General features: G+C 36.4%; 87 protein-coding genes (1 of these 87 running past the window's edge). 54 read left to right on the top strand and 33 right to left on the bottom strand.

Annotation, left to right across the window (positions count from 1 at the left end):
- The 8 genes from fabF to J2Y60_RS00400 form a co-directional block, all read right to left on the bottom strand.
- A protein-coding gene (gene fabF / locus J2Y60_RS00435; protein ID WP_309912862.1) for a beta-ketoacyl-ACP synthase II crosses the window boundary here: on the bottom strand, window positions 1-820 show its 5' portion. The gene continues 431 nt to the left of window position 1, outside the view; only the first 820 of its 1,251 coding nucleotides appear in the window; the start codon lies at window positions 818-820; its stop codon lies off the left edge, out of view.
- Between the two features lie 257 nt (window positions 821-1,077).
- Window positions 1,078-1,314 carry an acyl carrier protein gene (locus J2Y60_RS00430; protein WP_184128888.1) on the bottom strand — a complete coding sequence of 79 codons (237 nt, stop codon included), beginning with the start codon at window positions 1,312-1,314 and terminating at the stop codon, window positions 1,078-1,080.
- Window positions 1,315-1,436: 122 nt separating this feature from the next.
- Complete coding sequence (locus J2Y60_RS00425; protein WP_309912865.1) at window positions 1,437-2,348, bottom strand: ROK family protein; 912 nt, start codon at window positions 2,346-2,348, stop codon at window positions 1,437-1,439.
- A 163-nt stretch (window positions 2,349-2,511) separates the two neighbouring features.
- Window positions 2,512-3,036, bottom strand: coding sequence for a YkgJ family cysteine cluster protein (locus J2Y60_RS00420; RefSeq protein ID WP_309912868.1), 525 nt, complete (start codon window positions 3,034-3,036; stop codon window positions 2,512-2,514).
- A gap of 115 nt (window positions 3,037-3,151) precedes the next feature.
- Window positions 3,152-4,432: an adenylosuccinate synthase gene (locus tag J2Y60_RS00415; RefSeq protein ID WP_309912871.1), complete on the bottom strand. Its 1,281-nt coding sequence runs from the start codon at window positions 4,430-4,432 to the stop codon at window positions 3,152-3,154.
- A gap of 283 nt (window positions 4,433-4,715) precedes the next feature.
- On the bottom strand, window positions 4,716-5,216 hold the full coding sequence (locus tag J2Y60_RS00410; protein WP_309912874.1) for a transcriptional repressor: 501 nt from the start codon (window positions 5,214-5,216) through the stop codon (window positions 4,716-4,718).
- Between the two features lie 107 nt (window positions 5,217-5,323).
- On the bottom strand, window positions 5,324-7,582 hold the full coding sequence (locus J2Y60_RS00405) for a bifunctional (p)ppGpp synthetase/guanosine-3',5'-bis(diphosphate) 3'-pyrophosphohydrolase (RefSeq protein ID WP_309912877.1): 2,259 nt from the start codon (window positions 7,580-7,582) through the stop codon (window positions 5,324-5,326).
- A gap of 162 nt (window positions 7,583-7,744) precedes the next feature.
- Complete coding sequence (locus tag J2Y60_RS00400; RefSeq protein ID WP_309912879.1) at window positions 7,745-8,752, bottom strand: DUF6089 family protein; 1,008 nt, start codon at window positions 8,750-8,752, stop codon at window positions 7,745-7,747.
- Window positions 8,753-8,956: 204 nt separating this feature from the next.
- Here J2Y60_RS00400 and J2Y60_RS00395 point away from each other — a divergent pair, with 204 nt between their 5' ends.
- A complete protein-coding gene (locus tag J2Y60_RS00395) occupies window positions 8,957-9,448 on the top strand; it encodes a hypothetical protein (RefSeq protein WP_309912882.1) in 492 nt (163 codons plus the stop codon).
- 72 nt (window positions 9,449-9,520) lie between these two features.
- Here J2Y60_RS00395 and ilvC read toward each other — a convergent pair whose 3' ends face one another.
- Window positions 9,521-11,005: a ketol-acid reductoisomerase gene (gene ilvC / locus J2Y60_RS00390; protein WP_309912885.1), complete on the bottom strand. Its 1,485-nt coding sequence runs from the start codon at window positions 11,003-11,005 to the stop codon at window positions 9,521-9,523.
- Between the two features lie 222 nt (window positions 11,006-11,227).
- Between ilvC and J2Y60_RS00385 the strand changes: the two genes are divergently transcribed.
- Together J2Y60_RS00385 and ilvA are read left to right on the top strand one after the other, a co-directional pair.
- Window positions 11,228-12,112: an AraC family transcriptional regulator gene (locus J2Y60_RS00385; protein ID WP_309912888.1), complete on the top strand. Its 885-nt coding sequence runs from the start codon at window positions 11,228-11,230 to the stop codon at window positions 12,110-12,112.
- An 82-nt stretch (window positions 12,113-12,194) separates the two neighbouring features.
- The gene (ilvA, locus tag J2Y60_RS00380; protein WP_309912891.1) at window positions 12,195-13,472 is read left to right on the top strand and encodes a threonine ammonia-lyase IlvA; all 1,278 of its coding nucleotides are present in this window, start codon (window positions 12,195-12,197) and stop codon (window positions 13,470-13,472) included.
- Between the two features lie 73 nt (window positions 13,473-13,545).
- On the opposite strand, the gene J2Y60_RS00375 is transcribed toward ilvA, so the two are convergent.
- On the bottom strand, window positions 13,546-16,218 hold the full coding sequence (locus tag J2Y60_RS00375; RefSeq protein ID WP_309912894.1) for an MGH1-like glycoside hydrolase domain-containing protein: 2,673 nt from the start codon (window positions 16,216-16,218) through the stop codon (window positions 13,546-13,548).
- 455 nt (window positions 16,219-16,673) lie between these two features.
- On the opposite strand from J2Y60_RS00375, the gene J2Y60_RS00370 reads away from it, so the two are divergent.
- The 14 genes from J2Y60_RS00370 to J2Y60_RS00305 all read left to right on the top strand — a co-directional run bounded on the left by J2Y60_RS00370 (window position 16,674) and on the right by J2Y60_RS00305 (window position 35,101).
- Window positions 16,674-18,800 (top strand): bifunctional aldolase/short-chain dehydrogenase, encoded by a 2,127-nt coding sequence (locus tag J2Y60_RS00370; protein WP_309912896.1) that lies wholly within the window; start codon window positions 16,674-16,676, stop codon window positions 18,798-18,800.
- Window positions 18,801-18,943: 143 nt separating this feature from the next.
- Window positions 18,944-20,218, top strand: a complete 1,275-nt coding sequence (locus J2Y60_RS00365; protein WP_309912901.1) for a TIM barrel protein — start codon at window positions 18,944-18,946, stop codon at window positions 20,216-20,218.
- 6 nt (window positions 20,219-20,224) lie between these two features.
- A complete protein-coding gene (locus tag J2Y60_RS00360; RefSeq protein ID WP_309912903.1) occupies window positions 20,225-21,619 on the top strand; it encodes an FGGY family carbohydrate kinase in 1,395 nt (464 codons plus the stop codon).
- A gap of 337 nt (window positions 21,620-21,956) precedes the next feature.
- Complete coding sequence (locus tag J2Y60_RS00355; RefSeq protein WP_309912906.1) at window positions 21,957-23,474, top strand: polysaccharide biosynthesis C-terminal domain-containing protein; 1,518 nt, start codon at window positions 21,957-21,959, stop codon at window positions 23,472-23,474.
- Between the two features lie 140 nt (window positions 23,475-23,614).
- Window positions 23,615-23,944, top strand: a complete 330-nt coding sequence (locus J2Y60_RS00350; RefSeq protein WP_309912909.1) for a hypothetical protein — start codon at window positions 23,615-23,617, stop codon at window positions 23,942-23,944.
- A gap of 85 nt (window positions 23,945-24,029) precedes the next feature.
- The gene (locus tag J2Y60_RS00345) at window positions 24,030-24,320 is read left to right on the top strand and encodes a cell division protein ZapA (protein ID WP_309912912.1); all 291 of its coding nucleotides are present in this window, start codon (window positions 24,030-24,032) and stop codon (window positions 24,318-24,320) included.
- A gap of 345 nt (window positions 24,321-24,665) precedes the next feature.
- A complete protein-coding gene (gene rny / locus J2Y60_RS00340) occupies window positions 24,666-26,243 on the top strand; it encodes a ribonuclease Y (RefSeq protein WP_309912915.1) in 1,578 nt (525 codons plus the stop codon).
- A 506-nt stretch (window positions 26,244-26,749) separates the two neighbouring features.
- The gene (locus J2Y60_RS00335) at window positions 26,750-27,172 is read left to right on the top strand and encodes a hypothetical protein (protein ID WP_309912918.1); all 423 of its coding nucleotides are present in this window, start codon (window positions 26,750-26,752) and stop codon (window positions 27,170-27,172) included.
- A 149-nt stretch (window positions 27,173-27,321) separates the two neighbouring features.
- Entirely contained in the window at window positions 27,322-28,407 is a 1,086-nt protein-coding gene (locus J2Y60_RS00330; protein WP_309912921.1) for an efflux RND transporter periplasmic adaptor subunit, read from the top strand.
- Between the two features lie 147 nt (window positions 28,408-28,554).
- Window positions 28,555-31,761 carry an efflux RND transporter permease subunit gene (locus J2Y60_RS00325; protein ID WP_309912924.1) on the top strand — a complete coding sequence of 1,069 codons (3,207 nt, stop codon included), beginning with the start codon at window positions 28,555-28,557 and terminating at the stop codon, window positions 31,759-31,761.
- Window positions 31,754-33,193 (top strand): TolC family protein, encoded by a 1,440-nt coding sequence (locus J2Y60_RS00320; RefSeq protein ID WP_309913116.1) that lies wholly within the window; start codon window positions 31,754-31,756, stop codon window positions 33,191-33,193. Before J2Y60_RS00325 ends, J2Y60_RS00320 begins: the two co-directional genes overlap by 8 nt.
- Before the next feature lie 137 nt (window positions 33,194-33,330).
- Window positions 33,331-34,023, top strand: coding sequence for a YafY family protein (locus tag J2Y60_RS00315; RefSeq protein WP_309912926.1), 693 nt, complete (start codon window positions 33,331-33,333; stop codon window positions 34,021-34,023).
- Window positions 34,024-34,098: 75 nt separating this feature from the next.
- The gene (locus J2Y60_RS00310) at window positions 34,099-34,512 is read left to right on the top strand and encodes a DUF1761 domain-containing protein (protein WP_309912930.1); all 414 of its coding nucleotides are present in this window, start codon (window positions 34,099-34,101) and stop codon (window positions 34,510-34,512) included.
- Between the two features lie 10 nt (window positions 34,513-34,522).
- The gene (locus J2Y60_RS00305) at window positions 34,523-35,101 is read left to right on the top strand and encodes a YdeI/OmpD-associated family protein (RefSeq protein WP_309912933.1); all 579 of its coding nucleotides are present in this window, start codon (window positions 34,523-34,525) and stop codon (window positions 35,099-35,101) included.
- A gap of 92 nt (window positions 35,102-35,193) precedes the next feature.
- Here J2Y60_RS00305 and ilvN read toward each other — a convergent pair whose 3' ends face one another.
- From ilvN to ilvD, 3 genes are all read right to left on the bottom strand, one after another.
- Complete coding sequence (gene ilvN, locus J2Y60_RS00300) at window positions 35,194-35,724, bottom strand: acetolactate synthase small subunit (RefSeq protein WP_309912936.1); 531 nt, start codon at window positions 35,722-35,724, stop codon at window positions 35,194-35,196.
- Between the two features lie 114 nt (window positions 35,725-35,838).
- The gene (gene ilvB / locus J2Y60_RS00295) at window positions 35,839-37,581 is read right to left on the bottom strand and encodes a biosynthetic-type acetolactate synthase large subunit (RefSeq protein WP_309912939.1); all 1,743 of its coding nucleotides are present in this window, start codon (window positions 37,579-37,581) and stop codon (window positions 35,839-35,841) included.
- A gap of 82 nt (window positions 37,582-37,663) precedes the next feature.
- Window positions 37,664-39,346 (bottom strand): dihydroxy-acid dehydratase, encoded by a 1,683-nt coding sequence (ilvD, locus tag J2Y60_RS00290; protein WP_309912943.1) that lies wholly within the window; start codon window positions 39,344-39,346, stop codon window positions 37,664-37,666.
- 820 nt (window positions 39,347-40,166) lie between these two features.
- Between ilvD and mgrA the strand changes: the two genes are divergently transcribed.
- From mgrA to J2Y60_RS00235, 11 genes are all read left to right on the top strand, one after another.
- Window positions 40,167-41,171 (top strand): L-glyceraldehyde 3-phosphate reductase, encoded by a 1,005-nt coding sequence (gene mgrA / locus J2Y60_RS00285; RefSeq protein ID WP_309912947.1) that lies wholly within the window; start codon window positions 40,167-40,169, stop codon window positions 41,169-41,171.
- Window positions 41,172-41,339: 168 nt separating this feature from the next.
- Window positions 41,340-41,762, top strand: a complete 423-nt coding sequence (locus J2Y60_RS00280; protein ID WP_309912950.1) for a Dabb family protein — start codon at window positions 41,340-41,342, stop codon at window positions 41,760-41,762.
- An 11-nt stretch (window positions 41,763-41,773) separates the two neighbouring features.
- Window positions 41,774-42,760, top strand: coding sequence for an aldo/keto reductase (locus J2Y60_RS00275; protein WP_309912954.1), 987 nt, complete (start codon window positions 41,774-41,776; stop codon window positions 42,758-42,760).
- Between the two features lie 38 nt (window positions 42,761-42,798).
- Complete coding sequence (locus J2Y60_RS00270; protein WP_309912956.1) at window positions 42,799-43,563, top strand: ThuA domain-containing protein; 765 nt, start codon at window positions 42,799-42,801, stop codon at window positions 43,561-43,563.
- 255 nt (window positions 43,564-43,818) lie between these two features.
- Entirely contained in the window at window positions 43,819-44,535 is a 717-nt protein-coding gene (locus tag J2Y60_RS00265; RefSeq protein WP_309912958.1) for a hypothetical protein, read from the top strand.
- Window positions 44,536-44,894: 359 nt separating this feature from the next.
- A complete protein-coding gene (locus J2Y60_RS00260) occupies window positions 44,895-45,692 on the top strand; it encodes an SDR family oxidoreductase (protein WP_309912961.1) in 798 nt (265 codons plus the stop codon).
- 12 nt (window positions 45,693-45,704) lie between these two features.
- Window positions 45,705-46,616, top strand: a complete 912-nt coding sequence (locus J2Y60_RS00255) for a helix-turn-helix transcriptional regulator (protein WP_309912964.1) — start codon at window positions 45,705-45,707, stop codon at window positions 46,614-46,616.
- A 154-nt stretch (window positions 46,617-46,770) separates the two neighbouring features.
- Window positions 46,771-47,463, top strand: coding sequence for an NrtR DNA-binding winged helix domain-containing protein (locus tag J2Y60_RS00250; RefSeq protein ID WP_309912967.1), 693 nt, complete (start codon window positions 46,771-46,773; stop codon window positions 47,461-47,463).
- Window positions 47,464-47,535: 72 nt separating this feature from the next.
- Window positions 47,536-48,375 (top strand): ribose-phosphate diphosphokinase, encoded by an 840-nt coding sequence (prs, locus tag J2Y60_RS00245; RefSeq protein ID WP_309912970.1) that lies wholly within the window; start codon window positions 47,536-47,538, stop codon window positions 48,373-48,375.
- Window positions 48,359-48,742 carry a hypothetical protein gene (locus J2Y60_RS00240; RefSeq protein WP_309912972.1) on the top strand — a complete coding sequence of 128 codons (384 nt, stop codon included), beginning with the start codon at window positions 48,359-48,361 and terminating at the stop codon, window positions 48,740-48,742. Before prs ends, J2Y60_RS00240 begins: the two co-directional genes overlap by 17 nt.
- Before the next feature lie 4 nt (window positions 48,743-48,746).
- Window positions 48,747-50,195 (top strand): nicotinate phosphoribosyltransferase, encoded by a 1,449-nt coding sequence (locus tag J2Y60_RS00235; RefSeq protein ID WP_309912975.1) that lies wholly within the window; start codon window positions 48,747-48,749, stop codon window positions 50,193-50,195.
- Window positions 50,196-50,249: 54 nt separating this feature from the next.
- Here J2Y60_RS00235 and J2Y60_RS00230 read toward each other — a convergent pair whose 3' ends face one another.
- The 3 genes from J2Y60_RS00230 to J2Y60_RS00220 all read right to left on the bottom strand — a co-directional run bounded on the left by J2Y60_RS00230 (window position 50,250) and on the right by J2Y60_RS00220 (window position 53,527).
- Window positions 50,250-51,107: a sugar phosphate isomerase/epimerase gene (locus J2Y60_RS00230; RefSeq protein WP_309912978.1), complete on the bottom strand. Its 858-nt coding sequence runs from the start codon at window positions 51,105-51,107 to the stop codon at window positions 50,250-50,252.
- Window positions 51,108-51,127: 20 nt separating this feature from the next.
- Window positions 51,128-52,246, bottom strand: coding sequence for a hypothetical protein (locus J2Y60_RS00225; RefSeq protein WP_309912981.1), 1,119 nt, complete (start codon window positions 52,244-52,246; stop codon window positions 51,128-51,130).
- Between the two features lie 162 nt (window positions 52,247-52,408).
- Window positions 52,409-53,527, bottom strand: a complete 1,119-nt coding sequence (locus J2Y60_RS00220; protein ID WP_309912984.1) for a glycosyl hydrolase — start codon at window positions 53,525-53,527, stop codon at window positions 52,409-52,411.
- A 197-nt stretch (window positions 53,528-53,724) separates the two neighbouring features.
- Here J2Y60_RS00220 and J2Y60_RS00215 point away from each other — a divergent pair, with 197 nt between their 5' ends.
- From J2Y60_RS00215 to J2Y60_RS00180, 8 genes are all read left to right on the top strand, one after another.
- A complete protein-coding gene (locus J2Y60_RS00215; protein ID WP_309912988.1) occupies window positions 53,725-54,282 on the top strand; it encodes a sigma-70 family RNA polymerase sigma factor in 558 nt (185 codons plus the stop codon).
- Window positions 54,283-54,368: 86 nt separating this feature from the next.
- Window positions 54,369-55,373, top strand: coding sequence for a FecR family protein (locus J2Y60_RS00210; protein WP_309912991.1), 1,005 nt, complete (start codon window positions 54,369-54,371; stop codon window positions 55,371-55,373).
- A gap of 315 nt (window positions 55,374-55,688) precedes the next feature.
- The gene (locus J2Y60_RS00205) at window positions 55,689-59,039 is read left to right on the top strand and encodes a TonB-dependent receptor (protein ID WP_309912993.1); all 3,351 of its coding nucleotides are present in this window, start codon (window positions 55,689-55,691) and stop codon (window positions 59,037-59,039) included.
- A 115-nt stretch (window positions 59,040-59,154) separates the two neighbouring features.
- On the top strand, window positions 59,155-60,738 hold the full coding sequence (locus J2Y60_RS00200) for a RagB/SusD family nutrient uptake outer membrane protein (RefSeq protein ID WP_309912996.1): 1,584 nt from the start codon (window positions 59,155-59,157) through the stop codon (window positions 60,736-60,738).
- A 112-nt stretch (window positions 60,739-60,850) separates the two neighbouring features.
- Window positions 60,851-61,963: a DUF5009 domain-containing protein gene (locus J2Y60_RS00195; protein ID WP_309912999.1), complete on the top strand. Its 1,113-nt coding sequence runs from the start codon at window positions 60,851-60,853 to the stop codon at window positions 61,961-61,963.
- Between the two features lie 68 nt (window positions 61,964-62,031).
- Window positions 62,032-64,278, top strand: a complete 2,247-nt coding sequence (locus J2Y60_RS00190; RefSeq protein ID WP_309913001.1) for a GH92 family glycosyl hydrolase — start codon at window positions 62,032-62,034, stop codon at window positions 64,276-64,278.
- Window positions 64,279-64,611: 333 nt separating this feature from the next.
- A complete protein-coding gene (locus tag J2Y60_RS00185; RefSeq protein ID WP_309913008.1) occupies window positions 64,612-65,142 on the top strand; it encodes a gluconate 2-dehydrogenase subunit 3 family protein in 531 nt (176 codons plus the stop codon).
- A gap of 143 nt (window positions 65,143-65,285) precedes the next feature.
- Window positions 65,286-67,001: a GMC family oxidoreductase gene (locus J2Y60_RS00180; RefSeq protein ID WP_309913009.1), complete on the top strand. Its 1,716-nt coding sequence runs from the start codon at window positions 65,286-65,288 to the stop codon at window positions 66,999-67,001.
- 257 nt (window positions 67,002-67,258) lie between these two features.
- Here J2Y60_RS00180 and J2Y60_RS00175 read toward each other — a convergent pair whose 3' ends face one another.
- Both J2Y60_RS00175 and J2Y60_RS00170 read right to left on the bottom strand, forming a co-directional pair.
- Window positions 67,259-68,173 carry an NAD(P)-dependent oxidoreductase gene (locus tag J2Y60_RS00175; RefSeq protein WP_309913012.1) on the bottom strand — a complete coding sequence of 305 codons (915 nt, stop codon included), beginning with the start codon at window positions 68,171-68,173 and terminating at the stop codon, window positions 67,259-67,261.
- Window positions 68,174-68,421: 248 nt separating this feature from the next.
- Window positions 68,422-69,132 (bottom strand): peptidylprolyl isomerase, encoded by a 711-nt coding sequence (locus J2Y60_RS00170; RefSeq protein ID WP_309913015.1) that lies wholly within the window; start codon window positions 69,130-69,132, stop codon window positions 68,422-68,424.
- Between the two features lie 229 nt (window positions 69,133-69,361).
- On the opposite strand from J2Y60_RS00170, the gene J2Y60_RS00165 reads away from it, so the two are divergent.
- A complete protein-coding gene (locus tag J2Y60_RS00165; protein WP_309913018.1) occupies window positions 69,362-70,942 on the top strand; it encodes a GDSL-type esterase/lipase family protein in 1,581 nt (526 codons plus the stop codon).
- Between the two features lie 97 nt (window positions 70,943-71,039).
- Here J2Y60_RS00165 and J2Y60_RS00160 read toward each other — a convergent pair whose 3' ends face one another.
- From J2Y60_RS00160 to J2Y60_RS00140, 5 genes are all read right to left on the bottom strand, one after another.
- Window positions 71,040-71,432 carry a hypothetical protein gene (locus tag J2Y60_RS00160; RefSeq protein WP_309913020.1) on the bottom strand — a complete coding sequence of 131 codons (393 nt, stop codon included), beginning with the start codon at window positions 71,430-71,432 and terminating at the stop codon, window positions 71,040-71,042.
- A 78-nt stretch (window positions 71,433-71,510) separates the two neighbouring features.
- Window positions 71,511-72,440: a hydroxymethylbilane synthase gene (hemC, locus tag J2Y60_RS00155; protein WP_309913023.1), complete on the bottom strand. Its 930-nt coding sequence runs from the start codon at window positions 72,438-72,440 to the stop codon at window positions 71,511-71,513.
- Between the two features lie 56 nt (window positions 72,441-72,496).
- The gene (locus tag J2Y60_RS00150) at window positions 72,497-73,606 is read right to left on the bottom strand and encodes a DNA polymerase III subunit delta (protein ID WP_309913026.1); all 1,110 of its coding nucleotides are present in this window, start codon (window positions 73,604-73,606) and stop codon (window positions 72,497-72,499) included.
- A 115-nt stretch (window positions 73,607-73,721) separates the two neighbouring features.
- Entirely contained in the window at window positions 73,722-74,882 is a 1,161-nt protein-coding gene (locus tag J2Y60_RS00145) for a GlmU family protein (protein ID WP_309913029.1), read from the bottom strand.
- A gap of 237 nt (window positions 74,883-75,119) precedes the next feature.
- Complete coding sequence (locus tag J2Y60_RS00140) at window positions 75,120-75,365, bottom strand: type B 50S ribosomal protein L31 (protein WP_309913032.1); 246 nt, start codon at window positions 75,363-75,365, stop codon at window positions 75,120-75,122.
- Window positions 75,366-76,104: 739 nt separating this feature from the next.
- On the opposite strand from J2Y60_RS00140, the gene J2Y60_RS00135 reads away from it, so the two are divergent.
- The 5 genes from J2Y60_RS00135 to J2Y60_RS00115 all read left to right on the top strand — a co-directional run bounded on the left by J2Y60_RS00135 (window position 76,105) and on the right by J2Y60_RS00115 (window position 81,536).
- Window positions 76,105-78,585, top strand: a complete 2,481-nt coding sequence (locus J2Y60_RS00135; protein ID WP_309913036.1) for a ribonucleoside-diphosphate reductase subunit alpha — start codon at window positions 76,105-76,107, stop codon at window positions 78,583-78,585.
- A 156-nt stretch (window positions 78,586-78,741) separates the two neighbouring features.
- Window positions 78,742-79,206 (top strand): hypothetical protein, encoded by a 465-nt coding sequence (locus J2Y60_RS00130; RefSeq protein WP_309913039.1) that lies wholly within the window; start codon window positions 78,742-78,744, stop codon window positions 79,204-79,206.
- 355 nt (window positions 79,207-79,561) lie between these two features.
- Window positions 79,562-80,095: a hypothetical protein gene (locus J2Y60_RS00125; protein ID WP_309913041.1), complete on the top strand. Its 534-nt coding sequence runs from the start codon at window positions 79,562-79,564 to the stop codon at window positions 80,093-80,095.
- The gene (locus J2Y60_RS00120) at window positions 80,092-80,832 is read left to right on the top strand and encodes a hypothetical protein (RefSeq protein WP_309913043.1); all 741 of its coding nucleotides are present in this window, start codon (window positions 80,092-80,094) and stop codon (window positions 80,830-80,832) included. Before J2Y60_RS00125 ends, J2Y60_RS00120 begins: the two co-directional genes overlap by 4 nt.
- Window positions 80,829-81,536 carry a hypothetical protein gene (locus tag J2Y60_RS00115; RefSeq protein ID WP_309994511.1) on the top strand — a complete coding sequence of 236 codons (708 nt, stop codon included), beginning with the start codon at window positions 80,829-80,831 and terminating at the stop codon, window positions 81,534-81,536. The genes J2Y60_RS00120 and J2Y60_RS00115 overlap by 4 nt, the downstream gene beginning before the upstream one ends.
- 66 nt (window positions 81,537-81,602) lie before the next feature.
- Here the strand turns inward: J2Y60_RS00115 and nadA are convergent, their stop codons facing one another.
- Both nadA and nadC read right to left on the bottom strand, forming a co-directional pair.
- On the bottom strand, window positions 81,603-82,592 hold the full coding sequence (gene nadA / locus J2Y60_RS00110; RefSeq protein ID WP_309913049.1) for a quinolinate synthase NadA: 990 nt from the start codon (window positions 82,590-82,592) through the stop codon (window positions 81,603-81,605).
- Between the two features lie 83 nt (window positions 82,593-82,675).
- Complete coding sequence (gene nadC, locus J2Y60_RS00105; RefSeq protein ID WP_409014202.1) at window positions 82,676-83,530, bottom strand: carboxylating nicotinate-nucleotide diphosphorylase; 855 nt, start codon at window positions 83,528-83,530, stop codon at window positions 82,676-82,678.
- A gap of 119 nt (window positions 83,531-83,649) precedes the next feature.
- Between nadC and J2Y60_RS00100 the strand changes: the two genes are divergently transcribed.
- The 4 genes from J2Y60_RS00100 (at window position 83,650) to J2Y60_RS00085 (ending at window position 90,542) form a co-directional block, all read left to right on the top strand.
- Window positions 83,650-84,012 carry a hypothetical protein gene (locus J2Y60_RS00100; protein WP_309913051.1) on the top strand — a complete coding sequence of 121 codons (363 nt, stop codon included), beginning with the start codon at window positions 83,650-83,652 and terminating at the stop codon, window positions 84,010-84,012.
- A gap of 123 nt (window positions 84,013-84,135) precedes the next feature.
- Window positions 84,136-87,090 carry a protein translocase subunit SecDF gene (gene secDF / locus J2Y60_RS00095; RefSeq protein ID WP_309913053.1) on the top strand — a complete coding sequence of 985 codons (2,955 nt, stop codon included), beginning with the start codon at window positions 84,136-84,138 and terminating at the stop codon, window positions 87,088-87,090.
- Between the two features lie 223 nt (window positions 87,091-87,313).
- The gene (locus tag J2Y60_RS00090) at window positions 87,314-88,798 is read left to right on the top strand and encodes an amino acid permease (RefSeq protein ID WP_309913055.1); all 1,485 of its coding nucleotides are present in this window, start codon (window positions 87,314-87,316) and stop codon (window positions 88,796-88,798) included.
- 142 nt (window positions 88,799-88,940) lie between these two features.
- Window positions 88,941-90,542, top strand: a complete 1,602-nt coding sequence (locus tag J2Y60_RS00085; protein ID WP_309913058.1) for a peptide chain release factor 3 — start codon at window positions 88,941-88,943, stop codon at window positions 90,540-90,542.
- Window positions 90,543-90,594: 52 nt separating this feature from the next.
- On the opposite strand, the gene J2Y60_RS00080 is transcribed toward J2Y60_RS00085, so the two are convergent.
- Entirely contained in the window at window positions 90,595-92,349 is a 1,755-nt protein-coding gene (locus tag J2Y60_RS00080) for a phospho-sugar mutase (RefSeq protein ID WP_309913060.1), read from the bottom strand.
- 775 nt (window positions 92,350-93,124) lie between these two features.
- On the opposite strand from J2Y60_RS00080, the gene J2Y60_RS00075 reads away from it, so the two are divergent.
- From J2Y60_RS00075 to accD, 4 genes are all read left to right on the top strand, one after another.
- On the top strand, window positions 93,125-96,133 hold the full coding sequence (locus J2Y60_RS00075; protein WP_309913063.1) for a TonB-dependent receptor: 3,009 nt from the start codon (window positions 93,125-93,127) through the stop codon (window positions 96,131-96,133).
- A gap of 28 nt (window positions 96,134-96,161) precedes the next feature.
- Window positions 96,162-97,604: a RagB/SusD family nutrient uptake outer membrane protein gene (locus tag J2Y60_RS00070; RefSeq protein ID WP_309913066.1), complete on the top strand. Its 1,443-nt coding sequence runs from the start codon at window positions 96,162-96,164 to the stop codon at window positions 97,602-97,604.
- Window positions 97,605-97,798: 194 nt separating this feature from the next.
- Entirely contained in the window at window positions 97,799-100,426 is a 2,628-nt protein-coding gene (locus J2Y60_RS00065) for a T9SS type A sorting domain-containing protein (protein ID WP_309913069.1), read from the top strand.
- A 215-nt stretch (window positions 100,427-100,641) separates the two neighbouring features.
- Window positions 100,642-101,484, top strand: coding sequence for an acetyl-CoA carboxylase, carboxyltransferase subunit beta (accD, locus tag J2Y60_RS00060; RefSeq protein WP_309913072.1), 843 nt, complete (start codon window positions 100,642-100,644; stop codon window positions 101,482-101,484).
- A gap of 137 nt (window positions 101,485-101,621) precedes the next feature.
- On the opposite strand, the gene J2Y60_RS00055 is transcribed toward accD, so the two are convergent.
- The 4 genes from J2Y60_RS00055 to J2Y60_RS00040 form a co-directional block, all read right to left on the bottom strand.
- A complete protein-coding gene (locus J2Y60_RS00055; RefSeq protein WP_309913075.1) occupies window positions 101,622-101,963 on the bottom strand; it encodes a heavy metal-associated domain-containing protein in 342 nt (113 codons plus the stop codon).
- An 83-nt stretch (window positions 101,964-102,046) separates the two neighbouring features.
- The gene (locus J2Y60_RS00050; RefSeq protein WP_309913078.1) at window positions 102,047-102,610 is read right to left on the bottom strand and encodes an AraC family transcriptional regulator; all 564 of its coding nucleotides are present in this window, start codon (window positions 102,608-102,610) and stop codon (window positions 102,047-102,049) included.
- A 5-nt stretch (window positions 102,611-102,615) separates the two neighbouring features.
- Complete coding sequence (locus J2Y60_RS00045; protein WP_309913081.1) at window positions 102,616-104,874, bottom strand: TonB-dependent receptor domain-containing protein; 2,259 nt, start codon at window positions 104,872-104,874, stop codon at window positions 102,616-102,618.
- Between the two features lie 103 nt (window positions 104,875-104,977).
- Entirely contained in the window at window positions 104,978-105,409 is a 432-nt protein-coding gene (locus J2Y60_RS00040) for an HYC_CC_PP family protein (protein WP_309913085.1), read from the bottom strand.
- Window positions 105,410-105,725: 316 nt separating this feature from the next.
- Between J2Y60_RS00040 and J2Y60_RS00035 the strand changes: the two genes are divergently transcribed.
- The 3 genes from J2Y60_RS00035 (at window position 105,726) to J2Y60_RS00025 (ending at window position 107,393) form a co-directional block, all read left to right on the top strand.
- On the top strand, window positions 105,726-106,055 hold the full coding sequence (locus tag J2Y60_RS00035) for a DUF2752 domain-containing protein (protein ID WP_309913088.1): 330 nt from the start codon (window positions 105,726-105,728) through the stop codon (window positions 106,053-106,055).
- Window positions 106,018-106,377 carry a TM2 domain-containing protein gene (locus J2Y60_RS00030; protein WP_309913091.1) on the top strand — a complete coding sequence of 120 codons (360 nt, stop codon included), beginning with the start codon at window positions 106,018-106,020 and terminating at the stop codon, window positions 106,375-106,377. Before J2Y60_RS00035 ends, J2Y60_RS00030 begins: the two co-directional genes overlap by 38 nt.
- 113 nt (window positions 106,378-106,490) lie before the next feature.
- On the top strand, window positions 106,491-107,393 hold the full coding sequence (locus J2Y60_RS00025) for a TIM barrel protein (protein WP_309913094.1): 903 nt from the start codon (window positions 106,491-106,493) through the stop codon (window positions 107,391-107,393).
- Between the two features lie 246 nt (window positions 107,394-107,639).
- Here the strand turns inward: J2Y60_RS00025 and J2Y60_RS00020 are convergent, their stop codons facing one another.
- From J2Y60_RS00020 to J2Y60_RS00010, 3 genes are all read right to left on the bottom strand, one after another.
- Window positions 107,640-111,962, bottom strand: coding sequence for a T9SS type A sorting domain-containing protein (locus J2Y60_RS00020; protein WP_309913096.1), 4,323 nt, complete (start codon window positions 111,960-111,962; stop codon window positions 107,640-107,642).
- 109 nt (window positions 111,963-112,071) lie between these two features.
- A complete protein-coding gene (gene obgE / locus J2Y60_RS00015) occupies window positions 112,072-113,127 on the bottom strand; it encodes a GTPase ObgE (RefSeq protein ID WP_309913122.1) in 1,056 nt (351 codons plus the stop codon).
- A 76-nt stretch (window positions 113,128-113,203) separates the two neighbouring features.
- A complete protein-coding gene (locus J2Y60_RS00010; RefSeq protein ID WP_309913098.1) occupies window positions 113,204-113,776 on the bottom strand; it encodes an adenylate kinase in 573 nt (190 codons plus the stop codon).
- Between the two features lie 223 nt (window positions 113,777-113,999).
- Here J2Y60_RS00010 and J2Y60_RS00005 point away from each other — a divergent pair, with 223 nt between their 5' ends.
- Window positions 114,000-115,007, top strand: coding sequence for a Gfo/Idh/MocA family oxidoreductase (locus J2Y60_RS00005; RefSeq protein WP_309913101.1), 1,008 nt, complete (start codon window positions 114,000-114,002; stop codon window positions 115,005-115,007).
- Window positions 115,008-115,343 lie beyond the last annotated feature (336 nt).

The following is a 115,343-nucleotide window of genomic DNA, read 5'->3' as shown; positions in this document are numbered from 1 at the left end:
CGGTAATATGATAAGCATCAGAAGAGAACCCTCCGCCGATTAACTCAGCATAAATTTTTGCTCCACGAGCAACCGCATGGTCATAATCTTCTAAGATTAATGCTCCTGCACCTTCACCTACGACAAAACCGTCACGATCTTTATCATAAGGACGTGAAGCTGTTTTAGGGTCATCATTGCGTTCAGACATCGCACGCATGGCTGTAAAACCACCCACACTGGCAATCGTTACTGCTGCTTCAGAGCCGCCAGTCACACAAATATTAATACGCCCTAATCTGATATAATTAAAAGCATCAATAATCGCATTATTGGCAGATGAACAAGCCGAAACAGTTACGTAGTTTGGTCCACGGAAACCATGACGAATTGAAATATTACCCGATGCTGAATCGGCAATCATTTTTGGAATAAAGAAAGGATTGATTTTTGGCGTGCCATCCCCTTTTCCGAAGTAAATCATTTCTTCTTCAAAAGTTTTTAAGCCTCCGATACCAGAACCCCAAATTACCCCAACTTTATTTTTATCTATATTTTCAAGGTCAAGTCCTGAATCTACAATAGCTTCATCAGCCGCAACTACTGCATATTGAGTAAACTGATCCATCCGACGAGCATCTTGGCGAGGAATAAATTTTGTAACATCAAAATTTTTCAATTCGCAAGCAAAGCGAGTACGAAATTTTGAAGCATCAAATTTTGTGATATTATCGCAACCACTGACTCCATTTTTTAGTCCATCCCAATATTCTGGTACAGTATTTCCGATAGGAGTCAAAGCACCTATTCCCGTTACGACTACTCTTTTAAAACTCTTCATGAGAAAAATAAAATTTAACTAAGTATTAGATAAAAGATGATAGATAAAATTAGAGGAAAAAATACCATCCAATTTATCTGTTTTGAACACTTCTTAATTTTTAAATCCTTTGGCTTTTATCTAAGCATATAAATTAATACTCAAATTTGAGCATAATTAACCTGAAAATCAATAAAAATGTGCTAATCTGTCATAAAACTATAGTTCAGGTAGAATCAATAATTTTACTTTCAAATTAGCACATAAAGAAGTTCAGATTACTTGGCGTTTTCTTCAAGATATGTGATTGCCTGACCAACTGTTTGGATATTTTCAGCTTGATCATCAGGAATAGAAACGTTAAATTCCTTTTCGAATTCCATGATTAATTCTACTGTATCCAATGAGTCTGCACCCAAATCATTTGTGAATGAAGCCTCTGGAGTAACTTCTGCTGCGTCAACGCCCAACTTCTCGACGATAATGCCTTTTACTTTTTCTGCAATGTCTGCCATTTTTAGAACGATTTTTGGTTAGAAAAACGGTGCAAAGATGATGATAAAAATTAGATTATCAAACATTTTTTTAATACCGCATTACTATGAAAAGATTTACTATAATTATTTAAAGAATATTATTAAAAACATAATGAAGCAGCCCCTAAAAGACCTGCATCATTACCCAAAGTAGCACGTTTAATGGTTAATCCGTCAGCATGATATTTGGTTAACCAGCGTTCCATTGTAGATGTAATTGATGGTAAAATATAGTCAAACGAAGCTGACAACCCTCCACCAATCAAAATTAAATTGATATCAAGGATGGCTACTAAGTGACATAAATTTTCGCCAAGCAATTCTCCTACTTTCGTAAATACCTGTAAAGCTAATGCATCTCCTTCTGAAGCAGACGCTACTAATCCTGTTGTTGAGATAGTTCCATCATCGGGTAGTTGAGTAACACCTCTGAATTCTTTTCTCATTGTATTAGCAAGGTCTAACAATTCATTTTTACCAATGTTTCTCTCTAAAACCTTGCCATTTACTGAAGGCGTATGCCCAGGTTCCATTGCGTTACCTCTACCGCCACTAAATACTTTTTTACCAATGATGGCTGCACCACCTACACCAGTCCCTAAGGTAATAAAGATATAGCTTTCGTCAATACGATCTTCGCCAAAATAAAATTCTCCTAAAGCTGCTGCATTCGCATCATTTTCAAGGAAAAAATCTACTGCTGGGAAGCGTTTTTTAAGTATCTCAACCAAGGGAACATTGTTCAACTCAGGGATTGCCGTAATTTCAATTGGCGTTACTCTAGCCGAATTAATCATTCCGGGTAAGCCGATTCCTACTTTAGTGATATTTTTATTATCAATAAGTTGTAAACCTATTGCTTCTCCGAGACGGTCTTCGAAATGTCCTGATTTTCGCCAGCTCACAGTATCGTGACTATAAAAATTAGAAATTTGTCCTGTTTCTGAATTTACGATGCCCATCTTGACATTCGTTCCACCAATGTCTATGCCTAAGTACTCGACTGCCGCCATTATTTTTTATTGTATAGTGATAGTAAAAGTTTTGTGGTCTCAAAAATACGGAATTTTTATCAGTCAATAATACAAACTAAAAACGATTTACGTCTTTTTATGTACTATCCTGTATTATTGATGGGAACTATTTGTACTTTTTTAGCATTTTTTATAGCTATAACTACTCAACGATTCCGCCCTTATTCCCCAGACCTGCTTTTTTAAGTTGTTCTACTATTTCAAAAACTGCTGGACAAACTTTTGTATTTTCTAAAGTAAGGGGTAAAATTCCAGCAATATTCTTACGATCTGTATGTGGATATTCTCTGCAAGCCTTAGGTCTAAAGTCATAAATTGAACAATAATTATCTGAACCTAAGAAAGTACAAGGCGAGGAATTCAGCACATAGTCGTGGTCGCTATCCAGATGCAAATGCTCTTTTACTAACTGAGCAGGACGAATACGCAAATGTTTAGCGATTCTGTCAATATCAATATCCGTAAAGATTGGGCTGGTAGTTTTACAGCAATTTCCACATTTCAAGCAATCTACTTCATCAAAAACATCTTCATGCACAGGATGAAAAGCTTCATCCAACTTTTTGATTTTTTTATTTTTAAGTCTATCAAAAAACTTTTTATTTTCGGGAAACTTCAAACGAGCTTGTTCGTTGAAAGCTTCTATGTTTTCTTCTGTATATATCATACGATAATTTATAAAAACACTTCCATTTAAAAGAGCTATATAAGTGAATGTCAAATAAAAAGGTTCGACAATTTACAAAAAACTGTCGAACCTTTTGAAAATATTATGTTTTGGATTAAGCCAAAGCTCCTTTCAATACACATTCGTCGCGGTCTGGACCCGTAGAGATAAAATTGATTGGTAACCCTAGTTTCTCTTCCAAGAAAGTAATATAGCCTGTTAATTCAGCTGGAAGGTTTTCGAAATTTCTTAATCCTTCTAACGAACAGTTCCACCCTTTCAATGTTTCATAAACTGGTTCTACAATCGTATCAGTCATATCGTAAGGCAATTGCTCTGTAACCGTACCGTCTGGTAATTTATAAGCGACGCACACTTCTATTTCTTCAAATATATTTAATACGTCTGCCTTCATCATGACCAATTGCGTTACGCCATTAATCATCATTGCGTATTTAAGCGCTGGTAAATCAATCCAACCACAACGACGAGGACGACCAGTAGTTGAACCAAATTCACGACCTTCCTGACGCATTCTTTCGCCTACTTCATCCATCAATTCCGTAGGAAACGGCCCTGAACCTACACGTGTAGCATAAGCTTTGAAGATACCGTAAACTTCGCCAATATTTTTTGGAGCAACTCCCAAACCTGTACAAGCACCTGCCGTGATAGTGTTTGAAGAAGTAACAAATGGGTACGAACCAAAGTCAACATCTAGTAAACTTCCTTGCGCACCTTCAGCCAAAATCGTTTTGCCAGCAGTAATCGCATTATTAACAGAGTATTCAGAATCTACCAAACGGAATTGTTTCATAAACTCTACTGCTTCAAAAAAGTCAGCTTCAGCGGCTGTTAAATCATATTCAAACTTATAGACATCTAAAATTGCAGTATGACGAGCCACCAAAGCATCATATTTTGCTTTGAAGTTTGGTGAAATCATATCACCTACTCTTAATCCTTGACGTGAAATTTTATCAGTATAAGTTGGCCCGATACCTTTTAACGTTGAACCAATTTTAGCATCGCCTTTTGCTTTTTCATAGGCAGCATCCAACAAACGGTGTGTTGGAAGAATGATAGAAGCTTTTTTAGATACTTCTAGGTTTTCAAGTACGTTCAAATTATACTTTGCCAAACCATCAATTTCTTTTTTGAAAATAATTGGGTCAAGCACAACACCATTTCCAATAATGTTTTGTACATCCTGACGGAAAATTCCAGACGGAATTTGGTGCAAAACATGTTTAAAACCATCGAATTCAAGGGTATGCCCAGCGTTTGGTCCACCTTGAAAACGAGCAACAACTTGATATTTAGGGGCTAAAACATCAACTATTTTACCCTTTCCTTCATCACCCCACTGCAAACCCAACAATACATCTACTGCCATTTTTTTGTTTTTTGGTTGTCATTCTCACGAAGGAAGTATCTGGCGGTGGCAGACCAGTTCCCTCCTGACGTCGAGATGACAGGAAACAGAAAAATCAAAAAAGAATAAACCACCTAATCAAAGTCGCAAAGATAAACAAACAAAAATAAAACCTCACAAGAATTTCAATAATGCTGTAGTTTTAGTTGAAGAGTATTCCAAAAAAATTCCTAAAAACACAAAAACTGGCGTTTCATTCATCATTCGAATAAAACGCCAGTTTTCTTTTTGTTGATAAATACTGTTAATGATGCTCTCTGCTAGACAATTCTCTTTCAGCTAACATCGCTTTTTTATGTTCACATTCTGTTTTTGTACAAGCACCATAAAAAATCAAAGAATGGTGCATTACATTGAACTGTAACATTTCTCCTACCATCGACTGTATCGTTTGTACTCTTGGGTCACAAAATTCAGTAACATGATGGCATTCTGTACAAATCAGGTGGTCATGTTGGCGACGTCCGTAAGATTTTTCGTATTGAGCCTGATTTCTCCCAAATTGATGCTTAGAAACTAAATCACATTCTACTAATACGTCAAGTGTATTATATACCGTAGCACGTGAAACCTGATATTTCTTATTTTTCATCGAAATATATAGTTCCTCCACATCGAAATGGTCATCTCTTGTGTAAATTTCCTCCAAAATGGCAAATCGTTCTGGAGTTTTTCGAAGACTTTTATTTTCAAGATAAGCAGTAAAAATCTTCTTTACTGCCTCTAATGTGGCGTTTGATGGCATTACTGACTATTTTCAGAAAAACAAAAAATAAAATTTATTGATTTAATAATTAGACTAAATCAATTTTGAAAAGTAAAATAAATCAATTTTTAAGAGAAAAAGAAATTCTAGTCTCCTCTTTCAATCTGAATTACACCATCTACTTGCTCTAAAGAGTGAACTAGTGTCTCAAGATGCTGTGTATCTTGAACCATCAATGCTATTTTTCCTTCAAAAATACCTTCTTTTACTCCTATCGAAAGATTTTGGATATTTACTTTTAACTCTTGTGAAATTACCCTTGTTACATCGTTCATCAAGCCCATGCGGTCGGTGCCTTTAATAATTAACTGAGCAACAAACGACATTTTCACTTGGCTCGTCCACAAAGCTTTGATTACTCTATCGCCATGACGAGACAATAGCTCTGTAGCATTGGGGCATGAAGTTCTATGAATTTTTATACCTTCGTTAATCGTAACAAATCCAAAAACAGTATCGCCTGCAATTGGATTACAACATTTGGCTAGGGTATAATCTACTCTATCCATGTCTTCACCAATCAAAATTGCATCCGCATTTTTTACATCGCCATGCAATTTCTTAAGCTCTTTAACGATGTTTTTAGTATTCGTTAGGGGTTCTTGAATGGTTTTTGTAGCCTGCTTTCTTTCATGCGCTTCTCGGTCAGACTTCCATTTTTTTATCTCGTCTAAGCTAATATATGCTTTCCCAAAACGATAAAATAAGTCGTTTGTATCCTTGGCATTAAAATAAGCCCTTAGTTGATTGGTAATTTCTAAGGTTAACGTATTTACACCCAACACTTTTAAGCGATGTTCAATCATATCACGTCCCATGATGACGTGCTGTTTGTTGGCTTCTTTAATATAATCCTTAATTCGGGCTTTCGCCTTGGTCGTTGCTACAAAAGCTAACCAATCTTCGGATGGCTTTTGCTTTGCCGAGGTCATACACTCGATAATATCACCAGTCTTGAGTTTGTGGCTCAACGGCACTAGCTTATTATTTACCTTGGCTCCTATACACCTTGCTCCTACTTCTGAGTGGATTTCAAAGGCAAAATCCAATGCTGTAGCACCGTCTTTTAATACAATCAGTTTCCCTTTTGGGGTGTATACAAAAATCTCGTCGTTATATAAACTACTTCTAATATCATCAACCAATTCAACAGCTGATTGTGATTTATCAGTAGTATCCAACGCTTCCCGAATTTGGCTTAACCACGACTCAAAAGCTTTGTTTGTACGCGTATCATTTCCTTTGTATTTCCAGTGTGCGGCAAATCCTTTTTCAGCAATTTCATCCATTCTAGTTGTCCGAATCTGTACTTCTACCCAGCGTCCACGTCGCCCAGAACTCATTACTGTAGTATGTAACGATTCATACCCATTGGATTTAGGATTAGAAATCCAGTCTTTCAACCGTTCAGGATTGGGTTTATAATGGTCTGTTACCATCGAGTAGACAGCCCAACAAGCAGATTTCTCTAATTCAGTAGGAACATCTAAAATTACCCGCACCGCAAAAAGGTCATAAATTTCCTCAAAGGGAGTATTGTTCTTCTTGAGCTTGTGATAAATAGAATAGATTGATTTCGGTCGTCCTTTCACAATGTGTTTATACCCCATTATGTTAAGGTCTTTCTCAATCGGGCGAATAAAATTTTGTATGAAACTCTCTCTTGATGTTTTGGTTTCCTTTAACTTCTTGGCAATATCTTTATACGCTTCTGGCTCAGTATATTTCAAACACAAGTCTTCTAGTTCAGACTTTATAGCATGAAGTCCTAAACGGTGTGCCAGTGGAGCGTATAAATAAAAAGTTTCAGAGCTAATTTTGAGTTGTTTATCACGAGGCATACTTCCCAGTGTTCGCATATTATGCAAACGGTCGGCAAGTTTGATAAGAATTACCCGAATATCATCCGAAAGCGTAAGTAACATCTTACGGAAGTTTTCAGCTTGTTGTGAACTTCCATAATCAAAAACGCCCGTAATTTTAGTAAGACCATCGATAATTTTGGCTACATTTTTCCCAAAAATAGCTTCAATTTCTGTCAGTTCTATCTCAGTATCTTCCACCACATCATGAAGCAATGCGCACATGATGGATGTTGCCCCCAAGCCTATTTCTTCAACACAAATTTGGGCAACAGCAATAGGATGATAAATATAAGGCTCGCCAGATTTCCTCCTCATCTCTTTATGAGCTTCGGCAGATAATAGGAAAGCTTTTTTTATCAGTTTAGCATCATCATCTTGCAAATATGGACGGGCAATGTTGAGTAATTTTCGGTATCGCTTTAGAATCTCTTTCCGTTCTTGCTCTAAGTCTATTTCTTTTACTTCCACGGTGTTATTCAAGGACAAATGAGTTTTTTTTGAGAAACATTAATTTAGTGTTTAGTCTAAATTAGCGATTTTTGAGGGAAACGGCAAATGGAAGTGCATTTAATTTATATGAGAAGCCAATGGTTTTTAATGAAATTCAATTAAAGTCCTGATTGATAATTAGTCACAACTGTTTTATAGAATTACGGGGCATTTTATTTTCGGAGCAATGTGATAAATTAAACGGAAGCTAGTCAATAAATAAATATCGTTCAATTTACTAGCGCCATCTCTCACAGTGCCTTGTCTGAATATTTCAGGGAAGGTACTTGCGGGAGTCAGGTTAGGATTACTATAAATTGGGTTAATATTTTCAGCCAGATATTTTCTAATAGAAGCCTCTCTGTTATTTCCAGTATTAGCTGCTATCAATTCGTATTCTCGGTGTCCCATGATAGCAGAAAGGGGACTAATGGCGTACATTTGACTGTAACTAGTATAATAGCCTCCAACGTCATCAATATAATCCGTTAAATTATAGCGAATACCTACCTCGAACCCTACATCAATTTTTCTATTTATTTTGTATTTTACTCCAAATCCAAGAGGGAAGTTCATTGCGAACAGTTCATATTTATTATTAAGGTTTCCTGGCAAACCCTGTCCTTCTGTATGAAGCGGCTGAAGACTTACCCATTCGCCTGGGGATGCTTCTGACCCTTTATAACTAGCAGGCACTCTGGCAACGGGGTTATGGTGAAAAAAAGCAAAGCCTAAGAAAACATAAGGAGTTATTTGTGCTCTCTTTTGATATCTATCACTTTCTCTAATTAAATTAAAAATACCTTTGAACGATAACTCTTGAATATCATTTCTGAAATGTGTATTTCTCATAAACGACTTTTCTAACAAAGGGACACCTTCCAGTTTATTGTCATCCCCTGCAATTCTCACCCAAGTCAATGCTATATTGCCTGAAAATCGAGGTGTAAAATGTCTTGTATAATCAACAGAAATATTCCAACGGAGATTATCAATAGTAGATTGAACGGGACGGTTTATTGGAACTAGGTCGCCATAATAATTTGCAGTTCCTATGCCAAAGGCAATATCAGAATGTTTCTCAAAAAGCTTTTTTTGTGAAAAAGCTTGAAAACATATACATAAAGCAATAAGGATTTTAAATAAGTTTTTAATCAACATTAGGAAATCTATTGGGTTATGTTTTGCTTATAAACGACAAACAAATGATAAAAATATACTAAATTTTACAATTTTAGATAATCTGTATTTATTATTGTTTAGTTTATTTACTTATATTTAACTTAGACTGGCATTATTGATGCCAAAGTCAACAATTACTTTTATAAATATTTAACTAACCCCCTAATTTTAAATTAATCTACAATGAAAATTTTAATTGTTATTGGCATTGTCCTTTTTGGTATTATTGCGCGAATTGCTAAAAACCTTATGGCCTCGGAAAGAGCCTCAGATGTATTACGAGAAACAAGCCAAAGTGATGCTCATGCCTTATCATTTGCTGAAACTCTCGACCTAACAGTTGTTATTAAAAAGAATATTGATATTAACTCCATCAGAGACGCATTATCAAAAATAGCTCCTTCTTTCCAATTAGATAACTATACCATAAAATCATTCAAAGAGGTAGCCCAAGATACCTACATTTGTCTTACAATTGTTAAATATGATGATTTAGAATATAGGCGCTATAGTAATGAAAACGCCACTCATGTATTAGACTTGAATTTTAAAATTTCACTTGACGAAGAAAATCAAACTTGTAGAATTTACTCTGATTTACACGATGAACTCAAAGACAAAATATTAAGAGAAGAGTTTGCTAATAAATTGTGGAAAATAATAGAGAAAAAATAGTTGATAGCGTAAACCAAAAACTCCTGATGAATTTCATCAGGAGTTTTTGGTTACATAGTAAAAACCAATTCCTTACGCTACCGTAGAAATTGCTTTCATGTCTGTCATTGCTTGACGTAATTCAGCACCAACAAATTCAATATCGTGTGAACGAAGTGCTTCGTTTACTGCGATAATTGTTCTGTTATCAACGCCGTTATCTTTACCAGCATTGAAGTTTGTACCAATAATATCAGTTTCTACTGTTGACATGAAATCAGCTAATAATGGCTTACAAGCGTGGTCGAATAAATAACATCCGTATTCAGCAGTATCTGAAATGACAGAGTTCATTTCGAATAATTTTCTACGAGCAATCGTGTTAGCGATTAGCGGCGTTTCGTGTAATGATTCATAATAAGCAGATTCTTCTTTGATACCTGCTTCAACCATTGTTTCAAAGGCTAATTCAACACCAGCACGAACCATCGCAACCATCAATAAACCGTTATCGAAGTATTCTTGTTCAGCTATTTTAACATCTCCTGCTGGAGTTTTTTCAAAAGCAGTTTCGCCAGTAGCAGCTCTCCAAGTCAACAAGTTTTTGTCGTTGTTTGCCCAGTCAGCCATCATTGTTGAAGAGAACTCTCCGCTCATGATATCATCTTGGTGTTTTTGGAACAACGGACGCATAATATCTTTCAATTCTTCAGAAATTTCAAATGCTTTGATTTTCGCAGGATTCGAAAGTCTGTCGAACATAGCTGTAATACCACCTTGTTTCAACGCTTCAGTGATTACTTCCCATCCGTATTGGATTAATTTAGAAGCATAACCAGCGTCGATTCCTTTTTCAACCATTTTGTCAAAACAAAGAATTGAACCTGTTTGCAACAAACCACAAAGGATAGTTTGCTCTCCCATTAAGTCAGATTTTACTTCTGCTACGAATGAAGATTTTAACACTCCCGCACGATGACCGCCCGTTCCTACACAATAAGCTTTTGCATAAGCCCATCCTTTTCCTTCTGGGTCATTTTCTGGGTGAACGGCAATCAAAGTAGGTACACCAAAACCACGAACATATTCAGCACGTACTTCTGAACCTGGACATTTTGGCGCAACCATAATTACTGTAATATCTTTACGGATTTGCATTCCTTCTTCAACAATGTTGAAACCGTGTGAATAAGAAAGCGTAGCTCCTTGTTTCATCAAAGGCATTACAGCATTTACTACTGAAGTATGTTGTTTGTCTGGGGTAAGATTAATTACTAAATCAGCAGATGGAATTAATTCTTCGTAAGTACCTACTTTGAAATTGTTTTCTGTAGCACTTTTCCAAGATTGTCTTTTAGCATCAATTGCTTCCTGACGTAAAGCATAAGAAACATCTAAACCAGAATCTCTTAAGTTCAATCCTTGGTTCAATCCCTGCGCACCACAACCAACTACTACGATTTTTTTCCCAACTAAAGCGCTTACTCCGTCAGCAAACTCATTACTTTCCATGAATTCACAAACACCTAACTGATTTAATTTTTCTCTTAAAGAAAGAGTATTGAAATAATTTGCCATTTTTTGAATGTTTTTGATTTTGAATAACGTTGTCGAAGGCTAAAATTCGCAACATTGCTGAAATATGCACAAAGTTGATAAAAATCATCAATTAATGAATGGTAAATTAGTGTTTTATTTAGGTACTTTTCATGGGTAATTCATATCATAGTTATTGTATTTTATTTTAAGTAGATGATTTTAAAACTTTTACAACTAAAGCTAAATGTGTAATTTTATTACATGAAACAATTAGATATTCCTGTTTATAGCATCGATAGGTTTAATAGTAAATCTGAAAAAACGATTCAATTTCAGATTGAACCCTTTGATATTAATCGAAATTTTAAGGTAACTTATCCACATCGTCATGATGATTTTTATGAAATCCTCTTCCTTACACAAGGACAAGGGATTCACACGATTGATTTTCAGAATTATACAATAAAACCCAATACTATTTTTTTTCTTTCTCCTGGTCAGATTCATGAGTTAGACCTTTCTGAAGATGTAAAAGGCTACATATTTCTTTTTACATCCTCTTTTTACCATTTTAACAAGACTGACCCTTACAAGCTTTTTGAACTTCCCTTTTTCTATAACCTTAATCAAGAAACACCACCGATTTACTTAGAAAATCAAGCGGAGAAACAGGTGCTTACCGAGCTTTTTAAGAATGCTATTTACGAAAATCAGCAAAACTTAACCGATTCAGAAGAGGCTATTCGTGCTTTGCTAGATTTAATTTTAATCCAATGCAAAAGAATTTATCCGCTCAGTAATTATGATGATAAAACCAGCAAAGGCAAAATCATGGTAAAACGTTTCAAACAATTGATTGAAGAAAAATGTCAGGAAAATTTATCGGTAAAAGATTATGCACACCTACTTGCTATTACACCCAATTACCTAAGCGAGACGGTAAAAAGTGTAACAGGCAGAACATCAACCGATTTAATCAATGACCGTATGATTATGGAAATAAAACGTTTTTTGACGCATACCGATTTGGGAATTTCTGAAATTGCTTATCAACTCAACTTTTCTGACCAATCATATTTTTCAAAATACTTCAAAAAATTGACGAATCTTTCGCCTTTGGAATTTAGGAACGGATTATCTAGGTAAGGAAAATCATTTTTACCTATAAACTATCTTATATTTGTAGAAAAAGGAATTTTATTACAATCAAAGGCTTTATCTCATCAACATGGCTAATAAAACAGATCAAAAAAAAGATTCTATATTTCCGACACTTGAAAGCATCTATGAAGCGGCTGAGCGCCTCAGAGGAGTGGCAGTACATACGCCATTGACTGAAAATATTGTGCTTTCAGAACGCTATGAAGCTAATATTTTTTTAAAGAGAGAAGATTTACAAATTGTTCGCTCCTACAAAATCAGAGGAGCATATAATAAAATGGCGATGCTTTCGGCCGACGAGCTTGCCAAAGGAGTGGTATGTGCATCGGCAGGAAATCATGCGCAAGGGCTAGCTTATGCTTGCCATAAAATGAAGGTAAAAGGCACTATTTTTATGCCTACTACTACGCCTAATCAGAAAATCAAACAAGTAAAGATGTTTGGTAAAGACGATATTGAGGTAATGTTAGTAGGTGATACTTACGATGATGCCTCAAACGCGGCCAAACAATATTGTGACGAAAACAATGCTACCTACGTGCATCCTTTTGATGATATGGATGTAATTACGGGTCAAGCAACTGTTGGCTTAGAGATTTTTAAGGATTCAGATATTAAAATAGATTATATCATTCTGGCCATTGGTGGCGGAGGTGTTTCGGCGGGCGTTTCTACTGTTTTTAAGCAACTTTCTCCGCATACTAAAATCATTGGTGTCGAACCTGCTGGTGCTGCATCAATGAAGGCTAGTTTTGATGCTGGTCATGTATTAGAGCTTGAAACCATCGATAAATTTGTAGATGGGGCTGCCGTAAAACGTGTTGGAGAGAAGACTTTTAATATTTGTAAGGAAACGTTGGATAATATCATCCTTGTTCCAGAAGGCAAAGTTTGTACAACTATTTTAGAATTATACAACGAATCGGCGATTGTAGCCGAACCTGCTGGGGCTTTAACGATTGCTGCCTTAGATTTTATGAAAGATGAAATCAAGGGGAAGAATGTCGTGTGCTTGGTTTCTGGGGGTAACAATGACATTACCCGTACCGAAGAAATAAAAGAACGTTCGTTGCTTTATGAAGGATTAAAACATTATTTCATCATTCGTTTTCCACAAAGAGCAGGTGCTTTGAAAAATTTCTTGAATAATGTGTTGGGTGAAGAAGATGACATTACCTTATTTGAATATCAGAAGAAAACAAACCGAGAGTCTGGCCCAGTACTATTAGGGATTGAACTGAAACACAAAGAAGATTATGAACCGTTACTAGGGCGAATGATAGAACAAAATATTGTGTATCAAAAATTGAACGAACAACCAGATTTGTTTTCGGTTTTGGTCTAACAAAAAAGGTATCAGCGTAGTGCTGATACCTTTTTTAATGCCTTATCATTAAACGAATTTATATGCTTGATTTTTATATGCTTGATTCTCTAACCCTGTGTTTTTCTGCTTTTGAAACACTCAAAATCAATTCAGCCACAAGACCCGTCCAACCTGTTTGATGCGCAGCTCCTAGTCCTTTACCCGTATCACCATCAAAATATTCATTGAAAAGAATTAAGTCTTTAAAATGAGGGTCACTCTGCATTTTCTCATATTTCTCATACATTGGGCGTCTTCCTTCCTTATTTTGTGTAAATAAGTTAATCAAACGTTCAGAAATACTTAACGCTGCCTCTTTGATACTCACCATATTTCCAGAATTAGTAGGATATTCTACTTCATAATCGTTACCATAATATTCTTGAAACTTCATCAAAGAATCTATCAACAAGAAATTCATTGGAAACCAAATAGGTCCACGCCAGTTTGAATTACCACCAAACATACTTCCCGTTGACTCGGCAGGGGTATAATCAACCCTTAGTACATCTCCATTTACTCTGAACTGATATGGGTTTTCCAAATGATATTTTGAAAGAGAACGAATACCAAAGTCTGAAAGGAACTCAGTTTCATCAAACATTCGTTTCATAATCATTTTCATACGGTGCCCTCTCAGGATAGCTAATAGCCTACTCTCTCCTTTTCCTGATTCATACCAACGAGAAATCAAACTTGCAAGGTCAGGTCTGTTAGCAAGAACCCACTCTACCCTACGGCGGAAATCAGGCAATTTTTCAAGCATTTCTGGTGTTAAAACCTCCACAGCAAACAAAGGAATTAAACCAACCATCGACCTAATTTTTAATAACATACTATTATTATTAGGTAAATGAAGCATATCATAGTAGAATTGGTCTTCTTCGTCCCAAAGACTAATTTCATCACCACCAAGAGATTGCATCGCTCCTGCAATATGCAAGAAGTGTTCAAAGAATTTGGATGCCATATCTTGATAAACGGGGCGTTCAACGGCAATTTCAACGGCAATTCTTAGCATATTCAAGCTATACATTGCCATCCAACCCGTGCCATCAGCTTGTTCTAAGCGTCCGCCTGTTGGCAAAGTAGCCGAACGGTCGAATACCCCAATATTATCCATACCGAGGAAACCTCCTCCAAAAATATTATTTCCTCCCTCATCTTTTAGATTTACCCACCAAGTAAAGTTCAATAAAAGCTTATGGAAGATTTTCTCTAAAAAGGCTATATCGCCTTTACCATTTGTCTCTTTATCAATCTCATATACTTTCCAAGTAGCCCATGCGTGTACAGGTGGGTTCACATCCGAGAACGACCATTCATAGGCGGGAATCTGCCCGTTGGGGTGCATATAATATTCTCGAAGAATTACTGCTAATTGACGCTTTGCAAAATCAGGGTCAACCCTTGCTAAGGGTAAAGTATGGAAAGCTAAGTCCCAAGCTGCAAACCAAGGGTACTCCCATTTATCAGGCATCGAAAGAATATTGGCAGAATACATGTGTCGCCAGCCTGCATTCCTTCCATATTTCCTATATTCCGATGGTTTGGGCATCGCAGGGTCACCTTTTATCCATTCGTTGACATTATAATAATACCATTGTTTAGTCCAAAGCATACCAGCATAGGCTTGTCGCTGAATTTTTAGCAACTCGGGGTCTTCAACACCTTGCTGTACTTCTTCATAAAACTGATTGCCTTCACGAATACGCTTGTCCATGGTATCTTCAAAACCACCGAAAGGTTCAAGGATAGAATGATCGACTAAACGAAGCCTTACGGTATAGCTATCTCCTCCCTTTATTGTTTTAGTATAACGAGCAGCCGCTTTTGTACCAATATTATTAGGATTTACAGCCGTTTTCTTGTTATCAACGATATAGTCATTAATACCATCTTTACAATAAGGCGAAGCATTACCTACTTTATAAAGGCGTTCAAAATTGGTTTCGTTTTCACAGAAGAGTAACTCTTGGGCATTTTCACAATACAATTTATAATGCCCAATATTTTTGTTATCAATATCGATGGCTTTTTTGGCCACCCCCGTCATCATGGGTTTATATTTATATTTTTCGTAGCCCCAGCTCCAAGTATTTCTAAACCAGATGGTAGGCAAAATCGTGAGTGGTGCTGCTTTTTTGCTTCTGTTATGAGCCGTTATTTTTATTAAAATATCTTGCTCGTCAGCCTTAGAGTATTCTATGAAAATATCAAAATATTCATTGTCGTCAAAAACACCTGTATCAAGTATTTCAAATTCAGGTTCTAAGCGCGAACGTCTCCTACTTTCAGAAACTAGCTTGTCATAAGGATATGGATTGATAGGATACTTATAAAGCATCTTCATATATGAATGCGTGGGCGTAGAGTCTAGGTAATAATAGAGTTCCTTTACATCCTCCCCATGATTAGATTCACTTCCCGTTAATCCAAAAAGACGTTCTTTTAATATATGATCATTATGGTTCCAAAAAGCCAAGCCAAAACAAATATGAGACTTATTATCTGAGATACCCGCTATCCCTTCTTCGCCCCAACGATAAGCAATAGAACGAGCCATATCATGTGTTACAGAGTTCCATGCATCTTGGTTGGCAGTGTAGTCTTCTCTAACTGTACCCCATTGCCGCTCAGAGAGATAAGGTCCCCACTTTTTCCATCCCTTATTATCTTTGCGAGTATTCAATCGCAACTTCTCCGCACTTATACTTTTACTCATACCTTTTTATATAAATGGTTATCAATAAATTTCTAAAATTTATACTACTTTTATTTATAATTTTTACCTTTATAATACCAGTAGTTGCAAACAAATGCAATATTAATTCAATCTTATGCATTAATGTGCAATAATATTATCAAATTTAAAAAAAACACCCAAACCTTTATCATAATAGCCTATCTAAATAGATTAAAATGCAAGTTTTAGAGTAATTATACTTAAAAATAGGGAATCAATCATCACCAAATAATTAAATTACTGAATATTTATACTAAAATTAGCATAATGTAGTATCAAAAAACAGGCAAAAAAGTTACTATTTTAAATACTAAAAGTGTCAACAACAGATTGCACTATTTACACTCTATTTTTCCGCATGATAGTACAGGACGGTTTAAGATACAGAGAATTCTAGTTTTGTTGAACATTAATTATTATATTTTTTATAAAAAATGGCAACCAAGACATTCAAATACGTCAGCTATCTTTGGGACGAAGCCAAAGCAGCCGAATTAGCAGGCGACGAAGTAGCTCTATTCATTTATCGCTCAAATTTATTAGGAGCTGATCTACGTTTAACCAATTATGGTGGTGGTAACACTTCTGTAAAAATCAAAGATAAAGATCCTTTGACGGGCAATCAAACTGACGTGATGTGGATTAAAGGTTCTGGTGGTGACATCGGTACTTTGAAAAAATCAGGTTGTGCAGCTTTGTATGTTGACAGACTTCGTGCTTTAGAAAACGTATACCGCGGTATCGAATTTGAAGATGAAATGGTAGAATTATTCAACCACTGTATCTTCGATTTAGCTTCTAAAGCTCCTTCTATTGATACTCCTCTTCATGGTTTTTTACCTTTCGCTCATATCGACCACTTGCACCCAGATGCCGCTATTGCTATTGCAGCAGCTAAAGATGGTAAGCAAATTACTGAGGAATTGTTCAACGGTGAAATTGGCTGGGTAGGCTGGCAACGTCCAGGTTTCGACTTGGGTCTTCAATTGCGTGACTGTTTGGAAGAAGCAGCATCTCGTGGTATCAAATTAAAAGGTATCATGTTGGGTTCTCATGGTTTATTTACTTGGGGTGATACTTCTTTCGATTCTTATATTAATACCTTAGAAGTAATCGAAAAATGCGCTGAGTATTTAGAAGCAAATTACGGAAAGAAAGCTCCTGTGTTTGGCGGTCAAAAAATTGAAAGCCTTCCTGAAGCTGACCGTAAGAAACAAGCATCTTCTATCGCTCCTATCTTACGTGGTTTCTGTTCTTCATATCGTAACATGATTGGACACTTCACTGACGATGCGCGTGTGTTAGAATTTACCAATTCAAACGACCTTGCTAAGTTGGCTCCACTAGGTACTTCTTGTCCTGACCACTTCCTACGCACAAAAATTTCTCCGTTAGTACTTGAATTAGCACCAAACGAAGATTTGACAGACGTAGCCGCTATCAAAGCAAAATTAGCACCTGCTTTTGAAGCCTACCGTGCGATGTACACAGAGTATTATAATACTTGTAAAAGAGATAACTCTCCAGCAATGCGTGACCCTAACCCAGTGGTAATTCTTTACCCAGGCGTAGGTATGTTTACTTTCTCGAAAGACAAAACAACAGCACGTTTAGCCTCAGAATATTATGTAAATGCTGTGAACGTAATGAAAGGTGCAGAAGCAGTTTCTGAATATACATCATTGCCACGTCAAGAAGCATTTGATATTGAATATTGGTTATTGGAAGAAGCTAAATTGCAACGTATGCCAAAACCAAAAGCACTTTCTGGTAGAATCGCTTTGATTACTGGTTCTGCGGGTGGTATTGGTAAGGCAATCGCTAAGAAATTTGCGGAAGAAGGTGCTTGCGTAATCATTAACGATATTAATCAAGAACGTTTAGACGGAGCAAAAGCTGAGTTTATAAGTGAATTCGGTAAAGATGCCGTTTCTTCTACCTTATTAAATGTTACTGACGCTACTTCAATTGCTCTAGCTTTTGATGACGCCGCTTTAGCTTTCGGTGGTGTTGACATCGTAGTAAACAATGCTGGTATCAGTATTTCTAAATCTATTGCTGAACATTCTATTGAAGAGTGGGATAGATTATACGATATTTTGGTAAAAGGACAATTCTTGGTTTCACAAGTAGGTGTAGCCATGATGCGTAAACAAAATTTAGGTGGCGACATCGTAAATATTGTTTCTAAGAATGCCGTAGTAGCTGGACCAAACAACCCTGGTTATGGTTCTGCTAAAGCTGCTCAAGCACACTTAACACGTTTGATGGCGGCTGAATTAGGTGGAGACAAAATCAGAGTAAACACTGTAAATCCTGATGCAGTAATTTCAGATTCAAATATCTGGGCAGGCGGATGGGCTGAAGGCCGTGCGAAAGCTTACGGAATCACAGTGGCTGAATTACCTGCTTATTATGCGAAACGTACTTTATTGAACGAAATCATTCTTCCAGATGATATCGCTAATGCATGTTTTGCTTTTGTAGGCGGTTTATTGAGTAAATCAACTGGAAATGCACTAAACGTAGATGGTGGTGTAGCAATGGGCTTCTATCGTTAGAAATAATTTCATTCCCCTTTCCTAAACGGAAAGGGGTTCTTTATTTACAGGCTATTAGTATATAAAGATGATGAAGGTATTTCAACAATGCTTTGTTTATCCTCCCAATGACTTGTATCCAATAATAAACTTTCTCCTCTCCAATGCAGCTCGAAAAATATAAAATTCATTCACATAACGAAGATGTACTTGCTGGACATCAACGTAAATTGGCATATACGCTTTCAGAAGTTGAAAATGCTGAAAACATCATCCAAAAACTAATTGATTTCCAAATCGCTATTCCTTCATGGGCTTTGGGCACAGGAGGTACACGTTTTGGTCGTTTTTCTGGTGGTGGCGAACCAAGAAGTATAGAAGAAAAAATTGAAGATGTAGGTTTACTACACGCTTTAAACCAAGCAAGTGGTGCTATCTCTTTACACATTCCTTGGGATATACCTCAAAATGCGCAGGCTATCAAAGTATTGGCAGCACAACATGGCTTAAAATTCGATGCTGTAAATTCAAATACTTTCCAAGACCAAGCGAATCAAGAATATACTTATAAGTTCGGTTCACTTCAAAATGTTAACAAGGCTATTCGTAAACAAGCGATTGACCATAACATTGAGGTAATTAAGCATGGTATTGAATTAGGTTCTGAATCGCTAACGGTTTGGTTATCTGACGGTTCTTGTTTTCCTGGACAATTAAACTTCCGTAAAGCCTACCAAAATACGTTGGAAAGTTTGGAGGAAATTTATGCGGCTTTACCAGACAACTGGAAATTGTTCTTAGAATATAAATGTGCTGAACCTAACTTCTATTCAACAACTGTTGGAGATTGGGGACAGTCGTATTCATACGTTAAAAAATTAGGTGATAAAGCATTTACATTGGTTGATTTAGGTCACCATTTGCCAAATGCTAACATCGAGCAAATCGTTGCATTATTATTAATGGAAGGTAAATTGGGTGGTTTCCACTTCAATGATTCGAAATATGGTGATGACGATTTGACGGCTGGTGCATTGAAGCCATACCAATTGTTCTTAATCTTCAACGAATTGGTGGAAGGTATGGATGCAAGAGGAATGAACCATGCTACTGATTTAGGATGGATGATTGATGCATCACATAATGTAAAAGATCCATTAGAAGACTTATTGCAATCAGTAGAAGCCATCATGACGGCCTATGCGCAGGCATTATCTGTTGATAAAAAATCTTTAGAGATTGCTCAAGAGGAAAATGATGTAGTGCGTTGTCAAGAGATTTTACAGGATGCTTTCCGTACCGATGTTCGTGCATTAGTCGCTGAAGCTCGCCTTCGTGCTGGTGGAGCATTAAACCCAATTGCATTGTATCGCAACTTGAAAATTAGAGAAAATTTGATTCAAGAAAGAGGCCTGAAAGCCGTTTCTACTGGGCTTTAATTTTTTATGACAAACAAAACTTCTGTCATTGCTATTTTTGACATTGGCAAAACCAATAAAAAACTGTTCCTCTTTGATGAGCAGTACAAAATTGTTTTAGAAAAATCGACTCAATTCGACGAAACTCAAGACGAAGATGGCGATAACTGTGAAGATTTAGACCTCCTCAACACGTGGGTAACCCAAACATTTGAGGAGGTACTAAGCCTTCCTGATTTTGCTATTAAGGCATTAAATTTTTCAACTTACGGCGCAAGCTTTGTGCATCTTGATGCGAATGGTAAAGCGGTAGCGCCTTTGTATAATTATTTAAAGACGTATTCAGAGACCCTGAAAAAACAGTTTTATGATACGTATGATGGGGAACAAAAGTTTTCACAAGTTACAGCATCGCCCGTATTAGGAAACCTCAATTCAGGAATGGTATTATATCGCTTGAAATACGAGAAACCAGATTTATTTGCCAAAATCAACTACTCGCTACATTTACCCCAATACTTGAATTTTCTGTTTACGGGTAACTATTATTCAGATATTACGAGTATCGGTTGTCATACCAATCTTTGGGACTTTACTAAAAATACTTATCACAGATGGGTACATGAGGAAGGCGTTGACAAGAAGCTCGCTCCTATCTTCCCTTCAAATCAGGTTCAGCAAAAAAGTATTGGTAACCATGAATTACAAGTAGGCGTTGGTCTGCACGATAGCTCTGCAGCGTTGATTCCCTACCTTGCTACTTTCACCGAGCCTTTTATTTTGCTTTCAACGGGTACGTGGTGTATTAGCTTGAATCCTTTCAATCATATTCCATTGAGTGCGGAGGAATTGCAATATGATTGTTTGTCGTATATGCACTATGAAGGTAAGCCCGTAAAGGCTTCAAGGTTATTTGCTGGTTATGAACACGAACAACAAACCAAGCGTTTGGCATTGCATTTCAATCTGGCAAATGATTATTATAAAACTGTAAAGTGTGACTTAGAACTTTTACATAGATTAAGGGAAAGTCAACTACATGGCGACGACGACCATTTGCGTGAAGCCCGACGTCCGCCACTACAAGAATCTCTTTTTGGAAGTAGAGATTTGACTGTTTTCAATAATTACGAAGAAGCCTATCATCAATTAATTATTGATATTGTTGCTCAACAATTAATTGCTACTGAATTAGTATTGAATAATTCGCCCGTAAAAAAGCTTTTTGTGGATGGAGGTTTTGGTAAAAATGAAATTTTTATGACATTACTAGCCATGGCATTCCCTACCTTAGAAGTCTATGCAGCCTCTGTTGCTCAGGCTACTTCGTTGGGTGCTGCTCTTTCGATTCATCAATACTGGACGGATAAAGCTTTACCCGACAATTTGATTGAATTAAAAAAGTATCAGCTTGAAAGTTAATACTTTAGCCAACTATATTGTTTAAAACAAGAAACGAGTATCGGAATACGGTGCTCGTTTCTTGTTTTAAAAGGGCAAAAAAAAGTGATTAAACGTATTTGGGGCGTTTAATCACTCAGCTCTGTTAAAAGCACAATTCAACCACGAATTGATTATTATGTCACAAATATAGTATAAATACTCATATATTTATAAGTGTTTATACTTATTTTGAAAAATATTTTTTATCTATTCATTTGAAATCAAGATTGTATTAACACATAAGTCCTTGTAAATTGCGACTACATTGTGGTAAGCAAAAAGATAAACGATTGTTTGATACACAATTCTGATTAACATGAGTGTTTTAAAAAAATTAGCCAGCGAAACAGCATCATACGGCATAAGTACAATTTTAGGGCGATCACTTAACTTCCTATTAGTGGCTGTTCATACTGCTGCCTTTACACCCGCAGAACTTAATATAAACGTAAAGCTTTATGCATACGTAGCCATTGCTAATATTATCTATACGTATGGCATGGAAACAGCCTTCTTCCGTTTTGCTACTGACGACAAAGAAAAATATTATAACATCATTCAATCGGCCATCACCATTAGTAGTTTGGTATTTACCAGTATCATCATTATTTTTTCAACACCAATTGCCAGTGCCTTTGGCGAACCAGGCAAAGGTATCTTCTTGATTTGGATAGCATTGATAGTAGCCATAGATGCGATTACAGCCATTCCTTTTGCCAGATTGAGACTAGAGAAAAAAACTAGGAAATTCGTAGCTGCAAAAATTTTCAGCATCCTAGTAAACGTAGTATTGAACATTATTTTTTTATTAGGTTTCAAAAAAATAGCAGATGGAGATTATCTACTTTTCTTACAACCACTAGCTCAAAAATTATACTTTCCGAGTATTGGGGCAGGCTATATATTTTTAGCTAACCTCCTAGCCAATGCTAGTTTATTCTATTTCTTGAGGACAGAGTTCAAACTATTCAAGTTTCAGTTTGATAAAGCCACTTTCAAAAACTTGATGATATATGCCTATCCTATTATGATTATGGGTTTGGCAAGTACCTTTAACTTAATGTTTGATAGAATATTACTAGAAAGACTATTACCAGAAGGTTTTTATCCCAACCGCACTTCTCAGGAAGCACTAGGCATCTACGGCAACGTTTATAAGCTTTCTATCTTTATGGCATTAGCAACACAAGCTTTCCGCTATGCTGCCGAACCTTTTTTTCTGGCAAAAACTGAAAATAAAAATTCGCCCGAAACATTAGCAGATGTAACAAAATGGTTTTTGATAACCTGTATATTTATTTGGCTAGGGGTTTGTCTGAATCTGGATATTATAAAAGTCCTTTTCTTAAGAAAGCCGATTTATTGGGAAGGAATGAAAGTAGTACCGATTTTATTACTGGCCAATCTTTTCCTAGGTGTTTACTACAATATCTCTGTTTGGTTTAAACTCAACAAGAAAACATATTTCGGTACCAGAATCACTTTTGGTGGTTTGGCAATCACTATCTTTTTCAATATTATCCTAATTCCCAAGATGGGATATATGGGTTGTGCGATAGCCTTTTTGATATCTTGCTTTTCGATGACAGCCTTGTGTTATTACTTCGGACAAAAGTATTATCCCGTACCGTATAAGATACTTTCAGCCTTTGGATATATTATTTCAGCGGGTGTATTAATTTTTTGTACCATGCAGATTAACATTGAAAATTTATGGATTTCTATCCCATATCATTTCATATTACTGAGTTTATATGCTGCTGGTGTTGTTTTAGTTGAGCGAAAGACAATTATTCCATTGAAAGTCAGAGATAAATATGCTTTTTTAAGATAAAAACATAAAATTTTCGAGTAAATTATAGAACTTTGTAATAAACTAGGATTAAAGCCTAGATTAATTTTAGGGTTTTATTCAATGTATCGTTATTTCTTTAGATTTTTTGCAATCTAAATACTTATCTAAATAAAGGCATGATGACTGACAATCAAATTCGGACTCAATTTGAGGCCTTAGAAATAAAACTAAGGAATGTTGTCTTAAGATATAAAGATTTGCAAACTAGGCTTGAATTAGCCACCCGAGAAAACGAATCTTTAAAACATACATTGGCTGAGACCTTAAAAGAAAACCAAGAATTAAACAAAAAATTAAACCAAAGAGTAAAAAACTTTAAAAAATCAGATAAAATCACTAAGATTGCAGTAAACAATCTAAATAGTACAGGCAATCCTGCCGAATTGAAAGAAAAACTTGACCAATATATCTTAGAAATAGATAGGTGTATTAGTCAGCTTAGCAAATAAAAAGTTTACAAAATCGATCGTTTCATAGTTCATAGTTTTCTTGACTAAATAACTCAAAACTTTTAATTTAAAACTTAAAAATATAATGGCCGAAAAAGTCCCTTGTAATATAGTTGTTGCTCACGAACCTTTTAGCCTATCAGTTGGGAAGGAAGAAGAGGAATTTGTTCGCAAAGCTGCTAAGTTGATTAATGAAAAAATGGATTCTTATCGAGAAACTAAAAAGGTAGACTCGCACCAACGTCTGTTAGCAATAGTTGCTTTAGACTTTGTAATGAGTAACCTTAAATTTGGCGTCAAACACGGTGATCTTCAAAAATCTGTGATGGGGAAGATTGCTGAATTAGACAACTTATTGAGTTCTGTTACAGAATGAATTAACATATTTCTTTATTATTCGTTTAAACGTTTTAAGTATAAAATTGAGCGATTATAAATCATATTTATAAAAATTAGTACAAGTACCTGAATACCATAAATTAAACCTTATACATTCTAATAACATGATTTTGATTGGATTCGTTTCCATAAACAACGCCATACAAATTTCTAGTTTACTTGTTTGATTTAACTATTCTTGATTTTAAATACGATATACAAACGTTTAATTTTTCTTTTCACATTCAAGGCATTTGTCTGTTTTAGTCCTTTTTTTCACTCAATAGTTGGTCGGATTGCATTATTCAATGCACGAAAACTATTAACTAAAACGATATAAATAATGCTAACTCCCATCATTGCCGCAGTTGCTTCGCTGATAGCGGGAATATTTGTCGGTAAGCTTGCTTTTGCAAAGAATACCCAGAGAATCGAAGAAGAGGCAACTTCCAAAGCTTCAGATATTGTCAAAAATGCTGAATTACAAGCAGAAAACATCAAGAAAGATAGAATACTTGAAGCCAAAGAAAAGTTCTTGAAACTTCGCTCGGAATTTGAAGATGATTCAAATAAAAAGAAGCAGATTTTAGTTCAAAATGAGCAAAAACTAAAAGAACGTGAGCGTACTTTACAGATTTCGATGGAACAGACTAAGAAATTAGAATCTGAGTTAAATTCGCAAAAACAATCGTTGACTTCTAAAGAAGAAAACTTAAGAAAAAAGACCGAAGAAGCTGATAAGAAAAGAATTCAGGCGGATGAGATGTTGGCTTCACAAGTATCACAATTGGAGAAAATAGCAAGCTTAACTGCTGACGAAGCACGCCAACAATTGATTGATGCTTTGCGTGCAGAAGCAGAAACGAAGGCATCTTCTATCATCAAAAATACGATTGAGGAGGCTAAGTTAACAGCTACTAAAGAGGCTAAGAAAGTAGTTATTGAGACTATTCAAAGAACGGCAGCTGAAAATGCGATTGAAAACTGTGTATCTGTTTTCAACATTGAATCTGATGACGTAAAAGGTAAAATCATTGGTCGTGAGGGTAGAAATATCCGTGCTTTAGAAGCCGCTACAGGGGTAGAGTTTATTGTAGATGATACGCCAGAAGCCATCATCATTTCAGGTTTTGACCCTGTTCGTCGCGAAATCGCTCGTTTGTCGCTACACCGTTTAGTACAGGATGGTCGTATTCACCCTGCTCGTATTGAAGAAGTAGTTGCCAAAACGAAGAAGAATATCGACGAAGAAATTATTGAAATCGGAGAACGTACCGTTATTGATTTAGGAATTCATGGTTTACACCCTGAATTAATCAAAATGGTAGGTAGAATGCGTTTCCGTTCTTCGTATGGACAAAACCTTTTACAACACTCGCGTGAAGTAGCTAAGCTTTGTGCTACTATGGCGGCAGAATTAGGCCTAAATGCGAAGTTAGCGAAGCGTGCAGGACTATTACACGATATTGGTAAAGTATGGCATGAGGAGGCAGAATTGCCTCACGCTATTCTGGGGATGCAGTTGGCAGAGAAATACAAAGAAAACGCTGAGGTTTGTAATGCCATTGGTGCTCACCATGATGAAATCGAGATGACTTCTATGATTTCGCCAATTATTCAGGTGTGTGATGCCATCTCTGGTTCTCGTCCGGGTGCTCGTCGCGAGATGATGGAATCTTATATGCGTCGCCTAAAAGAATTAGAAGAATTAGCCGTTAGCTTTAGCGGTGTTCAAAAATGCTATGCTATTCAGGCTGGTCGTGAATTGAGAGTATTGGTAGATTCTGAAAATGTTTCTGACGAAAAAGCGAGTATGCTATCATACGATATTTCACAGAAAATTGAAAAAGAAATGCAATATCCAGGGCAAATCAAAGTAACAGTTATCCGTGAAATGAGGGCGGTGAATTACGCAAAATAATACCGGTTTATAGCTTAGCTATATTCCTAATAACAAAATCCCCCTAAGAGAATAATTCTTTTAGGGGGATTTGTCTTTTAACTGCCTACGAAAACAGTCACAAGGTAATTGTACATTCCAAAAAATTGCGTTTAATTTAAGAGGGTTTATTGATAAAAAAAATGACTTAAATCAGTTTTCAAAAAGCATATAAATTGAGAATTAGGATATTTTTTTAAACAACCCTGTTAAAAAGCTTATAACCAAACATTTAGTAAATTTTGAGTGTATTTACTTAAATATTTTTAACAAATAATTGTTAAAAATATTTATTCTTTGGAACAGTTTTTGAATAAAAATATTTAAAAAAAATTTGTTGTGACAACGATTTTTTTTTGAGTGTACGAGAATCAATGTAAAATATGAAAGATATAATATAAAAAATAAAAGAAGTTGTGGTGCTTAGTGTAAATTTTAGATTAAAAATTTTGCAAGTATAATTATCACGAATTACTTTCAACCTCGAAATGAAAAAGGCATTCATAAAATATCCCTTATTTTTATGTGTTCTCCTGTTGAGTTTAACAAGTCAATTGTTTGCTCAAACACACAAGGAGGCTGCCTTCCATTTGCCCAAAAATACGCTTGAAGAGTCCCAAAATTTAAGCGTTAGTACAGAAGTACCCTTCCAGTTTTTTTTCTCTACAAGTTCTTTAGACGGCAAAGGAAATACCTTTTTTGCATATGATGAAGAGAATATTGAAGAAGAAGAAAGCTTTGTAACGCCAAAAAAGAATGCAGAAGCCGGTTCTTATTTTACGATTCCTTTTTTTGGCTGGTATACTGGATTTACCCTACTCGATTTACCTCAAGTCTTACTTTTCTGTAAGCATTATTCACCTTTCTTTTCAGTTGATTTAAATATAGTATTCTGTGTCTTCAGAATATGATTTAAAGTCTATCTAGCAGATAATACTGCCAAAATCTTCACAAAATTATTTTATTTCTTTAGGCAAAGCATTTTAGTTTCAATGGCTTATTGATGTTTTCTTATGCCACGCAATACAATCTAAAATCCAGTAAACCAATAAAAATTATCATGAAAAAAATTCTCATGTTCATGAGTATAGGTGCTATGTTGTGCCTTACTAGTTGCGAATCAAAAAAAGAGGAAGAAAAAGAAGAACAAACTAAGTTACTCGTTACCAGCCCATTAAAAAAAGATACAACGGCTATCAATGAGTACGTTTCTCAAATTCGCTCGATACAACACATCGAATTGAGAGCCCTAGAAAGGGGTTATTTACAAAAAATCTACGTAGACGAAGGGCAATTTGTAAAAAAAGGACAGCTAATGTTCCAGATTTTGCCGTTGCAATACCAAGCTGAATTTCAAAAAACTCAGGCTGAAGCCAATTATGCTGAGATTGAGTATAAAAACACGAAATTATTAGCGGATAGCAACATCGTTTCTCGTAATGAGTTGGCCTTAACTAAAGCCAAATTTGATAAAGCAAAAGCTGAAATGGAGTTGGCTAAAGTGCACCTTGGTTTCACTGAAATCAAAGCGCCTTTTGATGGCATCATGGACCATTTTTATGTACGAGAAGGTAGTCTTCTGGCAGAAGGAGATTTGCTTACTACTTTGTCTGATAACAGCAAAATGTGGGTATATTTTAACGTTCCAGAATCAGAATATCTAAATTTCAAAACTAAGTCGAACAATAGTAATGTGCCAGTTGTAAAACTCAAGATGGCTAATCAGGAGATTTTTGAATATCCAGGACTTGTTCAAACAATTGAAGCCGACTTTAATAATGAAACGGGAAACATTGCCTTCAGAGCTACCTTCCCTAACCCTAATAAGTTATTAAGACATGGAGAAACAGGTAACATCCAAATGGTTGTACCGCTGAAAAATGCTGTGATTATTCCACAGAAAGCTACATTCGAAATTTTGGAAAAGAAATATGTATTTGTAGTAGACAAGAATAATGTAGTTAAGTCAAAAGAAATTACGATTGGTGCTGAATTGCCAGATTTATATATCGTCAAAAGCGGATTAACTGGTAATGAAAAAATACTTCTTGAAGGTTTGAAGAAGGTTAGAGACAACGATAAGATTATCTACGATTACAAAGACCCTAAATCGGTCATTGCTAATCTGAGAGTTTATGCGGAATAGTCAAGCAGTGGTGTGAAATAATGATTGGATGAATAAGCGATTCTTAAATCCTTTATCCATCACACATTAGCTATCAAGCTATTATTCATTAAATCACTTATTGACTAAGTCACTCATTTATATCTGTATTCAAACAAATTCAAGGATATGTTTAGTAAATTCATTCATAGGCCAGTATTGGCCATAGTAATATCAATTGTCATTATTTTCTTGGGGGTTTTGTCTATTAAGACCTTACCCACCTCACAGTTCCCTGAAATTGCTCCACCTGTAGTAATGGTGAGTGCCTCTTATCCTGGAGCTAGTGCCAAAGTACTGACAGAATCCGTTCTTATTCCACTTGAACAAGCCATCAACGGTGTTTGGGGAATGAGATACATGACCTCCGATGCTACCAGTGCGGGTGAGGCTAACATCCAGATTGTATTCAACCTAGGAACCGACCCTGACCAAGCCTTAGTGCAGGTTAATACAAGGATTGCACAGGTATTGAACAGACTTCCACCATTAGTACAACGTGAAGGGGTAGTTGTAAACCGTGTAATGAACAGTATGTTGATGTATGTCAACCTGTATAGTAAAGACAAGAACGCCGATATGAAATTCTTGTTCAACTTTGCTGGGGTAAACATGATTCCTGAACTACAGCGTATCAATGGTATCGGACAGGCTCGTATTTTGGGTAGCCGTCAATATGCGATGCGTGTGTGGTTAAATCCTGATAGAATGCGTGCTTACAATATTTCAGCAGATGAAGTAATGGCAGCACTGTCTGATCAAAGTGTGATTGGTTCACCCGGTCGTGTAGGTAGAGCAGATGGTAAGCGAGCAGAAGCACTAGAATATGTGTTGACCTACCAAGGTAGGTTTAATAAACCCGAACAGTATAAAGACGTCATCGTCAGGGCCAATGCCAAAGGGGAAATCCTAAGGCTAAAAGATGTCGCCAATGTAGAGCTAGGAAGTGAGTATTACGATATTTATTCTAACCTGAATGGTTATCCATCGGCGGCTATTGTATTGAAGCAGACTTATGGTAGTAATGCTAGTGATGTTATTAAGAACGTAAAAAGCAAATTAGATGAACTGAAAAAGACGTCGTTTCCACCGGGAATGGATTATCAAATCAGTTATGACGTTTCTAACTTCCTTGATGCTTCTACCGAAAACGTAATCCATACATTAAGAGATGCCTTTATTTTGGTGGCATTGGTAGTGTTTATATTCCTTGGCGATTGGCGTTCTACGCTTATTCCAACGTTGGCCGTACCAATCTCTCTTATTGGAGCCTTTACGTTTATGAAGTTCTTTGGACTTACCATCAATATGATTACGCTTTTTGCACTCGTATTGGCAATTGGTATTGTGGTAGATGATGCCATCGTCGTCGTCGAGGCCGTCCATGCCAAAATGGAAGAAGAACATCTCTCCCCCTATAAGGCTGTACGGAAAGTACTTGGTGAAATCAGTGGAGCCGTTATCGCGATTACCTTATTGATGACTGCCGTGTTTGTACCCGTAGCATTTATGTCGGGTCCAGTGGGTATTTTCTATCGTCAGTTCTCTATCACGATGGCCAGCTCAATTATTCTGTCTGGTATTATTGCCCTTACGGTTACTCCTGTACTTTGTGCCATGATTTTGAAAAACAATCATGGAAAGCCTAAAAAGAAAAACATACTTGACAAAGGTATCGACGCTTTCAACAGAGGTTTTGAAAAACTTACTGGAAAATACGTAGGTCTATTACGTCGTATTGCGCATAAAAAATGGATTACCGTAGGGATGTGGGTAGTATTTGTTGGCGGAATCGTTGCCATTACGAGTAATCTTCCATCTGGGTTTATTCCAAGTGAAGACCAAGGGATGATTTATGCCATTATTCAGACACCTCCAGGGTCAACGCTTGAAAGAACCAATGATATTTCTCGCAAGCTTCAGACGATTGCAGAGAAAGTAGAAGGAATTCAATCGGTATCGGCACTAGCAGGTTATGAAGTACTTACTGAAGGGCGTGGTTCAAATGCGGGTACTTGTTTAATTAACTTAAAACCTTGGTCAGACCGTAAGCATTCTGTTTCTGAAATCATCTATGAACTAGAAGAGAAAGCAAAGGAAATTCCTGGAGCGACAATCGAATTCTTTGATCCACCAGCTGTACCGGGATACGGAGCTGCGGGTGGTTTTGCCTTGCAATTGCTTGATAAAACCAATAGTGGTGACTATAACCAATTAGAACATGTGAAGAATGACTTTATGAGAGAATTGGAAAAACGCAAAGAGTTGACAGGTTTGTTTACTTTCTTTAGCGCTAACTATCCTCAGTATGAATTGGAGATAGATAACCAATTGGCTATGCAAAAAGGTGTTTCTATTGGTAATGCCATGAATACCTTGTCAATTTTGGTAGGTAGTACTTATGAGCTTGGCTTTATCAAATTCCAACGTTTCTTCAAAGTGTTTGTGCAGTCGTCGCCTGAATTCAGAAGATTGCCTGAAGATATCATGAAGCTTTATGTAAAGAATAATCGTGATGAGATGGTGCCTTTTTCAGCCTTTATGAAAATCAAAAAGATGCAGGGGCCTAACGAAATCAACCGTTATAATATGTATTCAACGGCTTCTATCAGAGGTGGTGCAGCTAAAGGATTTAGTAGTGGGGAGGCAATTGCGGCGGTGCAAGAAGTAGCCAAAAAGACTTTACCACACGGTTTTGATATCGACTGGGCGGCACTTTCATACGATGAGGTTAGACGTGGTAACGAAGCTGTTTATATCTTCTTAATCGTGTTAGCCTTTGTTTATGTAGTTTTGGCTGCACAGTACGAAAGCTTTATTATTCCATTAGCCGTAATTTTATCTTTACCTGCTGGGGTTTTTGGTTCATTTATGTTCATCAAGTCAATGGGATTAGCCAATGATATTTATGCACAAGTAGGTCTGGTCATGTTGATTGGTTTGCTAGGCAAGAATGCTGTGTTAATTGTAGAATTTGCCATGCAAAAACATCATGAAGGAGCAACCGTATTGGAGGCTGCCATCGAAGGAGCCAAAGTTCGTTTCCGTCCTATCTTGATGACATCCTTTGCATTCATTGCTGGGTTAATTCCATTAGTGATGGCTCATGGTGCTGGTGCTATCGGAAACCGTACCATTGGTGCTTCTGCCCTAGGCGGTATGCTTTTCGGTACCATTTTCGGAGTACTGATTGTACCTGGCTTGTACTACATATTCGGCTCTATAGCTGAAGGCCGTAAGCTTATCAGAGACGAAGATGACGACTCGTTGACCGAAAGCTTAGTTCATTCAATAGACTCTTTCCCACAATTAGACGACAGCAAAGATGATGAATAATAGAAAGACCCTGAACTATTTAGTAGCAAGTAGCATACTTTCTCTGGTGGCAGCTTGTATGCCAGCCTCATTGGTTCAGGTTAATAGAAAAGAAAACAAAACAGTCCCTGCGAGCTATAACAGCTCGCAGGATTCTACCAATAGCGTAAAGACAAAGTGGAGGGATTTTTTTACTGACCCTAACTTGATTGCTTTGATTGACACGGCTTTACACAACAATCAGGAATTGAATATTACCCTACAAGAAATTGAAATTTCGAGAAACGAAATTCAAGCACGAAAAGGGGAATATCTACCTTTTGTTAATTTAGGCGGAGGAGCAGGTGTTGAAAAAGTATCCAGATATACTAGTCAAGGTGCTAGCGATGCTTCTTCTGAAATCAGACCCGGTAAAGAAACACCTGAGGTATTGCCAGATATGTATTTTGGAGCATTTGCCAGATGGGAACTAGATATTTGGCACAAACTGCGTAATGGTAGAAAAGTAGCAGTAACTAATTACCTAGCTTCTATTGAAGGTAAAAATTTCTTGGTAACTAATTTGGTTTCTGAAGTTGCTAAGTCTTATTATGAATTGATGGCACTTGATAATCAGCAAGATATTATCAGAAAGAACATCGTTATTCTGAATAATGCGCTATCAATCATCAAGCAAGAAAAAGATGCGGCTAAAGTTACCGAACTAGCCGTAATTAGGTTTGAAGCAGAGGTATTCAAAACCCAAAGTCTTCAATACGAAATTCAGCAAAAGATTGTTGAAACTGAAAATAGGATTAATTTCTTAGTAGGTAGATTACCACAACACGTTCAAAGAAATTCGGAGAATTTTAATGGATTAGTTCCTGATAAAATTTCAGCGGGTATTCCGTCACAATTATTGGAAAACAGACCAGACATCAAACAAGCAGAATTAAATTTGTCGGCAGCTAAATTGAATATCGATATAGCTAAAGCTAATTTTTACCCTTCTTTGGGTCTTTCAGCAGGTTTAGGGTTTAGATCTTACAGTCCGTTATATTTATTGAGCATTCCTCAAGCATTAATGTCATCAATTGGAGGCGACATAGCAGGGCCGTTAATTAACAAAAATGCTATTACTGCTACTTACAAAAATGCGAATGCGAAGCAAATACAGGCTGTTTATGATTATGAACGAACCATTCTGAATGCATGTATTGAGGTGACTAACCAGTTATCTAATATTGGTAATCTGGAAAAGAAATACACCATGAAAAACAATCAGGTGCAAGCTCTTACTAAGTCAACGGACATCTCACTGAAGTTATTCAAATCAGCAAGAGCTGATTATATGGAAGTATTATTAACGCAGCGTGATGTTTTGGAGTCAAGAATGGAGCTGATTGAAACCAAAATGCTTCAAATGAATGCCCTAGTAAATACTTATAGAGCATTAGGTGGTGGTTGGAATTAATCGGTAATCGATAAACATTTGCTATTTAATCATTAGGATTACACAAAAAGAGTCTGTTTTTGAAACAGGCTCTTTTTGTGTAATTTAGCCATTCAAGGACACTGTGAATCCTAATAACGATTTTGAAAATTTGAATAATGAACGATAACGACACAAAACGGCTTTCACGCTTAACTGCAATTTTGACACAATTGCAAACGAAACGCCTTTTGACGGCTAGAGAATTAGCAAACAAATTTTCGGTGAGTATCAGGACTATTTATAGAGACGTCAGGGCTTTGGAGCAAGCAGGAGTACCAATTCTAACGGAAGAAGGAAAGGGCTATACGTTAATGGAAGGATATAAAATTCCTCCTGTAATGTTTACAGAAAGCCAAGCCAATGCTTTAATTTTGGCTGAACAGTTGGTATTAAAAAACAAGGATGCCTCTTTTATTAAAGACTACACAGAAGCTATCGACAAAATTAAGGCTGTATTAGGACATAGTATAAAAGACAAAGCAAACCTATTGGCAGAACGCACCCGATTTATTCAAAACATCAACAATGAAAGAAACAGTAATAATATATCAGTGTTACAATTTGCTCTAACAAATTTTTATCTGACAAGGATTGAATATATCAACGAAGCAGAAAACGTTACAAGCAGACTGATTGAACCATTTGCCTTATTAAGTACACAAGAGAATTGGTTATTAGTAGCATGGTGCCATTTGCGGAATGAGTTTCGTTTTTTTCGGCTTGATAGAATCAAAAAACTAGAGGTGCTTACCGAGCAGTTTACTCCCCATGAAATGACCTTACAAGAATATTTTGATAAGTATCATTAATTTGTTTTTACCCCTGACATAGGGCTGTCATTACCCTCCTTTAGCTTTGCATCATAAACTTAAAAAAATAATTTTATGATCAATCAACTAGCAAATCTAAATTGGATGAGTGTCTTAATAGCTTTTGTGCTATATTGTTTTGAGGGTGCTTTGTGGTTCACTTTACTATTCAGTAAACAGTACAAAATATCTTTGGGAAGAGAAAACGAAACTTTACCCAACAAACCCATTTTTATTATTGGCCCTGCAATTTGCACATTAGTGGTTACAATTGTAAGTGCCATATTAATGTATGTACTGAATATATCCACATGGGCACAGATGTTTGAATTTTCATTACTTACTGGCATTGGTTACTTGGTTGCCAACACGTTTAATATAGCTATCAATCCAAATATTCCTCGGCCAATACTCTATGGAATCATTAGTGGCTCATATCATTTAGTAGGTATTTTGATAACAAATAGTATTCTATTCATCATGAAATAATGAAGGACTGATGCAAAACAAGGATTTAGAAACTTTTTACCCTACAAATCGCCAAGAATGGAGAGAATGGCTAATTGAAAATCATCGCTTAAAACAGTCTATTTGGCTTGTTTGCTATAAAAAAAAGACTAATATGCCAACGCTTTCTTGGAGCGAAGCCGTGGAAGAAGCCCTTTGTTTCGGCTGGATTGATAGTACAAGGAATACCGTAAACGATGAGAAGTTTGTACAGCTTTTCAGCAAAAGAAAAGCGAACAGTACTTGGTCAAAAGTTAATAAAGAGAAGGTTTTACTGCTTATTGAAAAAGGACTGATGACACAGGCTGGTCATGAAAGCATTGAACTTGCTAAACAAAATGGTTCATGGATAATACTAGATGAAGTAGAAGCCTTAAGCATTCCACCAGATTTGGAAGAGGCACTCAAAGCTAATCCGGATTCAATGGATTATTTCTTGAGTTTAAGCAAGTCGGTAAAGAAAGGTATCTTACAATGGATTGTACTGGCTAAACGAACCGAAACTAGAGCGAAAAGAATAAACGAGATAGTAGGAATGTTGGCACAAAAGCTAAAACCAAGACAGTTTTAATTTTTTGTTGATTATATTTTGACCTTCTAAAATCATTTATCATTAGGGAGGGAATTAATTTCCTCCCTAATGATAAAATTGCATTTGTAATACTAAACGATTTCCCAATCATGTTCGGGTAAATATTCTACTAACCCTTTTTCGGTTTTACCTACCGCTACTCTTCCAGACTTCAGGTATTCTAGTATTTCCCAGTTTTTCATGTATTGATAAAACTCTAGTATTTCAGTTTCTGTACCATTCTTTTCAATCACAACATAATCTAGTCCCCAGTGAACTACTTTTGCATTCCAATCAAGGTTTATTTCCTTGATATTCAAAGGAGAACCGCCTAGTGGTGTTGCCAATTTAAAAAGTGCGATTTCGTTGAATACAATTTCATGGTCTAGATAACCAAAAACGGCTAATACATCAACAACTTTACGAATTTGACGTACTAACTTTTCAACAGCCTCACGGCTTTCATGACGAATCACAATCGTGAACCTTGAAACACCTTTACGTTCAGTTTCGCAAACATTTAAAGATTCAATATTTAACCTTCTCCTTGTAAAAATAATGGTAATTCGATTCAACAAACCAACGGTATTGGTTGTGAAAACGGATAATGTGTATGTTGTCATTTTAAAGTTCTAAATTTAGATTTTAGCTAATAGAATAAACATCTAAGAGGTATTTGAAAAGAAGTAATTGACTGATGAGAAATCACTCAATCACGATTCATTCACTCCATAAATTTATTCTAATCTAATCGCTGAAACACTTGCTCCTGCTGGCACCATTGGGAAAACGTTTTCTTCTTTTTCACAAACGATTTCTAATAAATAAGGTTTATCAGAAGCTAATAGCACATCTAAAGATTCTGACAAGTTGGCTCTATCACTCACGGTATGTCCAGCGATACCAAAACCTTTGGCAATCGTGATAAAGTCAGGGTTTTGTAATTCTACAAAAGAATAGCGTTTGTCAAAAAACAACTGTTGCCATTGGCGAACCATTCCTAAGAAATTATTATTCAGGATAATAATCTTAACAGGCAAGCCACTTTGTGCAATAGTTCCTAATTCTTGAAGGGTCATCTGGAAACCACCATCACCTATAATAGCAATTACTTCACGGTCGGGTGCTCCTACTTTAGCTCCAAAAGCGGCAGGTAAAGCAAAGCCCATTGTACCAGCTCCACCCGAAGTAACTAACGAATTCCAAGTATTGTATTGATAGTAACGATTTGTTACCATCTGATGTTGACCAACATCCGTCACGGTTACAGCATCTCCTTTAGTTTTTGCAGAAAGCATCGTAACGGCTTCTCCCATTCTGATTTTATCACCCTCATGGAATACATCACGTTTCGTTATTTTCTCAAATTCTTCTTCGTCGTATTTTTTAAATTCAGCTTTCCAAGCCTCATGCTTGCGTTCTTTTACTAAAGGCAACAATGCTTTCAATGTTTGCTTAGCATCACCAATGACAGGAGCATCAGCAAACACATTTTTATTGATTTCGGCAGGGTCGATATCAATATGAACTACTTTAGCTTGTTTGATAAACTTGGCTAAATCGCCCGTTACACGGTCATCAAAACGCATACCAATGGCAATCACTAAATCGGCTTCGTCTGTTAATACGTTAGCGCCATAATTTCCGTGCATACCCAACCAACCTATATAATTTGGATGATTTGTTGGTATTGCCGACATCCCTAAAAGCGTAGTAGCTACAGGAATATCTGTTTTACGTACAAAAGCATCAAATTCTTCTTGAGCATTGGCAATGATAATACCATGACCTGCAAAGATATAAGGCTTCTGAGCGGCGTTAATCAATTTTGCAGCTGCTTCTACTTGGTCTTGTTTAGGTGTAAGTCTTGGGCGATAGCTAACGATTTCAGTACAAGGTTTGTACTCAAAAGGAATCGTCATCATATCTGCCTGAGCTGTACGAGTAATATCTAATAAAACAGGCCCTGGACGACCAGATTCAGCAATATAAAAAGCTTTCGCCATTGCCGCAGGAATTTCGTTAGGGTCAGTAATCTGATAATTCCATTTGGTTACTGGCATCGACATCCCGATGATATCACACTCTTGGAAAGCATCAGTACCCAATAAATTTGCCTTAACCTGACCTACTAAACAAACCATTGGTGTTGAGTCTAGCAAAGCATCTGCAATAGGCGTCATTAAGTTGGTTGCTCCAGGTCCAGACGTTACCATAGCAACGCCCGCACGGCCAGTCATACGTGCATAACCTTGTGCAGCATGACCAGCACCTTGTTCATGACGGACTAGGATATGTTTGATTCTATCTTGATAATCATAGAGGGCATCATACGTTGGCATGATAGCGCCACCCGGATAACCAAATATGGTTTTAACATTATTTTCAACCAAGCATTGCATGATTGCCTGTGCACCTGTCAAAAACTTAGCAGGTTCAGCTTTCTTTTCCTCTACGGTCATGGTTTGTGAGTTTTCCATGGTTAAATTTCTTTATTTGTAATGAATAAATGTCAGATTGTGGTTTTGTTTCATTGATAAACCAATCATTTTATAAGGGCTCTTACAAATCCGTCACACAGCCTTCACTTGCTGTTGATACGTTTTTAACATATTTGCGTAATACTCCTTGTCTGAATGGTGATGGTGTTGGTTTCCATTCTTTACGTCTCTCTGCTAATTCTTCATCAGAAACATGTACATGAAGGATATTATTTACGGCATCAATTGTGATTAAATCTCCATCTTTCACCAAGGCAATATTTCCACCTATTTGTGCTTCTGGTGTGATGTGTCCAACTACAAAACCGTGGGTTCCACCTGAGAAACGACCATCCGTAATCATCGCTACTTTGTTGCCTAAACCAGCACCCATTACTGCCGAAGTTGGCTTCAACATTTCTGGCATACCTGGTCCTCCTTTTGGCCCTTCGTTACGAATTACAATTACTTGCCCTTCTTTTATTTCTCCTTTTTCCAAGAATTCAATAACTTCCTCTTCACATTCACATACTTTGGCAACACCTTCAAATTTCTCTCCTTCTTTTCCTGTAATTTTTGCTACAGCACCATCTGTTGCCAAGTTGCCATATAAAATTTGTAAGTGACCAGTCGCTTTGATTGCCTCAGTGATAGGCTTAATAATTTTTTGAGTATCAAAATTAATTTCTGGTACTTCAGCCAAGTTTTCTGCAATAGTTTTACCCGTAATTGTCAAGCAATCTCCGTGTAATAAACCTTCTTGCAATAAATATTTCATTACTGCTGGCACACCACCAATAGCCAACATATCTTCCATGTAGTATTTACCTGATGGCTTTAAATCAGCAAGCAATGGCGTACGGTCTGAAATATCTTGAATATCTTTTAACGTAAAATCAACTTCAGCAGCACGAGCAATCGCCAAATAGTGAAGGACAGCATTAGTAGAACCACCCATTGCCATTACCACTGTCATAGCATTTTCAAATGCTTTGCGTGTCATGATATCACGTGGACAAATGTTTTTCTCTAACAAGTTTTTCATGGCTGCACCAATAGCCAAACACTCTGCTTTTTTACCCTCATGTGTTGCAGGATATGATGAAGAATTTGGTAAGGTTAAGCCCATTGCTTCCATTGAAGAAGCCATCGTATTAGCAGTGTACATACCGCCACAAGCACCAGCCCCAGGAATGGCATTTCTGATTACCCCTTCGTAGTCTTCATCCGAAATATTACCTGCGAATTTCTTTCCTAATGCTTCAAAAGCAGAAACGATGTCTAATTTTTGTCCTTTGTATTCACCAGAACGAATCGTTCCACCATATACCAACATCGCTGGGCGGTTCAAGCGAGCGATTGCCATCATAGCACCCGGCATATTTTTATCACAACCTACTACCGCAATTACGCCGTCGTACCACTGTGCTCCCACTACGTTTTCGATTGAATCGGCAATTAAATCACGAGAAGGTAGGGAATAAGACATTCCATTATTACCGTTTGTCATTCCATCAGAAACCCCAATTGTATGGAAAATCAAACCCACCATGTCATTTTCCTGAATTCCTTTTTTCACATGTACCGACAAACCGTTAAGGTGCATATTACAAGTATTGCCTTCATAACCCGTGCTGGCGATACCAATTTGGGCTTTCTGCATGTCTTCTTTCGTTAAGCCAATGCCGTATAACATTGCTTTTGCTGCTGGGTTGGTAACTTCTTGCGTAAGGGTTCTGGAAAATTTGTTTAGTTCTTGTGACATCTTGAATTGAAATGTTTTGAATCAGAATCTAGCGATTGTACTATATCCTTCAATGGTTATTTAAGATTATTTTTCAGCAAACAGTATTTGTACTTTATCTACTTTTATTACATTTTTCTAAGAATCAAAATCCTTTTAAACAAAAGACCTTTCTCCGGTGTGAGAAAGGTCTTGGTATATTAGAAAATATCAAACCGTCTCACACCGATTGGGAGAGTAGAATTACCACTAGGACGATATTGATAAATTGGTTTAACATCTTTTCTTAGAATTTTTTCTAGCGAATTTTCGCTATTGTTTCTTTGTTTACTTAACAAATATACAGGAGTTAATTTCTTAATTCCAAGGAAACACCAAATAATATTTTAGTAATAAATACTTAAACCAATTATTATTTTCTGAATGAACCTTTAGTTTCAAAAGATAATTCTTTAAATAGTTAAAATCATTAGGTTTTATTTTGCAAAAGTTTTCAGATTCCAGAGAAAATATTTTTTACAAAATTACCGATTTTTCATTTAGCGAAATTTCGCTAAATGAAAAATCGGTAATTTATTTCAAGAGAATTTGCATTTTTACCATTTAACTATTTTTACTCAACAAGATTGTTTTAAATAACTTTGCAGAAATTCTGTCTTAAAGTCTCCGAACAAGGACAAAACCTATCAATCTACATAAGGAATTATATTACATTTGTATAGCTTAAAAATATATTCATTTTAGTTTTAAGTAGCGTAAAAAACATACAGGTTTTTAAAAATCCTGAGGAATCATTTCACTCGATTTATTAACTATTCTAAAAAATTTCTGAACTCACTAAATGACTTACCTAGCAAACCCTACTCGTTACGATCAATCAGGAACCCGCCCAATGGAGTATCGCCGTTGTGGTAACAGTGGTTTAAAATTACCCGCTATTTCATTAGGCTTGTGGCACAATTTCGGTGGTGTCGATGTATTTGAAAATTACCGAGCTATTTTACAAACTGCTTTTGATAATGGTATTACACATTTCGATTTAGCTAATAACTATGGGCCTCCTCCGGGGTCGGCGGAAGAGAATTTTGGTGTCATTATGAAAAAAGATTTCGCTCAATACCGTGACGAATTAGTAATTTCAACCAAAGCGGGTTATTTGATGTGGCCTGGCCCTTATGGAGAATGGGGTTCAAAAAAATACTTGGTGTCAAGCTTAGACCAAAGCTTAAAACGCATGGGACTAGACTATGTTGATATTTTTTATCATCATCGCCCAGACCCTGATACGCCTTTAGAAGAAACAATGGCAGCCTTGGATTTAATCGTCAGACAAGGTAAAGCCTTATACGTGGGTATTTCAAACTATCAAGCTCCAGAAGCTGAAAAGGCTATTGCCATCTTGAACCGATTAGGAACACCATGTTTAATCCATCAACCAAAATATTCTATGTTTGAACGTTGGGTTGAAGGTGGTTTGCTAGATGTACTCGGTCGCGAAGGTGTGGGGTGTATTCCTTTCTCACCATTAGCACAAGGGCTTTTGACTGACAAATATTTAAAGGGTATTCCTAGTGATTCTAGGGCATCTAAACCGCATGGTTTCTTGCAAACTAGCCATGTTACCCCAGAGGTAGTGGCAAAATTAGAGCAATTAAACGACATTGCTTTACAACGTGGTCAGACTTTGGCACAAATGGCACTCGCTTGGTTATTGAAAGATGCCAGAGTTACTTCAGTACTGATTGGTGCAAGTAGGGTTTCACAATTACTAGACTCGCTAGATTGTTTAAAAAACAAAACTTTTAGTCATGATGAGCTAAGTTTGATTGAAGAGATTTTAAAGTAAGCTATGAGATGTGAGCTTTGAGCCTTGAGCTATGAGTTTTTTTATGCCATAATTCGCTCAATAGAAAAAACTCAAGGCTCGTTGCTTTTAAAACACTAACAAATAACATTTACTAAACATAAAAGCTGAAAGCTCAAGGCTCAAAGCTATCAGCTAAAAAAGCCAACTATGAAAAATCTTTCCAGACGTAATTTTGTTAAAAACACTGCACTAACTGCTGGTGCGGGTTTAGCAATGGTGAATACTACTGAGGCTAAGGCTTCAAAAGAACTATTTGTTCATCATGTGTACTTTTACTTAAAAAATGCAAACAATGAGGCCGATACTGCTAAATTAATCGAAGGATTGAATGCATTAACGAAAGTACCAACTATCAGGTTTGTACACATCGGAACACCAGCAAGTACTAACAGAAGCGTAATAGAAAAAGGCTATGCCGTATCTTGGTTATGTTTCTTTGATAATTTAGAGGAAGAAGAAATCTACCAAAAACACCCTATTCACTTGAAATTCGTAGAGGAATACTCGCACCTCTGGGATCATGTAATTGTATATGATGCTATAGGTCCAAGAAGAGAAAAGCAAAAATAATATTCAAAAAAATGCAATATAGAAAGTTAGGTAAAACAGGTTTCGAGATTTCAGAAATCAGCTTAGGTACATGGCAAGTAGGTGGTAAATGGGGTGATGATTTTAGCCATGAAACAGCTGATAAAATCCTTAATACTGCCGTAGATGCTGGTATTAATTTTATTGATACTGCCGATGTATATGGCAACGGAGAAAGCGAGAAAGCCGTTGGTAGATTTGTAAAAAGTCGTTCAGAAAGACTTTTTGTCGCTACAAAATGCGGAAGACAATTGAATCCACACATCAATGAGTCATACCAACCAGCGGTACTTCGCAAATTTGTGGAAGATAGTTTAACAAATATGGGCTTAGAAACCCTAGATTTGATTCAGTTACACTGTCCACCCACAGAAGTATATTATCGTCCAGAGATTTTTGAATTGTTTGATAGATTAAAGGACGAAGGGAAAATATTAAACTTGGGAATAAGTGTCGAGAAAGTAGAAGAAGCCTTAAAAGGGATTGAATATGATAACGTAACGAGCGTACAAATTATTTTCAATGTTTTTCGTCAGCGTCCAGCAGCATTGTTTTTTGAACAAGCCAAGAAAAAAGACATTGGTGTGATTGTAAGAGTACCTTTAGCCAGTGGCTTGCTAACAGGTAAGTTCTCAAAAACATCCACTTTTACAGAAGGAGACCACCGTAACTTTAACCGTAATGGCGAACATTTCGATAAAGGTGAAACATTTTCTGGGATTGATTACGAAACAGGTCTAGCCGCTGTGGCTGAATTAAAAGCGCTATTTCCAGCACATCCTAATTTAGCACCTATCGCCTTGCGTTGGATTTTGCAACATGATGCTGTAAGTACGGTCATTCCGGGAGCATCTCGTCCAGAACAAGTATTATCTAATTTAGATGTTTTCAATATTCCAGCTTTGACAGCTGAAGAAATTTCAAGCATTAATCAGGTATATCAACAAAGTATCAAACCATTGGTTCACCAATTATGGTAACAGTATTCCAATTTAATTCATAACAAAATTCAAGAAAAATGAAAAATAATCTCCTTAAAAGTACGCTGATGTTTTTGTTGGCTTTATCGTTTACTAGCACAACTTTCGCCCAACAATTTAAAGTATTGTTGTATACCAAGACTGCGGGTTTTCATCATGAATCAATTCATGAAGGAGTAACCGCTATTCGTCAATTAGCGGCTCGTAATAACTTCACGGTAGTTTGGCAAGAAAATGCAACAGTGTTCAATGATAAAGACTTAGCTGGCTTTAGTGCTGTGATATTTTTAAATACAACTGGTGATATTCTAAATGATGAGCAACAAGCTGCTTTCGAGAAATTCATTCGTTCGGGCAAAGGCTACGTGGGTATTCATGCTGCGTCAGATACTGAATACGACTGGGCTTGGTATACTAAAATGGTGGGGATGATGTTCAAAATTCACCCTGCACAACAAACTGCCTATTTGAAAGTTGAAGATAGCAACTTCCCAGGGATGGAACGTTTCCCTAAAAAATTGCTTTGGACTGACGAATGGTATGAATTTGGCGACCTAAAATCAACAGATTTACATTACTTGGTTTCAGTGGATGAAAAATCTTACGACCCTTATGCAAAATGGGGAACAAACGAAGGAAAAGGAATGGGTAAATTCCATCCGATTTCTTGGTATCATAACTACGATGGCGGTAGAGCATTCTACACTGCTTTAGGACACATTCCATTAACGTTTTCTGACCAAACTTTCTTAGACCATATCTATGGAGGTATTTACTGGGCAGCTACTGGTAAAGGATTGTAGACTGTAAAGGATTGATTTATATACCAACAAAATCCCCATATCGTTGATATGAGGATTTTTTGTTGTAGGACAATCGCAAAGAGGACCTTTGCATTCTTTATTATTTTCAAGATGACTTTACTTAACACTACTGTTTTCACTAAATATCTATTTTTCTATACACTAATGAAAACAGATTAAAAACATTTTATAATTTGTTATATAGGTATATTTCAGACCTCTCTGGTAGAAAAATAAGCCTCAAAGACGAATATTATGATTATTAGTCAAAACTCGAAACTACAAAATCCAGAACTTGAAGCCGAAATTTATTACTTAACAACCGAGGAAGGCGGTCGTTATAAACCGGTCTATAGTGGGTATCGTGGACAGCTCTATTACAACAATCAAAATTGGGATGCGCCTCAAGAATTTATAGACAAAGAGGTCTGCTATATGGGTGAAACTGTGAAAGTTTATTTACAGACTTTAAGTCCACACTTTCATATTGGTCAGTTTTTTAAAGGACAAATATTTGAAATTAGAGAAGGTTCAATCATAGTTGGAAAAGGACAAATAACCAAAGTAATTAGACCTGATTTCAACTATTGGGATTTTGAAAGTTTTCAAAGTCAACTTCCCGAAAACTATAAACCATTTGATTTTAAAAGTATCAATAAAACCATGATTGATATAAAAAGCTTGATGGATAAGATGAAGCAGATTGAGAGCATCAAATTTGCTAAAAAGACTTCTGGGAACAATCAAAGGCTAATTGTTGAATGTCAATTAAAAAATAAAAACAGTGCATTAAGACCTTTTGCAGATGAACTCTATAAAAATTGGAACGATTTATTCCCTCTCAAAGACTCATTTTTCAAGATTAAGACTTATTGGTATGAGGATAGTTTTGAATTAGAATTGTTCTTTGCGATATGTGACCACAATAACAATATATATATAACAGGAAGTATGATAGTATCCACACGATAGATAATTTTTCGTCACTAACTGTTAATGCAATATCTACAACCTCTTTAAATAGCGAATACTCAAAGTTATATTTTCCAATTCGTGTTTACTATCGCAGTAGCTCGCTTCTAGCGAGTTACCACTCTTAAAACGCTTGTCAAAAATAAAATATCTATTTTATTTTTGACAAGCGTTTTTCCGTTAAACACAAGTATTATCACTATTCAAGCAATGGTACTTGAAAAAGTAGCCATAGAAATTTGTAGTTATTAAATTGTTTTTTGATTTACTGCATTTTTGGATACAACATTTGCTAATTTGGATACAGACAAGAAGCTGTAGTTGATGAATTTTGTATATCAAATTTTAAATACAAAAACATGAAAACAATATTCATTACAGGGGCATCAACTGGTTTAGGAAAAGCAACAGCAAAATTATTTGCCTCAAATGGCTGGAAGGTAATTGCCACAATGCGCAAGCCCGAAAACGAAACGGAATTAAATCTTATTGACAACATTACACTATTACCATTAGACGTGACTAATTTAGTACAAATAAAAGAAACTGTACAAAAAGCGATTGATTTAGGCGATATTGATGTTGTATTTAATAATGCTGGTTATGGATTAATGGGTCCTTTAGAATCTACTACTGATACACAATTGGTGCGTCAGTTAGAGACTAACTTATTAGGGGTAATTCGTGTTACACAGGCATTTATTCCGTATTTTAGGGAAAAACAAAGTGGACTTTTTATCACCACTACATCCATTGGCGGACTGATTACGTTCCCATTTAGCTCGGTTTATCATGCCACAAAATGGGCTTTGGAGGGTTGGAGCGAAAGTATGTCTTTCGAGCTAAAAAAAATTGGGATTGGCATAAAAACCGTTTCACCTGGTGGTATAAAAACAGATTTTCTGAGTCGTTCAGCTGATATGTCGGCACATCCTGCATATGATAAATGGGTTGAAAAATTATTTGCTGGTTTTAGTGAAGATAACTTTACGCCTGCCAGCGAAATTGCTTCGGTAGTATATGAAGCAGCTACCGATGGCAAAGAAAAATTAAGATATGTAGCAGGTGAGGACGCTAAAGCACTATATGCACAGCGTTTGGCATTAGGAGATACACAATTTATGAAATCTATGGAACAAATGTTTTTGGACAATTAAAATATCCATCTCATGAAAAACAGTGAAAATATACCGCATAGATTTAATTCAATATCCGACCTACATCGGGTGCTTGGCTTACCAAAGCCTTTGCACCCTTTGATAAGTCTGGTAGATAATACTGAAATAGCTGTAAACAAAGAAGACCTACAAACCTCGTTCTTGCTCAATTTTTATAAAATATCCTATAAAACAAGTCCACAAGGGACAATAAAATATGGTCAGAATTACTATGATTTTGATGAAGGAAGTTTGGTTTTCACTTCACCTAATCAATTACTGGCAACAACCGATGACACTGAATATTTAGGATACACATTACTTATTCATCCAGATTTTATCAGAAATCATACCTTAGGAAAAACCATTAAAACTTATGGATTCTTTTCTTATGCTGTTCATGAAGCGCTTCACCTTTCAGATAAAGAAAAACAAACGATTATATCCGTTTTCAAGAATATAGCAGATCAGTTACAATCGAGTATTGACGATTTTAGTCAGGATATAGTCATTTCACAAATCGAATTATTGTTGAATTACAGCAACCGATTTTATAAAAGACAATTTACCACTCGAAAAATGGTAAATAATGACATCCTATATCAATTAGAAAAACTCCTCAATGAATATTATAATGAGATGGCATTAATAAAAGGATTGCCAACAGTTCAATATTTTTCTGAACAATTAAATGTTTCTCCACGCTATTTAAGCGATATGCTTCGTTCACTAACAGGGCAAAGTTCACAGCAGTATATTCATGATAAATTAATTGAAAAGTCAAAGGAAATGCTGGCTACTACCAATTTATCCGTTAGTGAAATTGCTTATCAACTAGGTTTTGAATATCCACAATCATTTAGCAAACTATTTAAAAATAAGACTAAAGTTTCTCCATTAACATTTAAGCACTCTTTCAACTAACTATTTTTTTTTTCTATGCAGCATAATTATATAGTCATAAAAATAAATAATAGGTCGATTTAAAATCCTTTAATATAGCCAATGTATTAAATAGACACCTATTTAGCTCAGGAAATAATATGTAGATTTGCGTACACTTTACGCATAGATATAAATGGAGCTTGAACAGCATATTAAAATAGCAGTAGATGCAATCGTTTTTGGCTATACAGAAAACAGCCTCAATGTCCTGCTGGTAAAACAAAAATACGGTATTTTAAAAAACCAATGGGCATTGGTTGGGGGATTCGTACAAGACAATGAAACACTAAATAATGCCGTAAACAGAGAGCTACAAGAAGAAGCAGGTATCAAAGTAAATTATTTAGAACAACTTTTCACTTTTGGAGACAAACTAGACAGAGACCCAAGATTTAGAGTCATTTCGGTAGCATATTTCGCTTTAGTGAACTCTAGCAAGCTTATTTTAAAAGCCGATACTGATGCAGAAGATGCAAAATGGTTTCCAATAAAAGAACTCCCCCCCTTAGCCTTCGACCACGAAGAAATCTTACAGACGGCTCATCAGCGATTAAAAAACAAACTTACTTATCAGCCAATAGGCTTTGACTTACTTCCCAAAGAATTCCTTTTCTCAGATTTAGAAAACTTGTACTGCACCATCTTAGAAAAGGAAATAGATAGAAGGAATTTCAGAAAAAAAATATTAAGCTTTGGTATTATTGAAGAAACTGAAAAATTTTCTCCTAAAAAAAGTGGAAGACCTGCCAAGTTATTCAAGTTTAACAAACTCAAATACAACAAGTTAACAAACGAAGGATTCCTATTTGAAATTAATTTTGCGTAAAAATTACGCAAATATATTTGATTTCAATTTTTAAGCCCTATATTTGTGTAAAATATACGCAAATATAAAATTATGATACTCAATCTAGACAGTAATTTCAAACCATTAGATGGCGAAGAAATACAATTTGAAAGTTTTACATTTTCAGGCGGAGAACCTCACATTAAAATCAAAACAGATTTAGATACTCAAAAAGAAGTAGTTATTACCCATCGATTAAATTCATTCAATGATGTAGGATTGCTTTGCTTGGCAGTGGATGCTTTAAAGCGAATGGACATCGCTATTACTAAATTAATCATACCGTATTTTCCCTCAGCAAGACAAGACAGGGTAATGACAAAAGGCGAGCCTTTATCTGTTAAAGTATATGCTGACATCATCAATAATTTAGGCTTCAAAAAGGTAATTGTACTAGATGTACATTCAGACGTCACACCAGCATTATTGAATAACTGCGTAGCTATTTCAAATCATAATTTTATTAAACAGGTAATTGATAAAATTGGAAAAGATGTAAAATTGGTTTCTCCTGATGGTGGAGCATTAAAGAAAATTTATAAAGTTTCTGAATTTTTAGATGGCCTTGAAGTAGTAGAATGCAGTAAAAGTAGAGATATACAGACAGGTAAATTAACAGGATTTAAAGTCTATGCTGAGGATTTAGGTGGAAGCGATTGCTTAATTGTTGATGATATTTGCGACGGTGGCAGAACGTTTATTGGGTTGGCGAGTGAACTAAAAAAGAAAAATGCTGGCAAGCTTTATTTGGCAGTAAGTCACGGTATTTTCAGTAAAGGATTTGAAGAATTGGAAAAACATTTTACCCATATCTTCACTACAAATTCTTTTAAAGAGTTAAGTCATACTTGTTTAACACAAATAAATTTAGACAATGGACTATTATCTTAATCCCAAAAACTCATTGAGTAGATTACTTGATGAATACAGAGCATATAAGTCGTTAGTAATAGCCTTTGATTTTGATGATACAGTTTATGATTTTCATAATAAAGGAAGACTTTACAATGATGTTATTGCTTTACTCAAAAAGTTAAAATCAATCAATTGCTATTTGATTTGTTGGACTGGTCAAGAAGATATGGTATTTGTAAGCAATTACCTTAACCAAAATGAAATTCCATTTGATGCTATCAATGAAAATCCACCATTTCATCAATTGAAAAGCAAGAAAATTTATGCAAATGCATACTTAGATGACAGAGCAGGTCTGTCTCAGGTGTACAATGAATTGAAATATTTAACAGAAAACATTTAAAATTATGAATCCTTTATTATTGACAGATGGCTATAAAGTTGACCATCGCAGACAATATCCAACAGGAACAACTTTAGTTTATTCAAACTGGACACCCCGTAAAAGTAGAATCCAAGGTATTGATGAAGTTGTATTTTTCGGGCTACAGTACTTCATAAAAAAATATATCTTAGAAGATTTTGAAACCTACTTTTTCAAACAACCTAAAGAGAAAGTTATCAAAGAATACAGTCGTAGAATTAATAATTATTTAGGCGAGAATCAAGTTGGTACTAAACACATTGAGGATTTACACGATTTAGGGTATATCCCAATGGTAATCAAAGCCTTACCTGAAGGCGTAAGCGTACCTATCAGAGTACCCATGTTCACCATGTATAACACCAAACCTGAATTCTTTTGGCTAACAAATTATTTTGAAACGCTCCTTTCTGCTGTCATTTGGATGCCTTGTACTTCTGCCACCATTGCCAAACAATATCGCAAAATATTGGATAAATATGCAAACGAAACATCTTCTATTCCAGAGTTTGTAGATTGGCAAGGGCATGATTTTTCAATGCGTGGCATGGCTGGAATTGAAGCGGGTGTTTCTTCTGCAAGCGGGCACTTATTAAGTTTTACAGGAACTGATACAATTCCAGCGGTTGACTTTTTAGAAAAATATTATAATGCAGATTCAGATAATGAATTAATAGGAGGTTCAGTTGCTGCAACAGAACATTCTGTGATGTGCATGGGAACAACTGAAGGGGAATTAGCAACTTTTAAACGATTGATTTGTGATATTTATCCTCAAGGTATTGTTTCTATTGTTTCAGATACTTGGGATTTATGGAAAGTATTAACAGAATATTTGCCCGCATTAAAAAATGAAATATCAAGTAGAGCAGGAAAAGTGGTTGTAAGACCAGATAGCGGAGACCCTGTTGATATTATATGTGGAAACCCAAATGGCAAAAACGAACACGAAAGAAAAGGCGTTATAGAACTGCTATGGGATACTTTTGGGGGACAAATAAACGACAAAGGATATAAAGAGCTTATTCCACAGATTGGTGCTATTTATGGAGACAGTATAACTATTGACCGAGCAACACAAATTTGTGAACGACTCAAAGCTAAGGGTTTTGCCTCTACTAATGTAGTTTTAGGGATTGGGTCATACACCTATCAGTATAATACACGAGATACTTTCGGGTTTGCGATGAAAGCTACTTATGGTGAAGTTAATGACGAAGGAAGAGAGATTTTCAAAGACCCTATTACAGATGATGGCACCAAAAAATCTGCGAAAGGACTGATGAAAATCGAATTAGAAGATGGCACTTATAAACTTATTGACCAAGTAGATTGGGAAACTGAAAAACAAGGAGCATTGAAAGAAGTATTTAGAGATGGCGAGCTTTTAATAGACCAAACCTTAGCAGAAATAAGACAAAGAGTAAGATAAGCTATGATGATAATATCAGTCACTCGCTTCAAGCGAGCGACTGATATTTTATTATTAAAGTCCTTTCAAATACTGAATACTCAAAGGCACATTTTCTAATTCATGTTCGCTTTCATCTTCGATAAAGTAATGCTTGATGCCAATTTTTTTAGCTATTTTTAAGATGGCTGGCCAGTTGGCTTCTCCTGTTCCTAATACGACATCGTTTTCTGCAGGAGTATGTCCTGAAGAATCACCTATCACCCCTTTTTTCAAATCTTTTACGTGCATCAACTTCCAACGTGAGCCATATTTTTGTAATAATACTTCTGGATTGGCCCCACCGTGGAGCGTCCATAAAACATCCATTTCAAAAGATACATAGGCGGGATTGGTATTCTTTACCATATAATCGAACAGTGTACCTCCCTCGTAAGGTCTGAATTCATAGCCGTGATCGTGATAACAGAAAGTTAGTCCGTTTTCTTTCAACACTTTTCCAGCATTATTGAAAACCTCCACTGCTTTTTTAACATCTTCAATAGTAAATTCATTGCCTTTATGAGGAATCCAAGCACACATGACAAACTTAGCTCCCAGTGCCTTGGCATTATCCACAACTTCCTGCGGACTTTTCTCTAATTGTTCATAACTACACCCCGCCGAAGGAATACTGATACCTCTGTCATTGCAGAGCTTTTTATATTCTATATTAGTCAACCCCTTCGCTCCACTACTTTCTAGTTCGGTTATGCCCATTGCTTGTATTTTATCCAACGTATTTTCGACAGAAACAGGGAAATGCTTACGGAAAGTATAAGCCTGTACTCCAAATGGAAAATTAAATAAAGGCTTTTTCTTTTGGGCAAAGGTATCTGTGATGTTAAGCAACAACATCAATGTAATTGCTATCAAGTAAGATTGTTTTTTCATATTCATAAAATTGGGTTCTATTAATTAGAAATACTATTTGTAAAATTTAAAGACTTACTATCTGTCGACCAAATAAGCGAATTACTTGTACTTTGATTTCCATAAAAATGAGCAATAACCTTTGGCCCAATCCCACCCGTTAAAGGAATGATTCTGACCATGGCTTGCTTATATTGATTAGTATTTTCGGTATCATTCGGAAAAGAAATAAAGGCTAGCCATTTACCATCTGGCGAAATACTTGGAGCAGTATTCTGATACTCGTCAAAGGTTACTTGCTCTTTTTCTGAGCCATCAGCTTTCATTCGCCAGATTTGTGAATTGCCTTTGCTAAGTACAGAAGAATATTGAAGTTTCGCTCCTACTTTGGTTTCATTAATTACTTTACCCGTTACGGTATTGACTTCTGATGCTGAAAGATTTTTACATAAGCCATTGGTGATATTCACATTTGTTAAACGGGTTGGTAATGACTGTATTTTCTCTGTTTTTGATGCATTATAGACTGGCTTATCAATGCGAACGTTCCATATTTTAGCTTCATCAATCGCTAGTGAATCATGCGAACAAACATACAATCCAGCTAAAACAGCATCTTTCATTTCTGAGGTGTACGAACCAACCGTTTGCAAAGGTTCCCCTTGATGCGCTACTCTCATCGTAATTTTCTTTCCTACTCTTTCTAACTGCACCACTTCAAAGCCTTTCTTTGTAAAAAAGATTTCATCTTCAGGGTCACGCATATAAGCCCCACGCAATACTCTCCATTGCATTACTGTCAAGCCATCTCCATGCGATACTGCACTGACATGAGCAGCAGACTCATCCGCAGATTCCCGAATCATCCAACCGTATTTACGGTGATTGTTGCCTTTATCACCGATGAATTCAAAATTAGCGGTCAATACAAAATCACCTTTTAGCTTTTGGTATAAGTATTGAAATTCATCTCGATTGAACCAAATATTATAACCTGCTCCCTTGACATAATAAGTCTGTGTGACTTCATCATAACGTGCTGAACCTGCAATCTTAGGCTTCCCAACGTCGCCATGATTATGAAAAATTCCGACTGGAGTATTTTGCGAAAAGCCAAAATAACTACAACATAGTAGACAAAAAGTAATATAGATTTTCATAGTGAATAAATTGAATATATGAGAGAATGGTAATATAAAATTAAGGGTTGTGAATTGTGAGTGATGAGTTGTGATTTGTCATTGAGATTTGAAATATTAATCTACATCTCTTTAATCTTCAATACAACGTAATCTACTTTACATAGATTATTCACTTATCAATCAGTGCTTTTTGCCATACACATCTTTTAAATCATTTTCAAAAAGTGTGTAAGGGTCATTATAAAATTTCAGAAAGTCAGGCACACTTACTTGTTCTGGAAATGGTGCATAAAAATGCGTTGGACTTCTGGCATCATTCCGCCAAACTAATACATAGGCTAAATTCATCTTTTCAGATTTCAATGCCTTTAATAACGTCTCTGTCCACCAAGTAGGATTAGGAATGGACTCTAACCCTGTTTCAGTAAAAGCAGCCAATTTATTGACCTTTTTGGCATAATCAGCTACAATTTTCAGCTTTTTCACGCCCGTTTGAATATCATACTTGCCATTTCTACCAAAGTCGGCATAGTTGTCCATTCCTACCATATCTACCCATGCATCACCAGGGTAACGGTCTAGAAATTCTTTTTCTGTATGAAATTTACAGTCGGGTGAAAAGGCATAAATGAAATTATGAACATCCAGACTATCACGCAGATAAGTAACCGTAAATTGCCAAACAGATATAAAGTCTTCACGAGAACAATGAGATTTCCCCCACCAAAACCAATCTCCGTCAAATTCATGATAAGGTCTGAAAATCATAGGTGCTAACGTGCCATCCTGCCCTTTTACCGATTTAGCAAAATCAGCTATTGTCTTCAAGATTTCTTTATAGGCTTCATGATGCGACCCACCAGGCTTTATCAATGTGATAGAAGCTACCGAAACAGAGTCGTTCCAATAAAAACCACCTTTGGATACAGGATTAGAAAAATGCCAAGCTACCGTAGTTATTCCACCGCGATGATAGGTATCCACTACATTTTTTCTTAATAACTGAGCCGTTTTAGCAATTTGTGCTGAAGGTCTACCTGACAATCCACTTAAATCTACACCAATGACAGCTGGATGTGACCCTGTTACAGATTTCACATCCGAACGGTTTTCGTCACCAAACCATCCATGTCCGTACTCAGTGGCATGTTGATGCCCAAAAAGAATATTTTTCTTGGAAATTTTTGCTAAACTTTGGTATAAGGCTTTGGTTTCGTTAGTGGCTTTTTTATCAATTTGCCCATAGCTAAATTCGACAAATACGATACTTAATAAAAGTAAAATGAATAACTTTTTCATGTTTCAAAATTTAAAATTGAGTGAATTATGTATTATTCATAAAAATATCGCGTAGAAATGCACATTCTACCCTTTTCTGAGTGTAAGCAGGACAGCAAAGCACCTTAAATTGTATTTTAAAAATATTTTTTAAAATCATTTAGGGATTTTAGCGACTTGTTTGACTATACATCAAATATCGATTCCGGAACAATCACATGAAGCATTCTCAACTAAGTGACGAACAACTGATAGACTTTCTGAAAAGGGACGACAAAAAGGCCTTTGAGGAAATCTACCATCGTTATTGGTACAAACTTTTTGGTGTTGCCTATCACGAAACTGGCACAAAAGAGGAAGCTGAAGAGCTTGTACACGACTTGTTTGAAAGTCTTTGGCTAAAAAGAGAGCATTTAAACATTCGATTCTTGAGTGCTTATTTGGTAGTAGCTATCAAGCATCTAACGACTAACTATATCAAGTCGCAAATCACTAATAGGAAGTTTCAAGAGTATATTATTTTTCACGAAATACAGCAGTCTTTCTCAACTGAAGAAATTGTACATTTTGCAGATTTATCAAAAGCAGTGGATGAAGCCTTAAAGAAATTACCAGAAAAAACCTGTGAAGTATTTAAGATGAGTCGATTTGAAAACCAATCGGTAAAAGACATCGCACTACGCTTAGACCTCAGCGAAAAAGCCGTAGAATATCATATCACTAAATCGCTAAAAGTACTAAGAGAGAATTTAAAGGTGTATCATTCAGATAACTAAACATTCACTTTTAAAGCATATTAAACTCGATTCAACGCCTAGCATTTGATAAATCAACTCCATACTTGCAGAAAAATTCACGAAAGATGAACCAATACGATTTCGATAAATTATTAGAAAAATACCTTGACGGAGATTGCACGACTGAAGAAGAGGCGATGATAAAGGAATGGTCCGACAATATGTTGAAACATAGCGAACTGAGATTAAGCCCTTCTGAAAAAAATAATATTGAACACCACCTTTGGGAAAGAATCCAGCATAGTTTGTTTCCTAACAAAGTAATTTCTGTTCGCTTTAAATGGACAGCAATTGCCATTGCTGCTTCATTGATGATTGGCATTTTCGGACTATTCTATTATCAGAAAACTACTGCTTATACAAGCTCATTTACCGAAAGTATAGATAGCAACTTAGGCGTAATTGAAGTAAAAAACACCTCCTCTAAATCTCAAAAAATTAAACTAGAAGACGGCAGCGAAATTGTATTGAAAGCCGCTAGTAGTATTAGTTATCCAGAACACTTTAATGATAAAAACCGCAATGTGTATTTGAAAGGAGAAGCTTTTTTTAAGGTAAAGCGAAATCCATCAAAACCATTCATTGTGCATACCCGCGATTTGGTTACAGAAGTACTTGGAACAAGTTTCACCATTAAATCTTACGACGATTCAAAAGCGATTGAGGTGTTGGTGGTAACGGGAAGGGTTTCTGTTTATGAAAATTCAGAAAAAACAGGCACTCATAAAAACGGGGTAATTTTGACGCCTAATCAAAAAATCACTTTTGATAAAGAAACAAAAAAAATAATTCCTAGTCTGGTTGAAAACCCCATCATTGTAAACACGCCAGCCACTACGTTAGATTTTATTTTTGACGAAACCCCCTTAACAGAAGTACTCAATCGCTTAAAAGAAGCATATCAAATTGAATTTGTCATTGAAAATCATGAGTTAAACAAATGTGTATTCACGGCCGATTTGAATGAAATTCCATTGCACAGCCAGCTTGATTTAATCTGTAAATCCATAAACGCTACTTACGAACAGCGTGGAACGGTGATTTTTGTCAACGGCGTGGGCTGTCAATAAGCTGTTAGCCTTGAGCTATCAGCTTTGAGCAATGAGCTGTTAATCATTCAATTATCTTTGGGATAAAACCTAAAAAGGTCATGACTAAAAATTTTGTTGCTCAAAGCTCACGGCTCATTACTTAAAGCTAAAAATAACTCAAAACTCTTAATTCCCATTAACTCCATGAAAACATAGTCGCTTTCACAAGAAAAAGCCGATAATGTTACTAGCATTACCGGCCTTAGAAACCCCACCAAACGCCAATTCGGTGGCATCGCAACGATGCTTAGGGTTTGTTTTTCCACATTTCACAGTTTAAAAACAGTTAAAAGTATGAAAAAAAAATTATCATTTAAAAAGATTCTCTCCAAAGCGATGCGAATTACCATTACTCAACTATTCCTTTCGATTATCTGTTGCGGGATTTCTCTCGCAAACAGTGCTTTTTCGCAAGAGGTACTCAATAAAAGTATTACGCTAAGAACTGGGTCGAGTACTATTAAAAAGGTATTATTCCAGCTAGAGAAGAAAGCAGATGTTAAGTTTGTCTATAGCCCAAATGCCATTCAGGCAGGGCAAATTGTGTCTTTCAATTTTACTGAAGATAAATTATCGAAGGTTTTAGAAGACCTTCTTACACCCTTAAACATTTCGTATGAAGTAATCGATAATCGTATTCTTCTTCGCAAAAAAGCTGTTGCTGAAAGAGAAAACATTCAATCGCTCATCCCAAACGAAATAATCGCCGAACAAACAATCAGCGGAACCATCACCGATGAAAAAGGGCAAGCACTACCAGGAGTTTCGGTATTGGTCAAAAATACAAATAGAGGTACTTCGACGGATACAAAAGGACAGTATAAAATTGCTGTACCCGACGGAAACAATACCTTGATTTTCTCTTTTGTTGGGTATCAGAAACAAGAAGTTGTAGTAAACGGTCGCTCGGTAATCAACGTATCGATGTTAGTTGAAAACCAAAGTTTAGATGAAGTAGTAGTAGTAGGTTACGGTACTCAATCGCGTAAAAACTTGACAAGTGCTATTACGACTATCAAACCAGAAGATATGAACAGAGGAGCCATCAGTGATGTTGGACAGTTATTACAAGGTAAAGTTCCGGGCTTAAACATTACGCGTAGTGGTGACCCTAACCGTGCTGCAGCTATTATTTTACGTGGTGCTTCTTCTCTTCGTGACGGTGCACAATCGCCATTGTTCGTAATTGATGGTGTGCCAGGAGCTGACATTTCGTTGATTGCACCTGATGATATTGCTACGATGGACATTCTGAAAGATGCTGCTGCAACGGCTATTTACGGTAACCGTGCTGCCAATGGCGTAATTATGGTAACTACCAAACGTGCTAGCAAAGGACAAATGCAGGTATCATATAGTTCATATATGGCAATAGATAAAGTATCTAAGCAATATGAAATGATGAATGCTACACAATTGAAAGCATTCTTAACCAAAAATGGGCAAGCTTTATCCCCAGAAGATGATTTAGGTGCAAATACCAACTGGCAAGATGCTGTTCAGCGTAGTACGGCCATTAGCCAAAACCATAACATTTCATTTGGTGGTGGTAGCGAAAGCACTGTTTACAATGCAAGTATCAACTATTTCGACCAAGATGGTATCATTAAATCAAGTGCTTTAAACCGTGTGGTAGCTCGTTTATCTATCGAACAAAAAGCATTTAACAATAATTTGAAATTGGGTTTATCAGTAACCAATTCAGTAAGTGATGCCAAATGGGTTCCTTATAGAAACACTGTTTTAGCCCAAATGTTGACTTATTTGCCAACAGTTCCTGTACATAAGGCAGACGGTTCTTTTTATGACAACTTCAACAAAACTAGTTATTACAACCCTGTTTCTTTGATTGAAAATGGACAAGAACGTTTGAAATATAAAACTTTGGTAGGTACTTTCTTTGGTCAGTTAAAACTACCATTGGGTTTTACTTATGATGTAAAATTCTCGTACCAAAACTTCCAGACCAATTATGGTGCTTATTACAATAGTTATTATACACAATACTATAATAATATTCGTAGTACGCCAGAACCTCCGGGAAACCCATCTTTCATCACTTTAGTAGGTGCAAATGGTTTGGCAACAAGAAATGCGTATCAAAATACTCAGAGCTTATTAGAAACTTATCTTACTTGGGATAAACAAATTGGAGACCATTCAATTAATGCTGTAGTGGGTTATTCTTGGCAAGAAAGTATCAACGGCGACGGTTTCCAAGCAACTAGTACTAACTTCCCAGTTGATGCTGTTGGTTACAACAATTTAGGTTTAGGTAACCCTTATGCGGTTAACTCATTCAGAGTAAATTATGGTGGTGATAATTACCAACAAGTACGTTTAATCTCAGACTTTGGTCGTGTTAATTATAATTACAAAAACAAATACTTATTGCAAGGGTCAATCCGTCGTGATGGTTCTTCGGTATTCGGCTTGAACAAGCAGTGGGGTTATTTCCCAGCAGTAGGTTTTGCTTGGAGAGTTGACCAAGAGGGATTCATGGAAAAACAACAGATTTTCAGTGAATTAAAATTACGTCTTAGTTATGGTGTAACGGGTAACTCAGCAGGTTTTAGCCCATATACTACTAAATTGATTTACGGAAACGTTGGTACATTCTACTATAATGGGTCTCAACAGGCTGCGATTGGTGCATTACAAAACGAAAACCCTGATTTAGGTTGGGAAAAAACAGCTACTTCAAACCTTGGTATCGACTTCTCGGTGGCTAAAGGAAAAATTAGTGGTACTGTTGAAGTTTACAACAAAAAGACCTCTGATTTAATTTGGACTTATCCTGTAAGTACGGTGTTGTATCCAAATGGTTCTTTAACGGCCAATGTGGGTGAAATGAGTAACAAAGGTTATGAAGTTACCTTGAATGCTAGCCCCGTAAAAACTAAGAATTTCTCTTGGAATACTACTTTTAACTTAGCACACAACGAAAACAAAATTTTAAGTCTTTCGAATGCTTCGTTAAAAACTGACTCGGTAAAAATCGTTCAACCAGATGGTGGCGGACAAACGGGAGAAACCATTCAATTGATTGTAGCAGGACAGCCAATTGGTCAGTTTTTTACATATGAATATGCAGGTAAAGATGCCAATGGTGTATCGCAATACTATAACTCAAAAGGTGAATTGACGACCAAACCTGTTAGCGTAAAAGACTACAAAGCTATAGGAAATGCACAGCCTAAATTATTACTAGGTTGGTCAAACAATTTTACTTACAAAAATTTGGATTTGAATATCTTCATGAGAGCAGTGCTAGGTAACAAAATCATGAACGTAACGCGTGCCGATTTGTTCAGACCAAGTACTGCCAGATTCACTAACATTCCTGTTGAAGTAGCTGAAGAATCAGCCAATGATTTTAACTCTTATCGTTACTCATCTCGTTTCTTGGAAGATGGAAGCTATTTACGTTTAGACAATGCTACTTTGGGGTATTCATTCAAGAATATCACTAAAGATATCAAGCGTATTCGTTTGTATGCCTCAGTAAATAACTTGTTTGTGATAACAGGCTACAAAGGCATCGACCCTGAGATTAATCAAGGCGGTATTGCTCCTGGTGTTGACTCTAATAATTTTTATCCTAAAACCCGTACATTCTTGTTTGGTGTTTCCGCCTCATTCTAAAAACATTTACAATAATTCAAACAGTACCTAGAAGCAATTACTGAATTAATGATGTTTTTGAGGATTTCTTCTTAGAGAATTAGGTACTGTTCAAAACTATTAATGCTAGAAACAGATGAAAAAAATATTTCAATTGATAATAACCATTGCAAGCATAAGTGGATTAATGGCTTGTCATGACCTTGACGTCCCCGTAACAACACAACTAACGCCAGAGATTTTCCCTCAAACCCCTACACAGTTTATCCAAGCTGCGGGACCGACGTACAATTCTTTTCGTCAAAACTATTCAACAGACTACTGGTTTTTACAGTCGTTGAGTACCGATGAAGCGATTTTACCAGCACGTGGTGGAAACTGGTATGATGGTGGACGTTATGAACAACATCACAAACATACTTGGAATCAAGATAACGCACACGTACAAAGTGCTTGGGCATGGCTGACAACTACCATCAGTACAAGTAATCAGAATATTTTCTTGATTTCAAAAGCACCAGAGTCCACAGCTAAACTTACAAGTTTGGCAGAACTAAGAACCATGCGTGCAATGTGTTATTTTATGATGATGGATATGTGGGGAAATATCCCAATTTCAACAAAATTTGGTGATACAACTACGGCTAGAACAACTGCAAGATCTGATGTATTTAAGTTTATCGAGAAAGAGTTACAAGAGAGCCTTCCTGACCTTAGTGTGGTAGTTGGGCAAGAAACTTACGGTCGCCCGAATAAATATACAGCTTATGCCATTTTGGCTAAGATGTATCTGAATGCTGAAGTGTATACAGGAACTGCTCGTTGGAGCGACGCTATCACAGCTTGTGATAACATCATCAGTTCTGGTAAATATGCTATTGAAAGCGATTATCGTAAAATGTTTTTTATAAATAATGGTCCGCAAATCAAGGAATTTATTTTTGCGATTCCTTACGATGCCTCCGCCCCGAATGGTTATATGTTTTATGCCCGATACTCCATGCCGAGGTCATTACGTGCTAAATTCAGCTTACCATTTACACCAAGTGCGGCGGCAAGTACTTTACCAGAATACTATGCATATTACAACGACCCTAAAGATGTAAGGAATCAACAATGGATTACGGGGAAACAATTCGATTATAAAGGCGTACCTGTAACTGTAGCCACAACAAAACAAGGTTATGACGAAGATTATAAAGGTGCAGATGCGGGAGCAGCTTTAACTTATCAAGTAGATATTACACCAGATGTTATCATTAAAAAACCTGCTAGTTTTGATTTGGGGAATGATGAAAAAGCTTGGAACATGGGTTATCGCAACAATAAATTCTATGCTGATAGTACTTCGGCTACTAGAAACCAAAACAACGATGTACCTATTTTCAGATATGCCGATATATTATTGATGAAAGCTGAGGCAATCTTGAAAGGTGGCACTGCAACGAATGGTCAAACGGCTATTTCTTTAGTGAATGAAGTAAGGAGTAAGCGTACAACTTCTACTCCTTGGACTTCAGTAACATTGCAACAACTTTATGAAGAAAGAGCCAGAGAGTTTGCTTGGGAAACTTGGCACCGTAACGATATGATTCGTTTTGGTAAATATGAAGGTACATGGGGAGTAAAAACCGATACAGATCCTAAAAAACGCCTTTTCCCAATCCCGACAAATGCTTTACAATTAAATAAATCATTAACTCAAAATCCGGGTTACTAAGATTTAGTTGATTATGCTTACTTTATCAATAGCTTTGTATCAAAGAGTTTTCTTGGTGCAAAGCTATTGTTTTCAAGAGCCATTATGAAAATGTAAATTGTATCCCTTTATTATGCAAAAGAGTAATCCTTCCTCGCGTTTACAATCACTTGATGCCCTCAGAGGCTTTGATATGTTTTGGATTATTAGTGGCGAAGGCTTAATTCATGAATGGGCAAAAGCCTCTGACAATACGGCTATCAATTGGATTTCTAGCCAATTACACCACTCAGATTGGAACGGCTTTACTTTTTATGATTTGATATTTCCTTTGTTTATTTTTATTGCTGGTATTTCTATGCCTTATAGTATTGGCAAACAATTAGCCAATCAACATGCTAAAAAGCAGATATTAAAAAGCTTATTCAAAAGAGCCTTCATCCTGATTATTCTTGGTACCATCGTCAATGGGCTATTCAAATGGCAAGGGTATGAAAACACACGCATTGCCAGTGTGCTAGGCAGAATCGCCCTTTCTTGTCTATTCGCAGGAATTATTTTTATTTATACAGACCTCAAAACGCAAATCTTTATTTTCTTCGGTATTCTCATTAGCTATTTTTTACTAATGAACTATGTTCCGGTACCCGATTTTGGTGCTGGCATTTTGACCAAAGAGGGCAATTTATCTGCATATCTCGACCGTCTTTTTCTACCCGGAAAACTTCATCGAAAGGTTTATGACCCTGAAGGATTGTTATCAACCTTACCTGCTATTTGTAATGCATTATTAGGAATTTTTACAGGAAAAATTTTACAATCAACTTCTATCGCAGGGTTTAAAAAAGTAGCAATAATGTCAGCTAGTGGTATTATTTGTATTTTATTAGCTTACCTCTGGAATCCATTTTTTCCGATTAATAAAATCATGTGGACAAGCTCATTTGTACTTTGCTCAGGTGGTTTTAGTTTACTGTTTATGAGTGTCTTTTATTTAGTGATAGACGTACTAGCCATCAAGTTTTGGATAGCACCATTCGTTTGGATTGGTATGAATTCAATTACCATTTACATGGCAGCTCATGGATTGATTAACTTTGAGTTAACAGCCAATTATTTGTTTGGAGGATTAATTCAACACCTCAATACCCCGTGGCAACCTGTAGGATTAGCGACAGGAATTGTTTTGGTGCAGTTAGGCTTTCTGTATTTTTTATATCGCCAGAAATGGTTTTTGAAAGTATAGAAAAATACCAACTTAACCTATTTTATAAAAGTATTACCCAAAAATCGAAGCAACATATTTTCAATAAAATGAGCAAAAAAAATATTCTTTTGGTTTTGTTATTTCCTTTAGCAAGCATAGCCCAAAAACAGCCCGTCGATTATGTAAATCCTTTTATTGGCTCAGCCCCTAGCACGACAGAAAGTGCTAAAAAACACAGTGAAGCAGGGTCGGAAATGAAAGGGCAAATTGTACCAGCCATTGGTGTGCCACAAGGCATGACCTCTTGGACACCCCAAACCAGAGCTACTGAATTAAAATGCATTCCTCCTTTTTATTATAACGATACTAAAATTCAGGGGTTTAGAGGAACTCATTGGATGAATGGTAGCTGTGTGCAAGATTATGGCAGTGTTACTATCATGCCAATGTCTGGAAAATTGAATGTGAATGCAACAGACAGAGGGAGCGATTTCGACCGAAAAACTGAAATAGTAAAACCTTCTTATTATCAGGTAAACCTGAAAAAAGGGAATATCAAAGCCGAAATGACAGCCTTATCTCGTTCGGGATTTTTACAATTTACTTTTAGCCAACATCAGGATAATTATGTAGTGATTGAACCCAATTCAGACGAAGGGGAAGGTTTTGTAGAGGTTCATCCTGAAAAAAAAGAAATAGTTGGTTATAATCCCGTCCACAGGATTTATCAAGGTTTTGGTAAGCCCGCAGGGTTCAGTGGATACTTTGTTATTCAATTTGACCAAGCCTTTACAGATTATGGTACTTGGAAGAACAATGGTATAAATGCCAAATCTGTACAAGCACAAGGCAACGGACAAAAACAGGCTGTTGGGGCTTATGCACAATTCGGTAATAAAATCGTCAAAGTACGTATTGGTACTTCGTTTACTAGTTTGGAAGGAGCACGAAAGAATCTTGAAGGTGAAATCAACCATTGGGATTTTTCTAAAACCCGTCAGGCATCAAACTCAGCTTGGAATAAAGCCTTGAGTAAAATTCAAGTAAAGGGTTCAGAGTATGATAAAACCTTATTTTATTCTGCGTTGTATCATACCAAACTGACACCCAGAATATTCTCGGATATTGATGGTTCTTATACTGGTTTTGCCGATGATGATAACATTTACCAAGCCAAAGGTTTTGATTATTATGAAGATTATAACCTGTGGGATACTTACAGAGCGGTGCATCCTTTGCATACTTTGCTAGAACCAAAAGTAACGGCAGATATGATGCAATCTTTAGTCAAAAAAGCAGAACAAGGTACTTGGTTGCCTATTTTTCCATGCTGGAATCATTATACTGCGGCCATGATTGGCGACCACGCCATTGCTGCCATTGGCGATGCCTACATCAAGGGCATCAAAGGTTTTGATATTAAAACGGCTTATCAATATATGCGTAAAAATGCTTTTGAAGTAAACACAAACCAAAAGAGTTATGAAGAAGGCAAAGGAAGAAGAGCATTGGCATCTTATTTAAAATACAATTATATCCCGCTCGAAGATTCCGTTTGGCAGGCTTTCCACAAAAGAGAGCAAGTTTCGCGCACTTTAGAATATGCTTATGATGATTTTGTATTAGCAAAAGTAGCCCAAAAGCTGGGCGAGAAAGCTGATTATGAAACCTTGATGAAACGTGCTAAAAACTATCAAAATGTAATAGACCCACAAACTGGCTACGCTCGTGGTCGTTATGCTGATGGCAGTTGGATTGACAAATTTGACCCTTTTGCACAACGCAGTAGCTTCATTACCGAAGGCTCGCCTGCTCAATATACTTTTTACGTCCCCCAAGATGTGGAAGGCTTGATAAACCACATTGGTGGGCAAAAACGCTTTATAGAAAAATTGGATACCTTATTCGACCAAGGTTATTATTGGCATGGCAATGAACCCAACAATCAAATTGTATATTTATATCCTTTTGCTAATCAGGCTTGGAAAACACAAGCAAAAGTACGTCAGATTATCAAAGAAGAATACGATATTTCAGCAGGTGGAATGAGTGGCAACGAAGATGGTGGACAAATGTCAGCTTGGTTGGTTTTTAGTATGATGGGCTATTACCCCGTGTGTCCGGGTACGCCAAATTATGTGATTGGTAGCCCAACTTTTGATGAAACAACGCTTCAGTTACCTAATGGAAAGCAGTTTAAGATTATTGCGAAAGGCAATTCGGCAAAAGCACCATATATTCAATCGGCTACACTCAATGGAAAGCCTTTTACTGAAAAATTTATCACACACCAACAAATTATGTCAGGGGGTGTTTTAGTATTTACGATGAGCAGTAAGCCTAAAAGTCTATGAGTTTAAGGTTTATGTGTTTAGGGTTTAAAGGTTAATATTTATGAGTTTAGAAGTTAAAGGTTTAAAGCTTAGAGAAATGCTAATGTTTATAAGTTTCAAAATCAAACTTTGTAGCACTGAAAACATACTTATAAGCTCATAAACCTTAAACTCATAAACTCTAAACTCATCATCTCATAAACTCATAATAACACAGGTCAGAGTTAAACTATTTCAATAAAAACTTATATTCACCGTAATTTGATAACGTTTTTTTCTTTACTTTACTAAAAAGTATAAACTGCTGAGTACAACGTTTTTTAATAATCTAATAATCAATTATTTAACCAAAATATGAACCGTAGAGAAGCCGTCCAACGAGTTGCCCTTCTGATGGGAGGTGTGCTTTCTGCCCCTTTAATGGCAGGAGTAATGGGACAAATTATTAATACTGGCAACAGTGTAAGTGTGAGTCTTGAGCAAGAAGCTTTGCTTGCGGAGGTTGCTGATATTATTATTCCAACCACTGATACTCCTGGTGCGAAAGCTGCTGGTGCTGAAAAATTCATTGTGCGTGTCATGCGTGATTGTTATAAAAAAGAAGACCAAGAAAAATTCTATGCAGGTTTGGCAAAATTAGATGCTGATAGTAAAGCTAAATTTGGAAAAGGTTTTGTGGAATTAGATACTGCTCAGAAAAATGAAATGGTTAAGTTAAGTACTATCAACGATAAGCCTTTCTTCTTAAGAATGAAAGAATTGACAGTAACTGGCTATTTTACCTCTGAAATCGGTGCTACTAAAGCGTTGGCATACCTTCCGATTCCGGGGAAATTCCAAGGTTGTGTACCGTTGAAGCCGGGACAAAAAGCATGGGCACTATAAGTATGAGTGATGAATTGTGAGTGATGAGTTTTAAGCTTTGTTATCTAAATTCATCTGTCATTTCTCAAAATTATTACCAATTTTATTTTATAAAACAAAAAGCTGACTGCTAATAGCTAAAAGCTTAAAACTCATATCAGGAGATGTCAAATTTGAATATAGATGCAGTTAAAGGAATGACTTATGATGCCATTGTAATTGGTTCAGGCGTTTCTGGTGGTTGGGCTGCTAAAGAATTAACCGAAAAAGGCTTAAGAGTACTAATGCTTGAAAGAGGTAAGCAATTAGAACACGTTACTGGCTACGAAAACGCCATGAAAGACCCTTGGGAAATGAAATACAATGGTCGTTTAACAATAGAACAAAAAGAATCCCATCCAAAATTATCTCGTGATTATCCGTACAATGAAATGACGGAAAAATACTGGATGAATGATTCAGACTCATTATATAAAGAAGAAAAACGTTTTGACTGGTATCGTCCAAACATCGTTGGTGGTAAATCAATTATGTGGGGTCGTCAATCTTATCGTTTAAGTGACATCGACTTTGAAGCTAATTTAAAAGATGGTATTGCGGTTGACTGGCCAATTCGTTATAAAGACATTGCACCTTGGTATTCTTATGTAGAGAAATACGCTGGGATTTCGGGTGAAAAGTTAGGTTTACCTCAATTGCCTGATGGCGAATTCCTTCCAGCAATGGAAATGTTCTGTGTAGAAAAAGAAGTGAAGCAACGTCTTGAGAAAAACTTCCCTGGCCGTAACCTTACAATGGGGCGTGTGGCTAACCTTTCAGCAGCGGCCAAAGAACAACTAGGTATTGGTCGTTCTTCTTGTCAATATCGTAACAAATGTTCTTTAGGTTGTCCGTTTGGTGCATATTTCAGTACGCAGTCTTGTACACTACCTCCAGCAGCTAAAACAGGTCGTCTGACTTTACGTCCTGATTCAATCGTAACTGAAATTATGTACGATGAAAATAAGAAAAAAGCGACGGGTGTACGTGTACGTGATGCTGTAACGATGCAAGACCGTGAGTATTTTGCGAAAATCATCTTTGTTTGTGGTAGTACTATCGGTTCTACTTCGTTAATGATGAACTCTGTGTCAAACCGTTTCCCTGAAGGTATGGGTAATGATTCTGGACAGTTAGGTCACAACTTGATGGATCACCACTTCCGTACAGGTGCTTCGGGTACATGGGAAGGCGATTTAGATAAATATTACTACGGACGTAGAGCAAACGGCATTTACATACCACGATACCGTAATATCGGTTCAGACAAACGTGATTACTTACGTGGTTTTGGTTACCAAGGTGGTGGAAGCCGTCAAGGCTGGCAACGTAACGTAGCTGAGCTTTCTTTTGGTGCAGACTACAAAAATGAAGTAACGCAACCAGGAGCATGGTCAATGGGCTTTAGTGGTTTCGGTGAGACTTTACCATATTACGAAAACAGAATGTTCCTTGATAAAACCACTAAAGATAAGTGGGGCTTGCCTGTAGTGGTGTTTGATGCTGACTTACGTGAAAACGAAAAGAAAATGCGTATCGATATGATGAACGATGCTAAAGAAATGTTGGAATCATCGGGTGTAAAAAATGTAAAAACGTATGATAATGGTTCTTACTTAGGAATGGCTATTCACGAAATGGGAACTGCCCGTATGGGACGCGACCCTAAAACTTCGGTATTGAATGCCCATAACCAAGTACACGCTGTGAAAAACGTATTTATGACGGATGGTGCGGCTATGACTTCTGCATCGTGTGTAAATCCATCGCTTACGTATATGGCACTTACAGCCAGAGCAGCAGATTTTGCGGTAAAAGAATTGAAGAAATTGAATCTTTAGTAATATTCAACTCAATAAAAATCCCTACAGGAATGATTTCTTGTAGGGATTTTTTATTAGTTGACCTTATTCTGCAAGGTACTAGAAGGTGGTATTTGAGTCCTACTGATTATCCACAAGTTAATATATTGCTGATAATCAAAGTATTTATCACTAGCGGGTGACTTAAGTCACCCGCTAGTGATAATGGTCGAAAGCTCGTTCGTAAAACAAACTCATGCCATGACTTGAAGTCATGGCATGAGTAAGCGAGTAAATTATAATAAAGCTTCTGTTTGCTCTGCCACAATTGCAATCCCCTCATCAAAACTTACGGGATTATAGCCTAACACGGAAATAGCTTTGTCTAAAATAAAGCCTGTTCTTGGCGGGCGTTTGGCAGGTTGAGTGAAATTACTTGAATTGGCTGTACTGATGAGTGATTTATCTAATTGAAAGAAATCTGCCGTTTTAATTGCCATTTCATAAGGCGTTAAAAAGTCTTTTCCCGAAATATGAAAAATACCTTCTGCTTCTTTATCAGTCATCAACCAACAGCCTTTGGCTAAATCTTCTGCCAAAGTAGGCGTGCGAAACTGGTCAGTTACTACTTTAATACTTTTGCCTTCTTCCAACGATTTCTTTACCCACAATATAATATTACTCCGACTCATATCCGAAACGATACCATAAACCAACACTGTTCTGGCAATACTCCAACGACATGTCGAACGCCTTACCACTTCCTCTGCTGCATACTTTGTCCAGCCATAATAACTTACTGGACTTGGTTGTGCTTCCTCCGAATACGGGCCAGCACTCCCATCAAAAACAAAGTCAGTAGAAAGATGGCAAAGATAAATATTGTGTTTTTCGCAAACCTCCGCTAAATATTCAACAGCCTTTACATTCATTGCCCAACATAAATCTTTTTCAAATTCACATTGGTCAACATTCGTCATGGCAGCAGTGTGGATAATGGCATTAGGCTGAATCCTTTCAATTACCTCCGCCACTTGTTCAGCATTCGTAATATCCATTTCCTGATATTCGTAGCCATCTGTAAACGACAAACGATTGTTGCCACGGGCAGTAGCAATCAAATGAATATCAGCGTGATTCGCCAATAATGAAACCAATTTCTGCCCCAGTAGTCCATTAGACCCAGTAATGAGTATTTTCTTTTTTGACATTTTTATTTATTTAAGAAGGATTTTCTTTTTATTAATCCCTTAAAATCAATAATTAATAAAATCATGTGACAGCCATTTTCCGAAATTCCGCTGTTTGAGCGAAGCGAGTCGGTTCGCCGATGCGATTCGGAATTTCTTGACTTTCTTTTGCGGTCCGCCGCGCGGTTACTTTTCTTTTGTCAAGAAAAGAAAAGTAAGCTATGGAAAATAGGAGTTTTTTTAAATTCTCCAGTAAAATAAACATGGTATTACTCTCCAAACGTATATGCATACAATTTAGTAATCTTCTTTTTCCGCATTTTTTTACATGTAATTTTCATGGCAATATCTTTCAAAGGACGATTATTCTTGTCCCTTGGCTGACGAGCCACTGAATCTATCACCCAAAGATTATCAATTACTTGTCCGAATACAGTATAATTACCATCTAAATGAGGTGTTCCACCAATGGTTTTATAAACATTTTTTTGTTCCTCAGTATAAGTTCTTAACGGGCTTCTCGCCATTTGTTTAGCTAAAGTTGAATCATTCCAAACCTGTCCTTGTACGATATAATACTGACAGCCCGAGGAGGCCTTTTCGGGATTATTATCACGAGCGGCAGCTATTACTCCTTTTTTATGAAACAATTCAGGCGTGATTTCCGCTGGCACTTTATAGCCCACATCACCATTACCGAGCAATTCTCCTGCTTTGGCATTTTTGGAATTTGGGTCACCTCCCTGAATCATAAATGTGTTGATAATCCGATGAAACAGTAATCCATCATAGAATTTATCATCTACTAGTTTCAAAAAATTCTTTTTGTGTTGGGGTGTTTCGTTGTGCAAAACAGCGTGCATTTCTCCGAAAGGAGTGCTAAAAGTAACAAGGTAGTCTTTTCTTTTACGCTGTGAAAAAGCTTGAAAAGTGATGATGGATGCGATAAAGTACAAGAGTATTTTTTTGTTTGAATTCATGTCAAACGATGAGAATTTAGTTGGATGAATGGATGAAAACTCAATATACTATTTTTTGAATGGATAGCCAGAATCTTCTTGATAAAACCTTGTACAGTGTTCAATGCAAGAATGGGTTTCACTATGTTTTAAAAATCATAAAGTGTGATGAATATTAAGTAATTTTTGATTAACATTGATTATCAAAATATATTACTCAATAAAACCCTCTCAAATTTTAATTTAAACCATGAAAATTGTATCTATTTTCTGTAGCATCTTGCTCATTAGTACCTCCTCTTTCGCCCAAGAAGTCATCAAATTGTATCCAAACAAAGCCCCTGGTTCTGAAAGCTGGACTTGGTCAGAAGCTGAAAACACCACTAATCAATTTAATACCAAAATTGTTTATAATGTAGCTGACCCTAGCATCACTGCATTTTTACCCGACAAAGAAAAGGCTACAGGCACAGCCATATTGATTGCCCCTGGTGGTGCTTTTCATACGCTTTCTATTGATAATGAAGGTATTGAGGTAGCTAAATATTTGAATTCAAAAGGAGTCGCTGCTTTTGTATTGAAATACAGAGTGGCTAGAAGTTTCACAAACGATCCTGTAAAGGAGTTAATGGGTAAAATGGGTAACTTTAAAACCTTGGATGAAGAAAACGCACCAATAATTCCTTTAGCTATTCAAGATGCTGCAACAGCGATTAAATATATTAGAACTCATGCAGAAAAATATGACATTGACCCTACTAAAATAGGCATGATGGGTTTTTCGGCAGGTGGAACATTAACATTGGGAGCGATTTACCAAGCTACTGAAGAGAGTAAACCCAATTTTATTGCACCAATTTATCCTTATACCAAAGCACTAGACGACATCAAAAATATTCCTAAAGTCAAAACTCCTATTTTTATCGCTTTAGCTTCTGACGACCAGCTAGGCTTTGCTCCTGCCAATGCACAGTTATATTTAGATTGGAAAGCCGCTGGCCAACCCGTAGAAATACATATTTATGAAAGGGGTGGTCATGGTTTTGGCATGAATAAACAAAAAATACCGACAGATACTTGGTACGAGCGTTTTGGAGACTGGTTGAAGCTACAAGGCTATCTGAAAAAACGTTATCCAAACAAATGGGAACAACAATTTAGTGAAGAACAATTAGAAATGTTTTCAAAACAAAATGCTGAAAGAGAAAAAAGAGATTGGGCAAATCTAGTAAAATACAAAAAAGCCAATGCCGAAATTGGCGAGCCGAAACAGGGCAAAACAAGGGTAGTATTTACAGGAGATTCTATCACCGAAGGATGGGTATCGGCCGACCCTGATTTTTTCAATACCAATAATTATGTAGGAAGAGGCATCAGCGGACAAACTTCTCCACAAACATTACTCCGTTTTCGTCAGGATGTAGTGGCATTGAAGCCAAAAGTGGTTATTATCAATATCGGCATCAACGATATTGCCGAAAATACGGGTGATTATATGCAAGACTATACGTTGTCAAACTATCAATCTATGATAGAAATTGCTAAAGCTAATCATATCAAAGTAATCTTGGCTTCTGTGATGCCCGCATTTGCATTTCCTTGGAGAAAAGAGATTAAAGACGTTCCTGCAAAAGTAATTGCATTAAATGAAGGGATTAAACAATTAGCCAAACAAAACAACTTGGTTTATCTTGACTATTTTACTCCTCTGAAAGATGAAAGAAATGGATTGAGTAAAGAAATGGCTGAAGATGGCGTACATCCAACCATCAGTTGTTATAAAATCATGGAGAAATTAGCGAATGAGGCGATTAATAAAGCCTTGAAATAATTCTTTTAATTTGAAGATGTGGGAATTTGAAGATTTGAAAATGTTTTTGATAAATATTTGATTTTCAAATTCTCACATTTTCAAATCTTCAAATCAATTACTTTCCTACCATTGTTGCAGGTCTGCCTCGCAAAGCTGACCAAGTTTCATCAATGGCTACTTGCGATACCGCTTGAAGTTCAATTAAATCAAATGCTGTCCAAACTGTTTCACGTTTGATGTCACTTTTTATTTTTCCTGTTCCTTTAGGGTAACAAGCCCAGAAAACACAATCAAATTTACCAGCCTTACCCACAGATTTCATCAAAGTCTCTAATTCAGCTTGTTGAATAGCAAACACTTGGACAAAATCATAAATGCCCTCCGCTCTTGGTTCAGTATCATAATTTACACCTTCTAATAACGAGCCATACTCTGAGGGAGCATTCACAATCAACAATGCTTTATCGCTATCTAAACGAAGTTTTTTAAATATCTTTTCAGCAGACATAGGTAAAAGACGTTATTAGTTAACTTATTTAAAAGATTAAAAATTATTGCAATCACTCATTCACAACTCACTCATTCACTAACTATTCAACCCCGCACGAATATCTTTCAAAATTCTGTCTCCCCCCAAAGTCAAAATCTTTTCAGCTAGGGCTTCGCCCACAGCAATAGCATCTGTTCCTGTAATCGTTTCTTTTAAGATTTCTTGCCCGTCTAAACTAATGATTCCGCCGGTCATAGCCAATTCATTATTTTCAGTAGGCTGAGCCAGTCCAAAAACAGGAATACTACAGCCTCCTTGCAAACGTCTCAGATAAGCACGTTCTGCTAATAGTTGCTGTTCTGTTTCAGGATGGTTACACAATGCTCTGATTTTGGCTTTCTTTTCAGCATCCAAACTCGCAGCGCATTCTATGGCAACAGAGCCTTGCCCCACCGCAGGTGTAAAGGTATTAAGCGAAATCAATTCTGCGATATGTTCTTCATAACCCATGCGATGTACTCCTGCATAAGCCAATAACAAAGCATCGCAAACGCCACTTTCTAATTTACCCATTCGGGTTTGCAAGTTACCACGCATATCTACTGTGTGGATATGTGGGTAAAAGTGTTTCAACATTGCCACTCTACGTGTAGAAGAAGTTCCCACGACAAAGGGCTGTCCACTTTCTAAGGAAAGACTTTTATCAAAACTTACCAAAACATCATTTACTCTTTCACGCTCGGTAAAAGCTATTAACTCTAAATCTTCTGCCAATTCCGACTGTAAGTCTTTAGCAGAATGCTGTGCAATATCTATTTCGCCAGACCGAAGTTTCTCTTCTAATTCTTCTGTAAATACACCTTTTGAGCCAATTTTCGACAACGAGCGGTCTAAAATCTGATCTCCTTTGGTATTAATAATAACAATTTCAACGGCTAAACCGCCTTTTTCTAGGGTTTCTTTGATGAAGTATGCTTGCCAAAGGGCTAGTTTTGACCCTCTCGTTCCTAATTTTATTGTACTCATGGTTGACTTATTAGCTTTGAGCTGTAAGCTGTAAGCTTTTATGATGAATGTTTTTATTAACTTTTAAACAATCTACCGACGGTTAATGATAAATCTAAATGTAAAATCTTCGCCCTTGCGTTTCGTTCTAAATAATAATATACTTGACTGAATTCCTGTACAATCTGTTCGATGGCTTCTATTTTTACTGCTTTCGAAAAATTCTGAACGAAAGTAAGCTCCTCTCCTTCTAATCTCACCAAAACCTCCGCACCGTTTTTCCAAAGTAACAAATCTCTGAAAATATTCAATCCGTATTCCATCATTCCTTTTTGCTCTTCTTTGGGTAATGCATCAAATTCGTCGGCTAATTTTATCAAGGCGGCCGCATCGAGCTTATAAGCCATCCGCATCCATTTAGCAAACCACTCGTGTTGTGCTTGTCCATCTTGACCTGTCAGGGCAACGGCTTTTGAAATATTACCTTCTGATAAATAAGCAATCTGCTTGGCTCTTTCTTTAACGACGCCTTCTTTCTGAACCAGATACTCAACTGTGTCTTCATCCGAAAGGGCGGGAATCATCACCCTTTGGGTTCTAGAAAGTATAGTTGTTAATAACTTATTCGCATCATTACATACGAGAATAAACAAGGTTTTGATAGGCGGTTCTTCTAAAATTTTCAATAAAGAATTCGCCGATTCTATGTTCATTAACTCTGGTTGCCAGATAATCAATATTTTATATTCAGCCTCAAAAGCTTTCAGTGAGATTTTATCAATGATATTATGTGCTTCCTTAATCGGAATAATACCTTGTTTATTGCCCGTTGTTCCTGTAAATTCCAGCCAGTCGGTCAGGCTACGATACGGACTTTCCATTAAAAACTTCCGCCAAGTAGGCAATAATTCTAAGATGGTTTCTTTGGCACTAGGCGTTGGGAAAATATGGTGAATATCTGGATGCACCATTTTTGCCATTTTGACACACGAAGCACAACGCCCGCAAGCATCCTCCTCTCCTCTTTCTTCGCAATTGATATAAGTGGCATAAGCCCATGCTAAAGCCAGATTGGCTCCACCGACTGCCCCATGAAACAATTGGGCATGAGCCACATGGTTCATCTGCACCGATCGAATCAGCGTATCTTTAATAGACCTTAACCCTGGAATATCTTTAAATAACATTTACTTTCGATTTGAAAATTTGATGATTTGAAAATTTGAAAGTCTACATTGAAGAATATTATTTATTTCTAAATGAAAAATCATTTTCAAATCTTCAAATTCTCAAATTTTCAAATTAAACACTAGTTTGCTCAAAAACTGCTTTTAAAATTTGTTCTTCTACTCCGTCAAACTCTTTCCCTCTACGTTCCAATACAGCACGTGCTACTTGGTTTGCCTTGCGAAGATGATAGGTTTTAAACGTTCCGTTGCCATTGCTCCACGAAAACGAAGGAATATGTTTCGGTTGAAAGTCAGCACCAAAAATATTACAATTTACGCCTACTACCGTACCCGTATTAAACATCGTATTGATACCACATTTAGAATGGTCGGCCATGATTAAGCCCACAAATTGCGACCCTGTATTTTCATATCGATTGGTAACATAACTCCACAATTCCACTTTTGAATAATCATTTTTCAAGTTAGAATTATTCGTATCTGCCCCCCAATTACACCATTCGCCTATCACGGAATTACCCATGAAACCTTCGTGTCCTTTGTTTGAATTGCCAAAGATAACGGAATTACTGATTTCTCCGCCCACTTTAGAGAACGGACCAATCGTAGTATTTCTCCTCATCTTGGCTCCCATATTTATCACCGAGTCTTCGCAGATAGCAAAAGGCCCTTGAATCAAGGCGCCTGCTTGGATATTTACTCCTTTCCCTAGATAGATAGGGCCATTGCTAGCATCCAATACTACGGCTTTTAGTTCTACTCCTTCTTCAATAAAAATCTGCGATTCGTTATAAAAAGCCGTAAATCTATCATTAATGGGCTGTGATGTCCTGTTTTTAGTAATTCTTTGGAAGTCACTCATAATTTGCTCGCCATTGTGTGTATAAATATCAATAGCTTGGCGGATGATTCTGAGGTCTCCTTCAAAGTCCACTGTATCGTCAAATACATCAGTTACCGTTTTGCTTCTATAAGCAAGAATAAGCTCTCCTTGTACTAAAGCAGTAGCGGGTGCTAACCCTAAAATAGCTTCTGTCAATAATGCGGTAGGGCAAACAGCACCATTGATAAATACATTATCATCAGCCAACACGAGGGGATATTTGGCTTGTAAATAATCTTGTGTATAAAATGACACATCGCTCACTAGGAAGTCCTGCCATTTCTCACTGATGGTTTGTATACCTATGCGGATTTCACTAACAGGGCGTGTAAAAGTTAGGGGCAACAAAGACTGACGAATCTGTATTTCATCAAAAAGAATAAAATTCATAAAGCTTAGCACGGACGGTCCCGTCCGCAGGGCAAGATTATTTTATGATATGTTGTAATGATACAAAATTAGTGGATGAATAATAGCCACTTTATATCTTAAATATTATCTGTTTATCATCAACAGGTTTATGCCTACAAAGATACGTGATATATTGCCGATAATTTACAACAAAAAAGCCTTTCAGATTTCTCTAAAAGGCTTTTTGTTAATTTCGACTCCTGTTGAGCGGAAGAATTATTTCTTTCCACCGAAACGCTTGTAGAATTTATCAACACGACCCGCAGTATCCAACAATACGTTTTTACCTGTATAGAATGGGTGTGATTGAGAAGAAACTTCGATTTTGAATACTGGATAAGTTTCTCCTTCAAATTCAGTAGTTTCAGTAGTTTTAACACATGACTGTGTTAAAAACTTGTAATCAGCAGACAAATCATGGAAAACCACTGGTCTGTAATCTGGATGAATTCCTTGTTTCATGGTAATATTTTGATTTTGAGACGATTCCCCGCCGTCTCTGTATTTGTATATAATTAGTCTGTTGTTAAATTGGGAGATACAGTATTCAAAGTGTTTAAAGTAAATTAAACGAATTACTGATAACAATCGACAAAGGTACTTTTCTATTTGAGGGTGCAAAATTACATTTTTTTTGGTGGTTTCAAAAACTTTTTTAAGGTAATTTGATTTAAGTTTTTGAGAAAAAGTAATCTATTTTTTTTCAATTTTTTTTTGGTATGATTATTCTAAGTTGAACACTTCGTAGAATGCCACCAGACCAAAACTACTATTGTACATAACACATAGTTTGTATTTTTTTTTGATTCTTAATAGCGATTTATACATTGCGAATAGATTAAGAAATTGTTATCTTTGAAGTGCATACCGAAACCATCCAGCAAAAAGCCTTTGCAGTTATTTAAAGATTTAGCCTATCGAATCAGATTTTGATTTCTTTGCGATAGCTATTATATAAATTCTCAAAATTTTAGATTCAATCATTTTAAATCATTTTTCCCTTTCAAAGAAAAAATAATGATTTGAATAAAAAATAATGGAGATTGCGGAATGAAAAACAAACAGTTTGTGTTCATCTGAACACCACCAAATTGGTATGAATGATATAGTCATGGTATGATTATTTGATTTCTTAAAATGATTATATTTAAACCTGTTTCATTATTTTTCTGAATCAAACACAACAAAAACCCGAGTTATTATGTACGTTATAAAAAGAGATGGCAGACGTGAGTCTGTAAAGTTTGACAAGATTACAGCCCGAATCGAAAAACTTTGCTATAGTCTCGATCCATTCTTTGTGCAGCCTCTCGAAGTAGCTAAAAAAGTTATTACGGGGCTCTATGATGGAGTAACCACGAGCGAATTAGACAATTTAGCAGCAGAAACGGCGGCTTCGATGACAACCAAGCACCCAGACTATGCAGTGCTCGCAGCTAGAATTGCTGTCTCTAATTTGCATAAAGAGACTCTGAAGTCGTTTTCAGCAACAATGAAACGCCTTTATAATTATACAGACCCAAAAACTGGAGAAAACGCAGCGTTATTATCTAAAGAAGTATATGATGTCATTAAGAAAAATGCAGGAGAATTAGATGCTGCTATTATTTATGACAGAGACTTTGGTTATGATTACTTTGGTTTCAAAACTTTAGAAAAGTCATATCTTCTAAAAATGGAAGGTAAGATTGCTGAGCGCCCGCAACACATGTTGATGCGTGTAGCGATTGGTATTCACGGTGCTGATGTTGAAAGTGCTATTGAAACCTACAATTTACTCTCAGAACGTTGGTTTACACATGCCACTCCTACGCTTTTCAACGCAGGTACACAAAAACCACAGATGTCATCTTGTTTCTTATTAACGATGCAAGACGATTCTATCGAAGGAATTTATGATACATTAAAACAATGTGCTAAAATTTCTCAGTCTGCTGGTGGTATTGGCTTGTCTATCCATAACGTCCGTGCTACGGGGTCTTATATCAAAGGAACAAACGGTACTTCCAACGGTATTGTACCGATGTTGAAAGTATTCAATGATACTGCTCGCTACGTTGACCAAGGCGGTGGAAAAAGAAAAGGTTCTTTTGCTGTTTACTTAGAACCTTGGCATGCTGATATTTTTGATTTCTTAGAATTAAAGAAAAATCATGGTAAAGAGGAAATGCGTGCAAGAGATTTATTCTATGCATTATGGATTCCAGATTTATTCATGAAACGTGTAAAAGACAATGACACTTGGTCATTATTATGTCCGCACGAATGCCCAGGATTGGCAGATACTTATGGTGAAGAATTTGAAAAGCTTTATACAAGTTATGAATTAGCGGGTAAAGCTCGCAAAGTAATTAAGGCTCAAGATTTATGGTTCGAGATTTTAGAATCTCAAACAGAAACAGGTACGCCTTATATGTTGTTTAAAGACCATGCAAACCGCAAATCAAACCAAAAGAATTTAGGTACTATTAAGTCGTCTAACTTATGTACTGAAATTATGGAGTATACTTCTAAAGACGAAGTAGCTGTTTGTAATTTGGCTTCTTTGGCTTTACCAAAGTTCTTAAAAACTAACGCAAGAGGTTTTCAAGAGTTTGACCACGAGGCTTTGTATAAAGTAACGAAGGTTGCGACGAAAAACTTAAATAAAATCATCGACCGTAACTATTATCCTGTTGAGGAAGCAAGACGTTCAAATATGCGTCACCGCCCAATCGGTTTAGGAGTACAAGGCTTAGCAGATGTCTTTATTTTGTTAAGAATGCCTTTTGAATCGGCAGGAGCAAAACAATTAAATAAAGACATCTTTGAAACAATGTATTATGCTGCCATGGAAGCATCTATGGAATTAGCAATCAAAGAAGGTCCTTATGAAACTTGGGCTGGTTCACCTATCTCACAAGGTATATTCCAATTTGATATGTGGGGAGTAACGCCAGAATCAGGACGTTGGAACTGGGAAGAATTAAGAGCGAAAGTAAAAGAACATGGTGTAAGAAACTCATTATTAGTAGCACCAATGCCAACAGCTTCGACCTCACAAATTTTGGGTAACAACGAATGTTTTGAACCTTATACTTCAAACATTTATGCTCGTAGAGTACTTTCAGGCGAATTTGCTGTAGTGAACAAACACCTTCTTCGTGACTTGGTGAAATTGAACCTATGGAACGATTCGATGAAAAACAAATTGATTTCTGCTAACGGTTCAGTACAAAACATTGCTGAGATTCCTCAGGATATGAAAGATCTGTACAAAACAGTTTGGGAAATTAAACAAAAGGTAATTATTGAAATGGCTGCCGACAGAGGTGCTTATATCTGCCAGTCGCAATCATTAAATATACATATTCAAGACCCGAACTTTGGTAAACTTACTTCGATGCACTTCTACGCATGGGAAAAAGGCTTGAAAACTGGGATGTATTATCTTAGAACAAAAGCTGCTGCCGATGCTATCAAGTTTACAGTCGAAAAACAAGCCGAAGTGGCCATTGAGCAAGCAAATGTTGTGCAAGAGCACGAGATGAGTTATGAAGCTTATGCCGCGCAAGCAGCACAAGCAAAATCATCAGCTGCCTCTCTCGTTGTAGGAGGTTTAGACACCGTAGTCGAACAAAACTGGTCGGCGATGCAATGCTCAATTGACGATCCTGATGGATGCGAAGCCTGCGGGTCTTAATAGTTTCAGTGTAGTTGAAGCCCTCAATCTGTTAAGATTGAGGGCTTTTTTATAAACTTCGAATAAAATAACTTAAAACAATTCCAGAAAATTATTAATTTAACCGTCTGTTCTTTGAAGTAACATCAAAAAATCACTTAAACAGTCGAGATTCCAATGAAATCAAATAATTATTTATCATTTTTAATTGCGTTATCTGTTTCTATTTTTTTACATATCAATGAAAGCAAAGCTCAATACGGGCAAGGGTATGGACAAGGATATGGAAGGGGTGGCTTAGGTGGTGGCAGACTTCCACAAGCAGGAGAAGGTATGCAAAGGAAACCAGAAAGTATGGACCCAGAAAAAATTGCTACTGAAGAAACCCGTTGGATGACCAAAAAACTTAAATTAACAGAAGAGCAACTACCCAAAATAGAGAATGCTAATATTAATTATGCTTTTAAAAGAATGGATTTTTCAGAAGAGGTAAAAAAGCTTGTACCTCCTATATCAGAAGAAGTTCGTACAAAAATTAGGACAAAAGCCTTAAGCATAAAAGAAGAGAGAGATAAAGAACTGAAAGCGATTTTAACAGAAGAACAGTTTCAAATTTATTTGAAAAAGAAAGATAATTATTGATAAGTAAGCTGTAATAGCGATGACATTAACGCCACTAAATATCAAATAATTCATATAGAATACAAAGCCGTCGAAACATAAAACCGATTGCTTTGTATTTGACAATGAAGCTGTTTAAGCTTTCCCTTTCGGATTAAACTAAGTCTTTTAGAATAGCTTGTTCCAAAATTTACTCAACGTAGTGATGCTATGCTTCGTAAATTTTGAAAAAATCAATTCAAAAATACAATACTTTCACCTCAGAAATGGAAAGTTTAAACAGCTTCAATAAAATAACTATCTACATGAAGCCTTACTAATTAAAATTTACTAGATTTACCCTTAATTCTTTACCTAATTATAAAAAACATCATCTATGAAAAAGTTTCTATTCTATTCTTCTATTATGTTATTACTTAGCAGTTGTATCTTAAAAGACAGTCCTCCTGAATTACCAACAAGCAACGATGGTTATCTACCTATTTATCTCAGTAAGGATGAGATAGAAGATATATCCATCACTACTCCACAACCATTAATATCTGCAGGAAAAATTTATATCAAAGACCAATACCTATTTGTGAATGAGGTAGGTAAAGGTGTACATATCTTCGATAATAAAGACCCAAAAAATCCTCAGAAAATAGCCTTTTTGAAAATACCTGGCAATGTAGATATTGCCATTAGTGGCAATATTTTATATGCAGACAACGCTCGAGATTTAGTAAGTATCAATATTTCAAAACCCACCGAACCAAAGGTTATTGATCGACAAAAAGATGTTTTTGAAAGCCAAAACTACCCTTCAGTAAGTAACACAAGGTTTGAATGTGTTGATAATACCAAGGGAACAGTAATAGGTTGGCAAAAAGTATCGATGAATCATTATGCTCTAAACTGTTATCGATGAAAAAGGCACAATTTTTATATTGGATTCTGGGGATTATAATGTTGCAAAGTTGCCAGCAAGCTGGTGATACTGTATCTCCATTTGGCAATGGAACAGGTGGTTCTATGGCACGTTTTGCTTTGGGCGATGGCTATTTATACACGATAGGTACTAGTAAAATGTCTGTTTTCGATATCAAAAATATTACGCCTCATAAACTCAAGGTTATAGACTTGGGTTTTGGCTTGGAAACAATCTACCCCTACAAAAGTATGCTTTTTATTGGTAGCACTACTGGGATGAAGATTTTCAATAATCAAGACCCCTCAAACCCTAGTTTACTTTCTACGTATTCACATGTTTTAGCTTGCGACCCTGTGGTTGTTCAAGATAATTATGCTTATGTAACTCTACGAAGTGGCACTACATGCCAAAGAGCCATAAATAGTTTAGATATTGTAGATATTAGTAAGCCTGCAAGCCCAGTGCTGGTAAAATCTATACCAATGAAAAACCCACATGGACTAGCCGTAGACGGTAAAAATCTATTTATTTGTGAAGGTACTTTTGGACTAAAATACTTTGATTTATCAGACCCCATCAACCCTATTGAGAAAGAATTTTTAAGTGATGTTGTTTCTTATGATGTTATTCCAAACCAACAGAAACTCATTGTTACGGGGCAAAATGGTATTTATCAATACGACTACAGCGACTCAAAAACGCTAAAACTACTCAGTAAAATACCTGTCGAATGAAACGTTACTTTATAATAGTATTACTTTTAAGCCAAGTAAATTCTTTTGCACAAAGTGACACCAGTAGTCGTAGGCATTTATTTATAAAAATAGTTCCGTTGACATATGCTGGAATTTTTGGTGCCATTCAGCTTGGGCTTGAAACAAATATCAATGCTAGAAGCACAGTTGCTTTTGATTATGCCTACGGCAATTCGAACCTTTCTTCATCTGGAACAAATGGAACATATATAGAAGGTGAAACATGTCAGCGATATAGATTAGAATACCGAAAGTATCAAAGACCTTTTGCAATGAAAAGTAACCATCTAAACCCTTTTTGGGGAATTGAGCTTTTCAACCGAACGAATGTTTACCCAAGTATCACTACCATAGGACGAGGCAATGGTTCTGTAGGTGCCGATCAGTATAATTATTATGAAAGACTCTCTGATGATACTGTCTACAAAGTTTGGGGAACATTTGTAAAATTAGGTATACAAGAACAGATCAGTGATAGGTTCTGGTTAGAAGGATACCTAGGTCTTGGGATATCACAACATACCAACACAACAGGCAAATACACTTTAGGCCCTTATGATCATGTATTCACTTTCGATGGTTATGATAAAAACTTTTTTTTTGATTTTCATAGCCCATTAAATTCTAAATTCACAGGCTTAGATTTTCTATTATCGATGAAAGTAAACTACCGAATTTTCTAAAACTTTTAAATGATAATTCAAAAAATTGGGGTTAACAATTTACATTGTTAACCCCAATTTTTTGAATTATTTACTAATTTCTAACATTGCTTTTAAGGCTTTCAATGCTGGAACTCTAACCTCTTCTGGTACCTGAATTTCTGGTAATTCATAGAACATAGCGTTGTATAATTTTTCCATTGTATTCATTTTCATGTATGGGCATTCTGAACAAGCACAAGAGTTTTTCTCATTAGCTGGCGCAGGAATAAGCTTTTTATGAGGCACAGCCATTTTCATTTTATGTAAAATACCTGCTTCCGTCGCCACAATAAACTCCTGACAGTCTGATGTTTGTACAAAGCTCAACAATGCTGTAGTCGAACCCACAAAATCAGCTTGAGATAAAATCACCTCTTTACATTCTGGGTGAGCAATCAACAACGCATTAGGGTTTTCTTCTTTGGCTTTCTTTAATTTCTCTAAAGAAATATCAATATGAACGATACAAGCACCTTCCCACAAAATCAATTCACGCCCTGTTTTCTTGGCTACATATCTGCCTAAATTAGCATCAGGTGCAAAAATAATTTGCTTATCAGCAGGAATCGATTCTACTACTTTTACCGCATTGGATGAAGTACAGATAATATCGGTCATGGCTTTGATATCGGCCGTGCAATTAATGTAACTTACTACTACCGCATCAGGATACTTTGCTTTAAAGGCGGCAAATTCTTCTTTAGGAGCAGCATCTGCCAGAGAACAACCCGCATTTAAATCTGGCAAAACCACCTTTTTATTAGGGTTTAAAATTTTAGCTGTTTCGCCCATGAAGTGTACTCCACAGAATACAATCATATCTGCATCTGTTTGCTCTGCCGCCTGTGCTAACCCCAAACTATCCCCTAAAAAATCTGCGATTTCCTGAATCTCAGCATCTACATAATAGTGTGCTAAGATTACCGCATTTTTTTCTTTTTTCAGTTTTAAAATTTGTTCCTTTAAATCTTCTCCTTTAAAGGGCACCGAGCGACTCACATAGCCTACTCTTTGTGATTCATCTAATAAATTCATTGTTAAAATTTTATACCGTAAGAAAAGACATCTTTTATTAATTGGGGACGAATTTCTCTCCTATTCACCAATCACTAATGACGCTAGTATGCTTTTAAACTCAAATCTAAACTATTTACATGGTGTGTTAAAGCACCACAAGAAATATAATCTACCCCACATTCAGCATATTGTCTGACGGTTTTTTCATTGATGCCTCCAGATGCCTCCGTAGGATATTTTCCATCAATCAATCGTACTGCTTCACGCAAATCTTCAAAAGAAAAATTATCTAGCATAATTCTATGGATATTGCCTATAGCTAAAACCTCTTGAAGCTCTGTTAAGTTTCTTACTTCAATTTCTATTCTTAAATCACGCCCCGTCTCTTTCAAATATTCATTAGCTTGGGTAATAGCATTTTTAATCCCTCCAGCATAATCAACATGGTTATCTTTAATCAAAATCATGTCGAACAAGGCATAACGATGATTTTCTGCTCCGCCTATCTTACAAGCCCACTTTTCGCAAAGTCGAAAATTGGGTGTTGTCTTACGGGTATCTAATAATTTTGTAGTTGTTCCTTCCAACAACTTCACCATAGAGGCTGTATAAGTAGCAATACCCGACATTCGCTGCATACAATTTAGTACTAGTCGTTCTGCTTTAAGAATAGATTGCGAAGAACCTGCAACCGTTAAAACAACTTCTCCTTTTTTAATTGCTACGCCGTCTTTAAGCAATATTTGTACTTCCAGTGCAGTATCTACCTCTTCAAAAATCATTGTTGCCAAATCCACTCCTGCTAAGATTCCGTCTTCCTTCACAAGCAATCTTGCTCGTCCAGTAGCAGTACTTGGAATGGTTGATAATGACGTATGGTCACCATCACCAATATCCTCGGCTAGGGCTGTTTGAATGAATTTCTTGATATATATTGGTTCTAAATAATTAAACATTTCTGAGCAATTTATGAATGATGGCTCAAAAGTAAGAAATATTTTCAAACAGGCAGAACAATTATTTTAAGTCAGAATTTGGAAATACCAAACAAAAAGTGATAGTTTTGTAATTCAAAATGCAAAAAAATTCTCACATAGCTCGTTTGGTAAGCGTCTTTTTTATGTCGCTGGTTATTGTATTTACCGTTTTTGGTAAAACAATCAATGCTTCACAAAGAAGCCAAATAGCGGTATCTAAAGTCAAAACAGAACAAACTCAGGATAATACTACGCCTAAGCAATGTTCTATTTCAGAGCTTTCTGTGATGCAGGTTTCTGTGCCTGTCAATATTGATTTTGCACAAGAATTTATTTTTAATCCCTGCGAATTTGCTTTTTTATCAGTACAACGCCCTATTCAAGCGGTTCAAGATTTAGCATTTCGCCTACCTCATCTTGAAGTTCTCTTCGAACATTTTATCGTTACCAACGCTCCATAATTTTTCTCGTACATATTTTTGATAGATTCCCTATCAAAGTAAAGACGTTTTGCCATGTCTGGCTAAGCAGTTACAACCCTAATCATTCGTTTATTTACTCACAATTACTTTTTCCCTACAAAAATGCGTTATAAAAGTGCCATAGTTTGGCTGACTGGAATTATTTCAGCCTTATGTCTATTTTTTCTTTCATTCACATGGAAAGCAAGCTCAGTTCGTGAAGATGCTCTTGCTTATGCTACTTCAAAATCTGGTGAATTAGATCCTGCTAAGAAAACCCACTATATTGATTCTTTGTGGAAACAACCTATTTATTTAGGCTTTACATTACAAGAAGTAACCACTTATGCATTGCATAAAGGTTTGGACTTAGAAGGTGGTCTTCATGCCGTGTTAGAGGTTTCTCCTGTAGAAATTCTTCGTGCATTATCAGGCAAAAGCAATGACCCTAACTTTATCAAAGCACTTGACCTAGCAACCGCTGCACAAGCAACTTCGACAAAAACATTCAATGATTTGTTTTATGAAGCATTTGCAAAAATTGCTCCGAATCAAAGATTGGCAACTATTTTTGCTAATTCAATTAACCGTGAAAAATTAAATTCTAATTCTTCTGATTCACAAGTAAAGAAAGTAATTAACGACGAAATTGATGGTGCTGTTGATCGTGTTTACAAAACGATTCAAACGCGTATTGATAAATTAGGGGTTGCCAACCCGAACATTCAACGTTTGCCAGGTACCAACCGTATCCAAGTTGAATTACCAGGTGTTGATAATCCAGAACGTGCTAGAAAATTATTATCTGCTGCTTCAAAATTAGAATTTATCGAAGTAGCTGAGATTTCAGAATGGGGTCCTGGGTTAAATGCTTTAGGAGAATATTTGACTGCAGAAGAAAAAGCTAAAAAAGCGGCTACTGCTACTAAAACTACAGCAACAGATACAACTAAAGCAAGCGGCTTAGCTAGCCAGCTATCTGGTGCAGCGAAAGTAGCCAAGAAAGATTCTGCTACGAAAGATACTACTGCAGGTTCAGCACTTACTAAACTGTTCTTGCCTTTGGATGGACAAGGAAGATCTTGGGGTGTTTTCCGTAAAGATACTGCTCGTGTAAACGAATTATTCAGACGCCCAGAAGTAAAAATCATGTTCCCTTCTGACCTTCAATTCGCTTGGAATGCGATAGGAATTCCTGCTACAAATGGTGACGAAATTATTCCTTTTGAATTCTTGAAAAAAGCTGAAGGACAAAAAGCACCTTTAGATGGAGAAGTAATCACGGATGCCTCACAGGATTTTGACCAAAATGGTCGTCCAGAAGTAACCATGAGTATGAATGGTACTGGTGCTAGAATATGGAAAAACTTAACAGCTGCGAATGTTGGAAAACGTATTGCTATTGTATTAGACAACTATGTTTATTCTGCACCAAACATCAATGGTGAAATTGCTGGTGGTCGTTCTTCTATCTCTGGTTCATTCACTGTCGAACAAGCAAAAGATTTAGCCAACGTTATTAAATCAGGTAAATTATCAGCGCCTACACGTATTGTTGAAGATGCTTTTATTGGGCCTTCATTAGGTGCTGAAGCTATCAATCAAGGATATTTCTCGATGGCATTAGGTTTATTATTAGTAGTTGTCTTCATGATTGGCTATTATGGAAGCCCAGGATGGATGGCTAATGCTGCCCTTTTATTCAACGTATTCTTTATTGCTGGTGTATTGGTACAAATTCAAGCAGCATTAACATTGCCAGGTATTGCGGGTGTTGTATTAACATTAGGGATGGCCGTAGATGCCAACGTATTGATTAATGAACGTATCCGTGAAGAATTACACCAAGGAAAAGGTTTGTTAGAGGCTATTAAACTAGGCTATGAAAAAGCACTTTCTGCCATTATTGATGGTAACGTAACAACCATTATTATTGGGGTTATTTTAATTTACTTTGGTTCAGGTTCTGTTAAAGGATTCGGTGTTACTTTGTGTATAGGTTTAATTACTTCAGTATTTACTGCTGTTTTCGTTTCTCATGTATTAGTAGAATGGATGGCAAAACGTGCTATCAAAGCTGGTAAAGAGAAAGACGTTACTTTTGAAACATTCATTTCAAAAGACCTTTTCAAAGGAATGAACTTTGACTTTATCGGAAAACGTAAATATTCTTATTGGTTCTCATGGGGTTTAATTGCAGTAGGTGCTATTGTATTAATTATCCAAGGTGGTTTTAACTTAGGCGTTGATTTCAAAGGTGGTCGTTCTTATGTAGTTGAATTATCTAAGCCTGTAGAAGCTGGAACCATTAAAGATGGTTTGGCTGATAGCTTTGAAGGTAAAGGCGTAGAAGTAAAAACTTTCAACGGTGATACTAAATTGAAAATTACTACTGCTTACTTGGTAGAAGATGAATCTATTCAGGCTAACCAAAAAGTACGTAAGGCTTTAGAGAATGGATTGAAGAAATTTGCAGATGCCAAACCTACGATTGTTTCAGAATCTAAGGTAGGTGCAACCATTGCTGATGATATTTTAAGACAGTCCTTCGTTTCTATTTTCTATGCTTTAGTAGGTATCTTTATTTATATTCTATTGCGTTTCCGTAAATGGCAGTATTCATTGGGTGGTATCATCGCTCTTTTACACGATGCATTAGTAGTATTAGGAATGGTTGGTATTACTCGCCTATTCGGTTTTGAATTAGAGGTTGACCAAATCTTTATTGCTGCTATTCTGACGGTAATTGGTTACTCTATTAACGATACCGTGGTAGTATTTGACCGTATTCGTGAAGAAATCGGCGTTGATGCAGACCTTAGTGATAAAGAATTGATGATTAAGACAATCAACCAGTCTATCAACCATACAATGAGCCGTACCGTAATGACAGCCACTACAGTATTCTTGGTAGTAACGGTATTATTATTATTCGGTGGAGATATTCTAAGAGGCTTCTCTTTTGCTATGTTCATTGGTGTTGTGTTTGGTGCTTATTCTTCAATCTTCGTAGCTGCACCAATCGTTATCGATTTAGGTACAGGCAAGAAAAAAGTTGCCCCTGCTACAAAAGCTTAATTTATAATTCAAAAGACCTGCTAGTTTCATTACTTGCAGGTCTTTTTTTGTTTTGAGACGAAATATTCTGTATCTTCAAAGATGTTTAAACAAAATATACTTTCGTATAATTAGACATTTGTACTTTTTTAGGAAGAAAAGTTTTTCTTTGATACAAAAAGCATATTAATCAAGTAACCAAAATCTAAAAATCACTTCAAATTCACACAAAAACTAAAACCCTATGAGCAACAGTATTTGGCGTAAAAAACCTATGTCAGCATATGAAGCTGATATTAAAAATAATAAATTAAATAAAGTGCTGGGTAAATGGAGCCTTACAGCAATCGGTATCGGAGGTATCATTGGTGGGGGTATCTTCGTATTAACAGGTACCGCTGCACATTATCATGCTGGGCCTGCTTTGGCATTATCATTTGTTGTAGCAGGGATTGGTTGTGTTTTTGCTGCATTATGTTATTCCGAGTTTGCCTCAATGCTACCTGTAGAAGGTTCTGCTTATGCGTATGCATACGGCACAATGGGCGAAATTTTTGCATGGATAATTGGCTGGGGGTTAATTCTCGAATATGCTATGGGAGCAATGACCGTCGCCGTAAGTTGGTCCGGCTACTTTAATAAGCTACTGCACCTCTTCGGCATTACGATGCCCTATTATTTAACTAATGACCCTTTTTCTGGTGCTCAGTACGCCATTGATAATAATATCACAGAACCCGCATCATTTTCATTTAACTTGCCTGCTTTCTTGATTACATGGCTAGTTACTTGGATTCTAGTAAAAGGTGTTAAAGAAGCTGCTAACACCAATAACTTAATTGTAATTCTTAAATTATCAGCTATCCTATTTGTTATCATTGTAGGTATATTCTTCGTAAATGTTGATAACTGGCATCCATTTATCCCAGAACCTGAAATGGTAAAACACGCAGATGGTAAGATGCAAGAAGCCTATGGTATCAAAGGTATTTTAAGTGGTGCGGCAGCTATCTTCTTTGCTTACATTGGCTTCGACGTTGTTTCTACTTCAGCAGGTGAAGCGATTAATCCTAAAAAAGATATTCCATTTGCCATTATTGCTTCTTTAGCTATCTGTACTTTATTGTACATTTTAGTATCATTAGTACTTACTGGTATGCTTAACTACAAAGATATTACGGGCGATGCACTAAAAGCTCCAGTAGCTTATGCTTTCGACCAAGTAGGACAGCCTTGGGCAGTATTTATCATCACAACGGCTGCTACTGTAGGTTTGGTGTCTGTAATGTTGGTGATGATGCTTGGACAAACACGTGTATTCTTAGGAATGGCAAAAGATGGTTTATTACCTGATTTCTTCAGCAAAATTCACCCTACTTTCCAAACTCCTTGGAAAAGCACATTGTTAGTAGGTTTAGTAGTTTCTTTAGTAGCCTCATTTACTCCTATTGGTGTATTGAGTGATATGACTAGCTTCGGAACACTTTTTGCCTTTGCTATGGTTTGTTTAGCCGTATTAATTTTGCGTCAGCGTGAACCAAATCGCGATCGTCCTTTCAAAACTCCTTTATTAGTAGTTATTGCTCCGCTTGGTATTATTACCAATGTGGCGTTAATGTCATTATTAGATAGCAAAGCTCAATTATTTGCATTTGTTTGGATGGGAATTGGACTAGTAGTTTATTTCATTTATAGCAAAAGCAAAAGTAACCTCAACGAAATAGAATAATATATTATTCTCATAGTTTGATTTTCAGACCTCACAGAAAACAAAATTCTGTGAGGTTTATTTTTTTATGAGTAATTTTGCGACTTGATTAGTTTTTTAGGACTGAGTTATTATTCCTCAGTCACTTATTTATAGATTGACAATGGCAACCATACAAGAAGAAATACATAAACGCCGTACTTTCGGTATTATCTCTCACCCCGATGCAGGGAAAACTACGCTCACAGAAAAATTGCTTTTATTTGGTGGAGCTATCCAAACGGCTGGTGCAGTAAAATCAAATAAAATTAAAAAAGGAGCAACCTCCGATTTCATGGAGATTGAGCGCCAGAGAGGTATTTCGGTTGCTACTTCGGTAATGACTTTTGAATACAACAATCTTAAAATCAATATTCTAGATACACCAGGTCACAAAGACTTTGCTGAAGATACTTATAGAACTTTAACTGCCGTTGACTCAGTTATTTTGGTTATCGACTGTGTAAAAGGGGTTGAAGAGCAAACAGAAAGATTGATGGAAGTTTGTAGGATGAGAAATACGCCTGTAATTGTTTTCATCAATAAAATGGATAGAGAAGGGCAAAATCCTTTTGATTTATTAGATGAATTAGAGCAAAAACTGAACATCAAAGTACGTCCACTTACTTGGCCTATTAATATTGGTTCAAACTTCAAAGGTGTTTATAATATCTATGAAAAGTCGCTGAATATTTTCAATGCCAACAAAACTAAAATTGAGAAAGAAGTAGTGGCTGTTGACATTTGGTCAGAGGAATTAGATAAGAAAGTAGGAGAAAAAGATGCGAATCAATTACGTGAAGATATTGAATTGATTGAGGGAGTTTATGGCGATTTTGACAGAAGTGTTTATCTGTCTGGAGAAATAGCACCTGTATTCTTTGGTTCTGCTGTTAATAATTTTGGAGTACAAGAATTACTTGATACTTTCACTGAAATAGCACCAAGTACACAAGCCAGAAAAACAGACGTAAGAATTGTTGAACCAGAAGAGAAAAAATTTACTGGTTTTATCTTTAAGATTCACGCTAATCTAGACCCTAAACATCGTGATAGAATTGCCTTCTTGAGGGTATGTTCAGGAACATTCGAGCGTAATAAATTCTACAAGCACGTTCGTTTAGATAAAAACCTTCGTTTCAACAATCCATACAACTTTATGGCTCAGGAAAAGGAAGTAATTGACGAAGGCTTCCCAGGTGATGTAGTGGGTTTATACGATACTGGTAACTTTAAAATTGGAGATACCCTGTCAGAGGGGGAAATCTTACAATACCAAGGTATCCCGAGTTTCTCGCCTGAAATATTCAAGGAATTGATGAACCTAGATCCGATGAAATCGAAACAGTTGGAAAAAGGGATTCAACAATTGACAGACGAAGGAGTAGCACAGTTATTTGTACAACCACATTTAGGAAATAGAAAAATAGTAGGTACAGTTGGAGAACTTCAATATGAAGTAATTCAGTATCGTTTAGAACACGAATACGGCGCAAAATGTCGTTTTGACCACCGTGATATTGCCAAAGCTTGTTGGGTAACTTCAGACGACGAGAAGAAGTTAACAGAATTTGTTCGTTTAAAGGCACAAAATATAGCACAAGATAAAGATGGAAACTTTGTTTTCTTAGCAGAATCTGAGTGGATTTTAAGGATGAACATACAGAATAATCCTGATATTCAATTCCACTTTACCTCAGAATTCAAGAGAGCAGTAGAAGTATAAAACAAAAATGGCGAGAAAAATTTCTCGCCATTTTTGTTTAAATATGTGTTTTTTACTTCAAACCCAAATCTTCTTGAATAGCCGAAACTTTCAATTTTAATTTAGCCAATACTGTTTCAAAGTCCTCCGCTTTTTCTAAAGGCTCGTTTACAGAAACATAAAATTTGATTTTAGGCTCAGTACCTGAAGGACGAGCAGATACTTTTGTACCATCTGCTAAAACCAATTGAATTACGTTTGAAGCTTCCATACCCAATCCAGTTGGAATATTAGTTACCGCTCCAGACTTCAAATCAGTTGAAGTAAGATTGGTATAATCAATTACTGTTACTGGTTCAGAACCTGCTACTGTTGCTGGCACATTGCTACGCAAATCAGCCATCATTTTCTGAATTTCTTCCGCTCCTGCTTTTCCTTTTTTCGTTAATGAAATCAAGCCTTCGTAATAGAAATTATTTTCCATATACATGCTCGTCAAGAAATCAAATAACGACTTGCCATTATCTTTAGCATAAGCTGTTAATTCAGCAATCATGGCACATGAAGCAATGGCATCTTTATCACGAACGGCATCACCAATTAAATAGCCATACGACTCTTCGCCACCCCCAATAAATTTCTCTTTACCTTCCAACTCACGAATTACAGCAGCAATAAATTTAAAGCCTGTTAAAGTATTATAACATTTAACGCCTTGTGTTTCGCACATTTTATCAATGATGTTGGTCGTAACGATGGTTTTAGCAACAAATTCTTTGCCCGTCAGTTTTCCAGCTTTTTTCCAAGCATCTAATAAGTAATAGATAATCAAACTTGCCATTTGGTTACCATTCAACAACACCCATTCTCCTGCTGGATTTTTTACCGCAGCCCCTACTCTGTCAGCATCAGGGTCTGTAGCGATTACCAAATCAGCATCAATTTCTTTGGCCAAGTTCATGGCTAAAGTCATTGCTTCTGTTTCTTCTGGGTTTGGATAAATTACCGTTGGGAAATCTCCGTTAGGTTCAGCTTGAGCTTCAACTACGTTTACATCTTCAAATCCCAACAATTTTAACGCTTTTGGTACAAGAGTAATACCTGTTCCGTGAATAGACGAATACACAATTTTCAAATCTTTCTGACGCGTAATTACATCAGGGTTGATTGAATTTGCTTGAATAGTTTTCAAATATTCTGCATCAATTTCTTCGCCGATTAACGTAATTAAATCTGGATTACCCGTAAAATTGATTTCATCTACTGATTGGATTTTATTTACTTCAGCAACAATATTCTTATCGTGTGGTGCTACTACCTGCGAACCATCATTCCAATAAGCTTTGTAACCATTGTATTCACGAGGGTTATGCGAAGCCGTAATCACTAGCCCTGCATTACACCCTAAGTGTCTCACTGCAAAAGATAATTCAGGCGTTGGACGTAATTCTTTAAATAAAAACACTTTTATGCCATTGGCCGAAAAAATATCCGCAGCTACTTTAGCAAAAAATGAAGCATTATTCCTTGAATCATGAGCGATAGCCACGCTAATGCTTTCTCCTGTGAAATTCGCTTTTAGGTAATTAGCAAATCCTTGTGTAGCCGAACCAACAGTATATTTGTTCATACGGTTTGAACCTACACCCATTTCACCACGCATTCCACCCGTTCCAAACTCTAAGTCTTTATAAAAAGAATCTGTTAACTCTGTCTCTTTTCCTTCATCTAAAAGTTGTTGGATTCTGGCTTTGGTATCTGCATCATAGTTTCCCGAAAGCCACAAGTTGATTTTTTCTTGGGTAAGTGCGTCTAAGCTAGCGATCATAATATTATTTGTTAAGTTAAAGTCTGAGATTTTTCGACCAACAAATATAAAAATTATTTATTGTTTTGAGTACTGTTCTATAGCTTTAGTCGATTGCGATTTATTGAACGGTAATTTTTAGGAATAAGCCAATAAAAAATAGGGTTTTAATGAAACACAGGTATTTCTAAGAACCTCGAGGATTAAATATCCCGATTTAGTGCAAATGGTACAGTAGAACAGCCTGCTAAAAAACATTATTTAACTATGTTTTCAATGTATAAACATTAAGCCATCAAATTTTTTTAAACTGTAACCCAATTGATGAAATACCAATAAGTCATTTTAAGCAGACTATGAATAGCAAAACATCATAATATGTTGTAAAATTAAAAATAGTAGTATACATATTACCGTCAATCGCTATACAGCTATTATATATAGCTTTTCTACTCGGAACTATTGTGGGTTTGCGCTACTTCTTTTTAAAAAATAGTTATATTTACTTATACTAATGTGTAAAATAAAAATTATCTTTAGTATTGAATACTCTTCTATTATTTTAACAAATACTTATTTAGTAAGCGATGTTTTTTGGTGATAACAAAACAAAAACCATGTTTTGTCAAAAAAACACAACAAAAGACTAGCAATATATGTTAATTTTAAAATAATAAATTATCAATATTCGTTTATATATTGATTTAAAAAGTATGAGGTCTAAAGTAAAGTCAAACCTACCTGATTCATTTTTTTCTAACTAAACATTCCCAACTTTTAAAACAAAATCAACAACATGAACAGAAAACTACTAATGATTTTTGTACTGATGCTGACTTTAACGCTAAAAATGGCGGCTCAGGACAGAATTATCTCCGGAAAAGTGACTTCGTCAGAAGATGGGGCAGTACTCCCAGGTGTAAGTGTGTCGGTAAAAGGTACATCCAGAGGAATAACTACTGGTGCAGATGGTTCTTATAAAATTAATGTCCCTAACAATGCTAAAATAATATTTGGTTTTGTAGGGTTTATTAAGCAAGAAGTGATTGTTGGCACTAAAACCATCATTGATGTTGCATTAGTACAAGACGTTACTGATATTGAAGAAGTAGTAGTAGTAGGTTATGGTACAACTAAAAAGCAAAACCTTACAGCATCTCAAGCAAATATTTCTGGGAAAGCCCTAGAGGGTAAACCTGGGGGTACATCATTCGATAATCTTTTACAAGGTAAGGCTGCTGGTTTACAAATTATCGCTATAAATGGACGTCCTTCAGGACAGTCTTTCATCCGTATTCGTGGTGAGAGCTCTCTATCTGCTGGTTCTCAACCATTAGTAGTAATTGATGGTGTGCCTGTAGGTAATAGTGAAGCACAAGGAGGTATTAATATTTTAAATACCATTAACCCCAACGAAATTGAAGATGTACAAGTATTAAAAGATGCTTCATCTGCTGCAATTTATGGTTCTAGAGGTGCTGGCGGAGTAATTTTGGTTACAACAAAACAAGGAAAAAAAGGATTACCAAAAATTACCTACTCTTTTCAAGCGGGTTACTCTGAAAAAACTCCTGATAATTTCAAAATGATGACTTTTGATGAAAAGCTACGTTATGAAAAAGATTTGGGTTATACCAATGGTTATTTTCAAGATGATGTAACGACAATGACCGATGCTGAATACCAAACAGAAGTAACTAGATTATCAGCAGGTAAAACAGATTGGTTTAAGACTCTTTTACAAAAAGGGCAATTAAGAACACATCGTTTTGGTATTAGTGGAGCAAATGATTCATTTTCTTATAATATCAGTCTGCAAAGTTCTAATGTTGGAGGTTTAGTAAACGGATCTAATTCTGATGTGAAAGGAGGAAGAGTCAACTTGGAGTATCGTGCAAATAAATGGTTAAAAACTGGAAGTAACTTACAATTTGCATCTATACAAACCAACGAACAAAGAGATCGTTATAATGTACAAAATCCTTTCTATGCTATTTATGCTTATAATCCTTATGAACCAGAATTTAATGATGATGGTACTTACAACCTAACAGCAAATGGGTTTAGTATCTCGGAGGCAATAGTAAACAATACTGAAAAACAAACAATTGTAAATGGGTTGGGTAGCTTTTATCTAACATTAACACCTATAAAAAACCTAGATATTCGTTCACAAATTGGCTTAATTTACACAGACTACTACAGAGAATATTTTATAAAACCTAATTCAATTCTTGATCAATATGTGGGAGACCCAGCAGCGAGAGGTTCAAAAACAGATAATGGTTCACAAGGATTCAATTATGTTTTCACTAATACTGCTACTTATTCCAAATCTATTGACAATACCCATAATTTCAAAGTATTGGGTGGGATAGAATTTACAAGAGACAGAGCAAGAGCTTTCTCATTGTCAACAAAAGGATATCCTTCTGATAAAGTTAATACTCAGGACAATGCTTCAACACCAACAGGTGCAACGACTAGTAAATCAGATTGGGCATTGTATTCGCTATTTGGTCGTATCAACTACGATTTTAATCAAAAATATTTTATTGATTTTTCTGGTCGTCGTGATGGGTCTTCTCGTTTTGGGGCAAACAATCGCTATGGTTTATTTGGTGCTGTTAGTGCAGGATGGCATTTAGATAAAGAATCATTTATTCAAGACTTAACTTTTATCAATTCATTAAAATTAAGAGCTAGTTATGGTTTAACAGGTAACGACCGTATTGGTAACTATACATCATTAGGATTGTATCGTTACAGCAGTTATGGTTTAACATCTGCTACATTCCCATCACAAGTAGCAAACCCAGATTTAACTTGGGAAAAACAAACTGCAACTGATATTGGTTTAGATTTCTCTGTAATGAATAATCGTCTTTACGGCACAATAGACTGGTACACGAAGAAAAGTTCCTCGTTACTTTATGAAAGACCTCTCTCTACAACAACTGGTTTCCAATCAAGAATTGAAAACGTAGGAGCTGTACAAAACAGAGGGGTTGAATTGACAGTTGGATACAAAATTATTGATAACAAAGATTTTAAATGGGATGTAAATGTAAACTACTCTATCAATAAGAATAAGGTTACAGCACTTACAGAAGATGGTATAATTCGTCCTGGAGGTCTTAGCAAGCTTCAAATTGGTCAACCAGTTGATGTATATTTTATGACTCGCTATGCGGGTGTAAATTCAGCTACGGGAGCACAACAATTTTATAACGTTAATGGTGAAGTGGTAGAGAATTACTCTCCAAGCGATGCAGTAATTTTAGAAGGCAAATCTCGTTTAGCAACACGCTTTGGTAACTTCCATACTGATATTAGTTATAAAGGTATTTCGTTAGGTGCTGATTTATATTACTCTGGTGGAAACTATATATTTAACTCAATGTGGAATGATTTGACTTCTGACGGTGAATACATCTATAATAACCAAGCAGCAGATGCCTTGAATTATTGGAAAAAACCAGGTGATACTGGCGTATTACCCGTTCCAACTGGCATTAGCTATACAACAGATCGTTATTTACAAAAAGGTGATTTTATCCGTTTAAGAAATGTTACTTTAGGATACACTATCCCTTCATCTATTACCAAAAAAGCGAAAATACAATCAGTTAGAATTTATGCACAAGCACAAAACTGGTGGTATTATGCCTTTGAAGCAAAAGGTGACCCAGAAGTTGGTTTTGGACAAGCAGAAAGTACTGGAGGACAAACACAAGGATTATTCCGTGGTTATAGCTATCCTGTAACACGTCAATTAACATTCGGCATTGATTTAACCTTCTAAATTCATCCATTAAACAGACTTACAAAATATGAAAAAATATATTTTAACTCTTAGCATTTTTACTCTGATTGGAGTAACAAGCTGCAGCGATAAAGAACTTGAACTAGGTCCATATAACTCAGTAACTGATACGCAAGCATTTGAGACAGAATCTGATTTTACCAATGCAGCACAAGGTATGTATGCCCGTGCAGTAAGTGGTTTATCAGGTTTATCAGGTGGTTCATATTATGCGGGTTCATCAATTAGTCTGCCTGATATTATGTCAGACAATGCTATCATGAGCCGTACTGGTCGTTTATCAAATCGTTTTTTCCATGAATGGCGTTATAATGGTGACAATGCTTGGGACTTATGGACACAAGCCTATTCATCTATTCGTAGGGCCAATGGTATTCTGGTAAACATTAATAAATTATCAGATGGTACAGCCAAAAACAACTTTAAAGGTGAAGCTTTAGCGGTACGTGCCCTTGCTCATTTTGATATGGTTAAATTATACGGAAAAGCTTTTACACAAGCAAGCGATGCTGATTTAGGTATTCCTTATGTAACAAGTACTGATCCAACTGCTAGACCTGCCCGTGAAACGGTTAAATCAAATTATGCTAAAATAGAAGCAGATTTGGTAGAAGCCGCAACGCTAATCGGAAGCGGAAATGGCATCTATCGTTTCAACAAAGCAACAGTCTATGCTCTACTTTCACGATTGTATTTGTATGAGGGCCAATGGCAAAAAGCCGCTGATTCAGCTACCCAATCATTAGCATTGAGTTCAAGCCCTGGGTCGATTACTAATTTTGCAAATATCTGGAAAGATGCAAGTAACGACGGCTTACTATTAAAATTACAAATTGTAGATAAAGATGCCGTCTCGCCAGGTGTAGAATACAGCCAAAGTTCAGCCTCAGGTGTACGTTCAGAATATGTTATTGATTATGATTTCTTTAAATTATACAAAGACAATGATGTTCGTAAAAATGCGTACATTGGTTCAAGTACTTTTGGTGGATTCAAATACAACAATATCATCAAATATTTTGGCCGTGCTACAGGTAATGCCAACGTAGTTGACCCTAAGGTAATCAGGGTTGCAGAGGTATTATTAAACCGTGCAGAAGCTTTGGCTCAATTAAACAAAGATGCTGATGCCTTAAAAGATTTGAATACATTAAGAGCAAGCCGCTATGTAGGTTTTGTCGCCGCTGATAATCAAGAAGGTGGTAATGCGTTGAAGGCTGAAATTGACTTGCAAAGACGCCTCGAATTGGCATTTGAAGGTCATCGTTTCTTTGATATTAAGCGCAAAGGTTTAGCCATAGTTCGTTCAAACTGGGGTGATAGATTCGATGGAACTGGAACAACCTATGGCTTTAAAACGTTAGCTGCTGGTGATCCTAAGTTCCAATTGCCTATTCCTACCAATGAAATTCGTACAAATGCGAACGTTGTTCAAAACCCTGGATATTAATAGCTGAAAATTATTTTATTAAAAAGGCTTTCTTAAATATAAAAAGAAAGCCTTTTTTTTCGTTTATCTAATAGCTATCTATGGATTAACTATGTTTCTAAAACCTTTATTAACTTCTATCAAAAATAGTTATTATCTTGTGTAGCAAACACTTCAAATTCTATCTTAATAAGTCTCCTAAAATTTATTTTAATATGAGAAAATTATTACTTGCTACTCTAATAACCATGGGAAGCTTTGCTGCTTTCACACAAAAAATCAAAATCGAGTCTATCCCAGGAACTCAGATTGTTGATTATGCACCAACACCTGAGCAAGCCAAAGAACGTGTTTTGCCAATGGGATATACCGAGATGATGAAAGCAAAACTAGAAGCAGATAAGAAAATAGCTGCTAATATTCGAAAATCTTCCACTCAAGCAGCTAATTTTCAAGTTTTTTACGAACAAGGCTCCAATTTATCCGCCGAGGTAAAAAGTGTTTTTGAAAGAGCTGCCGCAACATGGGCTAATGCACTAAATTCGGATGTGCCTATTAAAATTTTAGTACGCTGGCGGAGTCTAGCCTCTGGTGTATTAGGGTCAGCTGGTGCGTCAACTTATTATCGTAATTTTCCGGGAGCAGCTAAAGCAGGTACTTGGTATCCTATTGCCCTTGCCGAGAAAATGGCAAGAAAAGACCTTAATGGTACTGATCAACCAGATATTGTTGCTACTTTTAATTCTGACCGTACCGACTGGTACACGGGGGAATCGACTCCCACAAGATTACAATATGACCTGTATTCGGTTGTATTGCATGAATATGGACATGGACTTGGTTTTATAGGTACTTTTGGAGCAAGCGATACCGTAGCTGGTTGGGGGAGTGGTAGCTTTGTAGGTTCAGCAGGAATTTTTGACAATTTCATTGTTAATAGTGCAGGTGTATCATTGATTGACTCTACTACTATCGAAAATTTTTCTGCGGCTCTTCGTAAAGAAGTTGTAGGAGGCAAACTATTTTTAAATAGCCCTTCAGCGACAAAAGCGAATGCTAACAAACAGGCTAAATTATATGCTCCTACTACTTATAGTGCGGGTTCTAGTATTTATCACGTAGATCAAGCTACTTATCGTATCGGCGACCCAAATGCTTTAATGACCCCTTCTATTGCAGCTGGTGAATTAACGCGTGAAATTGGACCCATTGTATTAAACCTATTTGCAGATTTGGGTTGGATTAGTAGCTCTATTACACATGACCCTCTCACGGATAATGAAGATACGAGCAAAGACTATATCTTTACAGCAAAAGTATTAGGAGATACTGCTATAAAAGATGGTTCTGTAAAGTTGTATATGACTACTACTAATAGCATCGCAGATGCCAAAGAAGTACCACTTACCAAAGCAGGCAATCAGTATTCATATACATTACCAAAATCAACAGAGAGACGCAAAATTAGTTATTACTGGCAAGGTGAAGACTTAGCAGGTAGAAAATTAGCTACGCCCGCAGAAGCACCATTGAGTCCTAAAGGTTTTGCAAATTATTATCAATTTACCATTGGAGCAGATACTGTAAAACCTGTTATTTCTTATACTAACAATATTTTTTCAATTTACAACACTGATACTGAGATAAAGCTTCCAGAAGGACAAGCCTATGATAACATAGGTATTGACAGTGCTTATGTAGAATATTATATCAATGATGTAAAACAAACGCCCATTATATTGACCTATACTACTAGCGATAAAACCATTACTTTTAATGGTAGTTTTAAATTTACATCGGCTCAATTTAAAGGGAATGATGTAGTAAAATATCGCATCGTAGTAAAAGATAAAGCTAAGGCTAAGAATACACGCTTCTCGCCTGAAACTGGTTTTTATGAATTTAAAGTCTTGAAATTATTTCCTGCGGTAAATACTTACATCAATAATTTTGATACGTCGCCAGCAGCGCCTGATGATTTTTATCTAAAAGGTTTTACTTTCTCAAAACCCACAAACTTTACAAGTATTGCTTTAAACTCTGACCATCCTTATAAAAATGGTTCAGAAGAGACATTTGAAGTAGATGGAAATTTATTTACCAATTATATCGCTCAATTACTGAAACCAATTACTTTAAGAAGCGATACTGCTAAAATCTACTTTGATGAAATAGTACTCGTAGAACCTGGTGCAGATGGTGCAGTTTTCCCTGATAGAGATTTCTTTGATTATGTGGTAGTGGAAGGCTCTAAAGACAATGGTAAAACATGGCAGTGGTTCCAATCAGGTTGGGATTCAAATGATGACCCTGACTGGAAAAAAGCTTGGACTTCTTTAAATTTGGATAAAGATCAAAATTCAAAGGTAGTCGGCACGCCTAGTCTTTTTAGAAAAAGAGAAATAGATATGCTAACTTCTGGGGATTTCAAGGCGGGTGATAAGGTCTTGGTCCGTTTTAGATTGTTAGCTGACCCTCTTGCTTATGGATGGGGATGGACTGTCGATAACTTGAATATACAAGGGCCATCGGGCAAACCTGTGATAGTAACCCCAACTGTATTAGGTAATGAACCAAGCAGTACAATTGAAGTAACCATTTCTCCAAACCCTTCACCTAATGGTGAATACAAACTAAAAGCGAGCTTTGCTAAAGCGACAAAGAGTGTAACCATTAATGTTGTAAATATCTTTGGGGTATCTGTCTTTAACGAACAACATACTAATTCGGGAAATGAGTTTAACCATACTATTAACCTAGCGAATCTTTCAAATGGCTATTATCTTTTAAAGCTTCAAACAGAAAATGGAATGATTAATAAAAAAATAGTTTTAGCTAAATAATTTTCAAAGAATAATAAAAATGAGCCTTTTTGTGTATTCAAAAAGGCTCATTTTTATTATGTTACATAACAATTTTTCACAAAAATGTTATAAGTCGAAACGCAATACCTTATCTTTGCCAAGATTTTGCATTTCTTAGAAATGTATTAACCGCAATTATATATTGAAACAAAAGGCTTTCAATCATTAACATTCGAATCTAGCAATCATAAAATATGTCTTGGTTTACCAGAAAAGATAAGGGTATTTTAACCCCTACCGAATCAAAACGTGAAGCTCCAGACGGGCTTTGGTATCAATGCCCATCTTGCAAAAAAGCAATGCACACTCGTGAACATAAGTTGTTCGCTTATACTTGTTCAAACTGCAATTATCATGAAAAGATTGGCTCTCAAGAATACTTTGAGATTCTTTTCGATCAAACAAAATATACAGAATTGGATGCCATGCTTTCTTCTGGCGACCCTCTGGAGTTTGTAGATACAAAACGTTATCCTGATCGTATTAAAGCTACTGAAAAGAAAACAGGCTTGAAAGATGCGGTAAGAACTGCTCATGGCAAAGTAAATGGCATTGAAATGGTAGTTTCTGCGATGGACTTTTCATTTATTGGCGGTTCAATGGGTTCTGTAGTAGGTGAAAAAATTGCTCGTGGTATCGACTATGCTCTTGCACACAAAATTCCATTTTTAATGATTTCTCGTTCGGGTGGTGCAAGGATGATGGAAGCTGGGTTCTCGTTAATGCAAATGGCGAAAACTTCTGCCAAATTAGCTTTATTAGCCGAAGCAGGGATTCCTTATATTTCTTTATTGACAGATCCAACAACTGGAGGCGTAACGGCATCTTATGCCATGCTCGGAGACTTTAATATCTCAGAACCAGGTGCTTTGATTGGTTTTGCTGGTCCGCGAGTTATTCGTGAAACTATCGGTAAAGATTTACCAAAAGGTTTTCAAAGTGCTGAATTCGTATTAGAACACGGATTCCTTGATTTTATCGTGGATAGAAAAGATTTAAAAGATAAACTTTCATCTTTATTAGGGATGTTGGCGTAATAGCTTTAAGCCTTGAGCGATGAGCTTTGAGCATAAGAAGGGGTTGTCGATTTTGAATCGACGATCCCTTTTTTATGTAACAAAACTCATGGCATGACTTGAAGTCATGCCATGAGTAAATTCTCAAAGCTAAAAAACTACATTCCCCCCTTTTTACAGCAAGAAGGTAATTTTTCATAGCCTTTAGCATTAGCGGTTACTTCGTCAGCATCGTATCCTACATCTGCAATAGCTTTTTTAATTTTTTCTACCGATGTCTTCTTTGGGTTGTACGTTACTGTTACAATTTTTTCTTTACTCTCAATATTCAGATTAGATTCTGAAACTCCTTTGGTAAAGGCTAATTTTTTCTCGATACGCTCTTTGCACATTTCGCAAATGGCAGAAGTTTTAATTTTTACTGTTTCTGTTTTAGGCGTTTCTGCAAATGTAAGCACTGAAACTAATAAAAGGATTAATGCTAAGATGTTCTTTTTCATGTTGTTGTTTGTTTTATTGATTGATTATTTTGTTAAAGTATATTTGTTTTTATGGCATTTTAAAGTCTAATTCAACTTTTAAATTATATCTCGTCCAAGGCTTTTCTTGTATGAGATTGTAACTCCTTGAAACGACTAGGCGTCAGGCCCATTACTTTTTTAAACTGATTCGATAAATGTTGAACACTACTGTAATGCAATTGGTCAGCTATTTGGCTTAGTGTTAATTCATCATAGACTAACAATTCCTTGACTCTTTCTATTTTCTGAAAAATTAAATATTGTTCTATCGTTTTTCCTTCAATTTCCGAAAACAGGGTACTCAGATACTTATAATCTCGCCCCACACGTTCAGCAATCAGAAAAGATGGTGTTATTTTATCAACACTATCGTCTGCTTGATAAATCATCTCAATCACTACATTCTTTATTTTCTCAACAATTTTCTTTCGTTTATCATCCAATAACTCAAAACCTACATCATTCAATTTTTGAGCCAGAATAGTCTGTGTTTGTTCGTCTAAATCTTGCTGAATAATAACTTCGCCAAGTTCAATCTGTTCTACCTCAATATTCAGTTGTGTAAGGATTTGGTTTACGGCCATCTTACAGCGATCACAAACCATATTTTTGATATATAACTTCATCGCTCTTATTTAATTTTATAACGCATCCCCACATACACCATTCGTCCAATAACAGGCCCCCATACCATTGAAGCATCAAAATTCTTTCCGAAAGGGTCGTTCGCTGCAATAATAGGATTGCTCTGTGTAAAGTTATTGAGATTTTCGCCTCCAACATACATTTCCCATTTCAAGAAAGCCTTTGTCACTTGTGCATTAATATTTGAAAAAGCAGGAGCAAATACCGATGGAGACGTCACAGAATGCACATGTCCTTCGGCAGTGTCAGGAATCCTACGCTTGCCGTTCCATTGCCAAGTAAAATCTATTTTCCATTTATTATAAGGCAAGGCATACGCAATGTTAAATAGCACTCGCTCGCGATTAACAAACTGTTTTGGTAATAAAGTAAGCTCACCCGCTGGAGTCAGTACGTCGTTTTTAACATCAAATAAGCGATAAGCTAATTTAGTTTCGATACGTTTACTGGGTGCATAATTTACTTCTGCCTGAAAACTATTAGAGAACGAACGCCCTTTTAAATTATAAAAACGAACTAAATCAGCATTTTCCATATCTACGATTAATTGATTTTGGAAGTTCGTTCTATAGGCATCTAAAATAATTGTTCCTTTCTTTCCAAAAAGATAAAAATCGTTACTCAGGCTCGCTCCAAAATTCCAAGATTCTTCTGGTCGGATGATTTCAGGTACAACCAATTGCCTCGAATTCACTAGCATTCCAAAATTTTCGGCAATCGCATTAGGCATTCTCCAACCTTTCCCTGCACTAAGACGTAGGTGAAGGTCAGATGTAATATCATATTTGGCATGTATTCTAGGTGTAAACCTAGTACCATACAAATTATGAAAATCTACCCTACCTCCTACTACAAGCGTTAATTTTTCAGGAATGGTTTCTGTATATTCTACAAAAACACCCGGTACAGATTCTGTTCTTTTAAAGGTAGAATCTAAGTACTTTTCATTGTAATCATCCAACAGGTAACTTATTCCTGTTTTGTATTGGTGGTTGGTATTGCCTAATATATTTTGATAAATTAAATTGGCATATATGCTCTTTTGAGTACCTGTATAGTTTTTAAACCCAAAATACGACTGGTTATCATGGTACAAACCATTGATAATAAGCCCTAAGCCCTGATAGGGCTTAGTTTGATATAGCTTGGCGGTTTTACTAAAAAATTCGTAGCGCTTTGTGGTACTTCCAAAACCATAAGCATTTGGCATATTGCGGTCTGTATCTGGATTAAATTTTACTTGTCCACCCAAACGGTCTTCATACAATGCTTTTACACCAAACAAAGCCATCATTTTATCACTTTGGTACTTCCAACGATTAATGGCATTGTATTGGGTATAAAGTGGCAAATCTAAAAAACCATCTTTGTTTTTATCCAATTTAGTCTGCAAAGTACTCCCATGCGTGAGTAAACCTACAGACCATTTTTCGTTGATTTTATTGGCTAAAGAAAGATTGATTTCTCCTCTACCCTGACTATTCAAATAAGTATTCAAATACAATTTTTCGGCAACATCTGGTTTGGCCAATTCTACATTCAATGCTCCCGTCATAGATTCATAGCCACTTATTACTGAACCCGCTCCTTTGCCCACATCAATCGAAGAAATCCAAGTGCCGGGAATATAGTTTAGTCCGAACGTGCTGTTCAAGCCACGAATAGCTGGAATATTTTCCACATTCGTTTGAATATAATTACCCGATAGCCCTAATAATTGAATTTGCTTTGCACCCGTTACCGCATCAGCATAACTAACAGACACCGAAGCATTGGTTTCAAAACTTTCTGACAGATTACAGCAAGCGGCCTTGGCAAGGGCTTTCGAAGTAATGATTTCGGTATGAATAGGGTTCATTCTATCCATAGCACTAGCCTCCGCTTTTACAACAACTTCAGATAAATTGGCATTTATGGGGATAAGATTAATCTCTAAGAAGTCTAATGAATGTACCATCAGCGTATCGGTTTTATACCCGACAGAACTAACGATTAATTGATGGTTTTGAGATTCTTTACTGATAGAGAACTCTCCTTTTTCATTGGTGGTGGTTCCTCGTTGGGCATTTTGCCAACGAAGGGTAGCACCGATGATGACTTCTGTTTTGCCATCAGTTTTTTTCTCTTGGACTATGCCTCTAACTGTTTCGCCGCTCTGAGCAAATAATGGTGAAAACAACACTACATTGGTGATTATCAGTACAATGAGCCTAGAGAATATTTTTGAAACTATAATAGAATTCATGATTTTTCATATTAAAATATTAAAACGACTAAGGTTTTTGAGTTATCAACACAATTAGATAACGCAATACCACAAAAGATAGCGTTTGATATTCTAACAAAAATCAAATAAGAAAGGACTGAATAAAGATAAGGCGGAGTCGTCCAAATAAAGGGGGTGCGGTATTATAATAATGAGAGATTTTGAAAGAAACAGATTGAGCTACCCACGTAAAAGTATAAAAAATGGGTGTTTCAATTATCCATGCTAAAGAAGGAATTTTATAGTCTATACTAATTCCCTGTGATGCATTTGGCGTGATTTTATAATGAGTAACTGAATCTGAACAACATTTAGCTCTTTTGATACTAAGCTTTGATGAATGTTCTGTCATCTTAGCTTTTTTAGCACAACAACTACGCTTAGGCTGAGAAAGCATATAATTACTTTTTCCGCTTATTTTACAAAGATGCTCATACATAGCAAATCCAACGCTTGCGAAAAGCACTTGGAAGGCCATCAAAAGGCAAAATATGCGTATGAGTACTTTTTTCATAATGAGCTTTAAAAGTAAAGCTTTCAGTCGTCGGCAATCAGCTTTCGGCTAAAATATTTAAAGAAAATGTCTATGTATCTAATATTAAATCTTATAGTAAAACAAACACTGATAGCCGAATGCTAAAAGGACTCACAAAGATACGTATTTTCAACATGATAAGTATTTATATTAGTTTCTGATTATGTTGCATAATTTTCCGATTTACTACCTAAAATTAAATTCATCCTACAAAACACATTATCCACCCCTAAAAAAGACATTCTGTGTAGAATTATAGCTATTATCAGAAAATATCCATCACCTTTGATTCACAATGATACGGAAATTAAATATCGAACTCTTGTTTTGGATTAGTGGATTAATCTGGTTGTTTCTTGATAATCCACACGAAAACCATTTTAGTTTTTGTCCGATAAAAAACTTAGGATTTTCATTTTGTCCGGGTTGTGGATTAGGTCATGCTATTTCATTTTTATTTCATGGAAATTTACAACAATCATTTGACAGTCACCCACTTGGAATTTTTGCTGTAATTGTTATCGTTGCCAGAATTATCACTTTACTAAAATATACTTACCAACATTTAAACTTAAACATACAAGAAAATGACACCCAACATAATGATGATGCTTTCGAACCTTGAGGCTGAGGAAGCAATGTTTATCCAAAGTTTAATCAAAGATATGTCTGAAGACCAACAAAAGACCTTTATCATGATGTATCAAAACAAACGCAGGGATACTACCCTTATTTTGATAACAACTGTAATCGGTTTCTTTGGTTTTGCAGGTATTCAGCGTTTTTTAACTGACCAAATCGGAATGGGAATTCTCTATTTCTTCACAGGTGGTTTGTGTTTTATCGGTACCATTGTAGATTTAGTTAACTACAAAAGCTTAGCTTTTGAGTACAATCAAAAGGCCGCTTATGATACATTACACATGATGAAAACTTGGCATTCATAAAACTATACGTTGCAGGATTGTTTTTTCAAAAAAATCCCCTAAATTCCATCGAATTTGAGTATAATCTAGTTTAGATATACTCTTTAATTCTAATTCAGGACTTTTAAAAAACTATGGGAAAAACTTTTTCACGCCGAGCGGCTCTACAGGGAGTCGGTGCGGTAACTGCAACCATGCTAACTTCTTCGCTCAGTAATCGAATTGAAGCGGCAGACACACAGATAGGTGCCGCATTGAAAGGTCGAGTAAATCACTCTGCTTGTCGTTGGTGTTATGGCTCTATTCCATTTGAAGACCTTTGTAAAGCTGCCAAAGATATTGGTATGCAAAGCCTTGAGTTGACAGGTCCTTCGGAATGGGAAATTTTGAAAAAATATGATTTAACATCAGCCATCGGGTGGCCAGAAGGTAACCAATGGGGAAATGGTATGGGCTTAACTAGCTGTTTCAACAATGTAAAGAATCATGATGCACTCGTGGCATTATATGAAGATTTGATTCCGAAAGCAGCTAAGGCGGGTGTTAAAAACTTAATTACGTTTTCTGGAAACAGAAATGGATTAAGCGATGAAGATGGATTAATCAACTGTAAAAAAGGTTTACAGAGAATCATGAAAACAGCAGAAAAACATGATGTAACCATCACGATGGAGTTGCTGAATTCAAAAGTAAACCACAAGGATTATCAATGTGACCATACTGATTGGGGTGCGGCTTTGTGCGAGATGGTTGGCTCAGATAAATTCAAATTACTTTATGATATTTATCACATGCAAATCATGGAAGGCGACGTAATTGCTACGATTAAAAAATATCATCAATATATTTCACACTACCATACAGGTGGCGTTCCGGGTAGAAATGAAATTGACGATACGCAAGAATTGTATTATCCAGCTATTATGAAAGCTATCCTTGATACTGGTTATAAAGGATTCATCGGACAAGAGTTCATTCCTGCAAAATCTGATAAAATCGCTTCATTAAAACAAGGTGTTTTAATTTGTGATGTATAAATGAAACCTATAATTTCTATTTAAAAGAAAGTGTTTCAGACGATTTCTAAGGTTTTTGAATTTATTCTCGTCCTTACTTTTTGCCTTGATGCAAAAAGTAACAAAAAAATCAAGAATTCCTAAACTCGCTTCGCTCAAACAGTAGGAATTCGGAGAACATCAATCACAAAAAAGCGGTCAAAAAATTAATTTTGACCGCTTTTTTGTATCAACTGATATTATGACAACTCATCACTCAAAACTTCGCTATTGCGTTACGACTACTTTCTTTATTCTTTCAAAACTATCTGTTTTGAGTTTGATAAAATAAATATTTCCTATAGAACCACTCAGTTTAAGCGTTCTTGGCGTATCAAATTTATTGACTTTAAATGTCTCAATCAGTCTTCCATCCATTGTATACACTGACACATCAGCACCTATCAAATCTTCAACAACTTGAATCGTAATATCACCCGTAGCACTTGGGTTTGGATAAACGTTCATTCCTTCAAAAGTCAAATCCTGCGTATATTTATACACTAATGACGGTTGTGAATAACACATCAGACTACCACTTGGCAAAGCCACTTGATTATATATTTTACTTGCCTGTACTTGGTAATTACCATCCTTTTTCACTTTGATGGTATTTGTAATAAAGCTTTTCTGTTCTTCTCCGTTATATTTCCATATATAGCCATTTTCGTCTCCAGAACTTTGAGCTACTAAAAAGAAAGCTCCAGCTTGTGAAATCACTGGCGTAGTTGGAAGCGAACGAACATCTACTGTAATAGCATTCGATGGCGCCGACAGACAGAAGTTTTTATCTTCTACTCTTGCAAAATAGTTTCCTGATTTATTCACTACAAAAGTATTGTTTGTACCATTCCCTAGCGAATCGTTGGTACTTTTATACCAATAGGCTTTATTAGTATTTGCAGTCGCTAAGACAGTACTACCACCATCACAAAAAGTAAGATTCCCCGTAGCACTAATTTGTGGTGTTGCTGGTAATGGATATACACTTAAAGTAATGGGCTGTGATGATTTTGAATAACATGAAAAAGCACTAACAGCTTGTACTGTTACATCGCCAGCATAATTTACCGTAATAGTGCTAGCCGTACTATTCGAAATACTCCATTTATAACTACTTGCCTGTACTCCTATCGCTGTTAAAGAAACGCTTTTGTCTGCACAAAAAGGATTGGCTCCTCTCAGGGTGATAGATGGTGCAGCTGGTAGTGGATTGACGGTTGTTTTGATGGTATCCGAACTCGCTACAGATTTACATCCATTCGTATCAATTACGGCTACTCCTATGCCATTAGCTTTTTTCCATGTAAATGTTCTACCGCTGATGCCAGTTTGTAATAACCCATCGACTGTCCATTGATATACATTTTTCAATCCATTGGTAGTAGTAGTTGGCAAACTTGCTTCTAATAAAGTACTGTCGCCATCACAGAAAATCTTTGGTCGTACTATTCTCAATGTTGGTTTAGCAGGTAATGGATTCACGGTAACTTTCAATACTTTTGAATAGGCCGAAAAGCATCCAAAGGTATCTCTTACTTTTACAGCATATCTTCCCGACGTATCTGTTGTGATAGCTGCTGTCGTGGCAATCTCTTTTTTAGTATCTTCATCTCTCCAGCTATATCTATCCACATTTCCATTTGCTATTAGTGCTCTTAATGTGGCTGTTCCACCTTTACAGAAAGTAGCAATAGGTGAAGCCAAGATACTCGCTGGCTGTGGTGCTTCTCGCACAGATACTTTTACACTTTTTGAAATCTTAGAAATACATTTCTTCACACTAATCGCTTGTACAGCATATTCTCCTGCTTCTCCAACTATTACAGATTGAGTTTTTCCAAAAACGATGCTACTACTTATATTCGTCCACGTATATTCATTACCTATTACCGAAGACGATAGTGTAACCGTAGAATCTGGACAGAAAATCAAGGGCCCATTTGCTACGACAGTTGGTGTAGCAGGTAAAGGGTTGGCAATAACCGCAACAGGGTCGGAAGCATCTTTTGATTTACAACCTTTGTCTGAAACCGCAATTACTGAAATAGTCTTTGATTCCTTAACAATGATTTGCCCAACGGTTTGGTTGGTACTCCAAATATATCCTGAAGCCGTTGATGAACGTAATACCGTAGAATCGCCATCACAAAACTCCGCAGGGCGGATAATTGAAATGGTTGGTTTAGCTGGCAACGGATTTACCGTAAGCACTGTAGCTACAGATGGTTTAGAAGTACAAGTATTAGCATCAGTAAAGGTAAGACTATAACTTCCTGCCGTACTAACGGTGATACTCTTTGTTTTGCTACCAGTATTCCACGTATATACACCAGTGCCTTTATCATTAGCTGTTAAAGTTTTGCTTTCAAGTTCACAAATACTTACTGCTGTTCCCTCTAATATAGTAGGTGCTGTTGGATTTGGATTGACAGTAACCAATTTGGCATCTGAGACAAGCGATACACATCCATTTGCATCTTTAGCTTTTACTGTATAAATCCCTGTTTTTGTAACTACCAATCCTACTGCTTTTGAAGTAGTGGTATCTATTGCAGTGGTAGAACTCCAAACGTTCGAATTAGTCGTATAAGATGAAGTCAGCGTCACATTTCCACCTTCACAAAAAGTTGTTACACCGCCAGCCGTAATCGTTGGCTTTGCAGGAATAGAAGGAAACAGTTGCAACGTATAGCCTGTAGAATAGTCAGAAACACAACCCACTGAATTTTTTAGAGCAACCGTATAAGTATAGTTACTGCTTCCATTAGCCGAAGAAGTATCTCGCCCCGTTACTGTAATAGCACTACTGGTAGAGCCTGTGAGCGTTTTACTTCCGACAATCCAACTATAAGACGTTCCTCCACTAGTCGCTTTTAGAATACGAGAGTCTGTTCCACATACTAATGTTATGCTTGTGTCGGGCGTAATAGTAGGCTTAGCTGGCTTCGGAGAAACTTTCAAACTCACCCCCGTAGAAGCATCAGAAATACAACCAACTGAATTGATTAAAGCTACTGTGTAACTATATGTTCCTGCAGTCGTTACATCATTTCCTGTAATCAACAAGGTATTTATTTTAGAACTTGACAATTCTGTAATATCTCTTTTCCAAACATACGATGTTCCGCCACTCGTTGCTGTAAGCGTTTTAGTACCTACACCACAAATGGCATTGGTATCTACTGCAGCAATAGACGGCTTTGTAGGTTTAGGAGAAACCTTTACTCCCACCGCTAAAGAAGTATCTGAGATACAACCTACTGAGTTTTGAAGAACAACTTTATAATTATAAGTACCCGCTACCGAAACATCATTTCCTGTAACGGTCAAAGTGTTGATGGTTGATAATAATATAGTAGCATCTCTCTTCCAAGTATAGGTACTACCATCAGCGGTTGCTGTCAATGTTTTAGTACTTACGCCACAAACCGCATTGGTATCAGGAACCGAAATTACAGGTCTGCTAGGTTTCGGAGAAACTTTTAGCGCAACTGCTACTGAAGTATCTGAAGTACAGCCTACAGCATTGGTAAGCACTACTTTATAATTGTATGTACCAGCTACTGAAACATCCGTTCCAGTAACGACTTGTGTATTTATTGTTGAGCTAAGTATCGTATTATTTCGTTTCCATAAATAACTTGTTCCACCACTAGTAGCGGTTAATGTTTTAGCGTCTGTTCCACAAATTAAATTAGGAGTAACTGGGGTAATTACTGGTGTTGCTGGCTTTGGAGATACCTTTAAGCTCACCGATGCAGAGGTATCAGAAACACACCCTACTGCATTTTGAAGTACTACTTTATAATTATATGTACCTGTCGGTACATCCGTTCCAGTAACTGTTAACGTGTTTGTTGAAGCACTAAGAATCGTAGCATCTCTTTTCCAAGTATAACTAGCCCCTCCTGTTGTAGCCGTTAATGTTTTTGAGTCTGTTCCACAAATTAGATTGGGTGTAAGTGGAGTAATGACAGGCGTTGTTGGTTTGGGAGATACTTTTAAGCTCACAGCAGTACTAGTTGAGGTACAACCTGTAACACTATTCGTGGTAGAAACAGTATAGGCATAAGTGCCAGGGGTAGTCACAGAACTACCTGTTACGGACAAAGTGGCTGTAGTGATTGTCGTAGAAACGCCATCTCTTTTCCAATCATAATTAGTAGCGCCACTGGCTACAATATTCCTGCTACTTACTCCACAAATCGCCGTTAGGACATCACTAGGTGGTGTAATAGTTGGGGCAGTTGGCACAATCTGTGTTACCGTAAAAGCACTTACTACAATATATGAACCAACCGCAGTTTGCTTTACTTTGGCGGTATAAGTTCCTGTAGCTGCTGTGTAAGTTTGTGTAGATGCCACCAAAACATTACTTGAATTATACCATTCATAAACGGCATAGCCACTAGGAAGCGTAAGTTGAGACGTACCTAAGCCAGTACAGTTATAAACACCCGTTGCCGTAATTGTAGGCGTTTGAGCAGACGATATCGTAAATGATAAGATTAACCACATCATTACAAGATATGAACAGCTTTTTTTCATAATTATCATGTTGATATAATTACCATCGATTGCGGTAATGTATGAAGATAAAACAGGTAAAGTCATCTACATTCAGCCCTGAAGCTAAATGTAGATGATAAAGGTTAATTTACTCAAAATCAATTTCTGTAGACTCTTCTGGACTTTCACTTTCAATAACCTCAGGCTGTGCATTCTGTAAAGTTGTCCATAATAAATCTTTCAATTCTGTCAGACCTTGTTGCATCACTGACGAAATCAAGACGTAAGGGATGTTATCAGGAATCTGCTTTAAAATTCTGGCTTTGTCTTCTTCATCTGGTACTAAATCCATTTTAGAAATAGCCAAAATTCTTTCTTTATCCAATAAAGCAGGATTATATTTTTTTAATTCATTCAGGAGTATAAGATACTCTTCTTCAATATTTTCTACAGAAGCTGGTACCATAAACAACAAAATAGAATTTCGCTCGATATGTCTTAAAAATCTGGTTCCTAAACCTTTTCCTTCCGCTGCCCCCTCAATGATTCCAGGAATATCAGCCATGATAAATGATTTGAAATTACGATAAGCCACAACCCCCAAGTTTGGAACAAGGGTTGTAAAAGGATAATCTGCAATTTCAGGAGTAGCCGCAGACATTACAGAAAGCAACGTAGATTTCCCTGCATTCGGGAAGCCCACCAAACCAACATCTGCTAATACTTTAAGTTCTAATACAACCCACATATCTTCGCCTACTTCACCCGGCTGAGCATAGTGTGGAGCTTGATTCGTTGATGATTTAAAATTGGTATTACCTAAACCACCTCTTCCGCCTTTTAGCAAAATTACCTCTTCGCCATTTTTTGTAACTTCTGCTAATACTTCTCCTGTTTCAGGGTCTTTTACGATTGTTCCCAATGGAACGTCAATAATTGCGTCTTCTCCTTGAAGTCCCGAACGGCGTCCGCCTTCGCCACCTTTTCCGTCTTTAGCAAAAATATGTTTTTGGTATTTCAAGTGGAGCAAAGTCCAGTGTTGCGAGTTCCCTCTTAATACAACGTGTCCTCCGCGGCCGCCATCACCACCATCTGGACCACCTTTAGGTACGTGTTTTTCACGACGGAAATGGCTTGAACCGCTTCCTCCGTGGCCCGAACGGACGTTAATTTTTACGTAGTCAATGAAGTTGGATGCCATGATATTTAATTATTATTGATTGATTTAAAATGGGTAATTCGCAGAACTACAAAATCACTACAAATTACCCCATTTTAAATTATTTTACTGCATCAATTGCAGTACAGATATTAGTAAAAATTTCTTCGATATTTCCGATTCCGTTTACTTTAGACACTTTGCCTTGTGCTTCATAATAAGGTAATACGTGGACTGTTTTCGAGAAGTACTCGTCAATACGCTTCAACAATTTATCAGCATCGTCATCTGCACGACCTGACACTTTTTGTCTTTCAGCAATTCTATTTTTAATTTCCTCTTCAGTTACATCTAACTGAACTACGCCATTGATTTTTTGTCCGTTTTTGGTCAAATATGCATCTAATGCCTCTGCTTGAGGCACGGTACGTGGAAATCCATCAAAGATAAAACCTTTTGCTTCAGGATTGTTTTTTACTTCTTCTTCTAACATATCAATCGTCACTGAATCAGGTACTAAAAGCCCATCAGCTAAGATTTGTTTCACGCGCTGCCCGAGTTCAGTATTATTAGAAATGTGCATGCGAAACATATCGCCTGTAGAAATATGAACTAACTGATACTTCTCAATTAATTTAGCTGACTGTGTTCCTTTACCTGCACCCGGAGGGCCGAATAAGACTAGATTTAACATTGGTTATACCGTTATTTTTAAAGTTCTTAATAGTTGTTTTGTTATAAGACTACAAATTTACTAGAACCATAATGAAATATCTGCTAATTGTCTGATAATTTAGCAAATGAGGTATAGATGAACAAAAATTAAACGCAATATCCAATGATAACCGCGAGTAGACTTTGCTTGTTTTTTGCTTATTTTTGTTGAAATTGATTTATAAACAGAATCCCAATTAATAATGCTCAATGTTGCTCTTATTGGTTTTGGTTTATCTGGCAGATACCTCCAAGCCCCATTTTTCTCGGTAAATCCTAATTTCAATCTTAAAACGATTGTTTCAAACAGTCAGAATCCTAAAGATTTTTTTCCTGACGTTCAAGTCGCCAAAAGTTTAGAAGAAGTATTAGCTGATGATACCATTGATTTAGTTAGTATCTGTTCGCCAAATGCTACACACTACGAATTTGCGAAGAAATGTTTACTGGCCAACAAACACGTACTGGTAGAAAAGCCTTTTACGGCTACGGCCAGTGAAGCAGAAGAATTGATACAATTATCTAAAGAACGAGGTAAAGTTATTTCTGTTTATCAGAATCGTCGTTTTGATAGCGACTTTATGACCGTTAAACAAGTAATTGAAGAGGGTTTATTAGGAGATTTACTAAGCTATGAAGTACACTATGACCGCTATAAGCCCATTTTGAATGCTAAAAAATGGAAAGAAACTAATAATGCGGCTAATGGAATCTTGTACGATTTAGGTGCACATATCATCGACCAAGCAATAGTACTTTTTGGCGTTCCGCAACAAGTTTGGGGCGAAACTTGTACGGAAAGAGAAGGTTCTGAGATTGATGATTCTTTCGATATCAGGCTTAACTATGGTAAATTGAAAGTTACCTTAAAATCGAGCTTATTAGTTCGTGAAGAAGGCCCAAGATATATTTTGTATGGTACAAAAGGTTCTTTTGTAAAGTATGGAATTGATATGCAAGAAGACCATCTAAAAGCAGGCATCATGCCAAATATGGATGCTTTCGGAATTGAATCTGAAAGTAATTCGGGCATTATTAATACAGATATTAATGGTTTACATTTCCGAGGAACTATTGAAACAAAGAAAGGCGATTGGGGACTACTTTTCCAAAATCTTTATGAAGCCATTACTGGAAAAGCTGAATTACTGATAAAACCAGAAGAAGTTTTACAACAAATTAAGATTATGGAGCAGATTAAGAGGTATTAGTGGTGGTGGCTGTCAGCTTTTGGTCTTCGGTTATCGGTTGCAGAGAATTAAGGCTTGCTCCCATGGCTAGTCTCCTGACCAGTCCACAGGTTCACACGGGAAAATGGACTGGTCAGGAGACCAGCCACGGAATACAGAGCAGATTAAGAGGTATTAGTAATTGGGTGTTGGTCTTCGGATATCGGTTGGAGAGGATTAGGGCTTACTTAAATAGCAGGATTGTCAGTTTTCCTATTAGCTAGTGACTTAAGTCCTACTGATTACCCACATCTTTTAAAAATTTAAAATGAGGATATAATTATTGAAAAATTGGTTAAAATGTGCTTAAATCGCCTT

This window comes from Arcicella sp. BE140 (assembly GCF_031456255.1).
GTDB classification, from domain to species: Bacteria; Bacteroidota; Bacteroidia; order Cytophagales; family Spirosomataceae; genus Arcicella; species Arcicella aquatica.
This window is presented reverse-complemented; position numbering and strand designations above follow the sequence as displayed.

Bases quoted from the DNA above. Each gene is read 5' to 3' on its own strand.
- J2Y60_RS00135 (WP_309913036.1), top strand. From the start codon at position 76,105: ATGTACGTTATAAAAAGAGATGGCAGACGTGAGTCTGTAAAGTTTGAC.
- J2Y60_RS00305 (WP_309912933.1), top strand. From the start codon at position 34,523: ATGCAAAACAAGGATTTAGAAACTTTTTACCCTACAAATCGCCAAGAA.
- J2Y60_RS00280 (WP_309912950.1), top strand. From the start codon at position 41,340: ATGAAAAATCTTTCCAGACGTAATTTTGTTAAAAACACTGCACTAACT.
- J2Y60_RS00010 (WP_309913098.1), bottom strand. From the start codon at position 113,776: ATGTTAAATCTAGTCTTATTCGGCCCTCCGGGTGCAGGTAAAGGAACA.
- J2Y60_RS00100 (WP_309913051.1), top strand. From the start codon at position 83,650: ATGCAAAAAAATTCTCACATAGCTCGTTTGGTAAGCGTCTTTTTTATG.
- J2Y60_RS00420 (WP_309912868.1), bottom strand. From the start codon at position 3,036: ATGATATATACAGAAGAAAACATAGAAGCTTTCAACGAACAAGCTCGT.
- nadA (WP_309913049.1), bottom strand. From the start codon at position 82,592: ATGAATTTATTAGATGAATCACAAAGAGTAGGCTATGTGAGTCGCTCG.
- secDF (WP_309913053.1), top strand. From the start codon at position 84,136: ATGCGTTATAAAAGTGCCATAGTTTGGCTGACTGGAATTATTTCAGCC.
- J2Y60_RS00090 (WP_309913055.1), top strand. From the start codon at position 87,314: ATGAGCAACAGTATTTGGCGTAAAAAACCTATGTCAGCATATGAAGCT.
- J2Y60_RS00215 (WP_309912988.1), top strand. From the start codon at position 53,725: ATGAAGCATTCTCAACTAAGTGACGAACAACTGATAGACTTTCTGAAA.
- nadC (WP_409014202.1), bottom strand. From the start codon at position 83,530: ATGTTTAATTATTTAGAACCAATATATATCAAGAAATTCATTCAAACA.
- J2Y60_RS00140 (WP_309913032.1), bottom strand. From the start codon at position 75,365: ATGAAACAAGGAATTCATCCAGATTACAGACCAGTGGTTTTCCATGAT.
- J2Y60_RS00250 (WP_309912967.1), top strand. From the start codon at position 46,771: ATGGAGCTTGAACAGCATATTAAAATAGCAGTAGATGCAATCGTTTTT.
- J2Y60_RS00160 (WP_309913020.1), bottom strand. From the start codon at position 71,432: ATGTCTGCTGAAAAGATATTTAAAAAACTTCGTTTAGATAGCGATAAA.
- J2Y60_RS00070 (WP_309913066.1), top strand. From the start codon at position 96,162: ATGAAAAAATATATTTTAACTCTTAGCATTTTTACTCTGATTGGAGTA.
- J2Y60_RS00170 (WP_309913015.1), bottom strand. From the start codon at position 69,132: ATGAATTCAAACAAAAAAATACTCTTGTACTTTATCGCATCCATCATC.
- J2Y60_RS00025 (WP_309913094.1), top strand. From the start codon at position 106,491: ATGGGAAAAACTTTTTCACGCCGAGCGGCTCTACAGGGAGTCGGTGCG.
- hemC (WP_309913023.1), bottom strand. From the start codon at position 72,440: ATGAGTACAATAAAATTAGGAACGAGAGGGTCAAAACTAGCCCTTTGG.
- J2Y60_RS00345 (WP_309912912.1), top strand. From the start codon at position 24,030: ATGGCCGAAAAAGTCCCTTGTAATATAGTTGTTGCTCACGAACCTTTT.
- mgrA (WP_309912947.1), top strand. From the start codon at position 40,167: ATGACTTACCTAGCAAACCCTACTCGTTACGATCAATCAGGAACCCGC.
- prs (WP_309912970.1), top strand. From the start codon at position 47,536: ATGATACTCAATCTAGACAGTAATTTCAAACCATTAGATGGCGAAGAA.
- J2Y60_RS00265 (WP_309912958.1), top strand. From the start codon at position 43,819: ATGATTATTAGTCAAAACTCGAAACTACAAAATCCAGAACTTGAAGCC.
- J2Y60_RS00205 (WP_309912993.1), top strand. From the start codon at position 55,689: ATGAAAAAAAAATTATCATTTAAAAAGATTCTCTCCAAAGCGATGCGA.
- J2Y60_RS00310 (WP_309912930.1), top strand. From the start codon at position 34,099: ATGATCAATCAACTAGCAAATCTAAATTGGATGAGTGTCTTAATAGCT.
- J2Y60_RS00200 (WP_309912996.1), top strand. From the start codon at position 59,155: ATGAAAAAAATATTTCAATTGATAATAACCATTGCAAGCATAAGTGGA.
- J2Y60_RS00190 (WP_309913001.1), top strand. From the start codon at position 62,032: ATGAGCAAAAAAAATATTCTTTTGGTTTTGTTATTTCCTTTAGCAAGC.
- J2Y60_RS00325 (WP_309912924.1), top strand. From the start codon at position 28,555: ATGTTTAGTAAATTCATTCATAGGCCAGTATTGGCCATAGTAATATCA.
- J2Y60_RS00150 (WP_309913026.1), bottom strand. From the start codon at position 73,606: ATGTTATTTAAAGATATTCCAGGGTTAAGGTCTATTAAAGATACGCTG.
- J2Y60_RS00120 (WP_309913043.1), top strand. From the start codon at position 80,092: ATGAAAAAGGCACAATTTTTATATTGGATTCTGGGGATTATAATGTTG.
- J2Y60_RS00195 (WP_309912999.1), top strand. From the start codon at position 60,851: ATGCAAAAGAGTAATCCTTCCTCGCGTTTACAATCACTTGATGCCCTC.
- J2Y60_RS00235 (WP_309912975.1), top strand. From the start codon at position 48,747: ATGAATCCTTTATTATTGACAGATGGCTATAAAGTTGACCATCGCAGA.
- J2Y60_RS00335 (WP_309912918.1), top strand. From the start codon at position 26,750: ATGAAAAAGGCATTCATAAAATATCCCTTATTTTTATGTGTTCTCCTG.
- J2Y60_RS00360 (WP_309912903.1), top strand. From the start codon at position 20,225: ATGACAAACAAAACTTCTGTCATTGCTATTTTTGACATTGGCAAAACC.
- accD (WP_309913072.1), top strand. From the start codon at position 100,642: ATGTCTTGGTTTACCAGAAAAGATAAGGGTATTTTAACCCCTACCGAA.
- J2Y60_RS00035 (WP_309913088.1), top strand. From the start codon at position 105,726: ATGATACGGAAATTAAATATCGAACTCTTGTTTTGGATTAGTGGATTA.
- J2Y60_RS00075 (WP_309913063.1), top strand. From the start codon at position 93,125: ATGAACAGAAAACTACTAATGATTTTTGTACTGATGCTGACTTTAACG.
- J2Y60_RS00055 (WP_309913075.1), bottom strand. From the start codon at position 101,963: ATGAAAAAGAACATCTTAGCATTAATCCTTTTATTAGTTTCAGTGCTT.
- J2Y60_RS00065 (WP_309913069.1), top strand. From the start codon at position 97,799: ATGAGAAAATTATTACTTGCTACTCTAATAACCATGGGAAGCTTTGCT.
- J2Y60_RS00430 (WP_184128888.1), bottom strand. From the start codon at position 1,314: ATGGCAGACATTGCAGAAAAAGTAAAAGGCATTATCGTCGAGAAGTTG.
- J2Y60_RS00085 (WP_309913058.1), top strand. From the start codon at position 88,941: ATGGCAACCATACAAGAAGAAATACATAAACGCCGTACTTTCGGTATT.
- J2Y60_RS00425 (WP_309912865.1), bottom strand. From the start codon at position 2,348: ATGGCGGCAGTCGAGTACTTAGGCATAGACATTGGTGGAACGAATGTC.
- J2Y60_RS00270 (WP_309912956.1), top strand. From the start codon at position 42,799: ATGAAAAATAATCTCCTTAAAAGTACGCTGATGTTTTTGTTGGCTTTA.
- ilvC (WP_309912885.1), bottom strand. From the start codon at position 11,005: ATGGCAAATTATTTCAATACTCTTTCTTTAAGAGAAAAATTAAATCAG.
- J2Y60_RS00030 (WP_309913091.1), top strand. From the start codon at position 106,018: ATGACACCCAACATAATGATGATGCTTTCGAACCTTGAGGCTGAGGAA.
- J2Y60_RS00275 (WP_309912954.1), top strand. From the start codon at position 41,774: ATGCAATATAGAAAGTTAGGTAAAACAGGTTTCGAGATTTCAGAAATC.
- J2Y60_RS00180 (WP_309913009.1), top strand. From the start codon at position 65,286: ATGTCAAATTTGAATATAGATGCAGTTAAAGGAATGACTTATGATGCC.
- J2Y60_RS00240 (WP_309912972.1), top strand. From the start codon at position 48,359: ATGGACTATTATCTTAATCCCAAAAACTCATTGAGTAGATTACTTGAT.
- J2Y60_RS00040 (WP_309913085.1), bottom strand. From the start codon at position 105,409: ATGAAAAAAGTACTCATACGCATATTTTGCCTTTTGATGGCCTTCCAA.
- J2Y60_RS00005 (WP_309913101.1), top strand. From the start codon at position 114,000: ATGCTCAATGTTGCTCTTATTGGTTTTGGTTTATCTGGCAGATACCTC.
- J2Y60_RS00080 (WP_309913060.1), bottom strand. From the start codon at position 92,349: ATGATCGCTAGCTTAGACGCACTTACCCAAGAAAAAATCAACTTGTGG.
- J2Y60_RS00045 (WP_309913081.1), bottom strand. From the start codon at position 104,874: ATGAATTCTATTATAGTTTCAAAAATATTCTCTAGGCTCATTGTACTG.
- rny (WP_309912915.1), top strand. From the start codon at position 24,666: ATGCTAACTCCCATCATTGCCGCAGTTGCTTCGCTGATAGCGGGAATA.
- J2Y60_RS00330 (WP_309912921.1), top strand. From the start codon at position 27,322: ATGAAAAAAATTCTCATGTTCATGAGTATAGGTGCTATGTTGTGCCTT.
- J2Y60_RS00220 (WP_309912984.1), bottom strand. From the start codon at position 53,527: ATGAAAAAGTTATTCATTTTACTTTTATTAAGTATCGTATTTGTCGAA.
- J2Y60_RS00165 (WP_309913018.1), top strand. From the start codon at position 69,362: ATGAAAATTGTATCTATTTTCTGTAGCATCTTGCTCATTAGTACCTCC.
- J2Y60_RS00210 (WP_309912991.1), top strand. From the start codon at position 54,369: ATGAACCAATACGATTTCGATAAATTATTAGAAAAATACCTTGACGGA.
- J2Y60_RS00365 (WP_309912901.1), top strand. From the start codon at position 18,944: ATGCAGCTCGAAAAATATAAAATTCATTCACATAACGAAGATGTACTT.
- J2Y60_RS00315 (WP_309912926.1), top strand. From the start codon at position 33,331: ATGAACGATAACGACACAAAACGGCTTTCACGCTTAACTGCAATTTTG.
- J2Y60_RS00130 (WP_309913039.1), top strand. From the start codon at position 78,742: ATGAAATCAAATAATTATTTATCATTTTTAATTGCGTTATCTGTTTCT.
- J2Y60_RS00355 (WP_309912906.1), top strand. From the start codon at position 21,957: ATGAGTGTTTTAAAAAAATTAGCCAGCGAAACAGCATCATACGGCATA.
- J2Y60_RS00050 (WP_309913078.1), bottom strand. From the start codon at position 102,610: ATGAAGTTATATATCAAAAATATGGTTTGTGATCGCTGTAAGATGGCC.
- ilvB (WP_309912939.1), bottom strand. From the start codon at position 37,581: ATGGAAAACTCACAAACCATGACCGTAGAGGAAAAGAAAGCTGAACCT.
- J2Y60_RS00350 (WP_309912909.1), top strand. From the start codon at position 23,615: ATGACTGACAATCAAATTCGGACTCAATTTGAGGCCTTAGAAATAAAA.
- ilvN (WP_309912936.1), bottom strand. From the start codon at position 35,724: ATGACAACATACACATTATCCGTTTTCACAACCAATACCGTTGGTTTG.
- ilvD (WP_309912943.1), bottom strand. From the start codon at position 39,346: ATGTCACAAGAACTAAACAAATTTTCCAGAACCCTTACGCAAGAAGTT.
- ilvA (WP_309912891.1), top strand. From the start codon at position 12,195: ATGGCTAATAAAACAGATCAAAAAAAAGATTCTATATTTCCGACACTT.
- J2Y60_RS00225 (WP_309912981.1), bottom strand. From the start codon at position 52,246: ATGAAAATCTATATTACTTTTTGTCTACTATGTTGTAGTTATTTTGGC.
- J2Y60_RS00400 (WP_309912879.1), bottom strand. From the start codon at position 8,752: ATGTTGATTAAAAACTTATTTAAAATCCTTATTGCTTTATGTATATGT.
- J2Y60_RS00375 (WP_309912894.1), bottom strand. From the start codon at position 16,218: ATGAGTAAAAGTATAAGTGCGGAGAAGTTGCGATTGAATACTCGCAAA.
- J2Y60_RS00115 (WP_309994511.1), top strand. From the start codon at position 80,829: ATGAAACGTTACTTTATAATAGTATTACTTTTAAGCCAAGTAAATTCT.
- J2Y60_RS00145 (WP_309913029.1), bottom strand. From the start codon at position 74,882: ATGAATTTTATTCTTTTTGATGAAATACAGATTCGTCAGTCTTTGTTG.
- J2Y60_RS00175 (WP_309913012.1), bottom strand. From the start codon at position 68,173: ATGTCAAAAAAGAAAATACTCATTACTGGGTCTAATGGACTACTGGGG.
- J2Y60_RS00230 (WP_309912978.1), bottom strand. From the start codon at position 51,107: ATGAAAAAACAATCTTACTTGATAGCAATTACATTGATGTTGTTGCTT.
- J2Y60_RS00260 (WP_309912961.1), top strand. From the start codon at position 44,895: ATGAAAACAATATTCATTACAGGGGCATCAACTGGTTTAGGAAAAGCA.
- J2Y60_RS00020 (WP_309913096.1), bottom strand. From the start codon at position 111,962: ATGAAAAAAAGCTGTTCATATCTTGTAATGATGTGGTTAATCTTATCA.
- J2Y60_RS00125 (WP_309913041.1), top strand. From the start codon at position 79,562: ATGAAAAAGTTTCTATTCTATTCTTCTATTATGTTATTACTTAGCAGT.
- J2Y60_RS00370 (WP_309912896.1), top strand. From the start codon at position 16,674: ATGGCAACCAAGACATTCAAATACGTCAGCTATCTTTGGGACGAAGCC.
- J2Y60_RS00415 (WP_309912871.1), bottom strand. From the start codon at position 4,432: ATGGCAGTAGATGTATTGTTGGGTTTGCAGTGGGGTGATGAAGGAAAG.
- J2Y60_RS00410 (WP_309912874.1), bottom strand. From the start codon at position 5,216: ATGCCATCAAACGCCACATTAGAGGCAGTAAAGAAGATTTTTACTGCT.
- J2Y60_RS00255 (WP_309912964.1), top strand. From the start codon at position 45,705: ATGAAAAACAGTGAAAATATACCGCATAGATTTAATTCAATATCCGAC.
- J2Y60_RS00185 (WP_309913008.1), top strand. From the start codon at position 64,612: ATGAACCGTAGAGAAGCCGTCCAACGAGTTGCCCTTCTGATGGGAGGT.
- J2Y60_RS00320 (WP_309913116.1), top strand. From the start codon at position 31,754: ATGAATAATAGAAAGACCCTGAACTATTTAGTAGCAAGTAGCATACTT.
- J2Y60_RS00385 (WP_309912888.1), top strand. From the start codon at position 11,228: ATGAAACAATTAGATATTCCTGTTTATAGCATCGATAGGTTTAATAGT.
- J2Y60_RS00395 (WP_309912882.1), top strand. From the start codon at position 8,957: ATGAAAATTTTAATTGTTATTGGCATTGTCCTTTTTGGTATTATTGCG.